Raw genomic sequence first — 85,719 nt, 5'->3', positions numbered from 1 at the left:
GAGCGGCGGACGTCGCCGACCACCTGTGCCGGTCCCCCGCCACAGCGACCCATCTCGAAGCCCATCTGCTCCAGGGCGACGTTGCCGGTGAGGATCATGAGGTCGGCCCAGGAGATGTTCTGGCCGTACTTCTTCTTGACCGGCCACAGCAGACGGCGGGCCTTGTCCAGGTTGCCGTTGTCCGGCCAGCTGTTCAGCGGCGCGAAGCGCTGCTGGCCGGCGCCGGCGCCGCCGCGGCCGTCGCTGATGCGGTACGTGCCGGCGCTGTGCCAGGCCATGCGGATCATCAGCGGGCCGTAGTTGCCGAAGTCGGCCGGCCACCAGTCCTGCGAGGTGGTGAGCACCTCGGCGATGTCGCGTTTGACGGCCGCGAGGTCCAGGGCCTGGAACGCCGCGGCGTAGTCGAAGTCCTCACCGAGGGGGTTGGCCACCTCGGGGTTCTTGGCGAGGATCTTCAGGTTCAGCCGCTCGGGCCACCACTGGCGGTTGCCGCCGCCCTGGGTCGGATGCAGCGCCCGGTCGTGGGCCACCGGGCAGCCGCCTCCCGCCTCCTCCGACTTCGGGTCGGTGACGATCGCGTCGTGGTTCTCAGTCATGGAAATCCTTCCGGACGGGGTGGATCACGGTGCTCGGGTGGATCACGTGCTCAGGAACTGCTGGCGGTGGAACAGCCGGGGCACAGGCCCCAGTAGATGACCTCGGCCTCGTCGACGGCGAAGCCGCGGTCGTCGGATGCGGTCAGGCACGGGGCGTGGCCGACCGCGCAGTCGACGTCGGCGACGGCACCGCACGAGCGGCACACGAGGTGGTGGTGGTTGTCGCCGACCCGTCCCTCGTAGAGGGCCGGGCTGCCGGGTGGTTCGAGGCGGCGTATGAGTCCCGCCGCGGTGAGCGCGTGGAGCCCCTCGTAGACGGCCTGGACGGAGATGTGGCCGACGCGGCCGCGCACCTCGGAGGCGATCGCCTCGGCGCCCAGGTGGTCACCGTCCCGCACGGTCTCGAGCAGCGCGACGCGGGCTGCCGTCACCCGCAGGCCGGCACCGCGCAGCTCCTCGGCGGTGGTGGGGGTCCGGGGTGCGGTCATGCCCACAACCTAGCCACACAAACACGAATGGTTCAAGAAAACGAACGGTTCAATTTTGGTGTCGCGCGTGTGAGCCCGCGGGGTACCGCTCTGTCACTGGTGTGAGCTCGGTCACGGCGGCACGATGAGCCCCGAACTCCCCAGGGCGCGGCAGCGGCAGCGGCCCGTCAGGATTCCGCCGAGGTCAGGCGTTCGAGCCGGGCCGCGGCGGTCGCAGCCCGGCGGCTCGCCTCGCGGACGCGGCGGTCGGCCGTGCGCGCCTGCTCCCGGGCCGTGCGCTCGGCGAAGCGGGCCTGCTGGTGCTCGCCCCTGGCTCGTTCCAGCTCCTCACCGAGTTCGTCGACGCGCCGTTGGAGGCGTTCCATCTCTTCCTTCGCCTCCCGCGCCGCCCGGTTGGCGTCCGCCGCCCCGTCCCGCAGCGTGCGCAGCTCACGGTCGGCGGCCTCGGCCTCCCGCCGGGCCTCGGCCAGACGTCGCCGGCGCTGCTCCTCCGCCTTGCCGTCCTTGACCTGCTTGCCCTCGGCGGGTTCGCCCTTGTCCGGCTCGCTCCCGCCCGGTGCGTCCCTGCCCGCACGGGGGCGGGCACCCCCGGCGACGGCCGGGAAGCCGACGGCCGCGCTGAGCGGCTTGGCGAGCCGGCCGGTCGCCCAGGCCTCGGCGGCCCCGGGGTCGGCGAGCACGGCGTGCAGGGTGTTCTCGACCTCGCGCTGCACGGACTCGCTGATCGGATGCCCGGTCTCGGCGGCGAGCTGCCTGGCCTGCAGGGACAGAGCGCGGATCAGTGCGTGCTGCCGTCGGCTCAGCTCCCGCAGCTGGGCGCCGTCCAGGTCCTGGTGGGCCCGGCGCAGACCCTCGCCCAGCCGGAGCAGGGGCTCCACCTCGCCGGGGCGGCTGCGGACCAGGAGGTTGCTGACCCAGGCCGCGAGGCTGGGCTTGCGCAACGCACCGATCCGCGTGGCGAGTTCCCGGTCGCCGGCGGTGCGGGCGGCGGCCACGGCCGAGGCCCTCGCGGAGGTGAACTCCTCCGGCCGCAGGGCGTAGAGCTCGTCGGCCACGGCATCCAGGTCCATGCGCGCCCCTTTCGCGCGGAAGCGTCCCAGTCGATCGTCTCAGGCCGGGCCGCGCGGGGCGCGCGGAAGACCGGACTCCCCAGGCGTCGGAGGTACCCCCTGCATGATCAGGAAATCGACGGTTTAACATATGAGCGCCGCCTAGCTCGAAAGATGGACTCGTGACTGTCAACGACGACTCGTTCACCAACTGGAAGAACCGCGAGGAGATCGCGGAGTCGATGATCCCGATCATCGGGAAGCTGCACCGGGAGCGGGACGTGACGGTCCTGCTGCACAGCCGCTCCCTGGTGAACAAGTCGGTGGTCAGCATCCTCAAGACCCACCGGTTCGCCCGGCAGATCGCGGGCGCGGAGCTCTCGGTCACCGAGACGCTGCCCTTCCTGAAGGCCCTCGCCGAGCTCGACCTCGGCCCCTCGCAGATCGACATCGGCATGCTCGCCGCGACGTACCGCGAGGACGACCGCGGACTGTCGGTCGCGGAGTTCACCGCCGAGGCCGTCGCCGGCGCGACCGGCGCCGACAAGATCGAGCGCCGCGAGGGCCGGGACGTCGTCCTGTACGGTTTCGGCCGCATCGGCCGGCTCGTGGCCCGGCTGCTGATCGAGAAGGCCGGTTCGGGCAATGGTCTGCGGCTGCGGGCCATCGTCGTGCGGGGCGGTGGCGAGCGGGCCGCCGAGGACATCGTCAAGCGGGCCTCGCTGCTGCGCCGGGACTCCATCCACGGCCAGTTCCAGGGCACGATCACCGTCGACGAGGCGACCAGCACGATCGTCGCCAACGGCAACGCCGTCAAGGTGATCTACGCGAACGACCCGTCCGAGCTGGACTACACGGCGTACGGCATCAAGAACGCCATCCTCATCGACAACACCGGCAAGTGGCGCGACCGCGAGGGCCTGTCGCAGCACCTGCGCCCCGGCATCGACAAGGTCGTGCTGACCGCGCCGGGCAAGGGCGACGTCCCGAACATCGTCCACGGCGTCAACCACGACACCGTCAAGCCGGACGAGCAGATCCTGTCGTGCGCCTCCTGCACCACGAACGCGATCGTGCCGCCGCTGAAGGCGATGGACGACGAGTTCGGCGTCCAGCGCGGCCACGTGGAGACCGTCCACTCGTTCACCAACGACCAGAACCTGCTGGACAACTACCACAAGTCCGAGCGCCGGGGCCGGTCCGCGCCGCTCAACATGGTGATCACCGAGACCGGTGCCGCCTCGGCCGTCGCCAAGGCGCTGCCCGACCTCAAGGCGAAGATCACCGGCAGCTCCATCCGGGTGCCGGTACCGGACGTCTCCATCGCGATCCTCAACCTGCAGCTCGCCCGCGAGACCACCCGCCAGGAGGTCCTGGACTACCTGCGCGAGGTCTCGCTGACCTCGCCGCTGAAGCGCCAGATCGACTTCATCAGCGCCCCCGACGCGGTCTCCAGCGACTTCATCGGCTCGCGCCACGCCTCGATCGTCGACGCCGGCGCCACCAAGGTCGAGGGCGACAACGCGATCCTCTACCTCTGGTACGACAACGAGTTCGGCTACTCGTGCCAGGTGATCCGGGTCGTGCAGCACGTGTCGGGCGTGGAGTACCCGACGTTCCCGGCTCCCGCGGTCTGATCCCGGCGAGCCCATGAGGGCGCGGGGCGTGCGGGCCCCGCGCCTTCTGAACCAGCGCCTCAAGGAGTGGGGCGAGTTGAGGGGCGCGGTACCGGCCCCTGACACGACGGCGGTGCCGCGCCCTCCTGGGACGCGGCACCGCCGGGATCTCTCGTGACCTCAGCACGCGCTCACCACGCGCTGAGCAGTGCTCAGTGCTTGAAGACGTCCTTCGTCTTCTCCTTGGCCTGCCGGGCGTCGCCCTTCGACTGCTCCGCGCGGCCCTCGGCCTCCATGCGCTCGTTGCCGACGGCCCGGCCGATCGTCTCCTTGGCCTTGCCCTTGGCCTGCTCCGTCTTCGCCTTGGCCTTCTGCTCTCCAGCCACTCTTCGTTCACTCCCAGCCGTGTCGACGTCGGGGTCACGATCCGGGTGACCTTGAAAGGGAGGTCCAAACCTGCCCGGGCGATTACACTGCGGCCCATGACGTACTTCTTCCACCTCCGCTAGGCACCGTCGGCGAAGCGAGGACCCCCCGTCGCCGACGACGCGGGGCAGCGGAGCGCTGCCCCGAGTGCCGACGTGGAAGAAGAACACCACCATGCACACGCCCCTCGTGGCGCGCTGCCTCCGCGGCTTGGAGCCCCTGGTCGCCGCCGAGGTCGTCCGGTCCGGTCTCGGCGCCGTCACCGATCTGCGGCACCGCGAAGTCCATTTCCGCGCGTCCCGGCCCGCGCCACCGCTGCGCACCGCCGACGACGTGTTCCTGCTCGCCGCCCGGAGCCCCGACGTCGGAGCCGCCCGGCAGGCCCCGCGGGACCTCGCCGCGCTCGCCGACCTCACCGACCTCGACCACCTGCTGCCCCTGCGGCGCGCGGCCACGGCGCCCGCCTGCGTCGACGTCTCGGCCTCCTTCCTCGGCCGGCGCGCGTTCACCCGCTTCGACGCCGAGGACGCCGTGGGCGAGGCCCTGGCGCAACGGCTCGGCGTCCCGTACCACTCGCGCCGTACGGGCGCCGCTCCCCCGCCGGGCTCCTGCGGCTGGCGACTGACCCTGGACGGCACGCGGGCCACCCTGATGCTGCGCGTCGACGACCGGCCGCTGCACCGTCGTGCCTACAAGCGCCGCACCGTCCCGGGCACCCTCCACCCGCCGCTCGCCGCCGCCATGGCCGCGCTGGCCGACATCCGCCCCGGGCAGGCCGTCCTCGACCCGTGCTGCGGCGCCGGCACCCTGCTGATCGAGGGGGCGCTCGCCCGGCCCGACGCCCGCTTCCACGGCTTCGACCTGTCGGCGCAGGCCGTCGCGGCGGCCCGCGCCAACGCCGGTGCGCTGCCGGTGACCGTCCGTCGCTGCGACGCGGGCCGGCTGCCGCTGCCCGACGGGGCCGCCGACCGCGTCCTGTGCAACCCGCCGTGGGGCGCCCAGGTGCCCGCCGGCGGCCTGCTCGCCGGTGCCCCCGACCGTTGGTGGACGGAGCTGCGGCGGGTCCTCTCCCCCGACGGCGCTGCCGTACTGCTGCTGCCCGGCCGTGACGACCTGGCCGCCGCCATCCGGCACGGCTTCACGCCCGTGCACGCCCAGCGGCTCCGCCTGTCCGGGGCGCAGCCGTTCCTCGTGCGGCTGACGGCGAACGACGCCCGCCGGGGCCGCCGTTGAGGGACGCCGCCCCGGCCGGCGGTCCGCTCGTGAAACCCTTGCCCCGGCCATGACCAGTGGGACGAGCGAGGACAGGGCATGACCATCGACCGGCCGGGGTGGCCCGGGAACTTGGCGCCGGCACAGGTGCTGTGGGCGCGCTGGGCGCTCATCGCCGTGCTGGAAGCCACCGCGAAGGACGAGCGGACGGCTCACCACCGCACGGGCACCTGGGTGGACGGGGCCGGGTTGCACCCGGACGACTCCGGCTGCACCTGGTGGAGCCTCACCCCCCCCCGGGGGTGAGGGGCGGTGGGTGCTCTTCGGCGAGGACGAGTCGAGCGGTTGCACGTGGCACGAGCCGCCGGTCGACATGCTCGCCGGAACCCCTTCCTGGCTCTCCCACAAAGGGCTGGCGGACCTGCTGGGGGCCCGACTGGGAGTGTCTACTGGGACGGGAACGGGGCCTGGGCCCGGGCCCCCTGCCCGGACACCCTGGACGACGACGGCCTCGACTGCGGGATGAGCCGTTTCGCCGACCGCGCCGACGTGCTGCGCTGGTGGCCGACGAGGAGCACGGCGCCACATCGGCCGCCGACGCAAAGACCCCGCTGGCCCACGCGGAGGACTGCCGCCTGAGGCCCGAGCTGCTGATGTCCCTCACCCGGGACCCTCAGTGGCGCCGGCGGGACCGGCCGGCCATGACCGGGGCACTGGAGCACGCGGGCCCGAACCGGCGGTGACCCTCCGGTTCAGTGGCAGCACGCGTCGGCGGCCGGCGGGACGTCCAGGCGGCAGAAGCAGGACGCCCGGATCGGCACGTCGGCCAGCGCGGTCGCCGTCTTGAGCTGGTGCGCCACCAGGGCCGCCTCGCCGGTCCTGCCGCCGCGCAGCAGGCACTCGTGGAGACCGTGCAGCGCCCAGACGTTGTTGGGGTGTTGCAGGGGCCGGGGCAGGGTGTCGTCGAGGCCGAGGTCGGCGCGGTAGACGGCCTCGGCATCCGCCACCCGGCCCTGTTCCAGCAGCAGGGCCCCGTAGGCGTGGCGGGTGGGCTGCATCCAGCCCCAGGGCTCGTCGTAGGGGAGGGTGTCGTCGAGCTCGACGGAGCGTTCCAGGGCGGCGAAGGCCAGGTCGTGGTTGCCCTTGCGGTACTCGAGTTCGCCGTCCAGCATGGCCGCGGCGATGGCGAGGATGTCGTGGCAGGTGTTGTTGAACAGCATCCGCGTCCCCGGCACGCGGCCCACCGCCTCGCCGAACAAGGCGCGTTCGGCCTCGGCCCGGTCGACCTCGCCGGTGGCGGAGAGGGCGACGCCCCGGGCGTAGTGGCGCATCGCGGTGGTCACCGCGTAGAGCTCCGGGTCGGCGGGGGCGGGGAGTTCGAGGATGTCGGCCCAGCGGCCGAAGCGGATCAGCACGTGGACGCGCATGGCCAGGAACGCTTCGAGCCAGTCGGCCATCGGGGGGCTCTGCACGCGCAGCAGGTCCTCCGGGACGGCGGCCTCCAGCTGGGCGGCGGTGTCGAGGGCGACCTGGGCCTGGCCGAGGAACAGGGCGCCGTAGATCTTGAAGTGGAGGTTGTGCGCCCGGTAGAGGGTGTAGAAGTTCATCGCGCCGGCCCGGCGGTGGTACTTCTCGTCGGCGGCGATCGCGGCGCTGTTGGCCGCGACGACCTGGCGGTAGTCGCCGCACAGGACGTCCAGGTGCGAGGGCATGTGGAGCAGGTGGCCCGCGTCCGGCACGAGGCCGCGCAGCCGGTCGGCGACGGTGAGGGCCCGCTCCGGTGTCGGGGACATCTCCATGAGGTGGATGTAGAGGTGCAGGACGCCGGGGTGCCGTGCCCCGGCCTCGGTGGCGAGGGCGCCTTCCAGCACGTCCCGGACCTCGGGGGTGCGGGCGCCCTCGGCCGGTTGCCCGGTCCTGAGGTCCCACAGCTGCCACGGGGTGAGGTTCATCGCGGCGTCGGCGTGCAGGGTGGCGATGTCCGGGTCGTCGGGCGCCAACGCGTACACCACGCGCATGGCGTCCGCGTAGGGCTCGTTCCACACCGAGCAGTCCTCCACGGCCTCCGCCTGCGGGTAGCGGTTCCGCAGGGCGCCGATGAGGGCCTGCTCGACCGGGGTGGCGCCGGCGGCCTTCTCATGGGCCCGCTCCACGGCGGCGTGCGTGCGCTCCACCGTCCGCGCCAGTTCCTCGCCGTCGAAGAATTCCCAGGGCTTGTTGTAGTTCGGGCCGAGCGCGTAGGCGATGCCCCAGTACGCCATGGCGCATTCCGGATCGGCCTCGGCCGCCTTCTCGAAGCAGGCGACGGCTTCCTCGTGGTGGAAGGCGTACGTCCACACCAGGCCCCGGTCGAACCAGAGCTGGGCCTGGCCGGACGTGGTGGTGACGGGACGGCTGTGGGTGCCGAGGTCGTAGTAGTCGTCCATGGGTAGCTCCTGGAAAAGCGGCCGGGGCCGCGAGAATAGCGGCTGCGGACCCGTGACACAGAGCACGCGAAACATCACACAACGGTCTGGTCGGGCGGCCTGGGCCGATGATCTTTTCGTTCGATTGCGGGCTGCTTCTCCGACGGGCTGGCACGGGCCAACTCCCGCTCCCTAGGATGTACTTCCCGTCCAGCCCGTCCACTGACGCGGCACCTTGCAGGGGGAACGATGCACTCCGAGAAGCAGTTGTCCACCGAGATCGACGCGAACGTGCCGACGGCAGCGCGCATGTACGACCACTACCTGGGCGGCAAGGACAACTACGCGGCCGACCGCGCCGCGTGCGAGGAACTCGACAAGGTCGTCCCGAGCACGCGCCGTCTGGCCCTGAACAACCGCCGTTTCCTCCAGCGCGTGGTGCGGACCCTCTCCGAGGAGTACGGCATCCGCCAGTACCTGGACCACGGCTCCGGCCTGCCGACGCAGGACAACGTGCACCAGGTCGCCCAGCGCATCGACCCCACCACCCACGTGGTGTACGTCGACAACGACCCGATGGTGCTGGTGCACGGCCGCGCCCTGCTGGAGCAGGACGAGCGCACCGCCGTCATACACGCGGACATGCGCGAGACCGACCTGATCTTCGACCACCCGGACACCAAGCGGCTGATCGACTTCTCCGAGCCGGTGTGCGTGCTGTTCAACTCGGTCTTCCACTGCATCCCGGACAGCGACACGGACGGGCCCCTGGCGGTGGCGCGCCGCGTCCGGGAGCGTCTCGCGCCCGGGAGCTTCATGGTGATGTGCCAGCTGGTCAGCGAGGACCCCGGGGTCCGCGAGTTCGTCACGAACTTCATGGACCAGGCGACGCAGGGCCACTGGGGCCGCGTCCGGGAGCCGAAGGACGTCGAGACGTACTTCGAGGACCTGGAGATACTGGAGCCCGGGCTGGTGGAGGTGTCCACCTGGCGCCCGGACACGGAGGTGGCGCCGCGTCAGCTCAGCCACGAGTGGATCGAGTTCGGCGGCGTGGGCCGTCTGCCCCTGGAGAAGTGACACGGCCGGTGCCGCTCGCGGGAGGGTGGGCGTCCCGCGGGCGGCACCGGCGCGTCACCGGTAGCGCTGCTCCATCGTCTGCCGCAGCAGCTCCATGGACTCACGGGGCTTGAGCGCCTCGTCCGCGAGCCGGTCCAGCGCGATCCGGTACTCCTCCGTCTCGTCGCGGTCCTCGAGGAAGTTGGCGCTCTTGATGTGCTCCAGGTAGACCACGTCGGGCAGGTCGAGGCCGCCGAAGCGCAGATAGGTCACCGGGATGGCGGGAGCCGAGGCGTTCGTGACGTTCAACGGCACGACCTGCACGGTCACATTGGGGCGCTCGGCCATCTCGACCAGGTGCTCGAGCTGCTCCCGCATGATCTCCGGGCTGCCCAGAACCCGCAACAGCACGGACTCGTCGATGATCGCCCACAGTTGCGGGGCCTCCGCGCGGGTCAGCAGCCGGGCCCTGCGCCTGCGCAGTTCGACGCGCCGCTCCACCTCGGCCGCCGGGGCGTTCGGCAGGCCTCTCTCCACCACGGCCTTGGTGTAGGCGGGCGTCTGCAACAGCCCGGGCACATACTGGATTTCGAAGGTACGGATCGTGGCGGCGGCCTCCTGCAGTCCGACCAGACGGTCGAACCACTCGGGCATCAGCCGCTTGTCGTAGCGCTGCCACCAGCCCGGCTCACCGGCGCGCTGCAGCAGCTTGAGCAGCACGGAGGCCTCGTAGTCGTCGGTGCCGTACAACTGCAGCAGCGCGCGGACGTCGTTCTCGGTCGGCGGGCGACGGCCCTTGCCGGACTCGATACGGGACAGCTTCGCGGCACTGAACCCGACAGCGCGCGCCGCCTGGTCCTGGGCCAGCCCGGCGTCCTCGCGGAAGCCTGCCAGCTGCACACCGACCAGCATCTTCAGCAGGGTCGGCGCCGGCTCGGGCCTGTCCAGGTAGGGTTCCAGACGGGAGATACGATGCGACGCGGCGGACATCCTGACTCCCAGCAGACCGGCACAAGGGCGATTTACACTATCGCACCGGCCGGGGCTGCGCGCATCCGCCTGGAACAGCAGCAGGAAGTGGGGAGTTGGACTCCGCTTCGCCACCGCGGGTGTCGGACCACGCGGGTGTTCAGACCACGTGGGGGGCGCACCATGGAGATCTCAGACCAGGTGGTCGAATTCCCCGTCCTTCGCCCCGGCCAGGAACGCCGCCACCTCCGCGGCCGTGTAGACGAGCGCCGGCCCGTCGGGGTCACGGGAGTTGCGCATCGCGATGCCCCCGTCCACGAGAGGGGCGACTTCGACGCAGTTGCCCTCGGCGTTGCTGTGCCGGCTCTTGATCCAGCAGGCGTCCAGTGAACTTGCCTGCACTCCGTTCCGCACTGGTGGCACCGCGCTCTCCTTGCTCTCCGGCCGAACTCGTCCCGGCTCGCGTACCCGCGACGGCTTGAAACTCACGCAATTTCTCGTGCAATTGCATGCGAGCGCCGTCAGCGTGGATAATAGCCGCGGCGTCAACCCCCGGGCGGACGCCCCGTCCTGACGTCGCATCGGGGAGATGCCGTGCCATCACCTGCGCAGCACGTGCTCCGGCCGCCGAGTGAGGCCCCGGCGCATGCGGGCGCACCCGGGGCGCTCGACTGCTTCCCGGCCGGTACCGCTCCACGCGAAGCACCACTCCACGGAGTACCGACCCACGGAGCGCCACTCCACGGAGTACCGCCCCACGGAGCGCCGCCCCCGGCGCAGGCCACGGTGGGTCCTTCGACGCCGGGGTCGGCGTCGGCCCCCGGTTTCCTCTCCCCCTCGGTCGCGCTGCGCGTCGAGTGCAGCCGGGAGGGGTTCGCCCGGGTCCGGTCCTTCACCCGCCACACCCTGCGCGTCTGGTCGCTCGACCACCGTTGCGACGACGCCACGCTCGTCATCACGGAGCTCGCCGCCAACGCCGCGACGCACGCGGCGCAGGGGGCACCGGGTGCGCCGGAGATCCGGCTCGGATTCCGCCTGGATCCGGCCCATCTGCTGGTCACCGTCTCCGACCCCGACGACCGCCCACCCGTGTACGCGCCCGGCACCGGCTCCGCCCTGGAGGAGCATGGCCGCGGTCTGTGCCTCGTCGACGCCCTGTCCGAGGAGTGGGGCTGGACCCCCACTCCCCCGGCGGGCAAGGCGGTCTGGGCGAGGTTGTCGACCTGTCCACCCATCTGACACGACTGCCGCGGAAAGGCCCCTCGCCATGCGCAGCGCTTCGACGGAACACCCGGGCAGCGAGCGCCCACAGCGCCCTGACGTCCCGGCCGGTCTGGCCCTGAAGACACCGCTCACGGCACTGGACCGCGTGCCGTGGGGTGACATCAAGGACTCCACCGGTTCGGCGGCGGCCATTCCCGTACTGCTCAGCGGCATCGCCTGCGGCGACGCCGACACCGCCCGCGCCGCGCTCCACGACCTGCGGAAACGGATCTGCCAGTTCGGTTTCGTCGTGGAGCAGGCGACCGCCGCCACGGTGCCGTTCCTGTGGGAGCTGGCGAAGCTGCCGCAGGTGACCGTCCGCGCCCAGATCATCCAGCTGCTCAAGAGCATCGCCGATGCCCGGCAGTGGGAGAGCACAGCGGCCGTCTACCCCAAGCTGCTGAACCACCGGGAGAACCCGGTGGTGTGGGAGCGGGCGGCGCGCCAGGCGGTGCGGGCCCGCAGCGGCGAACTCGGCCGGCTCATGGCGGACGAGGACACGGAGATCGCGCGGGCCACGACCGAGCTGGCCCGCTCGCTGGGGGCCTGAGAGCGGCGTGCGCTGCCGGTGGCCCGGACCCGGCGGTGTTCCGGAGACGTGACGATACGGTGAGGGCCCCCTGCCACCCCGGGTGACGCCCCTCGCCTCCCGGGGCCGGGCAGTGTAGACATGGCACATGGTCCGACTCTTGGGTCGATCCGGGACTCGATCGCCCCTGCGGCCCGGCTCCACGCCGTCCGCACGGCAGCGGAGGGAGACGGGTCCGTCGCGGTGGCATCCGATGGCGGGGCTGCGGTCGGTGCTGGGCGGGCGCAGCGTCGCCGGGCAGGTGTTCCTGCTGGTCGTGGTGATCGTGCTGCTGCTGGTCGTGGCGGCCGTGGTGGCCCTGGTACTGCAGGTGCGGCACGACACGACGCAGGAGGCCCGCAACCGCTCGCTCGCCGTCGCGGAGACCTTCGCCAACGCGCCGGGCACGGTCGAGGCCCTGGACAGGCCCGATCCCACCGCCGTGCTCCAGCCGCGCGCCGAGGCCGCGCGGGAGCGGTCGAAGGTCGACTTCATCGTCGTCATGAACACCGACGGGATCCGCTACACCCATCCCAAGACGGACCGCATCGGCAAGCAGTTCGTCGGCACGATCGCGCCGGCGCTGGCCGGGGAGGCGGTGACCGAGGAGATCGAGGGCACCATCGGGCCCCTCGTCCAGGCCGTCGTGCCGGTGCAGGACCCGGACGGCCGGGTCGTGGGGCTGGTCTCCGCGGGCATCACGACCAAGAACGTGGGCGGGACGGCCGACCGGCAGCTGCCGCTCGTGCTGTCGGCCGCCGCGGCGGCGCTGGCGCTGGCGACCGCGGGCGCCGCGCTGGTGAGCAGGCGGCTGCTGCGCCAGACCCACGGGCTCGGGCCGCACGAGATGACCCGGATGTACGAACACCACGACGCCGTGCTGCACGCCGTCCGGGAGGGCGTGCTCATCGTCGACGACCAGGGCACCCTGGTCCTGGCCAACGACGAGGCACACCGGCTGCTCGGGCTGCCCGACGACGCCGAGGGCCGCCCCGTCCTCGGCCTGGGCCTCGACCCGGGCACCGCCGACCTGCTCGCCTCGGGCCGTGTCGCCACGGACGAGGTGCACCTGGTCGGTGACCGGCTCCTCGCCGTCAACCAGCGGACCACGGACCGGGCCGGTGTCCCGCCCGGCAGCGTCGCCACGCTGCGCGACTCCACGGAGCTGCGGGCCCTGTCCGGGCGGGCCGAGACCGCGCGGGAACGGCTCAACATGCTGTACGACGCCGGGGTGGGCATCGGCACGAGCCTGGACGTGACCCGGACGGCCGAGGAGCTGACCGAACTGGTCGTGCCCCGGTTCGCCGACTTCGCCACCGTGGACCTGTTCGACGCGGTGCTGGGCGGCGGACAGCCGGACGCCGCGGCCACGCTCAGCCGCACGGCGCTCAGCGGCATCCGCAAGGACGCTCCTCTCTATCCCGTCGGTGAGCGCATCCGGTTCGTGGAGACCTCCCCGCAGGGCCGCAGCCTCGGCAGCGGCCGGCCGGTCCTGGAACCCCGGCTGGGCGAGGCGCCCGGCTGGCAGGCACAGGACCTGGAACGGTCGGCGCAGATCGTGGAGTACGGCATCCACTCGCTGATCACCGTGCCTCTGCGGGCCGGGACGCTGGTGCTGGGCGTGGTCAGCTTCTGGCGCTACGAGAAGCCGGAGCCCTTCGACGAGGACGAGCTGGCCCTGGCCGAGGAACTGGTCGCGCGGGCCGCCGTCTCCATCGACAACGCGCGCCGCTACACGCGCGAGCACAGCATGGCGGTGACGCTGCAGCGCAGTCTGCTGCCCCGCAACCTGCCCGAGCAGGGCGCGCTGGAGATCGCCTACCGCTATCTGCCCGCCCAGGCCGGGGTGGGCGGCGACTGGTTCGACGTGCTGCCGCTGTCCGGGGCCCGGGTGGCGCTCGTGGTCGGGGACGTGGTCGGGCACGGGCTGCACGCCGCGGCCACCATGGGGCGGCTGCGCACCGCCGTGCACAACTTCTCCTCCCTCGATCTGCCGCCGGACGAGCTCATCGCCCTGCTGGACGAGTTGGTCGGCCGGATCGACCAGGACGAGGCGGAGGAGGAGGGCAGCGCCCCGGTCACCGGCGCGACCTGTCTGTACGCCGTGTACGACCCGGTCTCCCGGCGGTGCACCCTCGCGCGGGCCGGACACCCGCCGCCGGCCCTGATCCACCCGGACGGCAGCGTCGAGTTCCCGGACGTGCCGGCCGGTCCGCCGCTCGGGCTCGGGGGGCTGCCGTTCGAGACGGCGGAACTGCAGCTGGCCGAGGGCAGCCGGCTCGTGCTGTACACGGACGGGCTGGTGGAGGACCGGGAGCGGGACATCGACGTCGGCCTGGAGATGCTGCGCGAGGCCCTGGGCCGGGCCGGTGAGTCGCCGGAGGACACCTGCCGGGTCGTGCTCGACGCGCGGCTCACGGCCCGCTCCAGCGACGACATCGCCCTGATCGTGGCCCGGACGCGGGCGCTCGCCGCCGACCACGTCGCCGAGTGGCCGGTGCCGGCCGACCCGGCGGCCGTGGGCGAGGTGCGGGCGGCGGTGAGCCGGCAGCTGGCCGCCTGGGGCATGGAGGAGCTGACGTTCACCACCGAGCTGATCCTGAGCGAGCTGGTCACCAACGCGCTGCGCTACGGCGGCGACCAGATCCGGGTGCGGGTGCTGCGCGACCGCAACCTGATCTGCGAGGTGTTCGACAGCAGCAGCACCTCGCCGCACCTGCGGTACGCGACCATGACGGACGAGGGCGGGCGGGGCCTGTTCCTCGTCGCCCAGCTCGCCGAGCGCTGGGGGACGCGCTATCTGCCCGCGGGTAAGGTCATCTGGGCCGAGCAGCCCCTGCCATAAGCGGGACCAGGGATTACTCATAAAGTAGCCTTATGGGCCCATAGACCGGACCCGCGTACCAAGTTAGGCTTGCCTTAGTTTAGGCTTCCCGTCGAGATCGCTTGTCGCCGCTCGAAGGGAACCTGACCATGCCCCGCCCCCTGCGGGTAGCCATCGTCGGATCCGGCCCTGCCGGGATCTACGCCGCCGACGCCCTGCTCAAGTCCGAGGTGGCCGCCGAACCCGGCGTGTCCATCGACATCTTCGAGCGCATGCCGGCCCCGTTCGGACTGATCCGCTACGGCGTCGCTCCCGACCACCCGCGGATCAAGGGCATCATCACGGCCCTGCACCAGGTGCTCGACAAGCCCCAGATCCGGCTGTTCGGCAACGTGGACTACGGCTCCGACATCGGCCTGGACGACCTGCGGGCGTTCTACGACGGTGTGATCTTCGCCACCGGCGCGATGGCGGACCGGTCGCTGCCGATCCCCGGCATCGACCTCGACGGCTCGTACGGCGCCGCGGACTTCGTCTCCTGGTACGACGGCCACCCTGACGTGCCGCGCACCTGGCCGCTGGAGGCCGAGAAGGTCGCCGTGCTCGGCGTGGGCAACGTGGCGCTCGACATCGCCCGCGTCCTGGCCAAGACGGCGGACGAGCTGCTGCCGACCGAGATCCCGCCGAACGTCTACGAGGGTCTGAAGGCCAACCGGGCCAAGGAGATCCACGTGTTCGGCCGCCGGGGCCCGGCGCAGGCGAAGTTCAGCCCGATGGAGCTGCGGGAGCTGGACCACTCCCCCAACATCGAAGTCATCGTCGACCCCGAGGACATCGACTACGACGAGGGCTCGATCGCCACCCGGCGCGGCAACAAGCAGGCCGACATGGTCGCCAAGACGCTGGAGAACTGGGCGATCCGCGACGTCGGCGACCGTCCCCACAAGCTCTTCCTGCACTTCTTCGAGTCGCCGGTGGAGATCCTCGGCGAGGACGGCAGGGTCGTCGGCCTGCGCACCGAGCGCACGGAGCTCGACGGCACGGGCAACGTCAAGGGCACCGGCACCTTCAAGACCTGGGACGTCAACGCGGTCTACCGGGCCGTCGGCTACCTCTCCGACAAACTCCCCAAGCTGCCCTGGGACCTGGACTCCGGCACCGTCCCGGACGAGGGCGGCCGGGTCATGCAGGAGTCCGGTGAGCACCTGCAGTCGACGTACGTCACGGGCTGGATCCGGCGCGGCCCCGTCGGCCTGATCGGGCACACCAAGGGCGACGCGAACGAGACCGTGGCCAACCTGCTGGACGACTACGCGAACGGCAGGCTGCAGACCCCGGCCACCCCCGCCCCCGAGGCGGTGGACGCGTTCCTCGCCGAGCGGAACGTCCGCTTCACCACCTGGGACGGCTGGTACAAGCTGGACGCCGCGGAGAAGGCGCTGGGCGTGCCCGAGGGCCGCGAGCGCGTGAAGATCGTCGAACGTGAGGACATGCTCCGCGCCAGCGGCGCCTGACTTCCTGCACCCGCTGGGCGGGTCCGGTGGCAATGTCACCGGACCCGCCCTTCTGCGTGCTTGAACCCTGTACGATCCGGATGCTTCACCGAATCATCACATCGCCTTCATCAGAGGGCCATGCAGGGGGGACGAACGTCCATGCGCATACGCCTTGTCACCACCACCACCGCCGCGGCCGTCGCGGCCGGAGCCCTGACCGCCCTGGCCGCGGTTCCGGCCCAGGCCGCCGAGTACAACTCCGCGCTGAAGATCCGCGGCATCCAGTACGACGCCCCCGGGAGCGACTCCAACCGGTGCTCGGGAGGGAACACCAAGGAGGAGTACCTGACCGTCAAGAACTACTCGAAGTCCACGACGGTCAACCTCAAGGGGTACGTCGTGAAGGACGCGGCGGGGAACAGGTTCACCTTCACCGCGAGCCACACGCTCCAGCCGGGCGACTACGTGAAGCTGCGCGGCGGCAACGGGACCGACTCCGACGCCGGCAACGTCGTCTACCGCGACAACTGCAACTTCATGTGGAACAACGACAAGGACACGATCTACGTGTACAAGCCGTCCGGCGCCTACGCCGACGTGCACTCGTACACCAGGAGCGGCTCCGACAAGGACGGCAACGGGTACATCACCTACCACGGCTGAGCCCGCCCGGCCCGGCCCCCCTCAGGGGTTCGGGGCCGTGAGATAGCGCTGCAGCGTCGGGGCCAGCCAGGCCACGATCTCCTCTCGGGCCAGCCCCACGGCGGGCGGGAACCTCAGGACGTAGCGCGTGAGCGCCAGCCCGAGCAGCTGCGCCGCGCACAGTCCGGCCCGCGCGGCGGCCTGCTCGGGGTCGGGGCAGATCGCGCGGGCCACCGGGACGAGCTGGTCCCGGAAAACTGTCTGCATCCGTTCGGCCCCGGCGCTGTTGGTCACCCCGACCCGGAGCAGCGCCGTCAGCACCTCGTTCTCCTCCCACATGCCGAGGAAGTGCGTCACGAGCGCCTGCCCCACGTCCTCGCGGGGCAGTGCGGCGAAATCCGGCATGGACAGGTCGATGGAGACCGCGGCGGCGAACAGGCCCTCCTTGTTGCCGTAGTAGCGCATGACCATGGAGGGGTCGATGCGTGCGTCCGTGGCGATCGCGCGGATGGTGGCCCGGTCGTAGCCGTCGGTCGCGAAGCGTTCGCGGGCGGCCGTGAGGATGGCGCCGCGGGTGTCCTCCGAGCGGCGGCGCGTGCCGCCGGAACCCGCTTCCGCGTTTGTGCTGTCGCTGACGTTCATGGCGGCCAGCGTAAGCCAACGCATGTTTGCCAACAACTGTTGACCCAGAGGGCGGTGCGCCCTACTTTGGTCAACAGGTGTTGGTCAACAAACGTTGGCCAACAAGTGTTGGCAACAGGAGGTCATGCCATGCAGCTCCAGCCCTCCGTGATCGTCGTCGGTGCCGGGCCCGCCGGACTGCTCCTGGCCGGCGACCTCGCCGCCGCCGGGGTCCCCGTCACGCTGCTCGAAAAGCGCCCGCACAGGATCAGCAACCTCTCCCGAGCCTTCGTTCTGCACGCCCGCACCCTGGAGCAGTTCGACGCCCGGGGGCTCGCGGAGGAAGTGCAGTCCACCGGGCGCCCGCTGGACAGCCTCCGCCTCTTCGGCCGTCTGAGCATCGATCTGAGCACCCTCCCCTCCCGCTTCAGCCACCTGCTCGTCATCCCGCAGTACGAGGTGGAGAAGGTCCTGTGGCGGCGCGCCGTCGAGGCCGGGGTGGACATCCGCCATGAGACGGAGCTGACCGGACTGGCCCAGGACACGGACGGTGTGACGGTGGAGGTCCGCACGGCCGGTGGGCAGACGCGGCATCTGCGCACCGCCTACGTGGTCGGCACCGACGGCATGCGCAGCGCCGTACGGGAGGCGATCGGTCTGCCCTTTCCCGGGCGCTCCGTCATCCGCTCCGTCGTCCTCGCGGACGTCCGGCTGGCGGAGGAACCCGAGAACCTGCTGACGGCCGACGCCGTCGGCGACGCCTTCGCCTTCCTCGCGCCGTTCGGGGACGGCTACCACCGGGTCATCGCCTGGAACCGCGCCCGTGACGTCCCCGACAGCGAACCGGTCGGCCTCGACGAGGTCAAGGAGGTCACCCGGCTCGCCCTCGGCCGTGACTTCGGCATGCACGACCCGCGCTGGATGTCCCGCTTCCACAGCGACGAACGCCAGGTGCCCGCCTATCGCGTGGGCCGCGTCTTCCTCGCCGGGGACGCCGCGCACGTGCACACCCCGGCCGGTGGCCAGGGCATGAACACCGGCCTGCAGGACGCGGCCAACCTCGGCTGGAAGCTGGCCGCGGTGGTCCGGGGCCACGCGGACCCGGCGCTCCTCGACAGTTACCAGGCCGAACGCCACCCGGTGGGGAGGGCCGTGCTGCGCAGCAGCGGTGGGATCGTGCGCCTCGCCATGGCCAAGGCCCCCTGGACGCTGGCGCTGCGGGCCACGCTCACCGGCTTCCTCAACGCGGTCGGTCCGGCCCGGCGCAAGGCGATCGGCGAGATCACCGGCATCGGCTACCGGTATCCGGCGCCCCGTGGCGCGCACCGCCTCACCGGCAGGCGCGCCCCGGACGTCGCCCTGGAGGGTGGCCGCCTGTACGAGGCGCTGCGCGGGGGCCGGTTCGTGCTGATCGCTCCGGGGGCGTACCAGGACGGCGGCGGCCGCGCGGACCGTCTGGCCGTGGAGCACTGGCGGAGCGGCCGGGGCACGGCCGTCCTCGTCCGCCCCGACGGTTACGTGGCGTGGGCGGCGGACTCGGCGGACCCGGCCGCGACCGAGGAGGCGCTGGCCGCGCACGTGGGGGCGGACTGAGGTCACGCCTTCCGCTCAGCGCCGATTTCCGCGATCAGTGGGCCTGCACACGGGCCGGATCTCATCACGACGGGCCGCCCCGACGCTCTTGCCGACCAGGTCCTGCACGGCCCGGTCGGCGCGCCGCTCAGCCGGCGGCCGCCCGGGCGGCGGGCGCCGCGCCGGTCAGCAACCGGCCCATCGCCGCCAGCACGGATGGCTCGACCCGGTAGTACACCCAGGTGCCGCGCCGCTCGGAGGTCAGCAGTCCGGCCTCCTTGAGCTTCTTCAGGTGGTGGGAGACGGTCGGCTGGGAGACACCGACGTCGGAGATGTCGCACACGCACGCCTCGCCACCTTCGTGCGCCGCCACGGCCGAGAAGAGCCGCAGCCGGACCGGATCGCCGAGCGCCTTGAACATCCTCGCGGCCGTCTCGGCCTCCTCGGCGGTGATCGGGCGCTCGTTCAGCGGCGGGCAGCAGGGCGCCACACCCTCGCCGACGAGGTCGAGCAGCGGCAGCGGCTTGGCATTCGACATGCATCTATGTTGACACACGTCGAAACAATGGAGCCCTTTGCTTCGACATGCGTCTATGTTGACGCTCATCGAAGCAGGTGCCATGCTGGCGACACAGGACATCGATGAACATCGAAACACCCAGGGAGTCGCCGTGAACGCGTCCACCACCGAGCTGCCCGTCGTCGTGATCGGAGCCGGTCCCACCGGTCTGGCCGCCGCCGCGCACCTCACCGACCGCGGCCTGCCCACGATCGTTCTCGAAGCCGGGCCGACCGCAGGCGCGGCGGTGCGCGAGTGGGCGCACGTCCGGCTGTTCTCCACCTGGGCCGAACTCACCGACCCGGCCGCCGAGAAGCTCCTCGCCCCGACCGGCTGGACCAGGCCCGACCCCATGACGTACCCCACCGGCGGCGACTGGGCGCAGCGGTACCTGCAGCCGCTCGCCGACGTCCTCGGCGACACGGTGCGTACCGGCGCCCGGGTCACCGGCGTCTCCCGGGCCGGGCGGGACCGCATGGTCGACGCCGGGCGCGAGACGCAGCCGTTCGTCGTGCACGTGGCCCACGCCGGCGGCGGCCGGGAGCGGCTGTTCGCCCGGGCGGTCATCGACGCCTCCGGCACCTGGACCACCCCCGGCCCCGCCGGGGGCAGCGGTCTGCCCGCCCTCGGCGAGGACGCCGCGGCCGACCGCGTCACCTACCGCGTCCCGGACCTCGCGGACCCGGCGGTACGCGCCCGGTACGCGGGCAGGCGCACCGCCGTCATCGGCTCCGGGGCCTCCGCCTTCACCGCCCTGGCCTGTCTCGCCGACCTGGCGAAGGCGGACGGCGGGGCGGGCACGAAGGCACTGTGGATCCTGCGCCGTTCCCTCTCCGGCTCCACCTTCGGCGGCGGGGAGGCCGACCAGCTCCCGGCCCGCGGCGCGCTCGGACTCGCCGCGCGGGCCGCCGTGGACGAGGGCCACGCGGACGCGGTCACCGGCTTCCGCACGGAGGCGATCGAGCCGGACGGCGACGGCCGCCTGGTCCTGGTCGCCGAGGACGGCCGCCGTCTGGGCGCGGTCGACGAGGTCGTCGTGCTCACCGGATTCCGCCCGGACCTGTCGTTCCTGTCCGAGATCCGACTCGGCCTGGACGAGCGCCTCCAGGCACCGGCGGCGCTCGCGCCGCTGATCGACCCCAACCAGCACTCCTGCGGCACGGTCCACCCCCACGGGCACCGCGAACTCGCCCACCCCGAGCAGGGCGTCTACCTGGTCGGCATGAAGTCCTACGGCCGTGCCCCGACGTTCCTGGCGATGACCGGTTACGAGCAGGTGCGCTCCGTCGTCGCCGCGGTCGCCGGCGACCTGGAGTCCGCCGACCGCGTCGAGCTCACCCTCCCCCGAACGGGGGTCTGCGGCGGAGCCGGCCTGTTCGACGCCCCGGAGGCCGACCGGACGGAGGGAGGCTGCTGCACGCCCGCGCCACCGGCCGCCGACGAGGGGGCGACGGCCGGGGGGTGCTGCGGCTCCTGACCCCTATTCCCCGGCCCGGGCGGGCGGCGGGTACGGCGGTTTGCCGAACCGGCAACGCCGTTCGGCTGCGCCGTGATGTCCGCCGGATGATCGGGACGAGCGTCCCTTTCCTAGCGCGGGAGGATCCATGTCCCAGACGTCCGTCACCGGCCGCACGCACCGCCTGGTGCCGTCACCGGCCGGCCGTGTCCACCTCGTCGAGCAGGGGGACGGGCCTCTCGTGCTGTTGCTGCACGGATTCCCCGAGTCCTGGTACGCGTGGCGGCACCAGCTGCCGGTGCTGGCCGGGGCCGGCTACCGGGCGGTTGCCGTCGACGTGCGCGGCTACGGGCGCTCCTCACGGCCCGCGGCCGTGGCGGACTACCGGATGCTCGCGCTGGTGGAGGACGGCGTCGCCGTGGTGGAGGCGCTGGGGGAAGAGTCCGCCGTGGTCGTCGGGCACGACTGGGGCGCGAGCATCGCCGCTGTCTCCGCGCTGGTACGGCCCGACGTGTTCCGCGCGGTGGGGCTGCTGAGCGTGCCCTACACCCCGCCCGGCGGCCCGCGGCCCACCGACGTCTTCGCGGCGATGGGCGGCGACGAGGAGTTCTACGTCTCCTACTTCCAGGAGCCGGGCCGCGCCGAGGCGGAGATCGAACCCGACGTGCGCGGCTGGCTCGCCGGGTTCTACGCGGCCTTGTCCGCCCCGGTCGGCGGGCGGAGCGGGGCGGAGCCCTACTTCGTGGCCCGGGGCGGGACGTTGCGTGACCGGTTCCCGGTGGGGCGCCTGCCGCAGTGGCTGAGCGAGGCCGATCTGGACGTCCTCGCCGGGGAGTTCGAGCGTACGGGGATGACCGGCGCCCTGAACCGGTACCGCGCCATGGACCGCGACTGGGCGGACCTGGCGGGCTTCGCCGGCGCCGCCCTCACTCAGCCGTCGCTGTTCCTCGGGGGCGGCCTGGACGCGTCGCTGACCTGGCTGGCCGACGCCGTGGAGGCGTTCCCGGTCACGCTGCCGGGCCTGACGTCGCATCACATCCTGGACGGTTGCGGTCACTTCGTGCAGCAGGAACGCCCCGCCGAGACCGGCCGGCTGCTGGTCGAGTGGCTCGCCGGTCTGCCCGCCCAGGCGTTCGGCAGCCGGCGCGGGAGGTAGACGCGCAGTCGGGTCGTCAGGGCGAGTGCCGTTGGGCCCGCGCCCATGACCGCACGTCCAGGGTGCCGTCATGGCACTCACCGTGGACGCGGCGGCCGGGCGTGCCGGGGCCCTCCGCGGCGTCTCCTGGCGGAGGGCTCCCGTCCCGTGTGCCGGCTCAGACCTCCAGGTCGGCCTCGATCCGGCGGAGTTGGTGGCGGGCCATCGCGAGGTTGGCCCGGCTCCCGTCGAGCACGAGGTAGAGGAACAGCCCGCTGCCCCCGCGTCCCTTGAGCAGGCGGATGAGGTGGTACTGGGTGTTCAGGGTGATGAGGATGTCCTCGATCTCCTCCTTCAGGCCCAGGAGCTCCATGGTGCGCAGCTTGGCCCGTACGACGTCGGTGTTGCCCGCTGCGGCGACCTCCAGGTTGAAGTCCTTCGTGCCCCCGAGGGTGCCGAGGGCCATGCCGCTCGTGTAGTCCACGAGGGCGACGGCCGTCGCTCCGTCGATGGAGCTCAGGCATTCCTTCAGGGCGGTCTCCGTGTTGGCCATGCGGTCGTTCCTTTCCTTGGGTCCTGCTTCGGTCGGTCGGGAGGTGCGGAGCGGCTCCGGCGGTTCAGGCGCGAGCCGTTCCGGTGCCGGGTGGTTCGAATGCCGGGCAGTCGAATGCCGGGCGGTGCAGGTGGCGGGCGGTTCAGGTGCCGGCCTGGGGGCGCGGCTGGTGAGCCGGGCGCTGCGGGGTGCGCACCGGCAGGGTCCCGATGGGGCGGGAGGCGGTGGCCGGGGGTGCCGCGATGAGGTGTTCCTCGGCGTCGAGCGCGGACGCGGGCGCGGACTCCGGCGTCCGCACGGGCCCGGTCCCGGGTGCGGGCGCCGGCCGGTCGGCGTGGCGGCCGGTGCCCGGGCCGACGCGCGTGGCGACCAGGTCGGCGATCCGGGCTCCGCTGCGCCGGCCCTCCAGGTGGAGGCGGCCGACGTTGACCCGGTCCTCGGCGAGCAGGGTGAGGACGGCGGTGGTGCCGGCCGCGTAGGTGGCGACGTAGCCCTGCGAGCCCCGTACGAGCAGTTCGCGGAAGTCGCCGCGGGCGGCGGCGTCGGTCATGCGGTGGGCGACGCCGAGGGCGGCGGCGGTGAGTGCCGCGAGTCCCTCCGGTTCGGTCCCGGGCACGTCGTGGGCGAGGACGAGTCCGTCGACGGTGGCCGCGAGCGCGCCGGTCAGCCGGGGTATGCGGGTGCGCAGCCCACGCAGTTCGTCCAGGACGTCGGTCTCGACGGCCATGAGCAGTCTCCTTTCGGCACGCTGTCGTCGCGCACGGATCACAGTGCCTCCAAGGCGTGCAGGAGCCGTCGCAGCAGAGCGGTGTCGGGCTCGTCCGGGAACACCGGACGAGGGGCGGGCCCCGGCGCGGTGGACGCGGCGGCGGGGACCCCGGGGACCGCCGGCGTCTCGGGCGCCGCGGCGGCCACGGGCACAGCGGGGGCCGCGTGAGCCACCGGAGCCACGGGTTCTGCGGGGGCTGCGGGGGCGACCAGACCGGCGGCGGCCAGGCGGCGGAGTTCGACCAGGGTGTGGAAGGTGCGGCAGGCCAGGGCCGTGGCGATCTGGGCGGCGGTGCGGACGCCGTCGACCTGGGCGAGGATACGGCCGCGGCGGGCGGGCAGGTCCACGGCCTCGGCGCCGGGCACCCGGGCGAGCGGTGCCAGGTCGACGGCGGGTTCAGGCCATATGCGGTGCAGCAGTTCACGGCGGCGTCCGGACTCGCGCAGGACGGTGGCCACCGGTACGGAGCGGACGGCGCCGAGCCAGTGCGCGACTCCGGGCCGGAAGCGCAGGACCGGTCCGTCGTGGGCGAGGACGAAGTACGCCGCGTCGAAGAGGGCGCCGAGGTGGCACAACTCCAATGCCCCGGCCGCGAGATGACCGCTGTCGACGAGCTGTCGTCCCACGCGGCAGCGGCGGCCGGCCCGGTCGATCGCCTCCCACCAGCCGTCCGGGGCGAGCGCTCCGCTGTGGGTGAGCAGGTCGCCGAGGGCGGGTGTGACGGCGGACTCGACGTGCACGACGTGTCCGGCGGCCAGGTAGACGATCCCCGCCTCGGTGGACAGGGCGCCGCTCGCGCTCCGCTCCGCCAGGGCGGCGAGCCGGGCCGAGGCCGGTTCGTCGGTGCGCGAGGTGAGGATCCGGGTGATCATCCGAGCACCAGTCTGTCCGCCATCTCGGCCAGCCGTATGCGGGCCAGGGCCAGGTTGCCCTCCGTGCGGTCGAGCCATAAGTGCACGAACACGGTGCTGTCGAAGGTCGTGGTGACGAACCTCAGCAGGTGGTACGAATCCGTGTTCGTGAGGATCAGGTCCTGCACGGGTGGCTCCTTGCCGGAGGCGCCGCCCGCGTCGCCCGCCGGGGCGAGCACGCCGCTCTCCGTGGCGAGCCGGGCGAGTTCGGCGGTCTCCGCCGCCGTCGCCTCCGGGTCGCCGCCCGGGGCGTCACCCACCGCGCCCAGGGCAAGGCCGCTGATCCAGTCGACCACCGACGCCCCCCGGGCGCCGGGCAGCCGCATGGCTTCCAGCAGACTCTCGTCGATTCCGGGCACGCCCAATCCCCTCCCCCTGCACGGCCGTTCCCGCGAACGTGAGCACGACACTACGGTGGGTGCTCGACCCAGGTGAACGCTTTGGCATTTTCCAAAGGAATGTGCAGGGAAGCGGGCGAGGGGTGAGCGAGGTCGAACGGAAGCGGGCAGGTTACGTCGCTCGCGGAGCCGGATCGGGCCGCGGCCACCGTACTTTTCCGCTCCCGAGCCCGGTCCGGCCAGGGCCGGCAGCGCAGGCGCCCTCCCTTCGGCTCGCGACCCCCGGTCCGGGCCAGGGCCGACAACGCGAGGGCCCCCTTCACTTGCGACCCCGTTCAGGTCGGCGCCCCCGACTCGGGCGCTCTCCCCCGCTCGACCGCTAGGTCAGGCCCCGGCCTCCGACGCGGGCGCCCCTTCGCCGGATCTTGTCGACGTCCCGGTGCGACACGAGGTACTCACTGGTCTCCCGGTCGGCGGGCAGGCCGGGATGATCTTCGTGGTGGCGGAGGAGAAGGGCGAGGTCCATGGGATCACCGCGGCGACGACGCCGACCGGCTCGCGGCGCACCACACTGCGCACCGGGGACGCCGGGTCGGAGGGCTTTAGGGTCTTTTCCCAGACGAAGTGCTCCGCCGCCTTCAGGTAGGCGTTCGCGTGCCGGGTCGGACCCGGCTGGCCGGCTGTGGTGAACCACGCGGCCGAGCCGTTCTCCAGCGAGATCAGGTCTGCGATCCGCTCCGCGGGCGGGGTGGTGCGCCACGCGCCGGCCTCGAAGGAGGCCCGCGGCGCGGCCACCGCACGGTCGATGTCCGCTGGCTGCGCCTGTGCCGCGCGGCCGATCAGCGACCGGTCGTGCGGGGACGCGATGTCGAGGAGCGCCGGGTTGCCCCGTGCGGCCCAGGAGCCTCCTGTGAATGGATTCTTCCCGGCCACGCTCGTGAGGTCTCGCGGTTCAGGACTCCGCGCGCTTGGGCAGCCGCCAGTTCGGGCGCGGGAAGTGGCAGGTGTAGCCGTCCGGGTAGCGCTGGAGGTAGTCCTGGTGCTCCGGTTCGGCCTCCCAGAACGCGCCGGCCGGCACGACCTCGGTCACCACGGGACCCGGCCACAGCCCGGACGCCTCGACGTCGGCGATGGTGTCCTGCGCGACCCGCCGCTGCTCCTCGTCCAGGTAGAAGATGGCGGAGCGGTAGCTGAGCCCCACGTCGTTGCCCTGCCGGTTCCTGGTGGTCGGGTCGTGGATCTGGAAGAAGTACTCCAGGATCGCGCGGTAGTCGGTGGCCGTGGGATCGAAGACGATCTCGATCGACTCCGCGTGCCGCCCGTGGTCGCGGTAGGTGGGGTGGGGCTTGTCGTCGTCACCGCTGTAGCCCACCCGGGTACGCACCACCCCGGGCAGCGACCGGATCAGCTCCTGCATCCCCCAGAAGCAGCCACCCGCCAGCAGCGCCCTCTCCTCGACGTCACTCATGGCGCATCCCCTTTCTGTCCGCGTCGATCCACGCGCGTCCAGCCTCGCACATCGGCCGGGCAAGCCGGATCGCGCGTCACCATTCGAGAGGGTGACGGGACCACGCGTCGTCGCTGTGGCAGTCGGATCACGATCCTCCACAGCCACGAGGCACTCTGCGTTCGAACGTCCACCGGCGGTGGCAGACTCGGCGCGGTGAGAGCCGACGCTGCACGCAATCTGGAAGCCGTCCTGACCACCGGGGCGCGGATGCTCGCCGCCGACCCCGGCGCGAGCATCGCGAGCATCGCCGCCGAGGCGGGCGTCGACCGGCGTACCGTCTACCGGCGTTTCGCGTCCCGCGAGGTACTCCTGGCCGCCATCTACGCGTCCCGCCTCACGGCCATCGAGCACGCGATCGAGGACGCGCGGCTGCGCGAGGCGCCCGTCGCCGTCGCCCTGCACCGCTACGTCGAGAACATCATCGTCGTCAACCGCGCGTGGCCCGTCGACCTCGCCCGGATGCTCGCCGACGACGCGGTCCGCGCCCGCCGCGACGCCTCCGTCCGCGAGGTCGACGCCTTCCTCGAACGGGCCACGCAGGAAGGGCTGTTGCGCGCCGGCCTCCCTCAGGGGTGGGCGAGCGCGCTGCTGCCCCAGCTGATGCGCCTGGTGTCGAGCGAGATGCCCGGACTGACCCCGGGGCAGGCGGCGGACATCGTCGTCGACACCCTGCTGCGCGGCCTCGGCGCGGCCCGACGCACCGGCGGAGGACGGTCCGGGGCACCGGCCGGGAAGGCACCCCCGGATCGCGTCCCCCGCCGGTGCCCTTCTGTCAGGCCCTGCGCTCCGGCGGCACCACCACCATGCCGACGCCGTCCAGACCCCGGGCCGCGCGCAGGGAGATCTGCCACAGCTCACCGGCGTGGTTGCTGACGAGGATCCGGTCGCCGGCACCGTCCAGAGCGAGGCCCTCGCAGACACCCAGACCGGTCGCCACCACGTAGTCGATCTTCTCGGGCTGGAACACCCGGTGTTCGCCGACCCTGACGGCGACGACTTCCGCCACGCCCTTCTGCAGGAAGTGCCGGTTCTCGTCCGCCATGTCGAAGTAGTTGCCGGCCTGGGCGATTTCACCGAGCGGCCAGGCGATGACCTTCGCATGGCGCGGGGTCGCCGCCTGCGGAGGCGTCCACTGCACGGGCGCCGGTTCCGGGTAGTACAGGGCGATCCACCCGCCGCAGGTGACGGGGATCGCGTAGTCGAAGCGCCTGATCTGCCGCCGTGTGGTGGCCATGACGTCGACCCGGCTGGGCACCTTCAGGCTGAGCGACGAGGTGTGCTTCCACGCGGTGGTCAGCGAACCGCTGACCGACGCTGTGATCCCGAGCATCAGCTGGGCCGACAGCTCCCCGGTCCCCGTGACGGAGCTCGACGCCGTCGTCGTGCCGGTCGCCTGGGTCTGGGACTCGTTGTCGACGCCGACGTTGTCCTTGCTGTTCTTCACCGTGGTCTTCTGGGACTGGCTCAGCGCCATGGCCTTCTGCAACTGCGCCTGCACCGACGCGGTGGCCCTGGCCCCGAAGGTGAGCTGCACGGTGCCCTGGAGGGATCAGCTGATCGTGTTCGAGATCGAGAACTCGACCGTGTCCGTCGCGGTGATCTCGATGGGGTCGGTGGCGTTGACGTAGGTCTGCTTGGACAGCATGTCGGGCGGCGGCTGGATGATGTCGCTCCGCTCCTCGATCATCGGCACGCCCAGATTCATGTAGGCGCGCCATCCGCGCTCGTGTGCGGTGCCTTCCTCCTCGGGAAACCGGCCGTACCGCACCCCGTTGAGGGAGAAGCCCACCGGGGCGATCTGCTCCCCTCCGCCCTCGGGGGTCCTTTTGAGCGCCTCCAGGTTCCGTTTCAGGATGGACTCGGCCTTGGCGGCGATGTCGAGCTCCTCCTGGTTCTTCGTGGTGAGCGGGTGCCGCATGAACACGTCGCCGAGGTACGCCCGGCCGACGGGGTTGATCGCGCTGTCCATGCCCACTTGTCTCAGCTCTCCTTCAGCCGTGTGTGCCCTGTGGTGACGCGGCGTTCGGGACTGCAGGCCGTACAACGTGCGGGGGATCGCGGCGTGCGCGGGACGCACCTCGGCAGGACGGGGACGGTTCGCTCGCCGGACGAGGACGCGCAGCCACGCCTATCGGTCTACAGGGCCGCCTGCGGACCGGACCAGGCGTGTGCCTCGGGCTCAGGGTCAGACGGGGCATGACGGCGCTTCTTGCGATAAGAGGAGCAAGACGCCGTTGCGGCTGCGCTGCGCGGCGAGCAGGGCCCGCCCCGATGCGGATGGTGGGCGGGCCCTGCTCGTGCGCACCATTGTCGGGACCGCTTACCGGCCGGGCCACGAGTGAGATCCGCGGATGTGTGCGCGGCGCGCACACCCCGCGCGCGTGGCCCACCTCCCGCACGCCTCGCTGCACCGCAGGGCGCCGCCGGGTGCCACACCACTCCGGGTCCGGGCACATGGCGCGGCGCAGCCGGGGTAGGGACTGCGTGACCCCGGGTCATACCCACCTGCCTGCGGTGACGATACTGGCAGGCGCACGTGCCCTCCCGCTCACAGATGGACCCATGCCGACATCCGACACCGCCCGCCCCATGACCCCCGCCACGGTGTGGCTGGCGCGCGGCCGCCATGCCTCAGGCGCCGCGGAAGACGTTCTCCGGCGCTCGCTGCAGCGGCGCAAGGACGACCAGGACATCGACGACTTCCTGGAGCTGCCCGAGGCCGGGACCGGCCCCGCCGAGCGGGTCTTCGAGGCCCGCTGGCGGGTCGGCGACGGTGTGACCGTGCGCGCCCGGCTGAGCGTGACGGCCGGGGCGGGTGACCGGCAGGAGTGGCTGCTGGCCGCCGAGGCCGAGGAGCCGTGGAGCGACGACTGGCCCTCCCCCGCCGCGCTGTTCTGGCCGGAGGAGCCGGACACCGCCTGGGACCAGGACGCCACCGCGCGGCTGTCCCTCGGCGCGATCAACCCGCTCCCCAGGGACGACAGGGAGGTCCGGCGTCTGCTGCGCGGCGCGGTGCGCGGCGGGTGGCACATCCATGTGGTCGTCCACGAGGCGATGACCACCGACGAACGCGGCCGGCTGCCCATGGCCCGCTGGCTGCCGCCGGGGCTGCGCCACCGCGTGGTGGAGCACCGCGCCGCACCGCAGCAGTTGCGGGGCCTGAACTGGGCGCTGCGGGACTCCGGCGTGGAGGTGCCGCGCGGCGGTGCCGTCGTACTGCCCGGCACCCCGGCGCCGGAGGGCTACGACGCGCGGGACTTCTCCGTGCGGGCGGTCTTCCTGGACGGCTCGGAGCCGGCCGACCTGGTGGACGCGGTCAGGCGGTTCGCCGCGCTGCCGCGGCCCCTGCCCGACGGCGCCGAGGACGCCCTGACGGCGCTGCGGGAGGACTGGCACCTGCTGACACTCCAGGAGGAGCTGGACCGGCAGCGCGGTCTGGTGGCCATGTACGCCGAGGCGCTGGAGGCCATGACGAAGTCGCGCGACCTGTACCGGGAGGCGGCCGAACGCGCCCACGAGGCGCTGGCGGCCTACCAGGAGACGGCCGCGGCCGCTCCACCGCGCGAGCAGTCGTCCGACGCGGCCCTCGCGTCCCCGCTCCAGCAGATCACACGCACGTTCGAACGCTTCAAGGCGATCCTGCCCGCGGCGCCGCCCCGGGACGACGAGAACGCCGACGCCCGGCAGGTGGGATCCGGGCGGTAGCGCCTTCCCCGCGGGACGCACGTGTGGAACCGCATCCCCTGCAACGGGCCTTCCTGGAGCGCGACGCCTTCCAGTGCGGCGCGTACCCGAGGACCGCCGAGGCCGTCGGGGACGTGATTCCGTGAAGGAGTTCGCCTGCGTCCGTGCCGGGAGCGTCGAGGAGGCCGACCGCCGTGTACGTCTCGCACCCCGGGTGCCCGCGCGCTCGTCTGCTCCACCTGGTGCCTGGCGGCGGTGGTCTCGGCGTACGGCTGGGCGGACCCGTTCGGCTCGTGAAATTGGCAGGTTCGTTCGAGCGGGGTGATGAAGAGCAGGTGGTCATACTCGCTTCCAAGGGAAGAGTGCGGCCGCTTTTGCGCCCCCCGTCGTGTGCGAGCAACGTTACGCCGACCACTACCAGGCGACCCCGTCACGCCGTGCCACTCGGGTGAGCCATCGGGACGACCACCCGCACGGGAAAATCCGCCGACACGACGACATGTCGGGCCCGGCCGCAATACAGCCGCCGGAAACGGGAATCCAGAAGGTGACACCCCGGGTCGCGGCACGCCAGAAGGGGGCAGCCCGTGGATACGACCACAACGGTGATCACGGTGGCCGCGGTGCTCGCGGCCGTCTTCCTCGGCTGCGCCGTCGGCATGCTCGTACGGCTCGTGCGGACCCGGCGCGATCTGCGGCGCGCCGGACTGCCCACGGGACCGCGGTGGGTCTTCTGGGGCGCGGTGCTCTATTTCGTGCTGCCCGTCGACGTGCTGCCCGACCCGGTGTACCTGGACGACATCGGGGTTCTGCTGCTCGCTCTGCGCACCGTTCGCGGCTCCCTCGGCGAACGGGAGCGCAGCACGGCACCCCCGCCCGACCGGCAACCGGCGCGATGACTACGGAAAGTAAGGAAACCAACCACCCGTTCGATTCGTATAAGTCTCTGGAAGCCAAAACGAGTCGGCGGACCGGGTGGCCGCGCCCCTGGACCCCCGCTTGGTCGGCGCAGCACCGACGAGGGAGAGACGATGCAACCGTTCGCGCTCAACTACGCGCGCCCGGCAGTGGAGTTGGACGCTGCCACTCCGTACGTGTACGACGCCGGACTGCAGTTGAACGTGCTCCGCGACGGTCGGGTCGCGGCCTCCGACTTCGCCCTGCTGAGAGAGTTCGGCACCACGACGTCCACCGCAGGTTCCAAGACGCACTTCGACGACTGACCACGGGCCGCCGACGATGACCGTACTGATCCTCACCTGCGAGGAGGACGTGACGGCGGACATGGTGGTCGTGCACCTGAACGCGACGGGGGTCCCCGTGGTCCGCGTCGACCCCGCAGACCTGACCGGGAGCGTCGCGCTGTCCGGGGAGTACGTGCACGGCCGGTTCCGCGGCCATCTGTCCGCCGGGGGGCGGCTGGTGAGCATCGGAGGGCTCCGGTCGGTCTGGGTGCGCCGGCCCGGCGTCCCGGCCGGGCGGGCGGCACAGCCGTCCGCCTGGCTCACCGAGGAGGCCGCGCAGGCGCTCTACGGCATGCTGCGCGGTTCGGACGCACGGTGGATGAACCATCCCGACGCGGCCCGCCGGGCCCGGCACAAGCCCTGGCAGCTGCGGATCGCCCAGCGGTGCGGCCTGCCCGTGCCGGCGACACTCATCACCACGTTCCCGCGCGCCGCCCGGGAGTTCGCCGAGCGCTTCCCGGACCTGGTGGTCAAGCCGGTGTCGGGCGCGCACCCGCAGGATCCGCCGCGGGCCGTGCCGACGAGCCGGGTCGCGCCGGACACGGACTTCTCCGCCGTGGCCTTCGGGCCGACGCTGCTGCAGCGGCGGATCGCCAAGCGGGCCGACATCCGGCTCACCGTCGTGGGCGAGCGGATGCTGGCCGCGCGCAAGGCGGCCGCCGCGGACGCGGAAGCCGACGAGGTGGACGTGCGGTTCGCCGCGCCCGGCTCGCCGTGGCGGCCGGTCGAGGTGCCGCCGCGCGTCGCGGCGGCCGTCCGCTCCTATCTGGTCGAGGCCGAACTGGCCTATGGGGCGTTCGACTTCGTGGAGGACGCGGACGGGACCTGGTGGTTCCTGGAGTGCAACCAGTCGGGACAGTTCGGGTTCGTCGAGGTGGAGACCGGCCAGCCGATCGCCCGCACCATCGCCGAGTGGCTGGCGCGGCCCGTGCCCGAACAGCCGGCGCACCTCAACGGCCTCGACTCCACGCTCCGTTGAGCACCGGACCCGGCACCCGCACCCTCGGGGCCGGGTACCGGTACCGGTGCTGGTGTGGGTCCGGCCGGAGGGTCACTGCGGCCGCGGGCCGGGGAGCATCGCCGTGCGCTGCCAGCCCGTGCCCGGGGAGTGCGGGCGGTCGTAGCCGAGGGACTGTGAGGGCCGCATGACCAGCTCCAGTTCCCTGCTCACACGTTCGGCCTCGCGGCGCACCTGTGCGGGTACGTCGCCGCGCTCCGCGATGAGTCGGTCGTAGATGGGGGAATCCTGGAACACCCGTCAACGTGCCTTTCTGCTCGTCGGCCCCGAGCGGGGGCGAGACTGCGAGTGTAGGCGGCACGGAGTCCCGGAGTGTGAATTCCTTGGGATGACTTGACGCAGGCCGGACATCTGTGACAGGTGTGCGCGGGCCCTCAGGCTCCCGTCGTGGAGCCGGGGCGCACGATCATCAGGACCGTGACCGTGGCCCACAGGAGGTTGAAGATGCCGGTGAACATGGCGAGTTGCGCGGTGGCCCGGTGGTCGACGGCCTGCTCGCCCCTGAGTTGGCCGAGGAGTTCCTCCTGACGCGGCAGGACGAAGGCGGCCAGCACGCCCGCGGCCGCGGCGGTCAGGGCGATGGAGGTGACGAGCCACCCGCTGCCCAGGACGCCCATCACGGCCCCGGTGGCGAGGCCGAGGACCGGCACGCTCACGCCGACGCCGGCGTAGACGCGGCAGATGCGGTGGAGCAGCGCGACCGTGCCGACCGCCGACGGGCCGGGGGCGGCGCCGCCCGCCGGGACCGCGCGCCGGGCCGCCGGCGGGAACATGCTGGCCGCGACGGTCACGGGACCGATCGCGACGATGGCGGCCAGGACATGGAGGGACAGCAGGAACTTGGTCACCGGGGCTCTTTCCACGAAGACGATCGACGGCGCTCACGTTAGGCAGCACCGGCCCGGTCTCCCATGGGCTGGAACGACAGCTTCCAACGGATTCCCGCCAACTCCCCGACCTGCCCACTCATGGCCATGAACGCCTAAATCCCCGGCTCACGGGGCTGGCGGGAATGCGCTTAAGGTGGCGGACATGCACGCTGTGGCGATCCTCGTCCTCGATCACGTGGTGCCGTTCGACATGGCGGCTCCCCAGCAGACGTTCGGCTGGACCCGTCTGCCGGACGGGCGGCCGGCCTACCGGGTCCGGCTCTGCGCCGAGACGCCGGAGGTGCGCGCGGACGGCGGTTTCACGCTGCGCGTCGATCGAGGGCTGGAGGCGCTGGCCGAGGCCGACACCATCATCGTGCCCGGCTGCGCCCCCGACGCCCCCCCGCCGTCCGCCCGGGTGCTGGCGGCCCTGCGGCAGGCGGCCGGGGCCGGCGCCCGGATCGCGTCCGTGTGCGTGGGCGCGTTCGTCCTGGCGGAGGCCGGGCTGCTGGACGGGCTGCGCGCCACCACGCACTGGATGGCCACGGGTGAACTGGCCCGCCGTTTTCCCCGGGTCGAGGTGGAACCGGACGTGCTGTACGTGGACAACGGTCAGATCCTCACCTCGGCCGGTGCGGCCGCCGCGCTCGATCTGAGCCTGCACATGATCCGCCGGGACCTGGGCTCGGCGGTGGCGGCGAACATCGCCCGGATGTCGGTCATGCCGCTGGAACGGGAGGGCGGACAGGCCCAGTTCATCGTGCACGAGCACCCGCCCGTGCCCCGGGGGTCGACGCTGGAGCCGCTGCTGGAGTGGATCGAGGACCACCTGGCGCACGAGGTGACCCTGGCCACACTGGCGGCGCGCGCCGGGATGAGCGAGCGGACGTTCAGCCGTCGCTTCCGGGAGCAGACCGGCACCACGCCGTTGCAGTGGCTGCTGCGGGCGCGGGTGCGGCGCGCCCAGTACCTGCTGGAGAACACCGACCACCCGGTCGAGCGGATCGCGCGGCAGGCCGGTTTCGGCTCCCCGACGGCGTTCCGGGAGCGGTTCCGCAAAGTGGTCGGCACCACGCCGTACGCGTACCGCACGGCGTTCCACGGGAAGGCCGCTGCCCCGGTGGCCCGTTCCCGGACCGCCGGGGCAGCTCCGGGTCCGGGCCCGGGTCCCTGATCTTCAGCCGACCAGCGTCAGGCCGTTCTCCCCGTCCGTGTCCGCGGCAGCGGACCGCTCCTTGGTGAGCAGCAGCACATCCGCCTTGGCGATGGCATCGCTGATGTCGGACGTCCCCATCATCACGCAGAGCGTGTAACTGACGTCGTCCAGTTCGCGTGCCGTCGCCGGCGTGTGCCTCTCCGCCTGAGCGATCCGCAGCGACGCGTACCGCGTCAGCAACTCCCTGACGGCCTTACGGTCCGGTACGAGCACGTAGCGCCCCTCTCTGTGGTTTGCGCTGCGTATGCCCGAACCACGCAGAAACATTCACACCCTTTTCTCAGCAGTGACGGATCTGACGAGAAATGACCGCCAGCTGATCGTCCTCAGGTGAGCTGGCCGCTGTGCAGGGCGGTGTACGCCCCGCCCCGGCGCAGCAGTTCCTCGTGCGTGCCGATCTCCTCGATCCGGCCGTCGCCCATCACCACGATCCGGTCGGCGCCCTGGACGGTGGACAGGCGGTGCGCGACGACGAAGGTGGTGCGCCCGCGCAGCAGCCGGGCCAGGGCCTGCTGGACCAGCGCCTCCGAGCGGGTGTCCAGCGCCGAGGTCGCCTCGTCCAGGACCAGTACCTTCGGGTCGCGGATGAGGGCCCGGGCGATGGCCAGCCGCTGGCGCTGCCCGCCGGAGAGCCGGGCGCCGTGCTCACCGACCAGGGTGTCCAGGCCCCGCGGGAGCCGGTCGACGAACTCCAGCGCGTTGGCGTCGCGCAGGGCCGCCCGTACCGTCTCCTCGTCGGCGTCGTCCATGCCGTAGGCGACGTTCTCACGGACGGTGCCGTCGAAGAGGATCGACTCCTGCGGCACGACCGACAGGAAGCGGCGGTAGGTGCGCAGGTCGAGGGTGTTCATGTCGGTGCCGTCGAGCAGCAGCCGGCCCGAGGTGGGGCGGATGAAGCCGATGACGAGGTTGAGCACGGTGGACTTGCCGGCGCCGGACGCGCCCACCAGGGCGACGGTCTCGCCGGGCCGCACGTCCAGGGTGAAGTCCCGTACGGCGGCTCGCCCGTCGGTCTCGTAGGCGTAGTCGACGTGCTTGAAGGTGACGGCTCCGCGCAGAGCGGTGAGTTCGGCCTTGCCCTGGTTGTCCTCCAGTTCCGGGGCCTGGAGCACCTCGCCCACCGAGCGGACCGACTCCAGGCCCTTGGTGATGACGGGGGCGAGTCCCACCAGCGTCGTCGTGGAGTTGGTGAGGGTGGTCAGGAAGGCGCTGAGCATGACGACGTCGCCGGGGGTGACGCCCCAGACGCCGTGGTACGAGACGAGCGCCGCGCCGGCCAGGACCAGCACGCCGGCCACGTTGAGGACGACCCAGGCCAGGGAACCGAAGCGGCCGTTGACCAGGTCGAGGCGGAGGCCGGAGGTGAGCAGCCGGTTCAGGGTGCCGTCCATGCGGCGCAGCGCCTTGCCCTCCAGGCCGTGGGCGCGGGTGACGGGGATGAGGCGGGTCATCTCCGTGACGCGGGAGGACAGGGTCTCCACCTCGTGGCGGAAGTGCTCGTTGTGGGTGCGCAGCCGCGCCCGGAGCCGCGCCACGAGCAGGGCGGCGGCGGGCACGACGACGAGGAAGACGGGCAGGAACTCGGGGGTGCGGACGGCGATGATGACGAGTCCGCCGGTGAGCACGGTGGTGGCGCCGAGGCCGATCTCGGCGGTCTGCTGGACCATCTGCTCGACGGTCTCCACGTCCCGGACCACCTTGGCCTGGAGCACACCGGCGCTGACGCGGGAGTGGTAGCCGATGGAGAGCTGCTGCATGCGGGTGCACAGGGCGGAACGCAGGGCGGTGCCCATGCGGCGGACGCTGCCGTACAGCAGGCGGACGTACAGCACGTGCAGCGGGTAGTTCACCAGCAGGATGAACAGGATGAGCCCGGTGCTGGTCCACAGGCGGCTGAGGGGCTGGTGCTGGACGACCGTGTCGATGATGGACGCGGTGACCAGGGGCAGCAGCCAGATCGGGCTGTGCTTGACGGTGAAGACGACGACGGCCAGCACCAGCCGCCGGCGGTCGGCGCGAAACAGGTAGGCGAGGGTGCGGACCGGGTGCTCGCCCCGGTAGCGGTGGTCGAGCGGTCTTTCTGACGACGACGCCATCGGCTCTGGTCCTCCCCGGTGGCCGGACGGATGGTGCGGTGGCAAGCGCTTGCTTCCCGCGCGGTCCCGAAGTACACGAGGGGGCGGCGCAAGCTGTCGCGGGGTGTCCGCAGCGTGGGACCCGGGGCGGCGCTCGTCCGTCCCCGGGTCCCGTGGTCCGCTCAGGCGGCGTCCAGTTCCGCCAGTTCCGCGGAGGTCAGGGCGAGGTCGGGTGCGGCCGCCGAGTCCCGGACGGTCTCGGGCCGGCTCGCGCCCGGGATCGGCACGACCACGGGCGACTTGGCGAGCATCCACGCCAGGCACACCCGCTGCGGGCTCACCCCGCGCGCCTCGGCGATGCGGGCGAACGCTCCGTGGGCCGAGCCCAGTTCGCCGGCCTTCGCGATCCCGCCGAGGGGGCTCCAGGGCAGGAACGCGATGCCGAGCTCGTCGCACAGCCGCAGCTCCGGCTCGCTGGAGCGGAAGGCCGGGGAGAACTGGTTCTGCACGGAGACCAGACGGCCGCCGAGGATGTCCTGGGCCTGCCGGATCTGCTCCGGGCTGGCGTTCGAGATGCCGGCCATGCGGATCTTGCCCTCGTCGAGCAGGTCGCGCACGGCACCGACCGACTCGGCGTAGGGCACCTTCGGGTCGGGGCGGTGGAACTGGTAGAGCCCGATGGCCTCCACGCCGAGGCGGCGCAGCGACGCCTCACACGCCTCCTTGAGGTGGCGCGGGCTGCCGTCCAGCGTCCAACTGCCGTCACCGGGGCGCAGATGGCCACCCTTGGTGGCGACCAGGACCTCGCCGCCGCGGTCGTGGGAGGCGAGGGCCTTGGCGATGAGGGTCTCGTTGTGGCCGACCTCGTCGGCGTGCAGGTGGTAGGCGTCCGCGGTGTCGATCAGCGTCACGCCGGCGTCGAGCGCGGCGTGGACGGTGGCGAGGGAGCGTTCCTCGTCCGGGCGTCCCTCGATGGACATGGGCATCGCGCCCAGGCCGATCGCGCTGACCTCGACGTCACCGATGCGGCGGGTGTGCATGGGCTCGTGACCTCTTCCGGCTGTCGTTTCGGCTGTTCGGGCGATGGTCGACTCCAGCCTGGACGCCCCTCGCCCGGACGTCCAATAGAAGAAGGAGAACGCATTCAGCAGCCACGCAACTGAATCCCTCCCGCCGCCGGCGGCTCCCTTGGCACACGGGGACGAGACCCCGCGTCCGGGAACTCAACTCCCCCAAACGAAACGGCGATGCACCCGGGACCCGGCTCCGTCGCTGCCATGTCCGAGAACCACTTCCCGCGGGGAGTTCTCCGCCCGGCAGCGGATCGAACGGCTCGTGGACAAGGCCTTTTCACCGAGAGCGGCCTGTTCGTCCCGGGCCCGGCCCACCGGGCAGGACGCCCACCTCCCCTGCGGCGACGGCGTGATCACCGTCTCCTGCGGTTCATGTCCATGCCATGGACGCCGAGGCGGTGGCGGACGGGGCTCAGGGGGTAATGATGAGAGCTCAGTTTCCGGCGCCGGGCGGATCCGTTACCGCTTGTGGACGCGACCGAGCTGCGGAACCGCGGTTTCGGGCGCATGGTGGGGCTATGGACGGTCAACCCCCTGTGGTCGTGCAGCCGCCCGCGTCGGACGGCGGACGGCTGGTGACCATCCGCGGTGAGGACATGGGCGTCGCCTACAGCCTGTTCGACGTGCTCGATCTGGTGCACCGCGAGGGCCTGCCCACCGCCGACACGGCGGTCGACGACACCGAGCTGATCGAGTGGCGCGGCGGCGGCCCGTACGACTGGAACAGCGGGGCGTCCGAGGAGGCGTGAGCCCCCGCCCACGGACCCCGGCCCCTCGGCCGACCCGGTCTGTCAGCCGGGCCCGGTCCCGGACCCGGTCCGTGCCGTCCCGGCCAGTGCGTCGAGCCGGGCGCGCTGGGCGGGCGTCAGCTCCAGCCCGGCCGCGGCGACGTTCTCCTCCAGGTGCTCGGTCCGGGCCGTCCCCGGGATCGGCAGGACGACCGGCGAACGGTCCAGGAGCCAGGCGAGCGCGACCTGGGTGGGCGTGGCCCCCAGTTCGGCCGCCACCTCGGCGACCGTCGCCTCGGTACCGGCCTTCCCCCAGGCGACGGGCCGCCACGGCAGGAAGGCGATGCCCGCCGCCGCACACGCGTCGAGCACCGGCTCGTGCTCGCGGTCGAGCAGGCTGTACCGGTTCTGCACGCTCACCACGTCGACGATCTCCCGGGCCCGCGCCAGCTCGGTGACGGAGACCTCGGACAGCCCGATCCGCCCGACCAGGCCCTCGCTCTGCAGCTCCCGCAGCGTGCCCAGCTGGTCGGCGAGCGGTGTGACGGGGTCGACGCGGTGCAGCTGGAGCAGTCCGATGCGTTCCACGCGCAGCCTGCGCAGGGCCTGCCGGACCTGGTCGCGCAGGATCGCGGGCCGTCCGTCGAGCTTCCAGTCGCCGCCTGGGCCGGTGCGCGCGACACCCACCTTGGTGGTGATCAGCAGCCCTTCCGGGTAGGGGTGCAGGGCCTCGGCGAGGAGTTCCTCGTTGGCTCCCCCGCCGTACAGGTGGGCCGTGTCGATCAGGTTCACGCCCAGCGCCACGGCCCGCCGGGCCACGGCAAGGGCGTTCTCACGGTCCGGGCCGGGTCCGGTCGGCAGGTGCATGGCCCCGAAACCCAGCCGGCGCACCTCCAGATCCCCGCCGATACGGAACGTCGATGTCATGGGCGGTGTCCTCCCCCTCGGCTCAAGGGGCCACGCTAACAGCGCAGTTGGTGCGCATCGCGGGGCTGGGGACACGCCGTCCCGCCCCGGGCGCGGTGCGCTCGGCGAGCCGGGTCCGGAGCCCGGCGTTACGCTGCGCGCACACCCTTTGCACTGTTCTGGGAGGTTTCATGGCAACGCGTCTCAACCCCTACCTCAGCTTCAACGGCACCGCCCGGCAGGCGCTGGAGTTCTACCGGGAGGTCTTCGGGGGCACCCTGACCCTCAACTCCTACGGCGACTTCGGCCAGGGCGACACCCCGCACGCCGACCAGATCATGCACGGCATGCTGGAGACGCCCGGCGGCCTCACCCTGATGGGCGCCGACAACCCGCCCGGCATGGAGGTCCCGCAGGGCGGCCCCTTCTCGGTCAGCCTCAGCGGTGACGACGCGGCCGAGCTGCGCGGCTACTGGGAGAAGCTGTCCGAGGGCGGCTCGGTGTCGGTGCCGCTGGAGAGGCAGATGTGGGGTGACGAGTTCGGCATGTGCACGGACCGTTTCGGCGTCCCGTGGATGGTGAACATCGGCAGCCCCCAGGGCTGAGCACCACCACCGGCCGGGGTGCGCCGCCGCTCCGGCGGCCCGATCCCGCCTCCAGTGCGAGGCCGCCGGGCGAGAACGGCCTGGTGCGGCTCGCTTAGCGCCCAGGCCGGCGACGCAGGACACCGCGCACCCTCCCGTGAGCCGCTCGCCGGCGTGTGTCACGCTCTTCCCCTCAGGCAGCGTGGAGAGGCGGCGGCATGCGCATAGGACTGCTCGGCACCGGACCCTGGGCGCAGATCGCCCACGCACCCGCTCTCGGCGGGCACGACGAGCTGGACTTCGCGGGGGTGTGGGGGCGTCGCCCCGAGGCCGCGAAGGAACTGGCCGACCGGCACGGCGTGCGGGCGTACGACGACGTCGACGCGCTCCTCGCCGACGTCGACGCGGTCGCCGTGGCGCTGCCTCCTCAGGTGCAGGCCGATCTCGCCGTGCGGGCGGCGCGGGCCGGGTGCCACCTGCTGCTCGACAAGCCCCTGGCGCCGACGGTCGAGCAGGGGCGGGCCGTCGTCGAGGCCGCCGACACCGCCGGGGTGGCCTCGGTCGTGTTCTTCACGACCCGTTTCCAGCCCGGGCCGCGGGACTGGATCGCCGAACAGGCCGCGGTGCCGGGGTGGTTCACCGCCCGGGCGCAGTGGCTCGGGGCGGTGTTCACCAGCGAGAGCCCGTTCGCGACGCCGTGGCGGCGGGAGAAGGGCGCCCTGTGGGACGTCGGCCCGCACGCCCTGTCCGTGCTGCTGCCGGTGCTCGGCGACGTGCGACGGGTGACAGCGGCGACGTACGGGCCCGGGGACACGGTGTACGCGGTCCTCGTTCACGACCGGGGCGCGTCCAGCACCCTCACCCTGAGCCTGACGGCACCGCCCGCCGCGGCCGGTGCCGCCGTCGAACTCCGGGGAGAGGCCGGGGTCGCGGTCCTGCCGGAGGGGACCGACGGGGCCGTCCCGGCCCTGACGCGGGCCGCGGACGCCCTGCTCGCCGCCGTCCGGACGGGCCGCCCGCACCCCTGTGACGCCTCGTTCGGACTCCGGGTCACGGAGATCCTCACGGCGGTCCAGGAGCTGCTGGACGGCAGCGCAACCGGGGCGCGTTAGGACGTGCGGGCCTCCTGCGGGGGCTCGAAGTTGAGGCGCTCGCGGACCACCGGGAAGCCGGCCTTGGTGAAGTTCGCGGCCATGGGGACGTTGCCCCGGTCCGTGGCGGCGGTGACGAACTCCGCTCCGCGCTCCACGAGGAAGTGGGTGCACTCGGCCAGCAGGTCGTAGGCGTAGCCCCGGCCCCGCTGGTCCGGCAGGACCCCGATGAAGCCGACGCACGGGCCGGAGGGGTTGTGGGCCGGGATGTGGATGCCGGCCATCTCGCCCTGCGGGGTGTACGCCACCTGCCACCACGCGCGTGGTGACGGGCACCAGTGGAAGAAGTCGAGCTCCTCCTGCGCCGCCCGGTCGAGTCCGCCCTGCTCGATGGCCTTGAGCGCGTGGGCGTCGAGGGTGGCGGAGTGGATGCGGCGCAGCGCGTCGAAGAAGACGGCGTCGTCCGGTTCGGCGCGGAACTCAAGGCGACCGGGCCGCTCGGGCAGGCCCTGGCCGGGGGTCCAGCGGTACAGGAGGCGTTCGACGAGGAGGTCGTAACCGGCCTTGCGGGCCGCGGTGACGCGCGTCTCGGCGGCGTCGCGCAGCGCCGGGTCGTCGCGCCAGCCGGCCGGCAGGTTCAGTTCCAGTTCGACCTGCCAGGGGGCGGTGCGCAGGAGCGCGGCGCCCGCCTCCTCCTCGCCTTCCGCCACGTCGAACCAGTTGAGGTTGACGGGCTCGGTGTCGTCGGGACCGCCCCACCAGGCGCCGCGGGCGACGACTTGGCCGTCGCGCAGCGCCACCCGCTTCCAGTCGGGGCGGTGCCGGGTCAGCCGGTGCCCCTCACGGGCGCCCAGCGGGTCGGGCAGGGTGTCGAAGAGTGCGGCGTCGCTCGCGTCGAGCGCGCGGATGACCGGATCGGTCATGGGATGTCCTCCGGGAGGGGATGCTGCGAGAGCGCTCCCGGTCGGTCAGTCGAGGCACGCCGGGACAACGGGGAGGGAGCGCGGGAAAGGTGTGAACTGCACGGCTCTGCCTCCTTCCATCGGCCTCGGGGCGTGGCGGGCCACACGTTACGGGATCACCGGCGGGCCGTCCACGGGTTTCCCGGCCGGGCTCAACCGGCCCTTAAGAGCGGGTTAAGCGAGCCCTAAGGCGCCCAAGTGGGCGGTGTTACGGGGGATTTGTTCGTGACGGACGGGTTGGCTGGGACGCCGCTCCTCCGTAACATCCCAGGCGGTCGGCATGAGAGCGCTCTCATCCGATCTCCCCACCCCGCACAACAGGAGACCCCCACATGACTCCTCGTCATCAGCGTCCCGTCGCCCGCCGTACGCTCCTCGCCGGTCTCGGCGGTGCCGTGGTCGCCGCTCCGGCGGTCGCGGCGCTGGCCCCCCACGCCCTCGCGGAGACCACGCCGGACTCGCCGAAGGCGGCGGCGGCCCTGCCCGTGACGCTCGTCAACGACAGCGGCTCGTTCGGCAACGAGAGCGTCCACGTCTACGTCGTGGGCAACGCCGACGGCCGTCAGGTGCGGCTGCGCCCCGACGGCACCCTCGCCCCGGTGGCCCTGTCGGACAACGGCCCCGACGGCTTCACCGACTACGCGATCCCACTGGCCGGCAGCGGCGAGACCCGGCTGTCCCTGCCGTACATGTCGGGCCGGATCTACGTGTCGCTGGGCGCGAAGCTGAAGTTCAAGGTCGTCACCGACGGCGCCGGCAACCCGGCCCTGCAGTATCCGGCCGGCTGGGTGTCCTCGGACCCCAACTACGGGGTGCTGCACGACTGCGCCGAGTTCACGTACAACTCCGCGGGCATGTTCTGCAACACCACGATGGTCGACATGTTCAGCGTGCCGATGAGCATCCGGCTGACCGGCGCGAAGGACCAGACGACGGGCCGGCTGCGCGAGGGCGGCCGGGCGGCCGCGTTCGCCGCCGTCCGGGAGGTCCCGGAGTTCGCCCGGCTGGTGGTCGACGACACGCGGATCATCGCCCCCGGCCACGGCCTGGACGCCGGGCTGTTCGCCAAGGACTACTTCGCGCCCGCCATCGACGAGGTGTGGAGCACGTACACCGGCCGGGACCTGAAGGTGACCACCAACGCCGGAACGTTCACCGGCCGGGTGCGCGGCGAGCGGTTCACCTTCACCGGGCCCGCCGAGGTCTCCTTCGGCAAGCCGTCCACGCGGGACGTGCTGTTCTGCGACGGCGCCCTCGCCGCCCCCAACGACGGCACGACCGGCCCGGTCGCCGCGATCCTGGGGGCCGGGTTCAACCGCTCGACGCTGCTGGCCTCCGCCAATCAGCCGACGACCGACCCGGCCTCCTTCTACCGGAGCGAGCTGACCAACCACTACGCCAAGGCCATGCACGCCGCCGCCGAGGACGGCAAGGCGTACGGCTTCGCCTTCGACGACGTGGCCGACTTCGCCTCCTACATCCAGGACACGGCGCCCACGGGCTTCCGGCTGACGCTCACGCCCTTCTAGCCGGATCACGGCCGCGCCCGCGCGGTCCCGGCGTGCGGTGGCCGGGCGGGCGTTGCAGCGTGGTGGTGTGGAAGTGACGCGCCGGTCCCGTACGGCCCCCGACCGGGACCGGCCCGGCTGGCTGCGCGGGGCCCCGCCCCCGGGGTGGGCGCGGGTGCTGCCGACAGCGCTGCTGGTGGGTGTGTGCCTGGCGGAGCTGATCAGTCCGGAGCCGCTCGACATCGGCTTCCTGCTGGGCGCCATCCCGCCGCTGGCCGTGCTGGCGCACGGGCCGGTGGCGACGGCCGCGCTCGGGGCGCTGGCGGTGCTCGTGCTGTCCGTCCCGGTCTTCAATCTGGACGATCCCGGCAGCACGGATGTCCTGACCGTGTGCTTCGTGTCGGTGCTCAGTGTGCTGCTGTCGTACGTGCGCAGCCGGCGGGACGAGCAACTGGTCACCGAGCGGGCCGTGGCCGAGGCCGCGCAGCGGGCCGTGGTGCCGCCGCTGCCGCGGCGGGTCGGGCCGGTGGAGTGCGCGGGCCTGTACCGGGCGGCACAGCGCGGGACGCTGGTCGGGGGCGACTTCTTCGACGTACGGGCGGGGCCCTACGGCGTCCGGGCGGTCATGGGCGACGTCCAGGGGCACGGTCTGTCGGCCGTCGCCACGGTCGCCTCGCTGCTGGGGGCCTTCCGGGAGGCGGTGCTGGACCAGCCGGCCCCGGAAGCGGTGGCGGCCCGGCTCGACCGCAGGCTCGCGGTGGACTCGGCGGACGAGCCGCACGCCGAGCTGTTCGCGACGGCGGTGCTGCTCGACTTCTCCGCCGACGCCCGGGTGGTGCGGATCGTGGCGTGCGGGCAGTGCGGCCCGCTGCTGATACGGGACGGGCACGTCGTCGAACTGGATGTCGAGCCCGGGACACCGCTCGGGCTGGGGCTCGCCGAGGCCGCCCCGCCCCGGGTCGTCTCGGTGCGGCTGCGCGCCGGTGACCGGCTCTTCCTCGCGTCCGACGGCGTCACGGAGGCCAGGGACGCGGATGGGGCCTTCTACCCGCTGGCCGAGCGGCTGCCGGGCCTGACCGCCGAGGACCCGGCGGCCCTGGCCGAGCGGGTGTGGTCCGACCTCGTGCGGCACTGCCCGGACGTACGGGACGACGTGACGATGCTGGTGCTGGAGCCGTGCCCGCGGCCCGGGCCCTGACGCCGCCGGCAAGCCGTACGAGCGGTACGTCAGTCCTTGATCGCGCGATCATGGCCGAACGCCGGGTTGAGCAGCCCGATCACGTCGATCGTGTCGCCGCAGACGTCGGCGTCGATGCCGGCCGGGATCTGGACGACGTTGCCGGAGAGGAAGCCACCGCTCTCGTTGGTGATACCGACGGTGCCGTCGTCGTACCGGCGAAGGCGAACAGGGCGGCGCAGGCCGGGCCGGCAGCGGCGGTCACACGTGTGCGCAGGGAGAAGCTCCTGTCAGTCGCGCGGACACGTGTCTCCACCGTGACCGGAAGATCGGCGGCGCGGCATGTGGGCGTCCGCAGGGGGTGCGGGGCGTCCGCGGAGGCCGGGGCCGCGCCCTCCGGATGCACGCCGCGCTCCCGCGGTGAATGGTGATAACGGACCCGCCTTTCAGCACCGGGGCCGCACCAGCGATCCGGACCCTAGGAGCAGAGAACATGTCGACGTCACAGCCTTCCGCGTCCCGGCCGCCCGAGGACAGCACCACCCCGGACCGCCTGCTCCACGCCCGCACCGGCACCGACGTGTCGCCGGAGGATCTCGTCCTGGCCTCGGGCAAGGACCTCACGCCGCACAACCTCGAATGGGCCAGGCGCAAGCTGGCGGCGGAGGGACCGTCCGCGCTGGAGAAACTGCTGCCTTAGGCCGTGTCCGCACGGTCCCCCCGTCCGCCCGGAGGGCGGGCCCCGCGGCGTCCGGTGCGTGCTCTCTGCGTACCGGACCCAGGGTCCCTCGCACCGGCCGTACTCGGGACCGTGCCCGGTGCGGCGAGAGTGCGCGCCGGGCGCCGCGGGGCAGGAGGGACTGTGCGGACGCGGCCTGGAGCCGCGCAGGTGAGGCCACCGCGCGCCCCACGCTTGCGCGCCGGGTGCGGTGGCCTCGGCTGTGGTCGAGCCAACCGGTCGCCGCCGGTGGTTCACACCCTGCCGTCGTCCTCCGGCAGGACGGTGTCGTCCTCCACCACGTGCATGGCGGCCTCCTCCGCGCCCGCCGCGCCGCCGTCGATGCCGACGTCGGTGGCGACGGTCTCCTTCGTGGTGTCCGGGTGGGCGCCCTCGTCCGGGGCGACCAGGCGGCCGGCCCGGGCGGTGCCCGCCTCGGGGTCCACCGGTTCGCCGTCGCTGTCGGGGCTGTCACCCACTCCGTCCCCGAGGGGCTCGGCGGACACGTCGGGGACCTCCTGGGACAGCCGCTGGTCGAGCGTCTCGCCCTCGTGCTGCTCGGCGGCGGTGGTGCCGTGCTTGGTGACGCCGAGGGGCTTCTCCGGCGGGGAGTAGCCCTCGTCGAGGGTTTCGTCGTACGTCCGCTCGTCGACGGCGTCCTGCAGGTCCAGCGGCGCGGCGTCCTCCTGCTCCTCGTTGGTCCCGGTGGGCTGGTACGCATCGTCCGCCATCGGTTCGGGGCGCATCGGTTCCGTGCCCATCACTCCTGCCTCCCTGTCGCGCTGCGTCGACTCGTTCGTCTCGGCTGTCCGTTCCGCGTTTCCCGTAACGCGGGCTCTAACCTCGGCGAACGGCTGGATCCCGCTCTGCCCGGCCGGCGATCGGGAGACGCGGACCACTTCTCCTCGACGCGCCCGAGCCCCCGGCCGGTGTCACACCGCCGCGTTCGGACCGTCCCAGCGGGCGTGCCGCCGCTCGACCATCTCGCGGCTGAGCTGCTCCGTCTCGGGCTCGGCCAGCCGCTCGAAGCCGTTCTCGGTGATGACGGACACGACCGGGTAGATGCGGCGGGTGAGGTCGGGGCCGCCGGTGGCGGAGTCGTCGTCGGCCGCCTCGTACAGCGCCTGGAGCGCGGCCAGGGATGCCTCGCGCCGGGTCATGCCGGGACGGTACAGCTTCTTCAACGCGCCCCGGGCGTGAGGCGATCCGGGCCCCTCGGCGTGGAAGCCGAACTTCTCGTAGCGGCCGCCGGCGACGTCGAAGCCGAAGATGCGGTCCCGCCCGCCCTCCGGTGCCGCGGGGTCGTAGCCGGCGAGCAGCGGGACGACCGCGAGGCCCCGCATGGCCTGGCCCGGGTTGCCGCGGATCACGGCTTCACCAGGTCCAGGGCGAGCCCCACGGATCGGCGCGAAGGCGACGGCGGTGTGGTCGTCGGCGGGGTGCACCTTCTCCAGGTCGCGCTGGGCGATCAGGTTGCCCATCGTCGCGCCGCGTCCCCCGCGATGAGCACGCCGTCGGTCGTAGATCAGGGCCAGCACGGTCGTGCCGTGCGGGATGCCCTCGGCTCGGACGCCGTCCGGCAGGAGGCGACGGGTGCTGAGCAGACCGGGGCGGTGGGCCGCCAGGAACTCCGTGAAGGACGAGGAGCCCGCAGTGAGAAACTCCTCCTCCAGCCGCCCTCGTGCTCGCCCAGCGCCATGCCGTTCCCCCTCGTCCGTGGCCGTCACCCGAGTCCTGCCTGAACCGGCTGGACGGGAAACGCGCGTGCGGCCTCAGGGGCGTGGTGCGACGCGGACGTCCAGGTCCGACACGCGGTGGACGGGCCAGGTGCGGGCGTACGCCGGCGGGGTGCCGCCGGCGGGTGCGAGGTGGGCGACCGGGAGCCGGCCGGCGGTGCGCAGGATCTCCGGCACGGTGGTGTTCTCGTTGTGCCCGGAGGTCGCGCCCGAGGAGCAGCCGGTGTAGTAGCCGATGGGGATCGCCTCGTGGCCGGTGAGCAGACAGGGCGGCCGGACGCCGAGGCGGTGCAGGGCGCCGGCCGTGCGGTCCCAGTCGCGGCGGCTGTCGGTGTTGCGGGACACGGCGCCTTCCAGGACGGCGAGCTGCACGGCCAGGTGCCCGGCCAGGCCGAGCGCGACCAGGGCGGCGGCGACCGGCCGCCAGGTGCCGCCCGGTTTCCTGACCAGGTGCCACAGGGCGTCCGCGACCGGGATCGCCAGCAGGGCGTAGGCCGGCTGGAGGAAGCGGGGAGCGGCGTAGCCGATCATGAACAGATAGGGCACGGCGGCCGTGGCGGCGCAGGCCAGTGGGACCAGGGTCCGTTCCAGGCGGCGGGCCCGGGCCGCGACGGCCAGTCCGAACCCGGCCAGGACGGGCAGGGCGAGCCACCAGACGGTGACCACCGGGTGGGGCACCGACCCGGTGCACGGCCGGCACAGGGCCCGTCCGCCCAGGCTGCGCAGCTGGTCGTCCACGGCGAACTGCCAGCCGAGCCCGCCCTGGATGCGGGAGGCGTCCGAGAGCCGCCGCGCCAGACCGCCGTGGGCGGCCCACGCCTCGACCACCCACGGGAGGGCGCCCGCCGCGAGCCCCGCCGACAGGGCGAGCAGCAGGCGCCAGTGACGGCGTGCCAGGGCGAGCACCAGCAGCGGCACGGCCACCCAGACCGCGTCACCGGGCCGCATCAGCGCCATGAGCACACCGCCCGCGGCGACGCCCCACAGCGAGGCCCGGGCGGAACGTTCCTGCCGGGCGCGCAGGAAGCAGCCCACACTGATCAGGGCGCCGATCGCGACCCAGTAGTTGGGCATGGCCTGTGGGCCGTAGAAGAGGGTCATCCACAGGGAGGCGAACAGGGCGCCGCCGACGACCAGGACCCGGGTCGGGAACAGGCCGCGCCAGGCGCGCAGGGCCACGAAGAGCGCCAGGCCCGACAGCACGGCGAGGTAGACGCGCAGGAGCGGGACGGACTCCGACCAGGACGCGACGGGCGCGACCAGCAGGGAGACGCCCCGGGAGCGCGGTGCGCTGAAGAAGGCCGCCGGGGTGTGGGAGGTGACCTGGCTGACGTAGACGATCTCGTCCCAGCCCAGGCCCAGCACCGGCCGTACGAGGGCGAGCTGCGCGAGGGTGAAGACGGCGGCCAGCGCGGCCAGCGCCCGGTCGCCGCGCTTCCCGCCGGCCGGGCCCGCCGTCGGCGACTGGTCGCGCCGTCGCATACGCACCAGGATGGCGTCCGCGCCGTCGCCCATGTTCCGCCCCTTACCCCGTGAAGTCGGCAAACACGGACAAACTAACTCGCCGGCCGAGGGGGTGCAGGGCGGAATACGGCCAAGTGCCTGACGCGCCGGGGCGGTCAGCGGGTGTGCGGGGCCCGGTGCGGGGGCTGCTCGGGGGCCGGGCGCCGGGGTGACGGCGGGACCGGCCGGCTCACCGGGGCGTCCTCGCTCACGGTCAGCTCGGTGCCGTGGTGGCGGATGGTCAGGGGCGGTCCGGAGCGCAGGGTGTAGGTGGCCTGGCCGGCGGTCAGCTCCACGCGCAGGGACCGGCCGAGGAACCGGACCGTGAAGGCCAGCCGGCGGTACCTCCCGGGCAGGCGCGGGGCGAACCGCAGGCCGCCGTCGACGCACCGCATGCCGCCGAACCCGGCGACCAGCGCCATCCACGTCCCGGCCAGCGAGGCGATGTGCAGCCCGTCGCGGGTGTTGTGCTCCAGGTCCCCCAGATCCATCAGCGCCGCCTCGGCCGTGTAGGCGCAGGCCAGGTCGAGATGGCCGGCCTGGGCGGCCATGACGGCCTGGACGCAGGCGGACAGGGAGGAGTCCCGCACGGTCAGCGGCTCGTAGTAGGCGAAGTTGCGGGCGATCTGCTCCTCGTCGTAGTACTCCTCGAAGAAGCTGCCGCAGGTGTACATCGCCAGCACGAGGTCCGCCTGCTTGATCACCTGTTTGCGGTACAGGTCGAAGTAGGGGAAGTGCAGCATCAGCGGGTACTGCTCCGGCCGGGTCCGGGCGAAGTCCCAGCGCTGGTGGCGGGTGAAGCCGGCGTGCTGTTCGTGCACGCCGAGTTCCTCGTCGTAGGGGACGTGCATCGCCTCGGCGGCGTCCCGCCAGGCGGCCGTCTCCTCCTCGTCGGCGCCGAGCCGTGCGGCCTCGTCGGGGTGGCGTTTGCAGGCGTCGGCGGCGGCCAGCAGGTTCGCCCGGGCCATGAGGTTGGTGTACGTGTTGTCGTCGGCGATCGCGCTGTACTCGTCCGGTCCGGTGACGCCGTCGATGTGGAAGACGCCCCGGTCGTCGTGGTGGCCGAGGGAGCGCCACAGTCGGGCGGTCTCCACGAGCAGTTCGACGCCGACCTCGCGTTCGAAGGTCTCGTCGCCGGTGACGGTGACATGGCGCACCACGGCGTCCGCGATGTCGGCGTTGACGTGGAAGGCCGCCGTGCCGGCCGGCCAGTAGGCGGAGCCCTCCGAGCCCTCGATGGTGCGCCAGGGGAACGCGGCGCCGCGCAGGCCGAGTTGAGCCGCGCGTTCGCGGGCGGCGGGCAGGGTGTCCAGGCGCCAGCGCAACGCCTCGGCGGCGGCTTTCGGCTCGGTGTAGGTCAGCACGGGCAGGACGAAGGCCTCGGTGTCCCAGAAGGCGTGGCCGTCGTAGCCGGAGCCGGTGAGTCCCTTGGCGGGGATGGCGCGCTGTTCGGCGCGGGCACCGGCCTGCAGCACGTGGAAGAGGGCGAAGCGGACGGCCTGCTGGATCTCCTCGTCGCCGTCGACCTCGACGTCGGCGCGCGCCCAGAAGTCGTCCAGGTACGCCTTCTGCTCCGCCAGCAGCCCTTCCCAGCCGCTGTGCGCGGCCGCCGCCAGGGCCGCCTCCACCTGATCGCTCATCGCGGGCCGGGACCGCGCGCTTGACCAGCCGTGCGCGACCAGCTTCTCCACCCGCAGCCGCTCCCCCGGCTCCAGGACGGAGGTGATGGTCAGCCGGGCCACGTCGACATTGCTCTCGCTGCTGGTGGTGGTCCGCTCGGGGCCCGTCACGGTGTGGTCGGCGGCGACCGCGACTCTCAAGCCGCTGCGGCGGGTGCGGTGGACCAGGCGCAGCCGGCTGCCCGAGGCGAGGTCCTCCTCCGGCTCCAGCGGCGACTTCAGCGCCCGGGCCGCGCGCGGGTCGCCGTCCGGCTCGGGCAGGCTCTCGTTGGCGACGAGCTCCGACTGGACCACCACGCGGGTGCGGCTGTCGACGGGCTCGACCTCGTACGCCACGGCGGCGATCGCCCGCTGGGTGAGGGAGACCAGCCGGGTGGAGCGCACCCGCACGGTCGAGCCGGCCGGGGAGGTCCACTCGCAGACCCGCTCCAGCACGCCCCGGCGCAGATCGAGGGTCCGCTCGTGGGTGACGAGCCGCCCGTAGCGCAGGTCGAACGGCTCGTCGTCGACGAGCAGGCGCAGCACCTTGCCGTTGGTGACGTTGATCGCGGTCTGCCCCGACTCCGGGTAGCCGTAGCCGGCCTCGGCGTACGGCAGCGGGTGCAGTTCGTGGACGCCGTTGAGGTACGAGCCGGGCAGGCCGTGGGGTTCGCCCTCGTCGAGGTTGCCGCGCCAGCCGACGTGGCCATTGGACAGCGCGAACACGGACTCGCTCTGGGCCAGCACGTCCAGGTTGAGCTCGCTCTCGCGCACGGCCCAGGGTTCGACGCCGTACGCCCGCTGGGTTATCACGCGGTGCCTCCCAGTTCGGCGAGGTCCTTCACCACGATGTCGGCGCCGTGCGCGTACAGAGCGTCGGTCTGCCCGACGCGGTCGACCCCGACGACGTATCCGAAGCGGCCCGCGCGGCCCGCGTCCATGCCGGCCAGCGCGTCCTCGAAGACGGCGGCCTCGGCCGGGCGGACGCCGAGGTCCTCGGCGGCCGCCAGGAACGTGTCGGGGTGCGGCTTGCCGGGCAGCTTGCGCTCGGCGGCGACGACGCCGTCGATCCGCACGTCGAAGAAGTGCTCCGCGCCGATCGAGCGCAGCACGTCCCGGCAGTTGGCGCTGGAGGAGACGATCGCGGTGCGCAGGCCGCGGGCGCGGACGGCCTCCAGATAACGCAGCGTGCCCTCGTACGCCTCGACGCCGTCGGTGCGGATCTTCTCCAGCACGAGGTCGTTCTTGCGGTTGCCGAGGCCGTGCACCGTCCCGGCGCCGGGTGGGTCGTCCGGATCGCCCTCTGGCAGGTCGATGCCGCGGGAGGCCAGGAAGGTGCGCACGCCGTCGGCGCGCGGCCGGCCGTCGACGTACTCGTCGTAGTCCGCCGCCTCGAACGGCCGGAAGTCCTCGCCGTCGCGGTCGCGCAGGAAGGCGTCGAACATCTCCTTCCAGGCGGCCGCGTGCACGACGGCCGTCTTGGTGACCACGCCGTCGAGGTCGAAGAGGCAGGCGTGGATGTCGTCGGGAAGACCGAGCTGCGTCATACAGGACCGGTTCCCCTCCCGGCGATGTTCCAGTGAGTGGCGCACGCCACACGCGCACGGTGCGGGGCTCCCCGTGCGGACGCCGGAACCCGGGTGACACACTCTCCCCTGTGCCGCACACCTTCGACGACCTCGTCCGGCGCGCCCGCGCCCTCCCGCAGGGGGGCCGGCGTGCGCTCCTGGGCATCGCCGGCAGTCCCGGCGCGGGCAAGTCGACGCTCGCCGAGCGCCTGGTACGGGAGTTGAACGGATCCGGTGAGCCCTGGGTCGCGTACGTCCCCATGGACGGCTTCCACCTCGCCGACGCCGAACTGGAGCGCCTCGGCCTGCGCGACCGCAAGGGCGCTCCGGGCACGTTCGACGCGGCCGGCTACGCGGCCCTGCTGGCGCGCCTGCGCGAGGAGGCGCACGCCGGTGACACGGTCTACGCGCCCGGCTTCGAACGCGTCCTGGAACAGCCGCTCGCCGGCGCGATCCCGGTCCCGCCGACGGCCCGTCTGGTGGTCACCGAGGGCAACTACCTCCTCCTGGACACCGGCGCCTGGGCCCGTGTCCGCCCCCTGCTGGACGAGGTGTGGTTCTGCGAACTCCCCGAGCCCGAACGCGTCCGCCGCCTGGTCGCCCGGCACGAGCGGTTCGGCAAGACCCGCCAGGAGGCACAGGAGTGGGTGGCCCGCTCGGACCAGCCCAACGCGGAGCTGGTCGCGGCGACCCGGGGACGGGCCGATGTGGTGGTGCGGACGGACCGGGCGTGACCGGCCCGGGGGTTCCGGCCCGTCCGGCATGATGTGCTCATGATCAGGTCCGCGACGCCCCACGACATTCCCGAGATCCGCGCGATGATCCGCGAACTCGCCGCCTACGAGCGGGCCGAGGAGCAGGCCCGGGCCACCGACGAGCAGCTGCGCGGGGCGCTGTTCGGCGAACACCCGGCCGCCCACGCCCTGATCGCCCAGGACGACGACAGCGGCGCGATCCTGGGCTTCGCCCTGTGGTTCCCACGGTTCTCTACCTGGACCGGCACCCGGGGCATGCACCTGGAGGACCTCTACGTACGGCCGCAGGCGCGCGGCTCGGGCCACGGCAAGGCCCTCCTGGCGGCCCTGGCAGCGCTCTGCCGGCGCAACGGCTACGACCGCTTCGAATGGTGGGTCCTGGCCTGGAACACCCCCACGATCGACTTCTACAAGTCGCTCGGGGTGGAACTCCTCGACGAGTGGACCGTGTGCCGGCTCAGCGGCGAGTCCCTTCAGGCCCTCGCCGCCCAGGCGCCGCGGGTGGTGGACCCGGCCCCCGGCGCGTGAGCCCGGCCCGGCGAGGTCAGGCCGGTGCGGACCGGCGGGCGCGCAGTGCCACGGTCAGGGTGTGCGGGCCGAGTCCGCCGAGGTAGACGCGGTTCCCGGTCGTGGCATCGGTGCCGCCCACCACGGTGTAGTCCTGCCCCGGGTCGTAGCGCAGCACGTCGCCGCGGTCCGGCCCGGCCAGCGGTTCGCCCGTCTCCACACCGGCCTCGACCCGGATCTCGTCGTCACCGGCCCGGTAGGTCATCGGCCCCGTCGTCAGGCACCAGCGCCCGTCGCCGATCGGTACGGCGCCCTCCGGTACGCCCCCCGGGCGGAAGGTCAGTTCCAGGGCCCAGGGCACCCGTGGTCCGCCGATGTCGATCCGCAGGTCGGCGCCGTCCTCGCGCAGGTCCACCTCGACGCCGGTCGTGTGGGAGACCTCGTCCCGGGGCCGGTCGGGGAAGGCCATCGCGGCCGAGAAGCGGCCCTCGTCCGCCATGCGGTAGGCGCCGTCACCGTGTCGGCGGCCCGGTGCGAGCGGCTGGTAGTAGGCGGCCGAGACGGTCTCGGTGAGCCGGTAGCGGCTGTCGCCGAGGCGCTGCACGCCGGCGGCGCGGAACGGGCCCAGGTCGAAGAAGCCCCGTGCGAGGCGGACCGCGTCGAGGACCGCGTCGCCGGCGAACAGGCGCAGGAAGGTGGGGTTGCAGGCGAGGCCCGAGCGGATGCGCCGGTGCTCGGGCACGTCGGAGCCGCCGTACACCACGGTGTGCGCGGTGGCGGAGGCGCGTGTGGCGAGGCGCGCGGTGGTGAGGTACCGGCCGTGCGGCAGCGCCTGGGGGTCCGGCGCCGGCAGGACGCGGCACAGGTCCGGGGTGAGGAGGGTCTCGGCGAGCAGGCCGGGGTCGTCGATGCCGCCGGCGGCCGCCTGCCGCGCCGCCCGGCTGAAGTCTCCCCGGCCGGTGCGGATCGCGAGCAGCCGGTAGTGCGGCAGGTAGGGCGCGAGCGGGAACGGGTGGTTCTGGTCCTGTCGTCGCGAGTGGACGGTCTCCACCGTGCCGTCCGGCCTGATGAGGTCCAGGGTCGTGGCGAGATTGCGTGCGACGGCGTCCAGCAGGTCGGCGCGGCCGAGCACGTCGGCCAGCACCAGCAGCGAGGGGTTGGACACGTGGGCCGCGTAGTTGGCGCTGCGTTCCGAGTACAGGCCCTCCGCGTCGATGTCGACACCCTCGGCGAGCCACTCCTCGACGCGGTCGAGCAGCCGGTCGTCGGGGAACGACCGGTGCAGGCGGGCCAGCGCCGCGCTCAGCTCCCAGCGGTGGTTCGGGGTGTGCACCCCACCGGTCAGGAGACTTCCGCGGGCGGCCCCGGCGATCTCCGCGAGCGCGGCCGTGACGCCACGCAGTCGCGGACCGCCGCCGGCGGCGAGGACGTGCGCGTCGCACACGTCGTTGACGGTGAACGCGGAGTCGGGCGGCGACTGCACGTTGTCGCCGCCGGCGAAGAGGCCGGTGGTGGTCTGCGCGGCCCGGAGGGCGCCGAGGTGGGTCATCGCGGCGGCGACGGCCTGCCCGCTGCCGTGCAGTGCCGAGTGCGGTGAACGGTACGCGGCGAGCAGGGTCTTCACCCGGTGCGCCAGAGCGCGGTGGGGCACACCGGCGGGTTCCTCGTCGGGGCGGGCCGCCAGCGGGGCGGCGAGCCGGTCGGCGGCGGCGGCCGCCGCGCGGACGAACTCGTGGTCGAGCGGGCTGGGCACGGTCGGTCCTTCAGTCCTTCAGTCCGGCGTTGATGTCGGCGTTCATGACGTACCGCTGGAACACCAGGAAGACGACGATCAGCGGGACCATGGAGATGACCGATCCGCCGAGCAGCACCGACCAGTTGATGTTCTGTGCCCCGACGAGGCTCTGGATGCCGATCTGCACGGTGAACTTGTCGGGGTCGTTGAGCATCAGCAGCGGCCAGATGTAGTCGTTCCACCGCCACTGGAACGACAGGATGGCGAGCGTCAGCATGATGGGCCGGGAGATCGGCACCATGATCCTCAGGAAGATCGACAGCTCTCGCGCGCCGTCGATGCGGGCGGCCTCGACGAGTTCTTCGGGCACGGTCAGGAAGAACTGGCGGAACATGAAGCAGCCGGTCGCGGTGAGCACGGCCGGGAGGATGATGCCGGCGAGCGAGTTGTACAGGCCGAGGTCGCGCACGACCAGGAACTGCGGGGCGAGCATGACCTCGGACGGCAGCATCGTGGTGGCCAGGATGCAGACGAAGAACACCTTGAGCCACTTGTTGTCGTACTTGGCCAGCGCGTACCCGGTGCAGCAGCTGACTCCCACCGTGAGGACCGTCGCGATCAGGCACACGACGGTGGTGTTGATGAAGTACTGGGAGAAGTTGGCGCTTTCCCAGGCCGCCTTGTACCCCGACACGGTGGGGTCGTGCGGGAACAGCGTCAGCGGAAGGGAGAACAGGTCTCCCGCCGGCTTGAAGGAGCTGAGGACGAACCACAGCACCGGCACCCCGTAGAGGGCCGCCAGGACCCACAGCAGTGTCGTCGCGGGCACCGCGCGCCGGAACGTGCCGCCGGCCGGGCCACGACGCCGCCTCCCGGGAACGGCCCGTCCGGGCCCGGCGTCGACCGGGCGGGGCATGTCTGTGGTTGTCATCGGTTCTCCACCCGCCGGTTGACGATCAGCTGGATGACCGCGACGGCCATCAGGATGAGCATGAGCACGAAGGAAGCGGCGCTCGCGTAGCCGATCTGGCCCGACTTGAAGCCGGTCTGGTAGATGTACTGCACAAGCAGGTTGTTCGACGTTCCGGGTCCGCCGTTGTTGAGGGAGGCGAACAGCGGATACTCCTTCATCGCGTGGATCGTGTTGAGCAGGATCACGATGAAGGACGTGGGCGCGATGCTCGGCAGGGTGATGCTGACGAACTGACGCCACGGACCTGCGCCGTCGAGCGCGGCGGCCTCGTAGTACGAGGCCGGTACGTTCTTGATCGCCGCGATGAACAGCAGCATGGAGAAGCCCGTCCAGGCCCAGGACGCCGCCACCACGACCACCAGCAGCGACAGGTCCGCGTTGGACTGCCAGGGAACGGCGCTGCCGCCGAATTTCTCGATGAGGTAGTTGACCAGTCCGAAGTTCTCACCGAACAGCCACCGCCACAGGACACCCACGACGATCGGCGACAGCAGCCACGGGATGAAGAAGAAGACGCGGGCGACCGACACGCCCTTGGCGTGCTTGCTCACCAGGGTGTTGGCGATCAGCAGCGACAGTACGAAGTTCAGCGGGACGAAGAGCACGGTGTACAGCAGCGTCCGGGTCAGCGCGTCGTAGAAGGTGGAGTCGCCGACGAGGTTGCTGTAGTTGTCCAGTCCGATGAACCGGAACGCGCCCACGCCGGTGTAGTTCGTGAAGGAGTAGACGAGCCCGATCACCGCGGGCCAGACGAAGAACAGCGCGAAGAGCACGACATTGGCCGCGATGAGGACGAGCGGCGCGAGGGTGTGGCGACTGCGTCTCCTGGGCGGGCTCGCGGACACGTCCGAGGCGCGTTTGGTCATCTTGCTGACTCCGTGCTGGTGGAAGGGGTTCCGGTGGGCTCACGCCATGAGCCCGGCGTCCGTGGGCGCGAGGGGCCGGGCGGCCCGGTCCGTGACCCGCCGCCCGGCCCCCGGCTCACGATCCGCCGCCGACCTGCTGGTTGTAACCGGCCACGATGTTGTCCAGGGCCTTGTCGACCGACTGCTGGCCGTTGATCGCCTTGCCGAGTTCCGTCTTGGTCGGGTCCTCGGTCAGGCTCTTGCCCTTCAGCACCCAGTTCGTCTGCGCGGTGTTGAAGTAGCCGGAGATCGGCGCGTAGAGCGGGATCTCCTCGTTGTAGAGCTTGAACGCCGCCTGTGCCGCCTCGGACGTGAAGGGGTACTTCGGGTTCAGGCCGCTCTCCACGGGCAGGAACCCGGACGCCTCGCACAGCTCGCGGTAGTGGTCCGGCTCGTACAGCCAGGACATGAACTTCTTCGCGGCGCCGGCCGCGGCCTCGTTGTTGTCGAAGCCGACCATCATGCCGCCGCTGTTGACGTCGCTGGCCTGCACCGGCTCGGCGGGGGTGGGGACGCTGGCCCACTCGAACTTCTTGATGCTCTCGGCGAAGGCGGGAACCTGCCAGACGCCGGACCAGTAGGCGACCACGTCACCGCTCTGGAACATGGCCGACGGGTCGGCGCCGCTGGTCCACACCGACTTCGGCATGGTCTTGTCGTCGTTCAGGCCGACGAAGCGCTTCACGGCCTTCCGGGTCGCGGCGTCGACGGAGAACGTGCCGGAGGAGTCCGCGTGCACGTACTTCCCGCCGAGCTCGTAGACCATGGCGCGCAGCCGGGACGGCGACTGGTCGAACGTGAGGGAGTACTTGGCGCCGGTCTTGTCCCGGACCCTGTCGGCGGCCTTGATGAACTCCGTCCAGGTCCAGGTCTTCTCGGGTGAGGACGGGAAGGCGACGCCGGCCTTCTCGAAGAGCGACTTGTTGACGAACAGGCCGGACGCGGTGATGTCCGAGGGGATGGACAGCACCTTCCCGGACGGGTCCTTGGCGACGAAGTTGGCGTTGATCTTGTAGCTCTTGTCGTTGGCGATGGAGCTGAGGTCGATCAGCTTGTTCGCCCAGATCGGGTCCAGCGCCGGCACGGCCGCCACATCGGGCAGGGAGTTCGCCTGCGCGGCGTTGTGCAGCTTCGCCGGGTATCCGTCGTAGGGGATGTTGACGAGCTTGACGGAGACGCCGGCTTCCTTCTTGTACTGCGCCACCATCTTCTTCCAGCCCGCGTCCTGCCCCGGGACCGTGGAGATCCAGAACGTCAGCGACTTCTCACTGCCGCCCGAGCCGGACCCCGACCCGCAGGCGGAGAGCAGCAGGGCTCCTGCCGTGGCCACGGCAGCGAGGGGAACCACGCGGCGTACGCCGCCGCGGCCGAGCCGGCGGGAGCGCCGCACACCCACACTGATCATCTTCGATCCCTTTTTCTCGTAGCGGAGGAAGCACGGCGCCAGCCGAGGCGGCACGGGTGCATTGTGCAAGGAGATTTCGAATGCGGCTTCCCGGGGACGCGGCCTCGCCCGGCCACGTCGCCTTCACGGGTGGGGTCCCCGGCCATGACGGCCGGCGTCGCACAAGCACGCCCTCGTGCGGCTGCCGTACTTCGCGTACGAGCGGGAGGCTTACCCGGAGTCGGCGTCCCGGCCGACTTAGAAAGCGCTTGTCCGGACATTGGCAGACCGATGCCGCAGCCGTCAATGCCTCGCCCGCACGGCTCCGGTCACGGTTTGAATTCCATGGGCCACGGCCAGCCTGCTCGCGCCCGCCACCGTGCCGGTGTCCCCCACCACGCTGCTGACCACCTCCGTGGGCCAGCTGAGCCGGGCCAGCTCGGCCCGCACCCCGGGCAGGAGCTGCGGATCCGCGCCGGTGCCGCCGCCCAGCACGATCAGCCCGGGGTCGAGCACGGCGGCGACGGCGGCGGCGAGCCGGCCCACGTCGGCGGCGTGCGCGTCGACCACGGCACGGGCCGTGGCGTGCCCCTGTGCGGAAAGGGCGAGCAGCCGGACCGCCGTGCGCGGGCGGGGCCCGTCACCTTCCCGCCAGGCCTCGGCGGCCCGGCGCAGCAGGGTGCGCGAGCCCATGCGCCGCTCCAGGCCCTCGTGGCGCGGGGCACGGTCGTCGTCCCAGGGGTAGGGCAGCCGGGCCACCTCGCCGGCGGCGCCGTTCGCGCCGCGCAGGACCCGGCCGCCGATGACGACGGCGAGACCGATGCCGACGCCGATGCGCAGGTAGCCGAAGGTGTCGCGGCCGACGGCGGCGCCCTCGTGCAGTTCGGCGAGGGCGGCGCAGTTGACGTTGTTCTCCAGGTGCACCGGGACGCCCTCGGGCAGCGCGACGGCCATGGCGTCGAAGACGGGGCCGGCCTTGGCGGTCGCGGGGCGTTCCCCGGCGCCCTCCCCGTCGCGCGTGGGGACGTCGCCGACCGCGACGACGACGGCGCGCAGCGGGGCCCCGGCGGGCAGCGCGTCGAGGACCTCGTAGACGGTGCCGGCCGCCTCGGACCGGGATCCGGTGCCCTCGGCGAGCAGGGTGCCGTCCAGGGCGCAGCCGCGCACCCGGGTCTCGGCGGGGCCGAGGTCGACGGCGAGCACGGCGCCGGCGGCCGGGCCGAGCCGGTAGACGGCGGCGCTGCGGCCGGTGGAGCCGGAGGCCCGCCCGGAGTGGGCGGCGAGCCCGGCGGCCTCCAGCTCCGCGACCGCGGCGGAGACGGTCGGCTTGGAAAGGCCCGCGCCGGCTGCCAGCTGGGGGCGGGTGGCCGTGCCCGTCCCGGCCAGTACGTCGAACACCACACGGGCACTCTCACTCAGGTGCATGGTCTCCCCAGGTCGTGCTGCGGCCGGGCAGGGCGGCCGCAAGGGTGGCGCGGCACCGGGAATTCCGTGCCTCTTGACGCACCCTACTTCGTTAGTTAACTTCCTAACGAACTTCACGGTACTCGCCTGCCGTGCCCCGCAGAAGCCCGTCCCGGGGCTTCCCTACCTCTTCAACTGCCTGGTCCGACGCGCGGTTCGCCTGCCGCTCGCCGTGACCGCGCGATGACGAAAGAGGCCCCGTGCAGGACTCCACGCCTTACGCGGTCGGTGTCGACGTGGGCGGCACCAAGACGCAGTTGCGCGCCCTCGCGGGCGGCACCGCCGTCGTGGACCGTGTCCGCAGCAGTGCGGGCTGGCGCCCCCACGACGCCCCGGCCGCGGCGGACTGGCTGGCCGCGCTGGTCCACGACGCCCTGCCCGCCCACGCCCGGCCGTCCGCGGTCGCCGTGGGCGGGCACGCCTGTGAGACGCCCCGCCAGTGCGCGGGCATCCGTGCGGCGCTCCAGGAACGGCTGGGGGTGCCCGCGCTGGTCGTGGGGGACGCCGAGCTGCTCGTGCCCGCCGCCGGGCTGGACCGGGGCGTCGGCCTGGTCGCCGGTACCGGTTCGGTCGCGGTGGGGCGCTCCCCCGAGGGCCGTCCGCTACAGGTCGGCGGCTGGGGCGCGGTGCTCGGCGACGAGGGCGGCGCGGCCGGACTCGTCCGGGAGGCCGCCCGGGCCGTCTGGGCGGCCCACGACCGGGGCGAGGAGCCCGACGCGCTGGCGCGCGGTCTGGTCGCCGCGTTCGGTGTGGCCGAGGTGCCCGCGCTCGGCGCCGCCCTGGAGGCCGCCACGGACGTCTCCGCCGAGTGGGGACGCCACTGTCACGTCGTGTTCACGGCCGCCGAGGCGGGCTCGCCGCTCGCCCGGGCCGTGATCGCCGACGGCGGACGGGCCCTCGCGGCCCTGGTCGTCCGGCTCGCCGCGCGCGGTGTCGCCGTGGACGACGTCGTGGTGGCGGGCGGCACGGTGCTGGCCCAGCCCGCGCTGTACGAGGCGTTCACCGCCGCCCTCGCCGAGTCCCTGCCCGGGGCCCGTGCGCACCGCCTGCGGGTGCCGCCGGTGCGGGGCGCGCTCGCGCTGGCCCAATCGCTGCTGTGAGCCGGGCGGGCGCCGTTCACCGTCCGGCCCCCGGCCCGTGGCCGATCCCTCCCCGCCGGGTCACGGCCCGGCCGTAGATCTTCGCTCGTACGCACCAGGTCCCACGGAAGTCGCCGTCGGCACCCCAAGTCGCTTCACCGCACCGCTCGCCGGCCGCACGGCCGGGGCTCCCGTCGCAGAACTCGAGAGAGGCGCACCATGCCGTCATCAGCCGAGCACCACCCCGCCTCCGTCGGCAGGCGGGGTTTCCTCAAGACCTCCCTGGGCGCCTCGGCGGGGCTGCTCGCCGCACCGACGCTGGTCACCTGGCTGACCGCCGCGGACGCGAAGGCGGCCACGGGCCTGCCCGCGTTCGTCGACGACTACACCTCGAACGTCGTGGTCAACCAGACCCCCGGGACCAACGCGGTCGTCCGGATCCTGGGCGGCATGGCCGAGGTGTGGAAGACCGGTGACGCCTGGGACACCGGCCACGTCCTGGACCGCGAGGTGCTGCGCGCCAACATGCGCTACTGCGCCCGCCTCACGCGCTCGCGCACCGAGGCGCAGGCGAAGGAGGCCTTCCTCTACGACCGCCGGCACCAGAGCTACGCCATGATCGCCGGTCTCGGCCCGCTCGCCGGGCCGTACACGGCGGGCGCCAGGGCCGTCACGTCGATCACCGGCGCCCCGGACGGCACGCCCCCCAGCAGGATCAGCGACACCCTGCCCGCCGACGCCCCGGCCGGATCGGCGCTCGGCGCCGGCTCCCACGACTCGGAGCTGGGCCACGTCGCGAAGCTGGTCGACACCGTGCGCGGCCCGTTCGCCTCGGGCAACCCGGCCAAGTTCGCCTTCCAGTACCCGCGCCCCTGGCGCATGAACGAGGACAGCGAGGTCGTCGACACCGGGCGGAAGGACGCGCTCGGCTACCCGGTGTACGACTCGGAGGTGGTCGTCGCCCCGCAGCTGCTGCGCCAGCGCTCCGAGGACCCGCAGGAGGACGGCGGCTTCCCCAGCGGCCACACCAACGCCTTCCACCTGGCCGGTCTCGCCTTCGCGTACGCGGTGCCGGAGCGCTTCCAGGAGCTGGTGACGCGCGCGTTCGAGCTGAGCCACACCCGGATCACGGCGGGCATGCACTCCACGGTCGACGTGATCGGCGGCCGGATCATGGCCACCGCGCTGGCCGCCGCGGCCCTGGCCGACCCGGCGAACGCGGAGCTGAAGGCGGCGGCCCGCGCGCAGGCGCTCGCGTACTTCACGCGGCGGACCGGTACGACGGCGGACACGCTGTACTCCTACGCCCACTCCGACGCCGCCGACCCGTACGCCGACCGCGCGGCCAACGCCCGCGCGGTCGCGCCCAGGTTGACATACGTGCTGCCCCGGCGCGGGCGCAAGGACCCGCTCACCGTGCCCAAGGGCGCGGAGGTGCTGCTGGAGACGCGGCTGCCTACCTGAGCGCGGACCAGCGGCGCGAGGTGCTGCGCACGACCGCGCTGCCCTCCGGGTACGTCCTGCTGGACGGCTTCGAGCAGTGGGGACGGCTCAACCTGTTCGCGGCGGCGGACGGTTACGGCGCCTTCGACCGGGACGTGACCGTCACGCTGGACGCGGCGGCGGGTGGCTTCCACGCGGCCGGCAGCTGGCGCAACGACGTCGAGGGCGACGGCGGTCTGACCAAGCGCGGCTCGGGCACGCTCACCCTGACCGGCCACAACCGCTACCGCGGCGGTACGGCCGTCGAGGCCGGCATGCTGGTCGCCGCCTCCCCCGGCGCCCTGGGCCGGGGAGACGTCCGGGTCGCGGGCGGCACGCTGCGCGTCGGCGAGGTCCTGCGGGTGCACGGCTCGTACGCGCAGGACAGCGGGTCGACGCTGGAGCTGGCGCTGCGCGAGCAGCACGGCCCGGCCCTCACGGTGGGCCGGCGGGTCCTGCTGCGCGGCGGGGTGCTGGCGCTGCGGCTCGACGCCGAGCGGCCGCCGGCCGCGGGCACGACCGTTACGGTGCTGTCCGCTCCGGGGCTGCGCGGCAGGTTCGACCGGGTGGAGCTGGACTCGGCGACACTGCGGGCCGTGCCCGTCCACACGGCTGACGGACTGTCGGTGCGACTCGTGCGACGGTGACACCGTGCGCGGCGGGGGCTGATGCACAGTGGGTCCATGAGGGACCTGCTCGCCCCCGCCGTCCGGCCGGTGCCGCTCCCGCCCGCCGCGCAGGCGGCGCGACGGCCCGGCGGACGGTGGCCGGTGCGGTTCCTGGTCGCGGCGCTGCTCGCGCAGATGGCCTGCGCGATGGTCACGACAGCGGTCCGGCAGACACCCACGATCGACGAACCGGTGTACGTCGGCGCCGCCGCCGAGTACGTGTACGAGCACCGGCTGCGGCACAACCCCGAGCATCCGCCGCTCGGCAAGCTGCTCATCGGCGCCGGGGTGATCCTGGCGGATCCGCACGTGGACCGGGACTTCGCGGGGGACCAGGGCCGGCTGGGCCGGCATCTCCTCTACGAGTCGGGCAACGACCCCTGGCGGCTGATGCTCCGGGCCCGCCTCCCGGTGATCGCGCTGACCCTGCTGTTCGGGCTCGTCGTCTTCCACTTCACCCGTGAACTGGCCGGAGACATCGCGGGGTTGGCGGCGCTCGCGCTGTACTGCCTCTCCCCCGACGTCATCGCCCACGGCTCGCTCGCCACGCTCGACGTGCCGGCCGCCGGGTTCGTGCTGACCTCGGCGTGGCTGGCGTGGCGGGCCCGCCGCCGGCCCCTGCCGTACGTGCCGCTCGCCGGGGTGGCGCTGGGCGCCGCGCTGGCCACGAGGATGAGCACGCTGCCCGCTGTGCCGGTGGTGATGGCACTGGCCGCCCTGCCGGTGGCGGCGGCAGGGCGGCGTGCGGCGCGTGCGGTGGCCGCCGCGGGCGTGGTGGCCCTGGCCGCGGTCGCCGTCGTGTGGGCCGCGTATCTGGTCGTCGATCCCCGGCTGCGCTGGGCACCGGAGCAGCACGTGCCCGTGGTGCACGGGCCGCGGGAGCTGCTGGTGCGCCTGATTCCCTTCCCCGAGGCCTACCGGGACGGCATGCGCCTGCAGTTCGGGCTGGAGAACCGGCATTGGCAGGGCTTTCTGTTCGGCCGCGTGTACGACGGCTCGCGCTGGTACTACCTGCCGGCCGCGCTGCTGGTGAAGACGCCGCTCGGGATGACCGCCCTGTGGGCCGGGGGTGTCGTGGCCGTGGTCGTGTCCCGGCGGCTGCGGTCCGCCGCCCCGTATGTGCTGGCCGCCCCGGTCGTGCTGTTCGCGGCGGCCCTGCAGGGGGCACGGGACCTGGGGGTCCGGTACGTCGTCTTCCTGCCGCTGTTCCTCGCCGTCGCGGCGGGGTGCGTACTGGCGTTGCGGCGACGGTGGGTGACCGCGGGCGTGGCCGTGCTCGTGGCGTTCGTCGCGGTCAGTTCGGTCCGGGCGTACCCCTTCTATCTGCCGTACTCCAACGAGGCGTTCGGAGGGCCGGGCCGGACGCGGGAGTGGCTGCACGACTCGAACGTGGACTGGGGGCAGGACCTGGGACGGCTCGCGGACCGGCTGCGGGAGCGCTACCCGGGTGAGCGGGTGTGGCTCGTGTACAAGGGCAGCGGGGTGCCGGGGTTCTACGGCATCAAGGGTGCCGATCCGCGCCGGGTGCCCGTGGCCCGCGTGCGGGGGCTGGTGGTGGTGTCGGACTCGGCCGCCGCCAAGGCGACGGGGCGGCTGGCCGAGTTGATCGGCGCCAGCCGCCCCGTGGACCGTGTCGGGTACTCGATCACGATCTATCGCCGCTGAAGGCGAGGGCGTTTCAATGGGCCGCGCGGAAGAAGCCGTCGGCGCTCACGTTCGGCATCACCCTGCTGGCCACCCGGTAACGGCCGTTGGGGACCTCGGGGCACCGCGCCACATGGACCGCCAGCGGGCCCGCCCACTCGTAGCCGCGGCGCTCCGCGTGCCGGGAGAGGCTGTCGGTGAGGGCCTGGCCCACGTCGGTGCCGGAGCGGGTCAGGTGCTCGTGGACGTCGTCGGGCAGTTCGACGTCGTAGGCGTTCGGGACCATGACCCGGCCCTCACTGCACACCACCGCGTTGTCGTCGCACTCGCGTCGCAGGGCCTGGAGGACCTCGACCGGTTCCTTGTCGAGGACTCGCGCCCACAGCGCCTCCCATCGGCTCTCCAGGGTCTGTTCCAGCGCACTCAGCGCGCCCATGCGGTCTCACCTGCCGGAAACGTCGTCGGTTCGGATGCGGGGGCCGGCACGGGCTTACCGCTCGTCGAAGTCGTCGGGGCGCACCTCGGCCTCCTCCAGGGCCTCGCGCATCGTGCGGCCGGTCGCGCCCGGCGTCCGGGAGCCGTTGTCGTCACGCTGCTCCAGGACCTCGTCGGTGGTGTCCGTCTTGGGCCGGTTCTCCTCGGGGGTGGTCATGGCGGTGACTCCTCTCAAGATCTCGTGCAGGCGGCGGGTTCCCGCCCGGCGTACGGGTATCCCTGCCTCGGGCAGCTCATGTGCTCCGGCTGAGAAGCCCTGGTCACCACGGGGTGTGAGCTATGTTGAACGTCCGTGGGAGACGAAGGAGGCGCACCGGTGCCATCGCCGCAGCAGGCACGCGCACAGGCATCCGCGATCACCTCGGGGAAGGCCGCCCCGGAAGCGGAGGTCTCCCCGTCCGCCCAGCTCAGGTCGCTCTTCGACCGGCCGCGCCTGTCCCCGGGGCAGCGGCGCATCGCCCAGTACCTCATCGAGCACATCACCGAGGCGGCGTTCCTGTCGATCACGGACCTCGCGGACCGGGTCGGGGTGAGCCAGCCGTCGGTGACCCGGTTCGCCTCGGCGGTCGGCTTCAGCGGTTACCCGGCGCTGCGCGAGAAGCTCCAGTCGATCGCGCTCGGCACCCTCGCCGGCGGCCCCCCGGAGGAGTACCGGGGCAACGAACTGCAGGCGGCGGTCGACGCCGAGATCGAGAACCTGGAGAACCTGCGGCGCGACTTCGCCGACCCGACGCTGGTCATCGACATCGGCCGCAAGCTGTCGTCGTCGGCCCCCCTGACGGTCCTCGGCCTGCGCATCTCGGTCTCCCTCGCCGAGTACTTCGCCTATGCCGCACGCCGGATCCACCCGGACGTACGGGTCGTGACGCGCGGCGGCAGCGTCGCCTACGACGCCCTGCTGCAGTCGCGGGAGGCGGGCGGCACCTGGGTGCTGGCGTTCTCCATGCCGCGGCACGCCCAGGAGACCCTGACCGCGCTGCGGGTCGCGCGGGGCGCCGGGCTCAAGGTCGCCCTGATCACCGACCTGGCCCTCGGGCCGCTCGCCGACGAGGCCGACATCGTCTTCGCCACCGGCACCGGCTCGCGCCTGGTCTTCGACTCCTACGCCGCCCCGGGCGTGATGTGCTCGGCGCTGCTCCAGGCCATGACGGACGCGGACCCGGAGCGGACGCAGGCCCGGCTGGAGGAGTACGAGCAGGTCGCCGACCAGCACCAGTTCTTCCTGCGCGACTGAGCTGCTCTCACTCCGGCGCAGAAGGGCACCAGCCGCAACAAAGCGCGCATGAATGTTTTCATGCTTCTTGCAAACCGGTTGGCATATATAAATACTGCTCACGGATCGCGACCCGGCTGCTCCGGATCCGTTCCGCACCCGTGGAGGCCGGGTCCTACCCGCTCCGGCGTCCCGGGTGTCCGTGGCGGCCCCGGTCATCCCCTAGGCCGGGGCCGCCCCGACCCGTCGTCCACCCACACGACGCCGCACACCCGGAAGCGATGATCATGCCCCTGACGTCCACGCGTATCAGCCCGGACTGGCCCTGCCAGGTCAAGGCCCCCGGGAGCTACGACTGGGAGCGCTCGGCGACCAGGTGGCTGCGCGAGCTGGTCCCCGCGCGCTACGCCGGCTACCCCGTGTTCGTCCGCCACCCGGTGCTCCTCGCCCGGCACGCCCACATCCAGGTCCAGAACGAGATCCGGATCGCCCGCACCGCCCTGCAGACCGCCCGCGCCGACCTGCCCGGACTCGGCCTGCACGAGGGCGTCATCGAGCACACCATCAAGCTGTACGCGGCCGAGGTCATGCAGCTGCAGCACATCGCGCGCAGCGTCCGGGCCGTCACCCAGGCCCTGGTGGAGGCCAGCCGCCCGTCGTGACACCGGACGCATGACCCGCGCCGCGCCTGGCAGGCGTAAGGGACGTCCCCCGGGCAAACGCGGGCGTCTGCTGGCCGACGGTGGAGGACGGCCACCGCTGCCCCGCGGTGCCGCACTGGTTCGACCGGCACCGGCTCGCCGTCTGGCTGGAGTCCGGGGAGCGTGCGCACCGGCACCGGCGGATCGAGGACACCGCCAGCGAGATCGGCGGCGCACGCCGGTCGACGACCGGCGTGGAGGCCTGATCCAGCCTGCCCGGCACCACCGCGCAGGCGCCGCCCCGCTGGAGGATGGTCACCTGCTGATGCCGCGGCCCGGCCGGTTGCCGCGGCGGTGGCTGTATCCGTGCGACGGCAGCCGACGCGTCCCGGGCAGGAGCTGTGACCCGCGGGGCGTGTGGTGTGTGAGGCCCCCCTGCTCACAAGGCGCTCTTCGATTCGGGCCGGATGTGCCATGCTCGACGCGTGAGCGAGCCCGTGACACCGGCCGAGCCCGGTGGCGCACCGGATCTGGCCGAACTGGCCAGGATCGTCGCCCGGCAGCGCGCCGAGATGGACCGGCTGCGCGACCAGGCGGCGACCTCGGCTGTCGTCGAGCGGGCCAAGGGCGCGGTGATGGCCCTGACCGGGTGTTCCGCCGACGCGGCGGGCGAACGGCTGCTCCAGCGGGCCAAGGCGGGCCGGCACACCCTGCTGGAGGAGTGCTGGATCACGCTCGGCAACCTCGGGCCCGCCCCGCCCGGCCCGGGCGGGACCGCCGCGGCGGACACTCCGGACACCGAGCTGCCCCTCCTGGAGGAAGTGTCCGCGCCGGACGACGTCGCCGCCGCGCTGGGCCGCCTCGCACAGGCCCTCGTTCGGGTGACGACACCGCAGGACCTCGCCCGCTGCCTGCTGGAGCACCTCGCACCGGACATGGGCGCGGACGCGGTCCTGATCTACGCCCGCAGGCTCGACGGCGGACTCGAACTGATCGGGCACGCGGGCATCGACGACGGTCTGGCCGCCCAGTGGTGCCGGGTGCCGCCGCTGAGCGGGATCGCCGCGCTGGACGCGCTGCGGGCGCGTGAGCCGCGCTGGCTGGAGGACCTCCCCTCGGACGTGCGGCAGTACCTGCTGATCGGCGACCCTCCCGAACGGTGGCGCTCGCGGGCCTGGCTGCCGGTGCCGGCCGCGGGTGCAGCCGAGGTCTGCATCGGCGTGCTGCGCGGCCGGGCCGGTGTGTTCACCCCGCGCGACCGCGCTCACCTGCGCGGGATCACCAGGTTGTGCGCCGGGCGGCTGCGGGCCTTCGACGCCCCCGTCGAGCGGTCCCCGGACGCCGCCACGGACGCGGTGCAGGCGTTGTTCGAGGCGCTGCCGGTCGCGGCGATGCTGCTCACCCCGCTGCGGGCCGCTTCGGGCGAGACCGAGGACTTCCGGGTCGAGGCCGCGACCGCCCAGGTGGGCGACCTGCTGGGCCGCCCCGGCGAGAAGCCGGCCGGGCGGCGGCTGCTGGAGTTCCGCTCGGCCCTGTCGGCCCAGCCGCTGTGGCGCGGCTGCCTGCACGTCCTGGCCACCGGGGAGCACTACGAGGGCGAGCCGTTCGCGCACGAGGAGGTCGTGGCGGGCGTCCCCGAGCTGTTCACGTACACGGTGCGGGTGGCGCCGCTGGGCGACAGCCTGGTCGTCTCCTGGATCCGGCACGGCTCCTCCGACCGGCAGGAGCAGCGGCTGGCCGATCTGCAGCGGCTGGGCAGCCTCGGCTGGGCGAGCTGGAACCTGAGCGGCCGCGAGGCCTCCTGGTCGACCCAGGTGTTCGCCCTCCTCGGCCGGGACCCCGCGCGCGGTCCGGTCGGGCTGACCGAGGTGCCCGAGCTCGCGCTGCCGGAGGACGCGCCGGCGCTGACCCGTGCCGTCGGTGAACTCGTCGCGGAGGGCCGGGCGTTCGACGTGCCGTTCCGGATCCGGACCGGCGGCGGCATCCGGCATCTGCGGCTCGCGGCCGAGGCGGTGACCGACATGCACGGCCGGCCCGTCGAAGTGCACGGCTTCGTGCAGGACATGACCGCCCGGCGGCGGGCGGAGCTCGCCCTGGTCGAGAGCGAGCGGGCGATCCTCACCCAGCACGACGTGCTCCAGGCCGAGCGGACCCTGGCCTCCCGGCTGCAACACGCGCTGCTGCCGCTGGCCAACCGGCCGGTGCACCTGGCGGGGCTGCGCGTGGAAGTCGCCTATCTGCCCGCCCAGTCGGGCGTGCACGTCGGCGGGGACTGGTTCAGCGCCATCGAACTGCCCGAGGGGGACGCGCTGCTGGTGGTCGGCGACGTCGCCGGGCACGGCGTCGACGCCGTCGCCACGATGGCCCAGCTCCGCTTCACCGCCAAGGGCATGGTCATCACGGGCTCGTCGCTGACCGGCGCGCTGGCCCGGCTGAACACGCTGCTGCTGCACTCGCGTGACACACACGCCACGGCGACGATGGTGCTGGCCCGCTACAGCCCCCGTCACCGCCGCCTGGTCTGGGCCCAGGCCGGGCACCCGCCGCCCCTGCTGCTGCGCGACGGCGAGGCGCGATACCTGCAACGCCCCCGCGGCATGCTCATCGGGGCCACCGCCACGCCGGTCTTCGAGGAGGCGGAGTGCCGTCTCGAACCGGGTGACCGGCTCATCCTGTTCACCGACGGCCTGGTCGAGCACCCGCCGGAGAGCATCGACCGGGGCATGGAACGCCTGGCCGAGGCCGTCGCCGCGTCCCAGGCCGAGGGGCCCGTGTCGCTCGGGCCGCTGCTGGCGCGGATGCTGCCCGACGAGCGGCGGGACGACGTGTGCGTCGTCGATGTCCGGGTCCCGGTGGTCCCGCAGGAGTAGGCCTGCCGCCGGGCGGGCCGGGCCCGCCGCCCGCGCTCACGAGTCGCCGTGGTGCCGCCAGTACCACCACAGGCCCACGACCAGGGCCAGCAGGAACAGGGTGGGCAGCACCAGGCCGGGGACGCGGGAGCCGTTCATGGGCGGGGCCTTCGGGTTCGCGGCGGTCGGGGCGGCTCGCCCGCCGCCCCGGACCAGGGTGCCGCCGGGCGGGCGGGCCGCCGCGCCGCTTTCCCGAGACGTTGCCCGGTGTTCGACCCGCGGGACGCGAGGTCAGTCGACCGGGTGACCGGGGTCGATCGTGAGGGCGTCGGACAGACGCAGCAGGGGCTCCTCGGTCTCCTTGGGCGGTTTCCGTCCGCCCCACTCGACCGGGTCCAGCACGAAGCCGATGTGGTCGCCGCCGCCGACGCGCGTGAGGATCCGGCCGACGAACCACGCCGGGGCGTCCTCCAGGACCGGCGCCCCGCCGTACGCCTCGCGCAGCCGCACGCCCTCGAGCTTGTCCGTCTCGTCGCCGGTGCGGCCGCCGAACAGCTCGGCCAGGCCGTGCTGTTCGCGGGTGAGCAGGTGCACGGCGAGGACCTCGGCGTCGCGGGCCACGCGGAAGGTGTGGTTGAGCTCCGACAGCCACACCACGAACCGCACGGGCTTCAGTGAACACTGCGAGGCGAACCCGACCAGACAGCCCGCCCGTTCACCCCCCGCGGCGGCCGTGACCACGTACATGTCGGGGTTCAGCCGGTCGATGAACGCGTCCATACCGCCATGGTCGCATCACCGTCGCACCGCGCGGGCGACGCGTCCCGGGGTGTCGTCCGGGCAGGGCGCCACCGGTCAGCCGGTGACCGGTGCCGTGCGGGACTCCAGCGCCGCGCGGGTGTCGTCGCCGTAGACGCCGGTCTCGTCGCCGCGGATGCCGTACCAGAGCTGGAAGCGGGCGACCGCCGCGGTCAGGGTGGGGTCGTAGCGGCCGTTGGTGGAGCCGTCCCGGTAGACGTCCGGGATGCGCATCAGCCGCGCCTGGAGTTCGGCCACCTCGGTGCCGGCGGCTCCCTCGCGGAGCGTGCCGGGGCCGTCGGGGTCGGTGGTGGGCGGGGCGGGGGTGGGCACGGGTGCGGCGGCGGAGCCGGTGGGCCGGGGGGCCGGGGCCGCCTCGTCCGCGGTGCTGCCGCCGCCTCTGAGCAGCAGCGCGCCGCCGAAGCCCAGCACCGCCGCCGCGACGACGGCCACCGCGACGGCGGCGCGGCGCAGCCCGGCTCCGCCAGGCGCGGCACGGCCACCGCCGTGGGCCGGGGCGACGGCCGGCAGTTCCTCCGTCCGTGCTTCGGAGCCGGCCGGCGCCAGCGGCGGCCCCTCGGAAACGGCCGGCGGGCGCGTCCGGGATCCGGGGCCGGCCGGCGAACCTGACGGGGACACCGGGGCGGCCGGCGAACGCGACGGGGCTCCGGAACCGGCCGTTGGGCGCGGCAGGGTGACGGACTCGTAGCCGGCGGATGACCGGTAGCCGTCCGGCGCGGGGCCGCCCGCCGCGCGGCCGGTCTCCTCGCGGTACTCGCGCATCAGTTCCGCGAGCGCGTCGGTGCGCCGCGGCCGCAGGACGCGGATGGGTTCGAGGGGCGGTTCGCCGTGCGGCGGCCGGGGCTCGGACGGTGTCGACACGCTGCTCTCCTTCGGTCCGGGCTCGGGGGCACCCGTCGTCGGGGATCGTCCTGCCGCTAGGTACGCGGCTGCCGCGCGCGATGCTCAACGGCCGACCGGGCCGGAGGCCGGAGAGCACTCAGTACCTCCGAGGCTGCACCGAGTGCCGTTCCGGGTCAGACGGGTGCTACGTTCCGACGCATGAGCTCCGAGAAGGCCGATCCGGGCAACGGAAAGCCGCCCATGCGGGACGCCCTGGTGGCGGCGGCGTTCCGGTTGTTCCTGGAGCGGGGGTACGAGCAGACCACCGTCGATGACATCGTCGCGCTCGCCGGGGTCGGGCGGCGCTCCTTCTTCCGCTACTTCCCCTCCAAGGAGGACGTGGTCTTCCCGGACCACGAGCGGTGCCTGGCCGACATGACGGCCTTCCTGGCCGCGGGCGCGGACGGCGACGAACCCGTGCGGCGGGTCTGCGACGCGGCCCGGCTCGTGATGCGGATGTACGCCGAGAACCCGACGTTCTCCGTGCAGCGCTACCGCCTGACCAAGCAGGTTCCCGGGCTGCGCGCCTACGAGCTGTCGGTGGTGTGGCGCTACGAGCGGGCCCTCGCCGAGTACCTGCGCCGGCGGTTCGCGGCTCGCCGGGACGGCACCCTGCGGGCCGACGTGATCGCTGCGGCGGTGGTCGCGGCGCACAACAACGCGCTGCGTTCCTGGCTGCGTTCGGACGGGCGGGGCGAGGCGAGCGCCGCGGTGGACCACGCGCTGGCCTACGTGCAGTCCGCCTTCGGCGGGGAGCCGGTGCCGCCGGCCGAGGAGTCGGCCGAGGAACGGGCCGATGACGTGGTGGTCGTCGTCTCGCGGCGCGGGGCGCCGCTGTGGCGGGTGGTGCAGGAGATCGAGTCGGTGATGGGGCGGTCCTGAGTACCCACATTGAGGGTACGGAGTGCCTTTACGAGTGGCACTGAGTGCCATACTCTGTGCTGCGTGCACGGTGGCACGGCGAACCGCGCACGCGTGTGCCCGGGTGACCGTGCCCACGCAATTCCGGCCGAGTGCAGGGAGTTGACCAGCGTGTACCACCACTCAGGAAGCGTCACTCAGCAGGCCGCCGGCTCCGCGACGGGTCTGCTCGAAACCAGGAGCCAGGACGCCGACGCCATTCTCTTCCAGCGCTGCACCTGGTGCGGCACCGCCATGTACCACCGGCTGCTGTGTCCGGTCTGCCGGGGATCCGACCTGCGCACCGAGCGCAGCGACGGTACGGGCACGGTGCGCCACTCCACCGTCGTGCACCGCAACACGCCCGCCGCCCGCAACGTGTCCCTGATCGAGATGTCCGAGGGGTTCGTCGTGCGCGGCCGGGTGATGGGCCCGCCCATCGGGATCCACAGCGGGGACCGTGTGCGGCTGTCCACGGCCAAGGACCCGGTACGGGGCGAGCCGGTCTTCCAACTGCTGGACGAGCCGTACCGGGCCTGGAGCTGACCCTTCCTCACACGCCGATCAGCTCGCCGTGCGCACGGGCCGTCCGGTCTCGAAGCCGCGGTTCGCCGCCAGGCCCACGGCCACGGCAAGCGCGCCGTCGCGTTCGGTGGCCGTCGGGTGGGCCGCCGCCGCGGTGTCCGCCGCTCGGGCCGGGCCGGCGGGGCCGGACAGCGCGTCGAGCATGGGCAACTCGCCGCCGCCGTGGGCCTGGTGGGCGACGGCGAGCGGTACCTCCACCGGGGGCCGCCACAGCGGACGCAGGGTGAGGCGGACGCCGCCCGAGTGCCCGGCCCGGGCGTCGCCACGCACCGTGCCGGACGCCCCGGGCGAGCCGGGCCGGGGGGAGGCTGCCAGCGGCTCTCCTCGACCTCCAGTTCCAGCCGGCCGGCACTGCCGTTGAACATCACCCGGCAGCCCTCCCACACGGGCTCCCACGTGGCGGCGGCCGGACGGCCCGCCTCGGCGGCCAGCAGCCGGTTGTGGAAGGCCATCCGGGTCGGGCTGGGGTCGCAGAGCGCGGCCACGTGATGGCCGGACCGTGCGGCGAGGCCCCGGGTGAACAGCCGGGCCCGGTGGCCGGTGCCGACGACGGCCGCGCGGAGCACGGGATTTCGCCTCATGCCGGGTGGTCTTTCCCGGGGACGGGGGTCCCCCTGCGACGGGGAAAGCACTTTCGGAATCTCAGGGCGCGAGAACGATCCGCAACCCGACCGTACCGTCCGCGCCTCGGCGCACGCGGCTGCCGAGCAGCGTGAGCCGGCCCATCAGTCCGTACTTGCGGGCGATGAGCTTGCGGTAGCGCGCGGTGGTGGCCGGGTCGCAGATCTCCGCCGTGGCGGGCACCTGGCCGCCGGTCGGGTTGCCGCGCAGGTCGCAGGGGCCGACCAGGACGTCGGGGCGGTTGCGGATCCGCTTGACCTTCCAGGAGTCGGCCACCGTCCACACGCCGAGCGCGTCACCGTCGCGCACCACCCAGACGGGGGTGGAGACCGGCGTCCCGTTCTTGCGGTAACTGGTGACCAGCAGGTACTTGCCCGCGCTCAGTTCGTCCAGTGCCCTGTCGTCCATGGCGGGCAGTCTACGGGCGCGCCCCGGCCTCAGGCCCCTGCGACCGACATTCTGCGCACCGCCTCGGTGATCACCTCGGGCGAGGTCGCCAGGTTGAGGCGGGCGTGCCCGGCGCCGCCGGTGCCGAAGGGCGGGCCGGAGGTGAGGGCGACGCGGCCGCGGCGCAGGAAGACGTCCGCGGGGTCGTCGCCGAGGCCGAGGCCGCGGCAGTCGAGCCAGGCCAGGTACGTCGCGTCGCCCGGGCGGTAGCGGACCGCGGGCAGGTGCTCGGCCAGCAGGTCCGCGAGCAGGCGCCGGTTGGCGTCGAGGCCGGCCAGCAGGGCGTCCAGCCAGGCGGCGCCGTCGCGCAGGGCGGCGGTGTGCGCGATGACGGCGACGTGGCTCGGGCCGTGCCCGACCTCCTCCGGCATCCGGGCCAGGTCGGCGGCGGCCCCGGGCCCGGCGATCGCCAGGGCGGCCTTGAGCCCGGCCAGGTTCCACGCCTTGGAGGCCGACATCAGCGACAGACCGCGCTCGGCGCCCGGCACGCTCAGGTACGGCACGAAGCCCGGGCCCGCGACCACGAGCGGGGCGTGGATCTCGTCGGCGACGACCCGCACGCCGTACCGCTCGGCAAGCGCGGCGACGGCCGACAGCTCCGTGGCCGTGTGCACGGTGCCGGTCGGATTGTGAGGGCTGCACAGCAGGTAGGCGGCTCGCCCGCCGTCCGCGACGGCCTGTCGGAAGGCCTCCGCCAGGACGTCGAGGTCGAGGCGCCCGTCCGCGCCGAGCGGGGCCTGGACGATCCGCCGGTCCAGGTGCGTGACGAAGTCGTAGAAGGGCGGGTACACCGGCGGGTTGACGACCACCGCGTCCCCGTGGCCGGTGACCAGCTTCAGCATCTCCACCACGCCCAGCATGACGTCGGGCACGACCGCGGTGCGCTCGACGGCGAGCCCGTCCCAGTTCCACCGCTTGCCGGCGAAGGCGGCCAGGGCCTCCGCGTAATCGGTGCCGGCGGGGTATCCGGTGTCGCCGGTCTCCAGTGCCTCGGTGACGGCACGGACGACGGGCCCGGCGAGCGGCACGTCCATCTCGGCCACCCACAACGGCAGCACGTCTTCGGGGTAGGTGCGCCACTTCATGCTGGTGCGGCGCCGGAGGTGGTCGAGGGTGAGGACTCGCAGGGGGTTCGGTTCACCGGACGTCTCGTGCGGGATCCTGGTCATGGGAAACACGATAGGGGGCTGCGAGTGAGCGGGAATCGTGCGGACGGGGAACCGGGCGGGGTCTCGGGCCCCGTCCTGGAGGTCGCCTGCGACGAGTCCGGGTCGGACGGCGAGAACCTCACGGGCGGGAACACGGACGTGTTCGCGCACGGCAGCGTGTCGCTCTCCGTGTCGTCGGCCGCGGCGGCCGTCCGGGAGATCCGGGACCGGATCCGCTCGCCGGCGGAGGAGTACAAGGCCAACCATCTGCTGCGGGAGAAGCACCGGGCGGTGCTGGAGTGGCTGCTCGCTCCGGAGGGGCCGATCCACGGGCGGGCGCGGGTGCACCTCATGGAGAAGGCGTACTTCGTGGTGGAGCGGGCCGTCGGGCTGCTGCTCGACGGCCCGGCCGAGGCACCGGCCCTGTTCCGCGCGGGGCGCCGCACCCTCGGGGAGGACGGCTGGCGGGCCTTCCTTCAGGCGGCCAACCGGCTGCTGCGGGTCCGCGACAACGGCGACCCCGTGGACGCCTTCTACGGCACGGTCGAGGACCTGCGCCGCGCGCACCCCGGCACGGAGGCGGCCCGGCTCCTCGGACGGCTCGCCGCGACCCGGGCCCGCGCGGTGGCCTACCGGGCGGGGTTCCTGGAGGGACCGCCGCTGATCCCGGTGCTCAATCCGCTGCTCCCGGCGATCGTGCGGACGGCCGCGCTGTGGAGCGGGGGCGGGCGGCCGGTCCGGCTGGTGCACGACCGGCAGAACATGCTCACCCCGGACCGCATCGCCTGGATCGAGGAGGCGGCCCGCCGGGGCGGGGTGGCGCTGGCCGGAGTGCGGCTGGTCGTCGCGCGGGACGACGCGCGGGTGCAGGTCGCCGACTTCCTCGCCGGAATCGCCCGCAAGATCGCCTCCGACGAGCTGAACGGACGCGGGGACCCGGCGCTCACCACCCTGCTGCGGCCCCACGTCGACCCGGACTCGGTGTGGGGTGACGCGCGCAGCCGGGCCCTGCTCGCCGCCGCGGTGGCCGGCTGACGGCCGAAGAGATCATGCGCACGGTGAACACCGCACGGCTCGGTCCCGTATGGGAGGAAGGGCGCTCAACTGACGGAGAGCCCCGCGGTGTTCGCACCGCGCTGTTCGGGTTCGGGAGCCATGCATGAGGCACGCACGACGACGGGTCGTCCGGCGAGTGACACGGCTGGCGGCCGTCGGCGGACTCCTCCTCGGAGGAGCGATGGTCACACGCGCCGTGGCGAGCGAGCCCCCCGATCCGTCCATCGGCGTCCCCTACGCGGCGTCGCCCGCCACCGGCACGGGCACCGACCTGGTTGCCCGGCTCGGCGCCTCCCGCACGGCGGGCAGCTGGGTGGACACGGCCGGCCGTCCGGTCGTCGCCGTCACCGACGAGAAGGCCGCCGCCGAGGTCGAACGGGCCGGAGCCCGGGCGAAGATGGTCAGCCACAGCATGAAGGACCTCAAGGCGGCGACGCGGACGCTGCGTTCGGCCCCCCGGGTCGCCGGCACCGCCTGGGCGCTGGACTACCGGAGCAACCAGGTCGTGGTCCGGGGCGACAGCACCGTCTCGGCCTCCGACTGGTCCCGGCTGACCGGGGTGGCGGAGGGCATCGGCGGCTTCGTCCGGATGGAGCGCACCGAGGGCACGTTCACGACGAGGATCAACGGCGCGCAGCCGATCCTGTCGACCGCGGGGCGCTGCTCGGCGGGGTTCAACGTCACCGACGGCAAGAGCGACTACATCCTCACTGCCGGGCACTGCGGGCCCGACGGTTCCGTCTGGTTCGCCGACGACCGGGGCCGCCGGCAGGTCGGCACCTCGCTGCGGGGGAGCTTCCCGGGCGACGACTACTCCCTGGTGAAGTACGACAGCGGGCGCGCGGGGCAGGGCGCGGACGTGGTGTCGGTCGGGGACGGCAAAGGGGTGCGGATCACGGGCCTGGCCGATCCGGAGGTCGGGCAGAGGATCTTCCGCAGCGGCAGCACGAGCGGGCTGCGCCAGGGAGAGGTGACCGCCCTGAACGCGACGGTCAACTACCCCGAGGGCACGGTCACCGGACTCATCGAGACCAACGTGTGCGCCGAACCCGGGGACAGCGGCGGCCCGATGTTCGCCGACGGTGTCGCGCTCGGCCTGACATCGGGCGGCAGCGGAGACTGCGTGGCGGGCGGAACGACGTTCTTCCAGCCGGTGACCAAGGCGCTGACGGAGCTGGGCGTCAAGCTGATCGTGGCCGAGCAGGACGGCGCCGGCGCGGGCCCGGCGCCCGCCCCCTCGGCCTCGCAGGGCGCCGCCGCGGCCTCGCCCGGCACGTCGGCGCCGGTGTCGGGCGCGGACGTGTCGTCCCTGCTGGGCCGGCTGACCGACCCGCGCAACGTGGGACCGGGCCTGCTCGTCATCGGGGGCAGCCTGGTGGCCCTGGTGGCGACACGGTGGATCCGGGCGGAGCAGGACCGCAAGGCGTACCGGCAGCATTACTCGGCGACTTGGGGATGAGGCCGGTCCGGTCCCGCCTTTCACCCCGGGGTGACCAGCACCGTCGCCATACCGGCGCCGAGCCGACCCGTCACCTGGCGGGGCTGACCCGCTCGCCCGGGAGGGCGAGGCCCAGGACGTTCTGCCCGCCAGGGGCGAACCACAGAGCGGGGACGGTGACGGCGATGCCCAGCCAGGCGACGGCGCCCGGGCGGTCGCCGAGGACGAGGACCCCGCACAGCACCGACAGGGCGACGCCGGAGAGGGCGCCCCACGGCGGGGCGGCGGAGCGCCCGGCGTCGGCGGGCAGGAGGAGCGCGGCGCCGCAGGCGGGCAGGAGCCCGCCGAGCCGGCCCAGGAAGGTGACGAAGCGGTAGACGACGGCCGAGGAAAGTCCGAGAAGGGCACCCGTCGGATCAGGGGTGCCCCGGGACGAGGGTCCGAGGTGTCAGCGGGTCAGGCCGCCGGCGCCGACTGCGGGGCCGCGGAGGCCCACTCCAGGACGAGGCGCTGGTACTCCTCGCGCTGCTCGACGCTCAGTGTCCCGCCCGATCGGCGCCACAGGGCCCGGATCTCCTCGTTGACCTCGTCAGCCGATCGCTCGGAAGAAGGTTCAACAGTGGTGGACATGCTGTGAAGCATACGGCGCCTCAGGTGAAGACGATGTGAGTAATCGTGAGGTAAACGCCCATTTCGGACAGTGGCCCTGATCACGTCCATCTCCCGGTAAACGTGAGCTAGTTCACGCTTCCGCCGATCCCAGCACCAGCACCGTGACGGCCGGCACGGCCGCGCCGCGTGCCCCGTCGTGGAAGTCGGACACCTTCGTCAGTAGGGCCGGCCCGCCGAAGTGGGTGCGGCGAGCCGGGTGCCCGGCATCAGGTGCCCGGCTTGCGGCCGTAGACGAAGACGTCGTCGCCCTTCTTCAGCATCGACCAGTACTTCTGGGCGTCGGTCTTGGTCATGTTGACGCAGCCGCGGGAACCCGGCGGGTTCCACATGCTGACGTTCGCCTGATGGAAGGCCTGGCCGCCGTCGAAGAACTGGGCGTAGGGCATCGGCACGTCGTAGATGGACGAGACGTGGTCGATGTTGCGCCAGTAGATCTTCTTCAGGCCGGTGCGCGTCTCGTCACCGTCGCGGCCGGTGCGGACCGGGACGGGGCCGTACACGAGCTTCTTGCCGTCCTGGATCCAGCTGAGCTGGAGCGTCAGGTTCACACAGGCGATCCGGCCCTTGTTCACCGGGCACTTGCCGTCCTTGTTGGGGTTCTTCCCGACGGCCTTCTGCTTCGTCATCAGGTCCATCACGCCCCAGGTGACGGATCCCGCGTAGCCGATGTTCGGGGTGATGCCGTGCTTGGTCTGGAAGGCCTTGATGGCCTTGCAGTCGGCGGCGGACTGCTTCCCGTCGACCGGACGGCCCAGGAACTTCTCCACCTGCTTCTGGTACGGGCCGGTCTGCGTGGTGCAGCTCGCCGCGGCGGCCGGCGTGGCGCCGAGCGCGAGCGTGAGCGGTGCCACCAGTGCGGTGAGCCCGAGTGCGACGGCACCCCGTCTGCGTACGTCCCCCATGGCTGGTCAACCCTTTCACGGAAGTGGTCTGCGATGTCTGCCAGCTAGACAGACGTGGGCCCGCTGCGGTTGTGCACCGGACCGCGCCGGGACGGAACAGTGACATTCCCCACCGGGTCATGACGGTCAAACAGGATGAATCAGGCACCCAGCACGCGGGTTCGTCCCCGGCGGCGCCTGTCACCGGTACCCGGTCGTGTCCGCCGGCTTGCCCCTGTCCTGGATCTCCACGAGGTAGCGCCAGGCGTCCGGGCGGCTGCCGTCGAGATCGGTGAAGCCGTACACCTGGGCCAGGCCGCCGCTGGAGAGGGACGTGCCGTTGAAGCGGGCCACGTCCGGGTCCGCGGCGAGGGCGGTCACCGCCCGGCCCACATAGCGCGGGGTCTCCGAGATCGCGAAGTGGGGGACGCGTTCCAGGGCGTCGCGCCAGTTGTCCTCCCGCACCCCGAAGGCGTCGAGCATCAGCTCCGAGCGCAGCCAGCCGGGGGTGAGGGCGACGGCGGTCGCGCCGCGCGGGCCGAGTTCGTGGCCGAGGGCGAAGGCCATGCGCAGCACGGCGCTCTTGGCCAGGTCGTAGAAGAAGCTCACGCGGTAGTGGTCCCGGTTGTAGTCGGCGGTGCCGTCGGTGACCTCGACGACCAGACCGCCGGGGTTGCGCAGCAGCAGGGGCAGGGCGTGGTGGCTGGTGACCGCGTGCGTCTCGATGGCGAGGCGGAGCAGGCGCAGGCCGTTGTCCAGGTCGTGCTCCCACAGCGGGGTGTCCCACTCGAAGAGCTTCTCGCCGCCCCAGATGTCGTTGACGAGGACGTCGAGTCGGCCCTGTTCGTCCGCGACGCGGTCGACCAGGGCGCGGACCTGCGCCGGGTCGAGATGGTCGGTGGGGACGGCGATGCCCCGGCCGCCGGCCTCGGTGACCAGGTCGGCGGTGTCCTCGATGGTCTCCGGCCGGTCGTACTCGGAGCGGCGCTCGCGGGTGGTGCGGCCGGTGACGTAGACCGTGGCGCCGGCGGCGCCGAGTTCGACGGCGATCCCCCGTCCGGCCCCCCGGGTCGCCCCGGCGACCAGTGCGACCTTGCCCTTGAGCGGAGCTGACATGTCCGGCCTCCCGTGCCCTCGACTGTGTGCCGGTCTCAGGGTGCCGGGTAAGCCGGACATCTTCTGTCGCCTTTGACGACGACACGCGATCAGTGGCCCCGAGCGATCCATTCCTCCAGGTGCGGGGCCTCCGCGCCGATCGTGGTGGAGTCGCCGTGGCCGGTGCGGACGGTCGTCCCCGGCGGCAGGGTGAGCAGCCGGTCGCGGATCGAGTCGATGATCGTCGGGAAGTGCGAGAAGGACCGGCCGGTGGCGCCCGGGCCGCCCTGGAAGAGGGTGTCGCCGGTGAAGACGGTGGCGAGGCCCGGCTCGTAGAGGCAGACCGCGCCGGGCGCGTGCCCCGGGGTGTGGATGACCCTGAGGTCGGCGCCGCCGGCCTCGATGACCTGGCCGTCGACCAGCCAGGCGTCGGGCTCGCGGTCGGGGTGGGTCTGCTTCCACAGCGGCAGGTCGTCGTGGTGCAGCCAGATCGTGGCGCCGGTCCGCTCGGCGAGGGCGGGGGCGGCGTCGATGTGGTCGTTGTGGGCGTGCGTGCACACGATCGCGGTCAGGCGGCGGTCGCCGACGGCCTCGGCGATGGCGTCGGCGTCATGGGCGGCGTCGATGACGATCGCCTCGTGGTCGTCGCCGACGATCCACACGTTGTTGTCGACGTCCCAGGTGCCGCCGTCGAGGCTGAACTGCCCGGAGGTGACGAGGTGTTCGACGCGCGTCGCCATCAGAGCACCACCACCGAGCGCAGCACGTCCCCGTGGTGCATCCGCTCGAACGCCTTCTCCACCTCGTCGAGCCCGATGGTCTCGGTGACGAACGCGCCGAGGTCCAGGCGTCCTTGCAGGTGCAGGTCGATCAGCATGGGGAAGTCCCGGGAGGGCAGACAGTCGCCGTACCAGGACGACTTCAGGGCGCCGCCGCGGCCGAAGACGTCCAGCAGGGGCAGCTCCAGTTTCATCTCGGGGGTGGGCACGCCGACGAGGACGACCGTGCCGGCGAGGTCGCGGGCGTAGAAGGCCTGCTGGTACGTCTCGGGGCGGCCGACGGCCTCGATGACGACGTCGGCGCCGAAACCGCCGGTGAGTTCGCGAATGGCCTCGACGGGGTCGGTCTCGCGCGAGTTGACGGTGTGGGTGGCGCCCATGGAGCGGGCGGTCTCCAGTTTGCGGTCGTCGATGTCGACGGCGATGATCGTCGCCGCTCCGGCCAGGTGCGAGCCGGCGATGGCCGCGTCCCCGACGCCGCCGCAGCCGATGACGGCGACCGAGTCGCCCCGGCCGACGTTGCCGGTGTTGATCGCCGCCCCGATGCCGGCCATCACTCCGCAGCCGAGCAGACCGGCCACCTGCGGGGCCACGGCCGGGTCGACCTTGGTGCACTGCCCGGCGGCGACCAGCGTCTTCTCGGCGAAGGCGCCGATGCCGAGGGCCGGGGACAGCTCCGTGCCCCCGGTCAGGGTCATCTTCTGGCGCGCGTTGTGGGTGTCGAAGCAGTACCAGGGCCGTCCGCGCAGACAGGCGCGGCACTTCCCGCACACCGCGCGCCAGTTGAGGATCACGAAGTCACCGGGCTCGACGTCGCTCACGCCGTCACCCACCGCCTCCACCACGCCCGCGGCCTCGTGCCCCAGCAGGAACGGGAACTCGTCGTTGATGCCGCCCTGCTTGTAGTGCAGGTCGGTGTGGCACACGCCGCAGGCCTGGACGCGCACGACCGCCTCGCCCGGGCCCGGGTCGGGCACCACGATGGTCTCGATCCGCACCGGCTCGTCCTTGCCGGGTGCGATCACACCGCGTACTTCCTGCGCCATGCGCTGACTCCTTCGTCGGCCGGGGTGCGTCCCCTCCGACCCTACGCGCGACTGATCGGTAACGGGCACGGATCGGCCACCTGCGTCTCCGTGAAAGCGCAGGCCGCGCGGCCCGCCACCGACGTAGCCTGAACGCTCCGCCCGAGGCCGAAGGAGCGACGTGAGCATCGCAGAGACCGAGACCGCCCCACCCCCCTGGCGGCTGCTCCTCGGCTACGTACGGCCGCACCGGAAGGCGCTGGTGGCCGGCGCCGTGCTCTCGCTGGTCACCGGGGCGACCGGGCTGCTGCTGCCGCTCGTGGCGCGGGGCCTGATCGACGACCTGGCCCACGACCGGGCCATCACCGGCGCGCTGCTGGCCATGTCGGCGCTGGTGGTGGGCAACGCGGCGCTGGGCGCGCTGGGTTCGTACGTGCTGCAGCGGACCGCCGAGTCGGTGGTGCTCGGCGCGCGGCAGACCCTGTCGTCGTATCTGCTGCGGCTGCGGATCCCCGCGGTGGACCGCAGCGAACCCGGGGACCTGATGGCCCGCATCACCTCCGACACCACCCTGCTGCGCGCGGTCACGACCGACTCCCTCGTCGGCCTGGGCACGGGCGGGCTCACGCTCGTCGCGACGGTGGTGATGATGGGCCTGGTGGACGCCGTGCTGCTGGGCGTGACCCTGGCGGTGATCCTCGGCGCGGGCGTCGTCCTGGGCGTGATCGTGCCGCGCATCAACCAGGCGAGCCGCCGGGCGCAGGACGCGGTGGGCGTCATGGGCGCCTCGCTGGAGCGGATCCTCGGCGCGCTGCGCACGGTGAAGGCGTCCGGCGCCGAGCACCGCGAGGAGACCACACTGCACGAGGCGGCGCGGGAGTCCTGGCGGCAGAGCGTGCGCGCCGCCAAGTGGTCGGCGGCCGCGGGCAACACGGCCGGGCTGGCCATGCAGATCGCGTTCATCACCGTGCTCGCGGTGGGCGGGGCGCGGGTCGCGACCGGCGCCGTCGACGTGGGAACCCTGGTGGCGTTCCTGCTGTACGTGTTCTACCTGATGTCGCCGATACAGCAGGTCGTCGGTGCCGTCACGCAGTACCAGACGGGCGCCGCGGCCCTCACCCGCATCCAGGAGGCGCTGCGCCTGCCCGCCGAGCCGGCCGCCGAGCCCGCGCCGCTGCCCTCCCCCGGCGCCGAGCCCGCCGCCGTCGCCTTCGAGGACGTGCGCTTCCGCTACGCCGACGACCTGCCCTACGTCCACCACGGCGTGACGTTCACCGTGCCCGCGCAGGGCATGACCGCGTTCGTGGGCCCCTCCGGTGCGGGCAAGACCACCGTGTTCTCGCTGATCGAGCGCTTCTACGAACCCGACTCCGGGGTGATCAGGCTCGACGGCCGGGACCTGGCCGACTGGGAGCTGCCGCGGCTGCGCGCCGCGATCGGCTACGTGGAGCAGGACGCGCCCGTCCTGTCGGGCTCCCTGCGGGACAACCTGCTGCTGGGTCAGCCGGACGCGGACGAGGACGCCGTAGCCCGGGTGCTGAAGACGACCCGGCTCGACGGGCTGGTCGCCCGGCTGCCGGACGGTCTCGACACGCTCGTCGGGCACCGTGGCACCAAGCTGTCGGGCGGTGAGCGCCAGCGCGTCGCCATCGCCCGGGCCCTGCTGCGCCGGCCCCGGCTGCTGCTGCTCGACGAGGCGACCTCTCAGCTGGACGCGGTGAACGAGGCGGCGCTGCGCGACACGGTCGCGGACGTGGCCCGGACGACGACGGTCCTGGTCGTGGCGCACCGGCTGTCCACGGTGACGATGGCCGACCGGATCGTGGTGATGGACGCGGGCCGGGTCCGGGCCGTGGGCACGCACCGCGAACTGGTGACGGCCGACCCGCTCTACGCGGAGCTGGCGGCGACGCAGTTCCTGGCCGCGGCGGACTGAGCCCGGGTAGGCGGCGCACTGCCGGGCTCGGCCGGGGTGGCTTCGGGCCGTGACCGGCGCTGAGGTGGAGCACCCCTGCCACGGTGCTGGTCGGCGGGGACCACGCGTCCGTGACGTGCGTCCGGATGAAGGGGAACCGCTGCCGCACGGCCGGCATCGACTCACGGCACGTGGTGCTTGCTTCCAGCGTCCGGTGCGCGACCACGTCGACGAGCGGGCCGCGTCCGAGGCGATGCCGGGCGGCGTCGGCCCGATGACCATCGCCACGCTGCTGGAGCCGACCGTGGACGCCGCAGCTCGGTGTGCCCGGGGCGTGATCAGCGCATCCATGCGCTGTACGACATGACAGCGCCCTTGTCGACGCCGTACTCGGGGTCGGGGGCCGTGAGGGTGCTTTCGAGGCCGAGGACGGCGCCGGTGGCCGGGTCCATGATCAGCATGCGGCGGACGCCGTGCGTGTCGGTCACGTAGGCCTGGCCGCGTCGGCCCAGCCGGTCGGTGACCCGGCCGGCCGGCCGCAGCCCCTCGGCGTCGGCGAGGAGCCGGGCGAGTGCCGCGCTCTCCCGGGCGCCGAGGGTCCAGTGGTCGAGCAGCGTCGCCACCGCGTCCAGCAGTTGGGGCGTGGTCAGCGGAGTGGCCGTGTACTGAGCCTCCGCCAGGTAGGCGCGCAGCCGGTCCGGTTCGCGCGGCGGGGGTGACTGGGGTGGGGCGTCGCTCCAGCTCGGCGGGTAGGTGCGGTCGAGCAGGACGCGGCCGTCGTCGACGAGGCGCGGCGCGCCGCCCTCGTCGGACAGGACCGGGCGGGCGGGGTGCCGCGGGTCGGTCGCCACGACGAGTTCGGTGTGGCTGCCGTCGGGCCGCCAGCGCACGAGGCGCTCCTCGGGCAGGGTGATGGGCGGCCTGTCGTCCGACATGCCGAGGCTCCAGGACCGCACATGGGTGCCCTTGCGCAGGCGGGGTGCGTCGGCGGCCCAGGCCGCGGCCGCCGCGCGCTCGGCCAGCCGGTCGAGGGGGACGGGCGCGGAGCCGGTGTCGATCACCAGCGGGCGGGGCGCGGCGAGGGCGGGCGGGGTGCTCGGCCCGCTCAGTACGAGGGTGAGCGTCAGGGCGGTGACGAGGGCCGTGGCGGCCAGGCCCCAAACGACGCGGAGCCGTCCGGAGCCCGCCGGCGAGCGGCCGGGCCCGGACAGCGGCCGCTGGGCCGCAGGGCCTGACGGACGGCCCCGCCCGGCGGGCCGACGCCCCGAGGACCGCACCCGCCGGTCCCACAGGTCACCGAGAAGCCGCCGGCGACGGCCGGAGAGTCGGAGACGGCCGGAGAGGTCGAGAGGGCCCGAGAGGTCGAGACGGCCGGGGAGCCGTGACCTCCCCTCTTCCGCACGCGCGGTGGGCCGTTCGTCGCTCCCGCTCAGCAACCGCTCCAGCCGGTGCTCCGCGCGGGGGTCAAGGGGCCCGTCGCCGAAGCGATGGCCGTGGGACGGCACCGGATCGGCACTGCGCAGCAGTTCGAGTTCGTCAGCCATGGCCGTGTTCCTTCGGGGCGGTCACGCAGGAGTGCTCGGTGAGGGTGGGCTCGGGTCGCAGACGGTCGATCTCCGCCCTGAGGCGGCGCCGCGCCCGGTGCAGCCGCATGGACGCGGCCCGGCTGCCGCAGCCGAGGGCGACGGCGATCTCGTCGACGCCGAGGTCCTCCCAGGCGGCGAGGCGCAGTACCTCCTGGTCGGCCGGGGAGAGCCGGGCGAGGGCCTCGTGCACCCAGCCGCCGGGGGTGTCGGCCTCGGGGCCCGCCGCGATGTGCCGGCCGTGCGCGGTGTCGTCGTTGCCGAGCCGGTCGACGAGCCGGCGGCGGCGTCCGTGCCCGCGCACCGTGTTGGCCAGGCAGTTGCGCGCCACGCCGTACAGCCAGGGCAGCGGGGTGTCCGGCAGGTCGGCCCGGCGCCGCCAGGCGACCGTGAACACCTCCGCCACCACTTCCTCCACCTCGCCGGCCCGCCCGTCCAGTCGCCGTGCGACATAGCGGCTGACCGCCCAGTAGTGCTCACGGTAGGCAGCGGCGAAGATCTCGTCGTTGCTCATGTCCCGTTCGTGTCCGGCACTCTCCCGATCGTCACACCCGGTTCTCGTGACGCTCGTCGCGTCCCTGGAGTGTGACGTGCGGGCGGGGCTCGGACACAGGCGGGGCATGAGGCACCTGAAGTGGCTGACGACCACGGACCACAAGACGATCGGCACGCTGTACCTGGCGACGTCGTTCGCGTTCTTCGTCATCGGTGGCGTGATGGCGCTGTT

The 85,719-nt window shown here is 73.0% G+C and carries 85 protein-coding genes and 4 pseudogenes; 39 read left to right on the top strand and 50 right to left on the bottom strand.

What is annotated here, in order from left to right; genetic code table 11:
- From ABTZ58_RS31980 to ABTZ58_RS31970, 3 genes are all read right to left on the bottom strand, one after another.
- Window positions 1-596: peroxidase family protein (locus tag ABTZ58_RS31980; RefSeq protein WP_351364317.1), on the bottom strand; the 596-nt coding region annotated here is incomplete at its 3' end.
- Between the two features lie 50 nt (window positions 597-646).
- Window positions 647-1,084, bottom strand: coding sequence for a Fur family transcriptional regulator (locus tag ABTZ58_RS31975; protein WP_351364314.1), 438 nt, complete (start codon window positions 1,082-1,084; stop codon window positions 647-649).
- Between the two features lie 167 nt (window positions 1,085-1,251).
- Entirely contained in the window at window positions 1,252-2,154 is a 903-nt protein-coding gene (locus tag ABTZ58_RS31970) for a hypothetical protein (protein WP_351364311.1), read from the bottom strand.
- Between the two features lie 161 nt (window positions 2,155-2,315).
- On the opposite strand from ABTZ58_RS31970, the gene ABTZ58_RS31965 reads away from it, so the two are divergent.
- The gene (locus ABTZ58_RS31965; protein WP_351364308.1) at window positions 2,316-3,770 is read left to right on the top strand and encodes a glyceraldehyde-3-phosphate dehydrogenase; all 1,455 of its coding nucleotides are present in this window, start codon (window positions 2,316-2,318) and stop codon (window positions 3,768-3,770) included.
- A gap of 191 nt (window positions 3,771-3,961) precedes the next feature.
- Here the strand turns inward: ABTZ58_RS31965 and ABTZ58_RS31960 are convergent, their stop codons facing one another.
- Window positions 3,962-4,135: a CsbD family protein gene (locus ABTZ58_RS31960; RefSeq protein WP_351364305.1), complete on the bottom strand. Its 174-nt coding sequence runs from the start codon at window positions 4,133-4,135 to the stop codon at window positions 3,962-3,964.
- A 214-nt stretch (window positions 4,136-4,349) separates the two neighbouring features.
- Here ABTZ58_RS31960 and ABTZ58_RS31955 point away from each other — a divergent pair, with 214 nt between their 5' ends.
- From ABTZ58_RS31955 to ABTZ58_RS31945, 3 genes are all read left to right on the top strand, one after another.
- Window positions 4,350-5,408 carry a methyltransferase domain-containing protein gene (locus ABTZ58_RS31955; protein ID WP_351364302.1) on the top strand — a complete coding sequence of 353 codons (1,059 nt, stop codon included), beginning with the start codon at window positions 4,350-4,352 and terminating at the stop codon, window positions 5,406-5,408.
- Window positions 5,409-5,486: 78 nt separating this feature from the next.
- Complete coding sequence (locus tag ABTZ58_RS31950) at window positions 5,487-5,693, top strand: hypothetical protein (protein WP_351364299.1); 207 nt, start codon at window positions 5,487-5,489, stop codon at window positions 5,691-5,693.
- Between the two features lie 254 nt (window positions 5,694-5,947).
- Window positions 5,948-6,130 carry a hypothetical protein gene (locus ABTZ58_RS31945; protein ID WP_351364296.1) on the top strand — a complete coding sequence of 61 codons (183 nt, stop codon included), beginning with the start codon at window positions 5,948-5,950 and terminating at the stop codon, window positions 6,128-6,130.
- 9 nt (window positions 6,131-6,139) lie between these two features.
- Here ABTZ58_RS31945 and ABTZ58_RS31940 read toward each other — a convergent pair whose 3' ends face one another.
- Window positions 6,140-7,813 (bottom strand): hypothetical protein, encoded by a 1,674-nt coding sequence (locus ABTZ58_RS31940; RefSeq protein WP_351364293.1) that lies wholly within the window; start codon window positions 7,811-7,813, stop codon window positions 6,140-6,142.
- Window positions 7,814-8,041: 228 nt separating this feature from the next.
- Between ABTZ58_RS31940 and ABTZ58_RS31935 the strand changes: the two genes are divergently transcribed.
- On the top strand, window positions 8,042-8,869 hold the full coding sequence (locus ABTZ58_RS31935) for an SAM-dependent methyltransferase (protein ID WP_351364290.1): 828 nt from the start codon (window positions 8,042-8,044) through the stop codon (window positions 8,867-8,869).
- Window positions 8,870-8,923: 54 nt separating this feature from the next.
- On the opposite strand, the gene ABTZ58_RS31930 is transcribed toward ABTZ58_RS31935, so the two are convergent.
- A complete protein-coding gene (locus ABTZ58_RS31930; RefSeq protein ID WP_351364287.1) occupies window positions 8,924-9,838 on the bottom strand; it encodes a helix-turn-helix domain-containing protein in 915 nt (304 codons plus the stop codon).
- 171 nt (window positions 9,839-10,009) lie between these two features.
- Window positions 10,010-10,240, bottom strand: coding sequence for a DUF397 domain-containing protein (locus ABTZ58_RS31925; RefSeq protein WP_311686249.1), 231 nt, complete (start codon window positions 10,238-10,240; stop codon window positions 10,010-10,012).
- Between the two features lie 363 nt (window positions 10,241-10,603).
- Here ABTZ58_RS31925 and ABTZ58_RS31920 point away from each other — a divergent pair, with 363 nt between their 5' ends.
- The 5 genes from ABTZ58_RS31920 (at window position 10,604) to ABTZ58_RS31900 (ending at window position 16,631) form a co-directional block, all read left to right on the top strand.
- Window positions 10,604-11,056 carry an ATP-binding protein gene (locus ABTZ58_RS31920; RefSeq protein ID WP_351364284.1) on the top strand — a complete coding sequence of 151 codons (453 nt, stop codon included), beginning with the start codon at window positions 10,604-10,606 and terminating at the stop codon, window positions 11,054-11,056.
- Between the two features lie 28 nt (window positions 11,057-11,084).
- Entirely contained in the window at window positions 11,085-11,630 is a 546-nt protein-coding gene (locus tag ABTZ58_RS31915; protein WP_351364281.1) for a hypothetical protein, read from the top strand.
- Window positions 11,631-11,862: 232 nt separating this feature from the next.
- A complete protein-coding gene (locus tag ABTZ58_RS31910) occupies window positions 11,863-14,493 on the top strand; it encodes a SpoIIE family protein phosphatase (protein WP_351364278.1) in 2,631 nt (876 codons plus the stop codon).
- Window positions 14,494-14,621: 128 nt separating this feature from the next.
- A complete protein-coding gene (locus ABTZ58_RS31905) occupies window positions 14,622-15,986 on the top strand; it encodes an FAD-dependent oxidoreductase (RefSeq protein WP_351364275.1) in 1,365 nt (454 codons plus the stop codon).
- A gap of 141 nt (window positions 15,987-16,127) precedes the next feature.
- A complete protein-coding gene (locus ABTZ58_RS31900) occupies window positions 16,128-16,631 on the top strand; it encodes a lamin tail domain-containing protein (RefSeq protein WP_351364272.1) in 504 nt (167 codons plus the stop codon).
- A 21-nt stretch (window positions 16,632-16,652) separates the two neighbouring features.
- Here ABTZ58_RS31900 and ABTZ58_RS31895 read toward each other — a convergent pair whose 3' ends face one another.
- On the bottom strand, window positions 16,653-17,252 hold the full coding sequence (locus ABTZ58_RS31895) for a TetR/AcrR family transcriptional regulator (RefSeq protein ID WP_351364269.1): 600 nt from the start codon (window positions 17,250-17,252) through the stop codon (window positions 16,653-16,655).
- 129 nt (window positions 17,253-17,381) lie between these two features.
- Between ABTZ58_RS31895 and ABTZ58_RS31890 the strand changes: the two genes are divergently transcribed.
- Window positions 17,382-18,824, top strand: coding sequence for an FAD-dependent monooxygenase (locus tag ABTZ58_RS31890; protein ID WP_351364266.1), 1,443 nt, complete (start codon window positions 17,382-17,384; stop codon window positions 18,822-18,824).
- Window positions 18,825-18,951: 127 nt separating this feature from the next.
- Here ABTZ58_RS31890 and ABTZ58_RS31885 read toward each other — a convergent pair whose 3' ends face one another.
- Complete coding sequence (locus tag ABTZ58_RS31885) at window positions 18,952-19,341, bottom strand: ArsR/SmtB family transcription factor (protein WP_351364263.1); 390 nt, start codon at window positions 19,339-19,341, stop codon at window positions 18,952-18,954.
- 133 nt (window positions 19,342-19,474) lie between these two features.
- Here ABTZ58_RS31885 and ABTZ58_RS31880 point away from each other — a divergent pair, with 133 nt between their 5' ends.
- Together ABTZ58_RS31880 and ABTZ58_RS31875 are read left to right on the top strand one after the other, a co-directional pair.
- Window positions 19,475-20,839 (top strand): FAD-dependent oxidoreductase, encoded by a 1,365-nt coding sequence (locus ABTZ58_RS31880; RefSeq protein WP_351364260.1) that lies wholly within the window; start codon window positions 19,475-19,477, stop codon window positions 20,837-20,839.
- A 127-nt stretch (window positions 20,840-20,966) separates the two neighbouring features.
- Window positions 20,967-21,974, top strand: a complete 1,008-nt coding sequence (locus ABTZ58_RS31875; protein WP_351364257.1) for an alpha/beta hydrolase — start codon at window positions 20,967-20,969, stop codon at window positions 21,972-21,974.
- A 157-nt stretch (window positions 21,975-22,131) separates the two neighbouring features.
- Here the strand turns inward: ABTZ58_RS31875 and ABTZ58_RS31870 are convergent, their stop codons facing one another.
- The 6 genes and pseudogenes from ABTZ58_RS31870 to msrA form a co-directional block, all read right to left on the bottom strand.
- Window positions 22,132-22,506, bottom strand: coding sequence for a hypothetical protein (locus ABTZ58_RS31870; protein ID WP_351364254.1), 375 nt, complete (start codon window positions 22,504-22,506; stop codon window positions 22,132-22,134).
- Between the two features lie 142 nt (window positions 22,507-22,648).
- On the bottom strand, window positions 22,649-23,233 hold the full coding sequence (locus ABTZ58_RS31865) for a roadblock/LC7 domain-containing protein (RefSeq protein WP_351364251.1): 585 nt from the start codon (window positions 23,231-23,233) through the stop codon (window positions 22,649-22,651).
- A 38-nt stretch (window positions 23,234-23,271) separates the two neighbouring features.
- Window positions 23,272-24,147 carry a hypothetical protein gene (locus ABTZ58_RS31860; protein WP_351364248.1) on the bottom strand — a complete coding sequence of 292 codons (876 nt, stop codon included), beginning with the start codon at window positions 24,145-24,147 and terminating at the stop codon, window positions 23,272-23,274.
- Window positions 24,144-24,545 (bottom strand): hypothetical protein, encoded by a 402-nt coding sequence (locus ABTZ58_RS31855; RefSeq protein WP_351364245.1) that lies wholly within the window; start codon window positions 24,543-24,545, stop codon window positions 24,144-24,146. The genes ABTZ58_RS31860 and ABTZ58_RS31855 overlap by 4 nt, the downstream gene beginning before the upstream one ends.
- Before the next feature lie 370 nt (window positions 24,546-24,915).
- Window positions 24,916-25,457: pseudogene (locus ABTZ58_RS31850) on the bottom strand (aldehyde dehydrogenase family protein); the annotation flags it as partial.
- A 19-nt stretch (window positions 25,458-25,476) separates the two neighbouring features.
- Window positions 25,477-25,992, bottom strand: coding sequence for a peptide-methionine (S)-S-oxide reductase MsrA (gene msrA / locus ABTZ58_RS31845; RefSeq protein WP_351364242.1), 516 nt, complete (start codon window positions 25,990-25,992; stop codon window positions 25,477-25,479).
- 249 nt (window positions 25,993-26,241) lie between these two features.
- On the opposite strand from msrA, the pseudogene ABTZ58_RS31840 reads away from it, so the two are divergent.
- A pseudogene (locus ABTZ58_RS31840) lies at window positions 26,242-26,727 on the top strand (TetR family transcriptional regulator); the annotation flags it as partial.
- Window positions 26,728-26,806: 79 nt separating this feature from the next.
- On the opposite strand, the gene ABTZ58_RS31835 reads toward ABTZ58_RS31840, so the two are convergent.
- Window positions 26,807-27,568, bottom strand: a complete 762-nt coding sequence (locus tag ABTZ58_RS31835; protein WP_351364239.1) for a hypothetical protein — start codon at window positions 27,566-27,568, stop codon at window positions 26,807-26,809.
- A 15-nt stretch (window positions 27,569-27,583) separates the two neighbouring features.
- Window positions 27,584-28,009, bottom strand: coding sequence for a hypothetical protein (locus ABTZ58_RS31830; RefSeq protein WP_351364236.1), 426 nt, complete (start codon window positions 28,007-28,009; stop codon window positions 27,584-27,586).
- A 587-nt stretch (window positions 28,010-28,596) separates the two neighbouring features.
- Here ABTZ58_RS31830 and ABTZ58_RS31825 point away from each other — a divergent pair.
- From ABTZ58_RS31825 to tgmB, 4 genes are all read left to right on the top strand, one after another.
- On the top strand, window positions 28,597-29,739 hold the full coding sequence (locus ABTZ58_RS31825) for a hypothetical protein (RefSeq protein ID WP_351364233.1): 1,143 nt from the start codon (window positions 28,597-28,599) through the stop codon (window positions 29,737-29,739).
- 566 nt (window positions 29,740-30,305) lie between these two features.
- Window positions 30,306-30,617 (top strand): YkvA family protein, encoded by a 312-nt coding sequence (locus ABTZ58_RS31820; RefSeq protein ID WP_351364230.1) that lies wholly within the window; start codon window positions 30,306-30,308, stop codon window positions 30,615-30,617.
- A 132-nt stretch (window positions 30,618-30,749) separates the two neighbouring features.
- Window positions 30,750-30,941, top strand: a complete 192-nt coding sequence (gene tgmA, locus ABTZ58_RS31815; RefSeq protein WP_351364227.1) for a putative ATP-grasp-modified RiPP — start codon at window positions 30,750-30,752, stop codon at window positions 30,939-30,941.
- Between the two features lie 16 nt (window positions 30,942-30,957).
- The gene (gene tgmB / locus ABTZ58_RS31810; RefSeq protein WP_351364224.1) at window positions 30,958-31,941 is read left to right on the top strand and encodes an ATP-grasp ribosomal peptide maturase; all 984 of its coding nucleotides are present in this window, start codon (window positions 30,958-30,960) and stop codon (window positions 31,939-31,941) included.
- Window positions 31,942-32,013: 72 nt separating this feature from the next.
- Here the strand turns inward: tgmB and ABTZ58_RS31805 are convergent, their stop codons facing one another.
- Window positions 32,014-32,217 (bottom strand): hypothetical protein, encoded by a 204-nt coding sequence (locus ABTZ58_RS31805; RefSeq protein ID WP_311686317.1) that lies wholly within the window; start codon window positions 32,215-32,217, stop codon window positions 32,014-32,016.
- A 137-nt stretch (window positions 32,218-32,354) separates the two neighbouring features.
- The gene (locus ABTZ58_RS31800; RefSeq protein ID WP_351364221.1) at window positions 32,355-32,828 is read right to left on the bottom strand and encodes a hypothetical protein; all 474 of its coding nucleotides are present in this window, start codon (window positions 32,826-32,828) and stop codon (window positions 32,355-32,357) included.
- Between the two features lie 184 nt (window positions 32,829-33,012).
- On the opposite strand from ABTZ58_RS31800, the gene ABTZ58_RS31795 reads away from it, so the two are divergent.
- The gene (locus tag ABTZ58_RS31795) at window positions 33,013-34,023 is read left to right on the top strand and encodes a GlxA family transcriptional regulator (protein WP_351364218.1); all 1,011 of its coding nucleotides are present in this window, start codon (window positions 33,013-33,015) and stop codon (window positions 34,021-34,023) included.
- A gap of 3 nt (window positions 34,024-34,026) precedes the next feature.
- Here ABTZ58_RS31795 and ABTZ58_RS31790 read toward each other — a convergent pair whose 3' ends face one another.
- The 3 genes from ABTZ58_RS31790 to ABTZ58_RS31780 form a co-directional block, all read right to left on the bottom strand.
- Window positions 34,027-34,278 carry a DUF5133 domain-containing protein gene (locus ABTZ58_RS31790; protein WP_190053115.1) on the bottom strand — a complete coding sequence of 84 codons (252 nt, stop codon included), beginning with the start codon at window positions 34,276-34,278 and terminating at the stop codon, window positions 34,027-34,029.
- A 113-nt stretch (window positions 34,279-34,391) separates the two neighbouring features.
- Window positions 34,392-36,161 (bottom strand): ABC transporter ATP-binding protein, encoded by a 1,770-nt coding sequence (locus tag ABTZ58_RS31785; RefSeq protein WP_351364215.1) that lies wholly within the window; start codon window positions 36,159-36,161, stop codon window positions 34,392-34,394.
- A 161-nt stretch (window positions 36,162-36,322) separates the two neighbouring features.
- Window positions 36,323-37,180 (bottom strand): aldo/keto reductase, encoded by an 858-nt coding sequence (locus tag ABTZ58_RS31780; protein ID WP_351364212.1) that lies wholly within the window; start codon window positions 37,178-37,180, stop codon window positions 36,323-36,325.
- A 551-nt stretch (window positions 37,181-37,731) separates the two neighbouring features.
- On the opposite strand from ABTZ58_RS31780, the gene ABTZ58_RS31775 reads away from it, so the two are divergent.
- Complete coding sequence (locus ABTZ58_RS31775; RefSeq protein ID WP_351364209.1) at window positions 37,732-37,962, top strand: hypothetical protein; 231 nt, start codon at window positions 37,732-37,734, stop codon at window positions 37,960-37,962.
- A 42-nt stretch (window positions 37,963-38,004) separates the two neighbouring features.
- On the opposite strand, the gene ABTZ58_RS31770 is transcribed toward ABTZ58_RS31775, so the two are convergent.
- Window positions 38,005-38,868, bottom strand: coding sequence for an aldo/keto reductase (locus tag ABTZ58_RS31770; protein WP_351364206.1), 864 nt, complete (start codon window positions 38,866-38,868; stop codon window positions 38,005-38,007).
- Between the two features lie 170 nt (window positions 38,869-39,038).
- On the opposite strand from ABTZ58_RS31770, the gene ABTZ58_RS31765 reads away from it, so the two are divergent.
- Window positions 39,039-39,452 carry a VOC family protein gene (locus ABTZ58_RS31765; protein ID WP_351364203.1) on the top strand — a complete coding sequence of 138 codons (414 nt, stop codon included), beginning with the start codon at window positions 39,039-39,041 and terminating at the stop codon, window positions 39,450-39,452.
- Window positions 39,453-39,649: 197 nt separating this feature from the next.
- Window positions 39,650-40,543 (top strand): Gfo/Idh/MocA family protein, encoded by an 894-nt coding sequence (locus ABTZ58_RS31760; RefSeq protein ID WP_351364200.1) that lies wholly within the window; start codon window positions 39,650-39,652, stop codon window positions 40,541-40,543.
- Here the strand turns inward: ABTZ58_RS31760 and ABTZ58_RS31755 are convergent.
- Window positions 40,540-41,445, bottom strand: coding sequence for a GNAT family N-acetyltransferase (locus ABTZ58_RS31755; protein ID WP_351364197.1), 906 nt, complete (start codon window positions 41,443-41,445; stop codon window positions 40,540-40,542). The two genes, ABTZ58_RS31760 and ABTZ58_RS31755, sit on opposite strands and share 4 nt — an antisense overlap.
- Before the next feature lie 371 nt (window positions 41,446-41,816).
- Between ABTZ58_RS31755 and ABTZ58_RS31750 the strand changes: the two genes are divergently transcribed.
- Window positions 41,817-43,013, top strand: a complete 1,197-nt coding sequence (locus ABTZ58_RS31750; RefSeq protein ID WP_351364194.1) for a glycoside hydrolase family 64 protein — start codon at window positions 41,817-41,819, stop codon at window positions 43,011-43,013.
- Between the two features lie 67 nt (window positions 43,014-43,080).
- Complete coding sequence (locus ABTZ58_RS31745; RefSeq protein WP_351364191.1) at window positions 43,081-44,190, top strand: PP2C family protein-serine/threonine phosphatase; 1,110 nt, start codon at window positions 43,081-43,083, stop codon at window positions 44,188-44,190.
- Between the two features lie 29 nt (window positions 44,191-44,219).
- Here the strand turns inward: ABTZ58_RS31745 and ABTZ58_RS31740 are convergent, their stop codons facing one another.
- Window positions 44,220-44,318 carry a chaplin family protein gene (locus ABTZ58_RS31740; RefSeq protein ID WP_502996157.1) on the bottom strand — a complete coding sequence of 33 codons (99 nt, stop codon included), beginning with the start codon at window positions 44,316-44,318 and terminating at the stop codon, window positions 44,220-44,222.
- A 344-nt stretch (window positions 44,319-44,662) separates the two neighbouring features.
- Here ABTZ58_RS31740 and ABTZ58_RS31735 point away from each other — a divergent pair, with 344 nt between their 5' ends.
- Window positions 44,663-44,869, top strand: coding sequence for a hypothetical protein (locus tag ABTZ58_RS31735; protein ID WP_351364188.1), 207 nt, complete (start codon window positions 44,663-44,665; stop codon window positions 44,867-44,869).
- 272 nt (window positions 44,870-45,141) lie between these two features.
- Here the strand turns inward: ABTZ58_RS31735 and ABTZ58_RS31730 are convergent, their stop codons facing one another.
- The 5 genes and pseudogenes from ABTZ58_RS31730 to ABTZ58_RS31710 form a co-directional block, all read right to left on the bottom strand.
- The gene (locus ABTZ58_RS31730; RefSeq protein WP_351364320.1) at window positions 45,142-45,633 is read right to left on the bottom strand and encodes a DUF5709 domain-containing protein; all 492 of its coding nucleotides are present in this window, start codon (window positions 45,631-45,633) and stop codon (window positions 45,142-45,144) included.
- A 186-nt stretch (window positions 45,634-45,819) separates the two neighbouring features.
- Window positions 45,820-46,560 (bottom strand): annotated as a pseudogene (locus tag ABTZ58_RS31725) (proteasome subunit beta).
- A gap of 99 nt (window positions 46,561-46,659) precedes the next feature.
- A complete protein-coding gene (locus ABTZ58_RS31720) occupies window positions 46,660-48,138 on the bottom strand; it encodes a glycosyltransferase family protein (RefSeq protein ID WP_351364182.1) in 1,479 nt (492 codons plus the stop codon).
- 104 nt (window positions 48,139-48,242) lie between these two features.
- Window positions 48,243-50,597 (bottom strand): glycoside hydrolase family 65 protein, encoded by a 2,355-nt coding sequence (locus tag ABTZ58_RS31715; RefSeq protein ID WP_351364179.1) that lies wholly within the window; start codon window positions 50,595-50,597, stop codon window positions 48,243-48,245.
- Complete coding sequence (locus tag ABTZ58_RS31710) at window positions 50,594-51,331, bottom strand: HAD family hydrolase (protein WP_351364176.1); 738 nt, start codon at window positions 51,329-51,331, stop codon at window positions 50,594-50,596. The genes ABTZ58_RS31715 and ABTZ58_RS31710 overlap by 4 nt, the downstream gene beginning before the upstream one ends.
- Window positions 51,332-51,441: 110 nt before the next feature.
- Between ABTZ58_RS31710 and ABTZ58_RS31705 the strand changes: the two genes are divergently transcribed.
- Window positions 51,442-52,086, top strand: coding sequence for a nucleoside/nucleotide kinase family protein (locus ABTZ58_RS31705; protein ID WP_351364173.1), 645 nt, complete (start codon window positions 51,442-51,444; stop codon window positions 52,084-52,086).
- Window positions 52,087-52,125: 39 nt separating this feature from the next.
- Window positions 52,126-52,635, top strand: coding sequence for a GNAT family N-acetyltransferase (locus ABTZ58_RS31700; RefSeq protein ID WP_351364171.1), 510 nt, complete (start codon window positions 52,126-52,128; stop codon window positions 52,633-52,635).
- Between the two features lie 16 nt (window positions 52,636-52,651).
- Here the strand turns inward: ABTZ58_RS31700 and ABTZ58_RS31695 are convergent, their stop codons facing one another.
- The 5 genes from ABTZ58_RS31695 to ABTZ58_RS31675 form a co-directional block, all read right to left on the bottom strand.
- Window positions 52,652-54,367 carry a hypothetical protein gene (locus ABTZ58_RS31695; protein ID WP_351364168.1) on the bottom strand — a complete coding sequence of 572 codons (1,716 nt, stop codon included), beginning with the start codon at window positions 54,365-54,367 and terminating at the stop codon, window positions 52,652-52,654.
- Window positions 54,368-54,377: 10 nt separating this feature from the next.
- On the bottom strand, window positions 54,378-55,280 hold the full coding sequence (locus tag ABTZ58_RS31690) for a carbohydrate ABC transporter permease (RefSeq protein ID WP_351364165.1): 903 nt from the start codon (window positions 55,278-55,280) through the stop codon (window positions 54,378-54,380).
- The gene (locus ABTZ58_RS31685; protein ID WP_351364162.1) at window positions 55,277-56,188 is read right to left on the bottom strand and encodes a carbohydrate ABC transporter permease; all 912 of its coding nucleotides are present in this window, start codon (window positions 56,186-56,188) and stop codon (window positions 55,277-55,279) included. The genes ABTZ58_RS31690 and ABTZ58_RS31685 overlap by 4 nt, the downstream gene beginning before the upstream one ends.
- A gap of 115 nt (window positions 56,189-56,303) precedes the next feature.
- Window positions 56,304-57,632, bottom strand: coding sequence for an extracellular solute-binding protein (locus ABTZ58_RS31680; protein WP_351364159.1), 1,329 nt, complete (start codon window positions 57,630-57,632; stop codon window positions 56,304-56,306).
- Between the two features lie 282 nt (window positions 57,633-57,914).
- Window positions 57,915-59,036: an ROK family protein gene (locus tag ABTZ58_RS31675; RefSeq protein WP_351364156.1), complete on the bottom strand. Its 1,122-nt coding sequence runs from the start codon at window positions 59,034-59,036 to the stop codon at window positions 57,915-57,917.
- A 239-nt stretch (window positions 59,037-59,275) separates the two neighbouring features.
- On the opposite strand from ABTZ58_RS31675, the gene ABTZ58_RS31670 reads away from it, so the two are divergent.
- From ABTZ58_RS31670 to ABTZ58_RS31660, 3 genes and pseudogenes are all read left to right on the top strand, one after another.
- The gene (locus ABTZ58_RS31670) at window positions 59,276-60,175 is read left to right on the top strand and encodes an N-acetylglucosamine kinase (protein ID WP_351364153.1); all 900 of its coding nucleotides are present in this window, start codon (window positions 59,276-59,278) and stop codon (window positions 60,173-60,175) included.
- A gap of 198 nt (window positions 60,176-60,373) precedes the next feature.
- Window positions 60,374-62,283 (top strand): annotated as a pseudogene (locus ABTZ58_RS31665) (phosphatase PAP2 family protein).
- 36 nt (window positions 62,284-62,319) lie between these two features.
- The gene (locus ABTZ58_RS31660; RefSeq protein ID WP_351364150.1) at window positions 62,320-63,969 is read left to right on the top strand and encodes a phospholipid carrier-dependent glycosyltransferase; all 1,650 of its coding nucleotides are present in this window, start codon (window positions 62,320-62,322) and stop codon (window positions 63,967-63,969) included.
- A gap of 13 nt (window positions 63,970-63,982) precedes the next feature.
- On the opposite strand, the gene ABTZ58_RS31655 is transcribed toward ABTZ58_RS31660, so the two are convergent.
- Together ABTZ58_RS31655 and ABTZ58_RS31650 are read right to left on the bottom strand one after the other, a co-directional pair.
- Window positions 63,983-64,384 (bottom strand): DUF3662 domain-containing protein, encoded by a 402-nt coding sequence (locus ABTZ58_RS31655; protein ID WP_351364147.1) that lies wholly within the window; start codon window positions 64,382-64,384, stop codon window positions 63,983-63,985.
- A gap of 54 nt (window positions 64,385-64,438) precedes the next feature.
- Window positions 64,439-64,600, bottom strand: coding sequence for a hypothetical protein (locus tag ABTZ58_RS31650; protein WP_351364144.1), 162 nt, complete (start codon window positions 64,598-64,600; stop codon window positions 64,439-64,441).
- Window positions 64,601-64,759: 159 nt separating this feature from the next.
- Here ABTZ58_RS31650 and ABTZ58_RS31645 point away from each other — a divergent pair, with 159 nt between their 5' ends.
- The 4 genes from ABTZ58_RS31645 (at window position 64,760) to ABTZ58_RS31630 (ending at window position 69,167) form a co-directional block, all read left to right on the top strand.
- Complete coding sequence (locus ABTZ58_RS31645; protein WP_351364141.1) at window positions 64,760-65,677, top strand: MurR/RpiR family transcriptional regulator; 918 nt, start codon at window positions 64,760-64,762, stop codon at window positions 65,675-65,677.
- 260 nt (window positions 65,678-65,937) lie between these two features.
- Window positions 65,938-66,318 carry a hypothetical protein gene (locus ABTZ58_RS31640; RefSeq protein ID WP_351364139.1) on the top strand — a complete coding sequence of 127 codons (381 nt, stop codon included), beginning with the start codon at window positions 65,938-65,940 and terminating at the stop codon, window positions 66,316-66,318.
- An 80-nt stretch (window positions 66,319-66,398) separates the two neighbouring features.
- Window positions 66,399-66,563, top strand: a complete 165-nt coding sequence (locus ABTZ58_RS31635; protein WP_351364136.1) for a hypothetical protein — start codon at window positions 66,399-66,401, stop codon at window positions 66,561-66,563.
- 201 nt (window positions 66,564-66,764) lie between these two features.
- Window positions 66,765-69,167, top strand: a complete 2,403-nt coding sequence (locus ABTZ58_RS31630; RefSeq protein ID WP_351364133.1) for a SpoIIE family protein phosphatase — start codon at window positions 66,765-66,767, stop codon at window positions 69,165-69,167.
- Between the two features lie 270 nt (window positions 69,168-69,437).
- Here the strand turns inward: ABTZ58_RS31630 and ABTZ58_RS31625 are convergent, their stop codons facing one another.
- Both ABTZ58_RS31625 and ABTZ58_RS31620 read right to left on the bottom strand, forming a co-directional pair.
- Window positions 69,438-69,926 carry a flavin reductase family protein gene (locus ABTZ58_RS31625; protein WP_351364130.1) on the bottom strand — a complete coding sequence of 163 codons (489 nt, stop codon included), beginning with the start codon at window positions 69,924-69,926 and terminating at the stop codon, window positions 69,438-69,440.
- 75 nt (window positions 69,927-70,001) lie between these two features.
- Complete coding sequence (locus ABTZ58_RS31620; protein WP_351364127.1) at window positions 70,002-70,826, bottom strand: peptidoglycan-binding domain-containing protein; 825 nt, start codon at window positions 70,824-70,826, stop codon at window positions 70,002-70,004.
- Window positions 70,827-71,006: 180 nt separating this feature from the next.
- On the opposite strand from ABTZ58_RS31620, the gene ABTZ58_RS31615 reads away from it, so the two are divergent.
- Together ABTZ58_RS31615 and ABTZ58_RS31610 are read left to right on the top strand one after the other, a co-directional pair.
- Window positions 71,007-71,729, top strand: a complete 723-nt coding sequence (locus ABTZ58_RS31615; protein ID WP_351364124.1) for a TetR family transcriptional regulator — start codon at window positions 71,007-71,009, stop codon at window positions 71,727-71,729.
- Between the two features lie 150 nt (window positions 71,730-71,879).
- A complete protein-coding gene (locus ABTZ58_RS31610) occupies window positions 71,880-72,293 on the top strand; it encodes a Zn-ribbon domain-containing OB-fold protein (RefSeq protein WP_351364121.1) in 414 nt (137 codons plus the stop codon).
- 18 nt (window positions 72,294-72,311) lie between these two features.
- On the opposite strand, the gene ABTZ58_RS31605 is transcribed toward ABTZ58_RS31610, so the two are convergent.
- The 3 genes from ABTZ58_RS31605 to ABTZ58_RS31595 form a co-directional block, all read right to left on the bottom strand.
- A complete protein-coding gene (locus tag ABTZ58_RS31605) occupies window positions 72,312-72,602 on the bottom strand; it encodes a hypothetical protein (RefSeq protein WP_351364118.1) in 291 nt (96 codons plus the stop codon).
- Between the two features lie 372 nt (window positions 72,603-72,974).
- The gene (locus ABTZ58_RS31600) at window positions 72,975-73,361 is read right to left on the bottom strand and encodes a PPOX class F420-dependent oxidoreductase (protein ID WP_351364115.1); all 387 of its coding nucleotides are present in this window, start codon (window positions 73,359-73,361) and stop codon (window positions 72,975-72,977) included.
- 29 nt (window positions 73,362-73,390) lie between these two features.
- On the bottom strand, window positions 73,391-74,569 hold the full coding sequence (locus ABTZ58_RS31595) for a MalY/PatB family protein (protein ID WP_351364113.1): 1,179 nt from the start codon (window positions 74,567-74,569) through the stop codon (window positions 73,391-73,393).
- A gap of 24 nt (window positions 74,570-74,593) precedes the next feature.
- On the opposite strand from ABTZ58_RS31595, the gene ABTZ58_RS31590 reads away from it, so the two are divergent.
- Together ABTZ58_RS31590 and ABTZ58_RS31585 are read left to right on the top strand one after the other, a co-directional pair.
- A complete protein-coding gene (locus ABTZ58_RS31590; RefSeq protein ID WP_351364110.1) occupies window positions 74,594-75,583 on the top strand; it encodes a hypothetical protein in 990 nt (329 codons plus the stop codon).
- Window positions 75,584-75,707: 124 nt separating this feature from the next.
- A complete protein-coding gene (locus tag ABTZ58_RS31585) occupies window positions 75,708-77,063 on the top strand; it encodes a S1 family peptidase (protein WP_351364107.1) in 1,356 nt (451 codons plus the stop codon).
- 70 nt (window positions 77,064-77,133) lie between these two features.
- Here ABTZ58_RS31585 and ABTZ58_RS31580 read toward each other — a convergent pair whose 3' ends face one another.
- The 6 genes from ABTZ58_RS31580 to ABTZ58_RS31555 all read right to left on the bottom strand — a co-directional run bounded on the left by ABTZ58_RS31580 (window position 77,134) and on the right by ABTZ58_RS31555 (window position 81,515).
- Window positions 77,134-77,286: a hypothetical protein gene (locus ABTZ58_RS31580; protein ID WP_351364104.1), complete on the bottom strand. Its 153-nt coding sequence runs from the start codon at window positions 77,284-77,286 to the stop codon at window positions 77,134-77,136.
- Window positions 77,287-77,498: 212 nt separating this feature from the next.
- Window positions 77,499-77,684 (bottom strand): hypothetical protein, encoded by a 186-nt coding sequence (locus ABTZ58_RS31575; protein ID WP_351364101.1) that lies wholly within the window; start codon window positions 77,682-77,684, stop codon window positions 77,499-77,501.
- Between the two features lie 236 nt (window positions 77,685-77,920).
- On the bottom strand, window positions 77,921-78,616 hold the full coding sequence (locus ABTZ58_RS31570) for a L,D-transpeptidase family protein (protein WP_351364098.1): 696 nt from the start codon (window positions 78,614-78,616) through the stop codon (window positions 77,921-77,923).
- 180 nt (window positions 78,617-78,796) lie between these two features.
- Window positions 78,797-79,711: an SDR family oxidoreductase gene (locus ABTZ58_RS31565; RefSeq protein WP_351364095.1), complete on the bottom strand. Its 915-nt coding sequence runs from the start codon at window positions 79,709-79,711 to the stop codon at window positions 78,797-78,799.
- Between the two features lie 89 nt (window positions 79,712-79,800).
- Complete coding sequence (locus ABTZ58_RS31560) at window positions 79,801-80,430, bottom strand: MBL fold metallo-hydrolase (RefSeq protein WP_351364092.1); 630 nt, start codon at window positions 80,428-80,430, stop codon at window positions 79,801-79,803.
- Window positions 80,430-81,515 carry an S-(hydroxymethyl)mycothiol dehydrogenase gene (locus tag ABTZ58_RS31555; RefSeq protein ID WP_351364089.1) on the bottom strand — a complete coding sequence of 362 codons (1,086 nt, stop codon included), beginning with the start codon at window positions 81,513-81,515 and terminating at the stop codon, window positions 80,430-80,432. Before ABTZ58_RS31555 ends, ABTZ58_RS31560 begins: the two co-directional genes overlap by 1 nt.
- Before the next feature lie 160 nt (window positions 81,516-81,675).
- Here ABTZ58_RS31555 and ABTZ58_RS31550 point away from each other — a divergent pair, with 160 nt between their 5' ends.
- Window positions 81,676-83,430 carry an ABC transporter ATP-binding protein gene (locus ABTZ58_RS31550; RefSeq protein ID WP_351364086.1) on the top strand — a complete coding sequence of 585 codons (1,755 nt, stop codon included), beginning with the start codon at window positions 81,676-81,678 and terminating at the stop codon, window positions 83,428-83,430.
- Between the two features lie 317 nt (window positions 83,431-83,747).
- Here ABTZ58_RS31550 and ABTZ58_RS31540 read toward each other — a convergent pair whose 3' ends face one another.
- Both ABTZ58_RS31540 and ABTZ58_RS31535 read right to left on the bottom strand, forming a co-directional pair.
- Entirely contained in the window at window positions 83,748-84,953 is a 1,206-nt protein-coding gene (locus ABTZ58_RS31540) for a CU044_5270 family protein (protein WP_351364083.1), read from the bottom strand.
- On the bottom strand, window positions 84,946-85,506 hold the full coding sequence (locus ABTZ58_RS31535; protein WP_351364080.1) for an RNA polymerase sigma factor: 561 nt from the start codon (window positions 85,504-85,506) through the stop codon (window positions 84,946-84,948). The genes ABTZ58_RS31540 and ABTZ58_RS31535 overlap by 8 nt, the downstream gene beginning before the upstream one ends.
- Window positions 85,507-85,719: the final 213 nt, after the last annotated feature.

Source organism: Streptomyces sp. NPDC094143 (assembly GCF_040303825.1).
Classification (GTDB): Bacteria; Actinomycetota; Actinomycetes; order Streptomycetales; family Streptomycetaceae; genus Streptomyces.
Note: the sequence above shows the minus strand (reverse complement) of the source record. Positions and strands in the feature narration are given on the sequence as shown.

Bases quoted from the DNA above. Each gene is read 5' to 3' on its own strand.
- ABTZ58_RS31930 (WP_351364287.1), bottom strand. From the start codon at position 9,838: ATGTCCGCCGCGTCGCATCGTATCTCCCGTCTGGAACCCTACCTGGAC.
- ABTZ58_RS31655 (WP_351364147.1), bottom strand. From the start codon at position 64,384: ATGGGCGCGCTGAGTGCGCTGGAACAGACCCTGGAGAGCCGATGGGAG.
- ABTZ58_RS31780 (WP_351364212.1), bottom strand. From the start codon at position 37,180: ATGCACACCCGCCGCATCGGTGACGTCGAGGTCAGCGCGATCGGCCTG.
- ABTZ58_RS31640 (WP_351364139.1), top strand. From the start codon at position 65,938: ATGATCATGCCCCTGACGTCCACGCGTATCAGCCCGGACTGGCCCTGC.
- ABTZ58_RS31570 (WP_351364098.1), bottom strand. From the start codon at position 78,616: ATGGGGGACGTACGCAGACGGGGTGCCGTCGCACTCGGGCTCACCGCA.
- ABTZ58_RS31775 (WP_351364209.1), top strand. From the start codon at position 37,732: ATGGACGGTCAACCCCCTGTGGTCGTGCAGCCGCCCGCGTCGGACGGC.
- ABTZ58_RS31600 (WP_351364115.1), bottom strand. From the start codon at position 73,361: ATGGACGACAGGGCACTGGACGAACTGAGCGCGGGCAAGTACCTGCTG.
- ABTZ58_RS31615 (WP_351364124.1), top strand. From the start codon at position 71,007: ATGAGCTCCGAGAAGGCCGATCCGGGCAACGGAAAGCCGCCCATGCGG.
- ABTZ58_RS31795 (WP_351364218.1), top strand. From the start codon at position 33,013: ATGCACGCTGTGGCGATCCTCGTCCTCGATCACGTGGTGCCGTTCGAC.
- ABTZ58_RS31865 (WP_351364251.1), bottom strand. From the start codon at position 23,233: ATGGCCGTCGAGACCGACGTCCTGGACGAACTGCGTGGGCTGCGCACC.
- ABTZ58_RS31755 (WP_351364197.1), bottom strand. From the start codon at position 41,445: ATGACCGATCCGGTCATCCGCGCGCTCGACGCGAGCGACGCCGCACTC.
- ABTZ58_RS31890 (WP_351364266.1), top strand. From the start codon at position 17,382: ATGCAGCTCCAGCCCTCCGTGATCGTCGTCGGTGCCGGGCCCGCCGGA.
- ABTZ58_RS31940 (WP_351364293.1), bottom strand. From the start codon at position 7,813: ATGGACGACTACTACGACCTCGGCACCCACAGCCGTCCCGTCACCACC.
- ABTZ58_RS31675 (WP_351364156.1), bottom strand. From the start codon at position 59,036: ATGCACCTGAGTGAGAGTGCCCGTGTGGTGTTCGACGTACTGGCCGGG.
- ABTZ58_RS31905 (WP_351364275.1), top strand. From the start codon at position 14,622: ATGCCCCGCCCCCTGCGGGTAGCCATCGTCGGATCCGGCCCTGCCGGG.
- ABTZ58_RS31660 (WP_351364150.1), top strand. From the start codon at position 62,320: ATGAGGGACCTGCTCGCCCCCGCCGTCCGGCCGGTGCCGCTCCCGCCC.
- ABTZ58_RS31575 (WP_351364101.1), bottom strand. From the start codon at position 77,684: ATGCTTCACAGCATGTCCACCACTGTTGAACCTTCTTCCGAGCGATCG.
- ABTZ58_RS31860 (WP_351364248.1), bottom strand. From the start codon at position 24,147: ATGATCACCCGGATCCTCACCTCGCGCACCGACGAACCGGCCTCGGCC.
- ABTZ58_RS31625 (WP_351364130.1), bottom strand. From the start codon at position 69,926: ATGGACGCGTTCATCGACCGGCTGAACCCCGACATGTACGTGGTCACG.
- ABTZ58_RS31720 (WP_351364182.1), bottom strand. From the start codon at position 48,138: ATGGGCGACGGCGCGGACGCCATCCTGGTGCGTATGCGACGGCGCGAC.
- ABTZ58_RS31735 (WP_351364188.1), top strand. From the start codon at position 44,663: ATGTCGACGTCACAGCCTTCCGCGTCCCGGCCGCCCGAGGACAGCACC.
- ABTZ58_RS31680 (WP_351364159.1), bottom strand. From the start codon at position 57,632: ATGATCAGTGTGGGTGTGCGGCGCTCCCGCCGGCTCGGCCGCGGCGGC.
- msrA (WP_351364242.1), bottom strand. From the start codon at position 25,992: ATGAGTGACGTCGAGGAGAGGGCGCTGCTGGCGGGTGGCTGCTTCTGG.
- ABTZ58_RS31900 (WP_351364272.1), top strand. From the start codon at position 16,128: ATGCGCATACGCCTTGTCACCACCACCACCGCCGCGGCCGTCGCGGCC.
- ABTZ58_RS31700 (WP_351364171.1), top strand. From the start codon at position 52,126: ATGATCAGGTCCGCGACGCCCCACGACATTCCCGAGATCCGCGCGATG.
- ABTZ58_RS31910 (WP_351364278.1), top strand. From the start codon at position 11,863: ATGGCGGGGCTGCGGTCGGTGCTGGGCGGGCGCAGCGTCGCCGGGCAG.
- ABTZ58_RS31555 (WP_351364089.1), bottom strand. From the start codon at position 81,515: ATGGCGCAGGAAGTACGCGGTGTGATCGCACCCGGCAAGGACGAGCCG.
- ABTZ58_RS31565 (WP_351364095.1), bottom strand. From the start codon at position 79,711: ATGTCAGCTCCGCTCAAGGGCAAGGTCGCACTGGTCGCCGGGGCGACC.
- ABTZ58_RS31630 (WP_351364133.1), top strand. From the start codon at position 66,765: ATGTGCCATGCTCGACGCGTGAGCGAGCCCGTGACACCGGCCGAGCCC.
- ABTZ58_RS31560 (WP_351364092.1), bottom strand. From the start codon at position 80,430: ATGGCGACGCGCGTCGAACACCTCGTCACCTCCGGGCAGTTCAGCCTC.
- ABTZ58_RS31870 (WP_351364254.1), bottom strand. From the start codon at position 22,506: ATGGCCAACACGGAGACCGCCCTGAAGGAATGCCTGAGCTCCATCGAC.
- ABTZ58_RS31540 (WP_351364083.1), bottom strand. From the start codon at position 84,953: ATGGCTGACGAACTCGAACTGCTGCGCAGTGCCGATCCGGTGCCGTCC.
- ABTZ58_RS31595 (WP_351364113.1), bottom strand. From the start codon at position 74,569: ATGACCAGGATCCCGCACGAGACGTCCGGTGAACCGAACCCCCTGCGA.
- ABTZ58_RS31685 (WP_351364162.1), bottom strand. From the start codon at position 56,188: ATGACCAAACGCGCCTCGGACGTGTCCGCGAGCCCGCCCAGGAGACGC.
- ABTZ58_RS31955 (WP_351364302.1), top strand. From the start codon at position 4,350: ATGCACACGCCCCTCGTGGCGCGCTGCCTCCGCGGCTTGGAGCCCCTG.
- ABTZ58_RS31765 (WP_351364203.1), top strand. From the start codon at position 39,039: ATGGCAACGCGTCTCAACCCCTACCTCAGCTTCAACGGCACCGCCCGG.
- ABTZ58_RS31885 (WP_351364263.1), bottom strand. From the start codon at position 19,341: ATGTCGAATGCCAAGCCGCTGCCGCTGCTCGACCTCGTCGGCGAGGGT.
- ABTZ58_RS31690 (WP_351364165.1), bottom strand. From the start codon at position 55,280: ATGACAACCACAGACATGCCCCGCCCGGTCGACGCCGGGCCCGGACGG.
- ABTZ58_RS31785 (WP_351364215.1), bottom strand. From the start codon at position 36,161: ATGGCGTCGTCGTCAGAAAGACCGCTCGACCACCGCTACCGGGGCGAG.
- ABTZ58_RS31760 (WP_351364200.1), top strand. From the start codon at position 39,650: ATGCGCATAGGACTGCTCGGCACCGGACCCTGGGCGCAGATCGCCCAC.
- ABTZ58_RS31915 (WP_351364281.1), top strand. From the start codon at position 11,085: ATGCGCAGCGCTTCGACGGAACACCCGGGCAGCGAGCGCCCACAGCGC.
- ABTZ58_RS31710 (WP_351364176.1), bottom strand. From the start codon at position 51,331: ATGACGCAGCTCGGTCTTCCCGACGACATCCACGCCTGCCTCTTCGAC.
- ABTZ58_RS31975 (WP_351364314.1), bottom strand. From the start codon at position 1,084: ATGACCGCACCCCGGACCCCCACCACCGCCGAGGAGCTGCGCGGTGCC.
- ABTZ58_RS31875 (WP_351364257.1), top strand. From the start codon at position 20,967: ATGTCCCAGACGTCCGTCACCGGCCGCACGCACCGCCTGGTGCCGTCA.
- ABTZ58_RS31970 (WP_351364311.1), bottom strand. From the start codon at position 2,154: ATGGACCTGGATGCCGTGGCCGACGAGCTCTACGCCCTGCGGCCGGAG.
- ABTZ58_RS31950 (WP_351364299.1), top strand. From the start codon at position 5,487: ATGACCATCGACCGGCCGGGGTGGCCCGGGAACTTGGCGCCGGCACAG.
- ABTZ58_RS31895 (WP_351364269.1), bottom strand. From the start codon at position 17,252: ATGAACGTCAGCGACAGCACAAACGCGGAAGCGGGTTCCGGCGGCACG.
- tgmA (WP_351364227.1), top strand. From the start codon at position 30,750: ATGCAACCGTTCGCGCTCAACTACGCGCGCCCGGCAGTGGAGTTGGAC.
- ABTZ58_RS31770 (WP_351364206.1), bottom strand. From the start codon at position 38,868: ATGACATCGACGTTCCGTATCGGCGGGGATCTGGAGGTGCGCCGGCTG.
- ABTZ58_RS31825 (WP_351364233.1), top strand. From the start codon at position 28,597: ATGCCGACATCCGACACCGCCCGCCCCATGACCCCCGCCACGGTGTGG.
- ABTZ58_RS31535 (WP_351364080.1), bottom strand. From the start codon at position 85,506: ATGAGCAACGACGAGATCTTCGCCGCTGCCTACCGTGAGCACTACTGG.
- ABTZ58_RS31935 (WP_351364290.1), top strand. From the start codon at position 8,042: ATGCACTCCGAGAAGCAGTTGTCCACCGAGATCGACGCGAACGTGCCG.
- ABTZ58_RS31650 (WP_351364144.1), bottom strand. From the start codon at position 64,600: ATGACCACCCCCGAGGAGAACCGGCCCAAGACGGACACCACCGACGAG.
- ABTZ58_RS31750 (WP_351364194.1), top strand. From the start codon at position 41,817: ATGACTCCTCGTCATCAGCGTCCCGTCGCCCGCCGTACGCTCCTCGCC.
- tgmB (WP_351364224.1), top strand. From the start codon at position 30,958: ATGACCGTACTGATCCTCACCTGCGAGGAGGACGTGACGGCGGACATG.
- ABTZ58_RS31585 (WP_351364107.1), top strand. From the start codon at position 75,708: ATGAGGCACGCACGACGACGGGTCGTCCGGCGAGTGACACGGCTGGCG.
- ABTZ58_RS31730 (WP_351364320.1), bottom strand. From the start codon at position 45,633: ATGCGCCCCGAACCGATGGCGGACGATGCGTACCAGCCCACCGGGACC.